Here is a 115343-nt window from a genome sequence, read left to right on the forward strand (position 1 = left end):
GTGATCCTCATTTACCTTTAGGGGCTCGACCTGTAATACAATTTAACCCAAACGCACGTATTTTAATCGCAGGCCAAGCACCGGGTATAAAAGTTCACGAAACAGGCGTGCCGTTTAACGATGCAAGCGGAAACCGCCTACGAGAATGGCTTGGGCTAACAAGGGACGAATTTTACGATGCTAATAATATAGCCATTTTACCTATGGGCTTTTGCTACCCGGGTAGGGGTAAGTCGGGTGATTTACCACCGAGAAAAGAATGTGCCCCAGCATGGCGCGAGCAATTATTGGCTGCACTACCAAATATTGAGCTGACAATAGTGCTTGGTAAATACGCGCAGGCGTATCATTTACCGGAGACTAAAAAAATGCCACTTACGGAGTTAGTAAAATCGTGGCGTGAGTATTGGCCAAATTATTTAGTGCTTCCACACCCCAGTCCGCGTAATAATATATGGCTTAAAAAGAATCCATGGTTTGAGCAAGATGTACTTCCGGAACTGGGTAAACGCATTGCTACTATTTTAAATAAGTAATGCTTCTAGCTATTGCAAAGAGGCGTTACAGTTAACTTAAAAATTAACACTCCAATTAAAAACAATAACAAACGAGGCCGTCTAATTTGAATGCATCTATATTAACTGAAGTAATACTTCCGCTCGCCCTTGCACTTATTATGTTTGGTATGGGTCTTGGGCTCACAACAAACGATTTTACTCGTCTATTTAAAAGCCCGCTTGCCATTGTTATGGGTTTAATAGGTCAACTTGTAGCAATGCCTTTATTAGCATTAGGGCTGTGTTATTTACTTAACCTACCAACGCCTATCGCTATTGGTTTAATGATATTAGCTGCCTGCCCCGGCGGTACTATGTCAAATGTAGTAAGCCAGCTTGCTAAAGCTAATTTAGCGCTTTCGGTAAGTTTAACCGCTGCCTCTACCGCAATTAGTATAATAACCACACCGTTCATTATTGGCTTTGCTATGAGTCAGTTTGCCCCAGCAGACGATGCTACTTTCTCTATTTTAACTACTTCATTAGGGCTATTTTTTATTACCTTAGTGCCAGTTGCTATAGGCATTTGGTTACGTCATTTTAAAAGTGATTTTGCCATTAAAGCAGAGCCGTTTTTTAGACGCTTCTCGTTGTTTTTTATGCTTATGATGATTGCCGCACTAGTAATAAAAGAGCGCGATTTATTAGTTAGCTCATTTAACGATGTATTTTGGGCGTGCATAGCGCTTAATATTGGTTCAATGGTTGTTGGTTGGTTAATTGCTAAGTGCTCAAAATTAAATTTAACTGATTCGTTGACGCTTTCAATTGAGGTTGGAATTCAAAATGCATCGTTAGCTATTTTAATTGCTATTAGCTTTTTGAATAAACCAGAATACGCGGTTACCGGTGGCGTGTATGGCCTTGCTATGTTTATAGGGCCACTGCTATTAATTGGCGGGTTAAAGCTTAAAAATAAACGTACCGCTAGGGCTGTTAACTAGGACTTTTAATTAGGGCATGTTGACCAAGTTACTTTAATTTATGGCTGCGGATAACGTAGCCGTAAACTCCAGTCTAAAAATACCACCTGTTAAATGTATGCTCTGCACCCATCGCGTCAACAAGTGTAGGCTCACAAAAGACTATCAAGCTTGAATATTGCACTAGGCGCTGAGCTTGTTTGCGCGAGGAGTGAAGCTTCTAATTACTAGGGCGCATTTTAGGATGGGATAAGAGTGTAAGTAATATGGGGTAAAAAAGCAGTTAATTATTTGGTTACTAAAACTGCGCCTCAAATATGAGGCGCTACTTTAAAACTTACTATTTGGTTTGCATGTTTTTAGCGCGTTCTTCTGCATCTATTAATGCTTGCGATTTTGGCGCGCGTTTTTTCTCTTCTATTGTGGGCTTTTCAGTTGAGTCAGGATCCCAGCTTGAGTCTAACGACAAGTTAGCAAATGGATTGTTACTGTCCGCTTTTTTAGGCTCAATTACTGGCTCATCAACTAGCTGTGTTGTTTGTGCTTGCTCAGGTATCGCGTCTTCTTTTTTAGGCATCGGCTTTTCACCAGGTAATGGTGCATCTGGGTTAAATGTACGCACCTCTGGTTCTTTAAAGTCTTGCTCGGTTGTATACGTAGTCGATTGAGCGTCAGATATTTGCTCTGGAGCGTGTAAATCTATAACCGGCTCACTCGCTGTTACTGGCTCAGGAGTAGTAATAACCGGCTCTACAGTGTTATGTTCAGCTTCTATTGGCGCAGGCTCCGTTACTTGCGCTGTATAGTGCTTACGTTGTTTTTTTACTGGCTTTGCATCTGGGTCAAAGTCGCGTACCTCTGGCTCATTAAAGCTGCTGGCATTTTTAATGCGCTCTAAGGTTGTTTTGGCGGCGGCTTCAAACTCGGCGGTATTAGGTTCAGGTTTTTGTTTTACTTCGTTAAACGTAGCGGTACTTGTTTGCTCTAAAGTATCTGCTGGCTCCATTTGTGCAGACTCAATTTCACTTGTTTGCGATGGAGTAACTACGTTGTTTTGCTCATCTGAGATCTGCGCTGTGTTAGTAGGTTCCACTGACTCTTCATTTGTCGCTACGCTGCTCTCAACTGCTTTATTATTTTGAGTTGCTTCGTTAATGACGACAGGCTCAATCTTTGGCTCTTTTGTTGTTTGTACTGGCTTTGTTGCTTTAATTTCAGGTTTAGCTGGCGTAGCAATTTTTTCTGATTTAACTTCAGGTGGAGCCGCTATAGTCGGTTTTGCCATCGCTTTACTTTGTTTTGCACGGCGCAGGCGCACGACTACCATAACGCCAATAAGTACCACTATAACAAGTATTAAAGTGGGTAAAAGTAACGAGCTTGGGCTTTGTGCTACAGGTTGCGGCGCAATTACTGGCGCTGGTTTAGTTAACACCGGTGCTGGTTTTACAGGTACAGACTTTTCAGGCGTAGGTTGAACGTTTTGCTCTGGCGTCGCCGGTTTTACTTGCTCTATTGCGGCTTCGCTTTTTTGCTCTGTAACTACTTGCTCGGGTGCTGCTTTTGTTGGCTCTGCATCAATTACTATTTCGTTACTGTTGGTATTTAGCTGATCGTTTATTTGTTGTTTTTGATCATTAGTTAAATTAAGGGTTTGCTCGTTGATGCTTTCTTTAACAGCTTTTTCAGTAGGTTTAATTACAGGGGCAGGTTCAACAATTTTAGGTTGTGGCTGAGTAATAATAGTCGGCTCAGGCTCTATTATTTGGGGCTTAGGTTGTGCTTGAATTTCTTTTGGCTTATTACAGTTATTTTTGTAATCACGCGCAGCTTTACGATATTTTTGACTCGCTTTATTATTACTATTTTGCTGCATTTCTTGTTTAATTAAAATGCACATAGCTTCGTTGTATGCAGCACTTTGCGCACTATAAAATAAGGCAAAGCAAAGGGTAAATCTAATTAGTTTTGATATCATGAAGTTATGCGCGCTTAAATATTAATAGTTTGATTTTAAGCGCAAAATTAAAAATTATCCAGAGTAATACAACTAATCAATAACCATAAGGCTGCGATATTCATCGTAAGCAAATTGGTCGGTCATACCGCTTATATAATCTTGGATTAATCTACAACGATAATAAAACTCGTATGCCGCAAAGTGATCGGGCTCTTCTTGCATCGCATCTATTGCGTGTTGGTAACTATTTAAGTGCTTTTTAGAGAGCTTTTTAACAAGTCGCGACTCTATTAATAAACGTGAATCGCCATTTAGTGCACGCTTAAAGTCATCCTTGTTTAGTAGCAGTAATGGTTTATAGCAATCGAGCAAACCATTAATTATGCGATACCCTTGTAGCTCTAATTTTTCGACTTCTTTGTTTGAAAATACATGCTCAAGCGCTACCTGCTTTAGTGTTTTAGTTACTGCATGTAGATGGCTTCTATCTTCTAAAAGCGCTTGGTTAAAATCGCCATGATAAATAGGTTCTATATTTTCGATAAAGCGTTTTGCGGCGTGATTTACTAGCGGATGTAGCAATGCAACCCGCAGGTATATAAAAAATTCACTATTAAAATTATAGGGTTGTGCTTGTGCACGCTCTAGTGCGTAGTCTACGGCTTTGTCTACAAAATTTTGATGTTGAGCGTCGTCGATTAATAGATTTATTAATACTTTTTTGTAACTACTTTTAAGTTTTTCGCACAGCAACTCAGTGCTTATTATGTCTTTTTCTACGGCGTCTTCTATGTCGGCTAGGCAATACGAAATGTCGTCGGCGGCTTCCATTATGTAACTTGCAGGATGGCGGCAGTAAGGCTCAATAGTGAGCTCTTTTTGTAGCGCTTCAACAAAGTTTTTTTCGCTGTAGTAGTAACCTACTTTTTTCATTAAATAGTTTTTATTTTGCGGAATGTCTTTTACATCAAGCCCAGCAGGGCGAGTGTATTTTAAAATACCAGCACTTTGGCTGTAGGTTAAATTAAGCGTTTGCAAAGAATGAATTATACGTATGCCTTGGGCGTTGCCCTCAAAGTTACAAATATCAAGCGCAAGGTGTTTAAAAACAACACCTATACCGGTGTTTGGTTCTTTACAGCGCTCGGGTGTTACGCTTGCTAGGTTGTTATTAAACCAGTGGTTAATAGCCGCTTCGCCAAAATGCCCAAACGGTGGGTTGCCTATGTCGTGCATTAGGCAGGCCATTTCTACTAGGCTTTCTAGCGGGCGCTCTAGCTCGGTTAAGCCGTAATCTTTTTGTTGCTCGTAGCTTAAATTAGCAAAAATACGTTGCACTATAAAACGACCAACCTGTTGTACCTCAAGCGAGTGGGTAAGGCGAGAGCGTACAGCTGCGTTGCGCTCAAGCGGAAACACTTGTGTTTTTTGCTGCAGCCTGCGAATAGCGGCACTGTTAATAATACGTCCACGGTCGCTTTCTAGCGCCATCTGTAAGTTTGCTGTGGTGCGGTACATACGCGCTGGCGTTATTTTTTTACTAAAATCTATGGTCATCTTTATACTTGTCCTTTTTTACAATTGATGACTGGCATAGTTTTTAGCACATAGTCATTTGTCTTTAATATACAGGGTTTAATCTATCAGTTTGTATCATAAAGTAACAACTTGCTTTAAAATAATTTTTTGAGTAATTGTTGTGCATTTATAGGTGTTTATAATGAAACAGTGGATTTTAAAGGCAGTATCAATTTGCCTAATGTTAGGAATGAACAGCGCATTTGCTGCAAAAGAGCAAACTGTGGTGCTTGTATCAATTGATGGCCTGCGTTGGGATTATATTGAAAAACACGGCGCGCCAAATTTAAAAGCAATGGCCGAGCGCGGTGTTCGCGCACAAAAACTAATACCTGTTTATCCAACTAAAACGTTTCCTAATCATATTTCTATTATTACGGGCTTACTGCCAGTAAACCATGGCATTGTTGATAATAGCTTTTGTGATAAAGCGCGTAAAAACGACTGTTACAGCATGGGCAAAGCATTGGGCGATAGCACATGGGTAAAGGGTATTCCGCTTTGGAATTTAGCAAAAATGCAGGGGCTTAAATCGGCTACTTATTTTTGGCCTGAGTCAGATGCATTATTTAACGGCATGACACCAGATTACTTTTATCACTATTCTAAATACAGCGATTACCAAAGCCGTGTTGATCAAATTATTCAGTGGTTAAGCTTACCAAAAGCACAGCGCCCACGTTTTATTGCGAGTTACTTTTCGCTAGTTGACAGCATGGGCCATGAATTTGGGCCAGACGCACCACAAACGCGTGATGCAGTTAAACAGCTTGATGAATTAATGGGGCAATTACAAACTCGCTTAAGTAAATTAGAGCAAGAGGTAAACTTAGTTATTGTGTCGGATCACGGTATGACGAGTATAGATCCAGATAAAAGCATTGATGTAACCACACTGCCTCAAGATGAAAACTTTTTAGTTAAAAATACAGGCCCACGTTTACTTATTTATACCCAACCGGATGCTAAAAACGCTGATATTGAAGGTTACAAAGCACGTTTACGAGATGCGTCAAACGGTCGTTATACAGTATTAACTGACGAGCAATTAGCAGCGTATCATTACAATAAAGGCACTCGCGTAGGCGATATTGTGGTGCAAACTACAGCGCCAGCGGTATTTACCAATGGTAAAAAACCAACCTATTTAGGGACTCACGGTTATGCATATACCGAGGATATGGCAGCATCATTTATTGCTGTAGGCCCTGCATTTAAACAAGGTATAAGCCTTAAAGAAGTAAATAACCTTGATATTTACCCAGTACTTGCAAAAGTGATGGGACTTAAATTGTTAAACAAAGTAGATGGCAATGGTAAAACATTAATGCCAGCAATTAAGCAAAAAATCGTTGTGCATTAGCTTAATCTAAAAGAGCGCGTAAGCGCTCTGCAGGGAAGAACATGTTAAAACTATAAAGTGGGCTATTTAGCCCACTTTTTTATTGGGCAGCTTATTTAAAGTTAGCAATACTTGTTTTTGTAGCAGTAACTGTGCGAATTGCATGCGCTTGGTTTGTAATACCAAATGCAATACCGTTTACGCTCCAGCCAGGGTTAGAGAAGTAATCGTACTGAGTAGCGCTACCGTAAACGTGCGGGTAAGCCATTATACTTGCAAACTCGTTTTGTACGCCGTGACCCATGCCATCTACATATACACCGCCAGACGTATCACCTTGTTTGCGTGAATGCGCTAAACCTTGGTTATGACCAAGTTCGTGTACAAATGTAGTTGCACCACAATCAATTGCAGTGATTGAGTACATACGGCTGCTCATTGAGCTGTATAGATTGCCATTAGTGCCTTGGCCAACCCATGCTAAACCACATGAAATAAGCCCATTGCCAGCACTTTGACCAGTACCTAATACGGCAATCATGTCGGCTTTCCAATCGCTGCGTAAACCATCTACGTAGCTGCTATTTGTAACCGAATCTAACCAATCCTCAGACGGCGTTACTGCATAGTCACCTAAGTTTTGTTTGCCAGCTAAGCGTAGTGTTATATCAACGCCATTTTGGCTATATACCTGATTACTAAAAGCAATTAGTTGATTTATTTTAGTGTCAATATTGCTAGTTGCAGCAGCTGATTGGTCGGTATATAAAATACCGATATCGATTGTTTCTGCTTGTGCAACACTTGCTGCACATAATGCCGCAGCCAGTGCGGTTGTTGTGATTACTTTTTTCATTATTGTATTTCCTTACTCTTGTTGTGGTTGGAACTTGTTTTTAACTTGGTTGAGCTCATAAAAAGCAGACACACTAAAGCTGCCTTATAGTGCGGCTTTAGTTGTTTTTTATATTTTGATTATTGGTTAGCCATCAATTTTTGGTGCAAATATATCGATGCTTTTATCTGATTTGGGTTTTGGTGCGGTTACATCATGCTCTATGTGGCTTTTATATAAATCGCGTTTTGCTGCAATCCATCCGTACTTACCTTTACTTTCGAATACATAATTGCCAGAAGGCGCAGTAAATTGACCATATACGGCATCTTTACCTACCGTTAAAACGGTATTATGCATGCGGCCATCAACACCCACTATTTTGCCAAATATGCTCTTATCGCCATTTTCAGACTCAACCACATTAGTCACTTCTGCGGTGAATGTTTCGGCTGTTTGCGGAATAGCTAAATCAAAATTTTCGCCAGTTTCTAAAGCCTGTAAAGAATTTAAATCAAACTCAATGTAGGCTTCGTTATGTAAGTCGGTAGGTAAAACTTTTGCGTTTATAAGCACTTGCTTTGCTTTGTCGGATAGGCGATTTACGGCATCAAATTCTTCAAACGGTAAGCTGTTGTCAGGGGCAACAATAGGTTTAACGGTAATTGGATCTTTACTCATATCAATAGGTGCAGGGGGATGTGTATTGCGCGTTTTTTGTAAATCAATAGGAACAAAATCAATAGCAACAGGCGCGATAGGTTCGCCCGTTTCATCTGCATTAAAAAATAGCCCATAAACTGCAAATGCCGATAATGGTATAGCAATTAGTAAGACGACAGATCTCTTCATTTGTTTCTCTTTTAGTGTTTTTGGTTAACTGTTTGTTACGTTTTATATTATTAAATGGATTAGATCAAGATAATAAATGTAACCGAAAAGAATTAATTCTAAATTTCATAATTCCTTATAAAATATAAGGATATTTATTTTTGGTATGTTTTTCACTCTTTTTAGTATTGGTTTTTTGTAGGGTTTATGCGGCCTTTGGCGCGTTTGTGGGTACTTGTTTGTTTAGTTAAATACAATGGTTAAAAGTGACTTTTTGACGTTAATTACAATGAAAAATAAAAAGTGAATTTTTTTCACTCTTTGTAAACTAATCGCTAATTGCAATGCATTTATCGGGCACGTATGTTGTGTGCTGCATAAATGGCATTACGAGGGATTTATGAAGGTGTCTGATCAGTTGCTTAACCGAATTACAGCAGGGCTTGTGGCTGTAATTATTGGTTTTTCGAGTTCTATTGCATTGATTTATCAGGTGGTGATAACCCTTGGAGGCACACCCGATTTAGTAGCTAGTTGGATTTTAATGCTTGGTTTAGTGATGGGCACAACGTCAATAGGTTTGTCGTACTATTACAAAGTGCCTGTTTTAATTGCGTGGTCTACCACGGGGGCTGCATTACTGATTTCAAGTGCACAAGGGTATAACTTAAACGAGGCTATTGGCGCGTTTATGCTCAGTGCATTGCTCGTTTTTTTGTCGGGGGTGACGGGCTGGTTTGAAAAAATAATGAACCGTATTCCAAGTGAGCTTGCGTGCGCCATGTTGGCCGGCGTACTTGTTACCTTTGGTATTGATGTTTTTAATTTTATGAACGACATGCCTTTAGTGATTGGCTTAATGGTTGTTATGTACTTTATTGGTAAACGCTTTTTTGCCCGCTTTGCTATGTTAAGTGTGCTTATTATAGGTGTACTACTCGCTTGGCAAATGGGCCATATTGATACCAGCGCACTGCACTGGAAAATGAGCGAATTTGCTTATATTGAACCCGTTTTTCACTTGCAAGCATGCATTAGCATAGGTTTACCACTTTATATAGTTACCATGACCTCGCAAAATTTACCGGGTATTGCTGTTTTAAAAGCGCATAAATATAAAGCGCCTATATCTGCGTCTCTTAATGTTACTGGTTTTGTAAATATGCTTAGTGCCCCGTTTGGAGCTTATTCTATTAATTTAGCCGCTATTACTGCTGCTATTTGTATGAGTGATGAAGCGGATGAAAATCATGATAAACGTTATTGGGCAAGTATTGCCGGTGGTGTGTTTTATATTTTAATGGCGCTGTGCGCAGCTACATTAGTTGGCTTGGTAGCAAGTTTACCGCAGGCACTTATTTTAGCTTTGGCGGGCATTGCGCTATTTGGCACCATTGCTAATAGTTTGCAGCAAGCCCTTAGTAGTACTAAATATACGGAGGCCGCAATTGTTACTTTTTTAGTAACAGCATCTAACTTAACATTACTCTCAGTGGGGTCTGCCTTTTGGGGGATTATAGCAGGTGTGCTTACGCTCCTTATCACCCAAAAAGACTAAAAGCTTTATTGTGTACAAAGAGCCGCTGGTGAGTATTCAAAACAAAATTATAGTTTATTTATATCATTAAAATAGCTTAACTAAGCTTATAAAAAAGGCTGCAATTGCAGCCTTTAGTTTTATAAAAAAAGATTTACCTAATCAAAAGTATGATGGCGAGTTACACTAAACCGATTAAGTATATGGTGCATAATATACACAACGCACAGACTTAATATTATAGCCACCGATACCGAGCTAAACCGGTACATTGCGCTATAAACAAGATCTTGGCCTGGTCCGAGTGAGTTCCCAAATAAAATACCAAACGTAGTCAACACACCAAAACCAATACCAGGTATGCCTCCGCCTAAAATATGAAAACGCGCAAAAAGAAACGAAAGTATCCATAAAATAGCCATCGGAAAAAGTAAAAAATCAGAGTGACTATACAAAAATAGTTGCGATAGTAACGCTGCATTACACCCTATAAGCGTTCCAATTGCTCGCTGCCAACCAGCCATACCAGCGGCTTTCCAGCACAATGAAAACAAAATAAGCACAGATGCTGCCTGCGCAGATATTGAGTCTTGTAAATCAAGAACCTGAAAAACCACAAAAGAGAGCGTAGCCACGGTTGAGCATAACAATACCTCATGGCGAATACTTTCTTTTGCTTTAGCTGGCATTACTCGCCCGGGCCTTGCGGTTACATCAGGAAATAGGCCATGCATTAGTGCTCCAATAACAACGGTTAAAAATATAGCCAAACCATTAGTTAAAATTAACGGATAAATACTACTTCCTTCACCAACATAGCTCGAAAAATGTAGCTGAATAGAAAGGCTTATCACGCCTAAAGCGCCAAATAAAAAGGCACTACCGCTACTCATTTGGTAAAATAAAAAGCAGAAAACACCAAACACTAACAATGTCATAACGACTGGCAAGTGAGAAAACAATCCCTGCATTATCAGCACTATAAGCGCGCTAAATGCAGCAGATGCTATAAATTGATTTATAAGCCCACGACTTAACGTAGGTACCATGCCCAATATCAACATAGGATAAACGGTAAAAAATATACCATTAGGCCAGTTCATTAATTTACTAATAGTAAAGCCAAGGGTGCATCCACCTGCAATGCGTAGTGCTTGGCGAAGGCCATTAGAGTCTAATTGTGGGCCTTGGCTAACAATTTGAGTCATAAAGCCTCCATTAATAAATGTAGTGTAACCAGCTAATAAATCTAATTTGTGCAGAGCCAAACCATTGCCCAATTGTCGATTCGGGTAATAATTGTACTGTTGCACGTGACCCGCTTGGCATGTTCGCTATTAAGTCTTGATGATTTACGAGCTTTAAATGAATACGTTGACGCTGTGCATCGCGTACCCAACGATTGCTGGTTTCTGTTGTACTTAGTAAACCATTTGCACTAAGTTGACCGTTGCTAACACCTGCTTCAAATGTTTCTAGTATTGCGTCGTAAACTTCACCTGGGCGGCTATCAAATACTACGCGCGCTTGAGTGCCTTGCTTCATATTTGAGAGTGACTTTTCTCTAAAGTCGGCAACTAAGTCGGCTTTTTTAGCGACAATAGCTAATAATGGGCTACCTGCAACAGCATACGCGCCGTCTAATAATTGTAAGTTAGCAACTACGCCGTCACTTAGTGCACGTACTTGCGTGTAGGATAAATTTAACTCAGCCTGCGCTAACTGGTTAGCAGCATGACGCATAGCTAAGTTTTTATTACCTGAGTCACCTCTAGCTAAAACTGCTTCAGCTAACTGCGCTTCTAGAGCCGCAACATTTGCTTTACTGGCTTCAAAATTAGCACGAATGCTTTCAAGCTCTTGCTCCGATATAGACTTTTGAGTATAGAGTTTTTCGCCTCTGCTTTTTAATAGCTTTTGCTCATGCTGCTTAGCATTTGCGGCACTAATTTGTGCTTCAAGGGCTTTAACATTGGTATCAAGACGCTTGTTTTGTAATTTGGCATCATCAAGCGCGAGTTGAGCTTGCTCTTTGGCTAAATTATATGGGCCTTCATCGATACTAAATAATATATCGCCCGCTTTAACTGATTGGTTATTATTAACTTGCACACTAGTGACTCGGCCACTAATTTGCGGTGATATTTGCACAACAGGGTGGTATACACGTGCCTGTGGTGTCACAGGCAAAACCATATCGGCCACTAAATAGTAAATAAATACTAAGATAAACCCTATGAGAGAAAACCTTACATAGCGTGCAAACTTTTGATCCGGTGTCATTTTTAGCCTTACTTATTAACTTGAATACATTTAAGGGCGTTTTGCTCTATTTTGATCAAACCAAATGCAATGGCATCTAGCTGCTCAACAGATAAACCGCTGTATAACTGATTTTTTATATCGGAAATGGTCTCTTGCAATGAATGTAAAATGGCATCACTTTGCTCAGTAAAATAGAGTCTTTTACTGCGCTTATCATGTTTGTCTACACGGCGAACGATTAACGATTGCTCCTCTAATTGCTTAAGCGTGCGAGTCAGTGAAGGCATTTCTATCCCTAAGCTATTAGCAAGTTCAAGTTGTGTTAGTCCCTCACCACGCATATTTATATGCATTAGTGCGGTCCAGCGCGACTGAGTAAGCCCCAAAGGCTCAACAGCAATGGTTACTGCTTCGCGGCATAAGCGATGAACTCGGCCCATATTACCGATAACTGTTAAATCGAGCGTCTCGTGAAAAGGTTTTTGTGTAGGCATAGCCATCCCAACATAGTTAGCAAGCTAACTATTTTATCATTACTTAGCTTGCTAAGTAAATATGTGTAAGTGCGGGAAGTGGCAAAATATTTGCTAAACCTCACCTGTAAAAAAATGGTGAGGTTTAGGGGATTTTAAAAGTTAAGTAAATTAGCTGGGGAGTATTGATCGGTAAGTACTTTTGTATCTGCAGGCCAATCTTGGCCGTCTTTAGTAAAGTGCATAAGTTGGCTAATCGCTTTTATATCTACACCGTATTTTACTAATTTAGGGGCGAGAGCATTAACACGCGTGTTAATTTGCGCTTCGCTCGGTATTGATTTAAGCCCCGCTAAAATAATACGGTTGCTGCGATTTTCGCGGCTTACATTTATAAAGTCGCCAAATACAGCGTGGTAAGTTGCCGACTCATGCTCATAAAGTTTACTACTTGAAAACGTATTTGCGGCAATAACGCCACCATCGGCTAATACGCTTTGTACTTCTTCAAAAAACTCTTTAGTGAGCAAATGCTCCGGAATATAGTCACCGTTAAACGCATCCAAAATAATCCAATCGTACTTTTGCTTTTTAATAGCGGCGCGCTTTATAAAAATACGGCCATCTTGCACGCTTGATGTCACTAAGTCGTTTTCTATAAAGTTAAAGTAATCGCGTGCAACTTTAGTTACTGCAGGATCTATTTCAACATTATGAATATTTGCAGTGGGGTATAGCTCATGAATAACGTTAGAAAGTGTACCGCCACCCAATCCTATAATAAGTACACTTTTAGGGTTGTCGGTTACTAAAAGGCTCGCAAACGTCAATTTTGTGTAATTAAAAACAAGTTTGTCGGGATTGCTTTTATACATGCAACTTTGGCTTGTTTGGCTACTTTTAGTATTAAATTTAAGGCAACGTAAGTCGCTCGTTTCTTCAACAATAATATTGCGATAAAGCGAGCGTTCTTCATGAATAACGTTACTAAACGCAGAACCTGAAAACACAATTAATGGCAGTAGCAAATATTTAAGCATGAGCAAGCCCCTTATTATTAGCCAAGGTATTAATAGCAATCGCGACTAAACCCAGTGACCCAAGCGTTAAAGCAAAGGCGCTAATAATTGTATTCACGTCAAACGCGAGCACAAAGTAAAACGAGGTAATTATAGTACCCAGGGCACTGCCAAGCGTACTTACAAAGTATAAACGCCCAGCCACTTGGCCGCTTTTATCGCTATCTGTTACCAGTAAGCGCACAGAGTAGGGCGAGATCATGCCTAAAATAACGGTAGGTATAAAAAATAAAGCAGTTGACGCTAAGAGTGAGCCATAGCGGCTATCTTCAATATGGGTAAATATAAATTCCATTATAGGCTGCGAAAATAATGTAATAGGCACAACCATAATGCTGGCAATTAAAAATATTAAACCATATTTGGTAAGGGATGCATTTTTAGTGCTGAGTTTACCACCAAGTAAATACCCAAAAGATAAACTAAGCATAAACACAGTAATTATACTGCCCCAAATATGCACGCTACTGCCAAAAAAGGGGGCAAGAATTCTCCCACCTAAAAGCTCAATGCCCATTATGCAAAAGCCGCTGCAAAAAGCTAAAAAGTAAATTAACGCGTTTGTTTTTATGCTCATGTAATTATCGTTATGTAACTTAAATAGATCACCATACTAACGTGATGCATACAAAGCTGCTAGAGCCTGTTGACCTAAGTTTAATTTAAAAAAGAAGTTTTGTTATAGCGATTTGTTAGTTAGTTGAATTCTGATCTATTTAGCTTGCCTAGGCCCTCGCGATTTAACACTTAAGACGCTTTTTCATTTAAATTAATTTTTTCTTAAGTTTTCTTTAAGTTTCACTCGTTAAGTTTAAACCCTGAAATATAAACAGGTTTAAATGAGCGAGCTTATGCAATTAGCCCACACTTCTACATCATTAGATTTAACACAAAATAACAGTCAGTTTATTAGTGCTCGTATTAATGATGTGCATCGAAAAAATCTCGAAAATACAGTGAAAGAAGGTTTTTTAGTTGCGTATAACGCTAAGCTTACTTCTTTTATGCCACTACTTTGCCAATACGTTACCGAGCAAGGAAAGTGCACGTTAGGGCTAAGGCAAGCAACTTCGCCATTGTTTATTGAGCAATATTTAGCATCACCCGTTGAAGATTTTTTAGATGAAAGTATTTCTCGCAATAAAATTTTTGAACTTGGTAATCTCTGCTCTACAAACCGAAGAGCAACACTTGCACATTTTATTATTGTTAACGAAGCTCTGCAAAGTGTGGGGGCAAAACATTTAGTGTTTTGTGCAACCAACAAGGTGCGTGCTTTATTGCGCTTACTTGGTGTTACGTGTACCGAAATTGCACTTGCGAGCAGTTTTGTAGTTGAGAACCCATTAAAGTGGGGCAGCTATTACGCCAACCAACCAACAGTATGCATTGTGAGCCTAGAGCAAGCTCACCAACAAGTACTAAATACCCCAATGCTTTATAGTTTGATGCAGCAAAACCACTCAAATATCAATTCTTTGGTAAATGCATTGGTGAACGTATGAATTACTATAATACACATTCAATATCGCCATTAATTATTGCCCATAATAAAGAGCAAACACTTGAAATTAACGGTGATGAGTTTAACCAGCAAATACAAAAAGTAGTAAAAATACTACAAGGCTTTAACGGCAAATGTGTCGCTTATAAGCTCGATAATACGCCAGCTTGGCTTGTTATTGATGCCGCTACAGCGGTTTCTAATAAAGTGGCTGTGCCAATAGCTCACTTTTTTAGTGAACAACAAACTCAATATGTACTAGCGCAATGCGGCGCACATTTATTTATTAGCGACACGCTAAACCCTTTACTTTGGGAGCCGACTGCATCGATTACTTTATTTGAGTTTTACACATTATATATTTACGAAATCGTTGTAGTTAAACCCGTCAGTTATTTTCCAGAAACTCAAAAAGTAACGTTTACATCAGGATCGACTGGGCAACCAAAAGGCGTGTGTTTATCTGCAAAGAGTCAAATGCAGGTAGCCCAATCTCTGTGCGATAAAATTAATATTAAAAAGCCTGTTCATTTATGTTTATTGCCGCTTGCTGTATTGCTTGAAAATATAGCCGGTGTGTATGCCCCTTTAAAAAGTGGCGGTACAGTGCATTTAATGCCGTTAAATGAATTAGGATTTGTTGGAACTGCATTAAAACAGCCCGCACAGCTTATAGCTGCTATTGATAAAGTTAAGCCAAATACGCTTATTTTAGTGCCTGAACTATTAGCATGCTTAGTTGCTTTTGCAGAAGATGGGTGGCAACCGCCTAGGTCGTTACAGTTTATTGCAGTAGGTGGTGCGCGTGTCAGCGAAATGCTATTAACCAAAGCGCGTAGCTTAAATTTACCGGTATACCAAGGTTATGGTCTTTCTGAGGCGGCATCTGTAGTTAGTTTAAATACGCCCACAAACGATAACCTTCACAGTGCAGGCTCTGTGTTACCTCATATTCAAACCAAAATTGAAAATGGCCAGCTTTTTATAAAAGGCGATTTGTTTTTAGGTTACTTAAATCATCAACCTCACGACAAAAACCAGTGGTATGCAACCGGCGATCTGGTCGATCAGCGTAAAAATACTTTATTTATTAAAGGCCGCCTAAAAAACCTAATTATTACCAGCATGGGGCGCAATATCAGTGCCGAGTGGCCTGAATCACTATTACTAAGTCAAAGCGGTATTTTACAAGCGGTTGTGTTTGGTGAAGGTCGACCTTTTTTAACCGCCATTATTTATGCCGATTCAAAGCTAAGTAACCCAGTGTTAGAACAATACATTAACGCAATTAATAAACAACTACCCGACTATGCACGAATTCAAAAATGGCATCGTTTAACTGCCCCATTAAGTATGCAACAAGGATTATTAACCACAAATAATCGTCCAAAACGAGATGCCATAAGTAAGCAGTACCATGCTGTGTTTGATCAATTTTACCGACTTGGAGAAGTAATTAATGAGTGATTTTTTTAACACCCTCAAAGAGCAAACTAAACAAGAGCAAAACTACTTGCTTGCAGCGCCTATTATTCAGCGTGTTTTTAAAGGCGAAGCATCACTTGAAGAATACGCCTCGTTTTTAGCGCAAGCGTACCACCATGTTAAGCACACCGTGCCATTAATGATGTCGGTTGGTGCGCGATTAACCGACGATCAAGAGTGGCTGCGCGAAGCCGTCGCAGAATACATTGAAGAAGAGATAGGCCATCAAGAGTGGGTACTCAATGATATTGCAGCCTGTGGTTTTGACAAAGAGACAGTGCGGTGTAGTCAGCCGCAATACGCTACCGAAATGATGGTGTCGTATGCGTACGACTCCATTACACGTAAAAATCCATTGAGCTTTTTTGGCATGGTGCATGTGCTTGAAGGCACTTCTATAGCGCTTGCTGATGGCGCAGCTTCAAATATTGCAAATGCTGTGGGCTTACCTAAAAAAGCATTTAGTTATTTAACCTCTCACGGCGCACTTGATATAGAGCATGTAAAGTTTTTTGAAAACCTAATGAACCAAATAACAGATGAGGCGGATCAACAAGCCATACTCCATGGTGCAAAGCGCTTTTATCGTTTATACGGCGATATATTTCGTGGGCTCGATGACGAACCGTTTTTTAAAGCAAGTGCACAAGGTAAATTGGCATGAGTAGCGCTTTATGTGTGCTCACTGGCGCAACAGGCGGAATAGGGCAAGCGATTGCTAAAGCCCTATATGCAAAAGGGTGGAAGTTACTGCTTGTAGGGCGAAATACCCAAGCCCTTGAAAAACTGAGCCGTGCATGCCCTGACAGTGAAATATTTATAGGCGACCTAACCGACGATACAACACGCATTAACCTAGCAATAAAAGCCAAGCAACTCGGCGGCGTTAAGTTACTTATTAACAATGCCGGTATAAATACAATGCAAAGCTTAGAGCACACAAGTAATGAGCAAATAGATAATATGCTCATTACTAATTTGTCGGTGCCTATTAAATTATGCCAGCTATTTTTAGGGCAGTTAGCGTATACCAAAGGCACCATTGTTAACGTGGGCTCATCGTTTGGCAGTATTGGCTACCCGTTTCAAACACTTTATTGCGCCAGTAAATTTGGTTTACGTGGTTTTACAGAAGCGCTCTCGCGTGAGTTGGATGGTTTAGGCGTTAAAGTGACCTATTTAGCGCCTAGAGCAACAGATACATCTATTAATAGCAGTAAAGCGCGTGCAATGAATAAAGAACTCGGTAATAAAATGGACTCGCCAGAATTAGTTGCTCAAGAGTTATTAGCACTTATAAATTCGAATCAAACAAGGCGTTTTATTGGTTTTCCTGAAAAATTATTTGCACGCATAAATGGCGCATTCCCAAGCGTTGTTGATAACGCTATTGCAAAACAACTTCCTAAAATTAAACGTTTTTTAAGTTAACAAACACACAAGGGCAAAATTATGTATAAATTTATACTCGCATTTTATTTAGTATTAACAACTGTATTTGCAACCGCAGTACACGCAGATGAAACACAAGACTTAACCTCTATTCAACAAAAGTGGGCAATTGCTAATTACGAACTTGAAGATGATGCGCAAATAGACGCGTTTACGCAACTAAGTGAGCAAAGTGCATTGTTTGTTAAAAACTACCCAAACTCGGCACAAACACATATTTGGAATGGTATTGTGTTAGCCAGTTTTGCAGGCGCAAAAGGCGGGTTGGGTGCACTTGGTTTAGCAAAAGAGGCAAAAACGTCACTCGAAAATGCACTCTCAATAGATGGCAGTGCATTAAATGGCTCAGCTTACGCAAGCCTTGCAACGCTTTATAGCAAAGTACCCGGTTGGCCAATTGGTTTTGGTGATGACGACAAAGCTGAAAAATTATTTAAACAAGCGCTCGCTTTTAATCTCGAAGGCATTGATACTAATTACTTATACGGTGAATATTTGTATGACGAAGGCGATTATAAACAAGCTAAAGCACGACTACTTGTAGCACAAGCTGCGGGCATTCGTGATACTCGGGCAAAAGCAGATGAATATCGCCAACAAGCAATAAGCCAGCTATTGGTAAAAGTAGATAAAAAACTAAAAAGATAAACACATAATGCATTTATTACTCGTTGAGGACGATCATTTAGTGGCGCAAGGGCTTATTCGCTCTTTGCGTCAAGAGGGCTACAGCGTAGAGCATAGTGGCACAGTTAAGCATGCCTTAGAGTGCCTTTCTAGTGGTGAGATTGAGCTTGTTATTCTCGATTTAGGATTACCTGATGGCGACGGCTCGCAAGTTTTAAAGCATATTAAAGCACAAAAAAAAGTTATTCCGGTGGTTATTTTAACTGCTCGCGGCAGTATTGATGACAAAGTCCAAGGGCTTGACATGGGCGCTGACGATTACCTTGCAAAGCCGTTTGACCCCGCTGAGCTATTTGCCCGTTTACGTGTAGCAAGTCGGCGCATTAACCAAACACAATCAAGCTTATTGCGCTGTGGTGATGTGGTAATGGATACATCAGCTCATACAGTTACACTAAGTGGGCAGTCACTTACACTGCCGCGAAAAGAATACATGCTTTTAAAGGCGCTGATGGAAAATCAGGGAAGGGTGCAATCAAAACAACAACTCGAAAACAAACTTTACCAATGGGGTGAAGAAGTTGGCTCTAATACCATAGAGGTGCATATTCATCATCTTCGTAAAAAATTCCCTAGCGATTTTATTAAAACCTTACGTGGCATTGGTTACGTGGTTGGTAAGCGTTAGGGTGTGTTTATCTTTCGAGGTTGAAAATGTCTATTCGTAAACGTCTGACCTTAATTTTACTTTCAATGATGGTGCTAACTTGCTTTTTAGCATTAGTAAAAGGCTATCAAAAAAGCATGCGCCACGGCGAAAAATTGCTTGATAATGAACTTAAAATAGTGGCTGGCGTTTTAATTGAACAACCATTAGCACTAAGCACAAATGCAGTACAAGTAAGCAATAATAGTGCTCAGTTGTTGTATCAAATCTGGCAAAATAATAGTTTACTTAGTGGCTCATCGAGTTTAACGAATAACCAAATTAGTTTTAGCGAGGGCTTTCAAACTGCCAATATAGCAGGGCAGCGTATGCGAGTGTTTGTGATGAGAAAAAATACCCGTAAAGTCATTGTTGCTGAACCTATGGCAAAGCGGTTTGAATTAGCTGAAGCCGTTATTTTATCTGCAATGTTACCTATGCTATGGGCAGTCCCTCTGCTTGCTATTTTTATTAGCTTTTTTGTTAAATACGCATTAGCCCCTCTTACTCGATTATCTAAGCAGCTGGCTACTCGCCAAGCAAACGACTTTACGCCAATTAACTGGCAGGTAACCGACGAGGAAATTAAACCTGTTATTAATCGTTTAAACGACTTATTTAAGCGCGTAGAAACTGCCTACTTACGAGAGCGCTTTTTTGCCTCAGATGCAGCTCACGAATTACGTACCCCGCTCAGTAGTTTAAAAATTAATGTACACAATTTAGCTAGTAAGCAAAGCAACTCGCAAAACCATCAAGAACTCCAAGCTATGTCGCAGGGCATTAATCGCTTAAGTAATATTGTTGAACAAATGCTAATTTTAGGGCGCACTCAGCCTGAACAATGGCAGAGGCAGTTTAGCGAACAATCATTGCTAACGATTACTCAACAAGTTGTATCGGAGCAATACGACAAAATAGATGAAAAAAACCAAACGATTAGCCTCGAAGGTGATGATTTTGTAATTAATGGTGATGAGTTTACATTAACCACACTCATCGCTAATTTACTTAGCAATGCCATAAAATACACCCCCAATAATGGTCAAATAATAATTAAATTAGCATCAAGTAATAACAGCTATAGTTGGCAAATTGATGATTCTGGTGCGGGCATGACTGAAGAGCAAAAAGAGCGAATATTTAATCGCTTTTATCGCGTAGGTGGCGATCAACATCCATCAGGCGAGCAAGGTGCGGGTTTAGGTATGGCGATTGTTCAACACATAATTGCTATTTATGGCGCAAGTATTCATTTAGCGAATAGCCCTTTAGGCGGACTAACCGTTAAGGTTACTTTTACAGGAGTAAAAAGTGACTAAACGTTTATTCAATCAATGTCTTTGTTGTTTGCTATTTTTGTCGTTTAACGCGGCGAGTAAAGAGTACCTTATTATTTTAAAAGATCATTTGTTTTATCCCTCACAAATAATTATTCCCACAAATAAAAAAGTAAAACTATTGATAGAAAACCAAGACAGCACACCAGAAGAGTTTGATAGCTTTGATCTAAACAGAGAGAAAGTACTCTACCCAAATCGTAAAAGCATTATTTATATAGGGCCGCTAAGTAAAGGGCATTACGAGTTTTTTGGTGAGTTTTCGCCAAATACAGCAAGGGGCGTTGTTATAGTTAACGATGAAGGGGCGCAGCATGCTAATAACTAGTTTAGTCATGAGCCTTAACCAATTACTACCAGTGGCTATTTTATTAGTATTACTACAAGTAGTTAAAAAACAAAGCTCTTTAAAAATAGGGTCTGCTTTATTAATAGGCGCGATAATGTCGTTTTTGTACATGCAAAGTGCGTCGTGGGTGAGCCAGTGGTTTGAACACCAAGGGTTAGAGTACTCACAAATAGGGCTATGTATTACTATATTTATTGCTGTATTGGTATTTGCACTAAAGCAAAAGTCAGCGGCATTTTATATCGCAGTTATAAGCATAATAACGCTGTATTTAAGCCATTATATTATTTACCTCACCAGTTTTTGGCAAAATAATGATGCAGGGCAAAGCTTATTTATTGGCACTTTATTAGGTGTGGGAATTTGTTTAAGTTTTAGCGTATTGCTGTACTTTTTAATGAATGCAATTAAGCACCGTTTTGGTATGTACCCGCTTTTTACTTTGCTTGCTTTTAACAGCGCGGCTAAGTTACTAGTTGCACTGGATTTGGCAAGCCAAATAGATTTAATTACAAACACCTCAACAGTGTGGGATTTACGTAATTTGTTAAGCGAAAACTCTGAGCTAGGCCGCGTACTGCGTGCTCTTGTTGGTTACGAGGCCACTCCTGATTTAATGAGTGTACTTATATATAGTACAAGCAGCGTGTTATTTTTATTACTTTGTTATGTTATTTCGGCTTCAATAACTAAGGAACGTGTATGAAAGCACTCAACCTATATTCAGCGCTTAGTTTTACCGCTCTTTGTTTGTTGGTATTCTCAATCCAAGCAAAGGCCGATGGTATTGTTGTTGATAAGGTATATCACCCCTATGTTTTGCCTTTTGAGCGTGAGTTTGAGTGGCGATTAGTGTCGCACCAAACAGATAGTGGCAACATACTAGCGCAGCGTTTGGGTGGCGGTGGTGCTATTAACGATACAATGGCACTCGAAGGCTATTTAGTTGGTGAGCGAGACGATAACGGCGACTTTGGATTAGAAGCTTATGAGCTTGAGCTACGTTGGCAATTAATTGAACAAGGTAAATTATGGGCTGATTGGGGCGCGTTATTTGAGCTTGAAAAAAAGCATAACGAAGATGTGTATGAGGCAACCTCGGGTTTTGTGATCGAAAAAGAATTTGGAAAAACAAGTCTTACGCTAAATGCTTTTTTGGTTTATGAGTGGGGGCAAGACATTAAAAACGAATGGGAAAGTGAGTTTAGAGCACAATATCGCTATCGATATCGCTCTGCTTTCCAGCCTTCTATAGAGGTTTACGTAGGTGAAGACTTTATTGGTATAGGGCCTGGCTTTATAGGTTTACAGCGCTTTGATGGGCAAAAGCAATTAAAATGGGAAGCGGGTTTCATCACTGAGATAAGCCAATCAGAAAAAAACCATAGTTTTAGGCTCGCATTAGAATTTGAATTTTAATAACCAATGATAGCTGTTTTGGTTGTTTATCATTCTGATTATAGATAGGTACTTGACATATTATTTAAACTCTATATAGTGGGCCGCAGCTAGAAAGAAAGCATGTAAGCTATAAATCTCCATTTCGATATAAGTAATACTTGTAGTACCGTCCTGAAGTTTTTAAAGTACCATCTCATTTTTTGCTACACCCGCTCTTATGAGCATATTTTTATTTTTATTTCAGGATATTACAATGTCTAACATCGTATCAGGTACAGTTAAGTGGTTTAACGAGTCTAAAGGTTTTGGTTTCATCGAGCAAGAAAATGGCCCAGACGTTTTCGCACATTTCTCAGCAATCAAAAGCGAAGGTTTCAAAACTTTAGCTGAAGGCCAACGTGTAGAGTTTACTCTTTCACAAGGTCAAAAAGGTCCACAAGCTGATAACATCACAGCTGTATAATTTTACTTTTTAAGTAAAATGAAAAAAAGCGCTTAAGGCGCTTTTTTTGTGTCTGAAATTTGACTCAAACCAAGCAACGCCCATTATCACTGTAAATTAACTAAATGATATTGCTATTATTTAGCCCCTCCTAATATTCGTTTTTCTATTCTTCTAAGCCATTGTGCTAATGCAAGTGAGTTTAAGCTTGTAATTTATACCGAACATTTCTCCCTTATAATTTCAAAACAACAAATTCAAAACGACAAAGACCAGCTTGTTAGTAGTACTCTCGATATTGTAAAAGATATTTGCACAGCTATTGATATAACCTGCGAGTTTAAATTGCTTCCTTGGAAGCGTGCTTATAACTTAGTTTAAAAGCCCCTTACTTTGGCATTGTCTCAATAATTAAAAACATCGAACGTGACCCACCATTTTATTGGGCTGGGCCACTGGCGCGAGTCAAACTTTCTTTTATAAGCTCAAAGCTGATAAGTAAGTTATACCAATTCCATTAAGTATGCGGTCTAAATTTTACGCCGAAAAAAAAATTCAGCTCTAGGCGTATATAAAATTGGTTTTAAAGCGGGCGAAAACTTACTAATGTTTGGAGGCGAAAACAATATATGGATTTGTTTTTAAAAAGAAAAATAGATCTAATTTAGGTTCAAAAGTTACAATAAAGTATAGCTAGAACTCTTTGGATATAAAGCAACTGACGCAGTGAAGTGCAAGAATTACTTCTTCCTAAGCTTGTGAGCAATTACATTGCATTTAATAAATCAGTACCAGAGCATGTCATAAAGCAATTTTATGAAGAATATAAAAAGTTAAAAATGAAAGATGATTTTGTCGCCCATAAGCATACTTACCTTCAATGATTTATCTTTCGTAAGGCAGCCCTTTATTTTGCTTTATTTTTAAAAATGCAGCTTGCAGCGCTTCAATTAAACGCATATCTGTTTTTTTATTCGCAGCTAAATAAGCATCAATTGTTAGCTCATCTATTTTATAGATAAACCTTAAGTGTGCTGGTTTGAGCTTTAGGTAGTCGCTCATCTGCCGCATATATAAAGGATCGTCTACAATTAAATCTACTTTTTTAGCTAATAGTAAAGAGTATGATTTTTGAATATCAGAGGTTAAAACAACTTCAAATCCAAGTTTCGTGAGGGTTTGTGTTGAAAAGTCATTGCGTTGCATTGCAATTTTATACACTTTTGCTTGTTCAGTATTATTTATAATAAGATCATTTCGCTCTGATAGGCCGATAAAGCCCAGCTCAAATCGTCCAACTGGTCCAATCCAATAAAATTTATTTTCTCGCTCTACAGTGCGTGCAAGGCTGTATATAAAGGTGTTTTTTAACTCATCTGCAATTTTATAAGCACGTGCCCAAGGATACATTTGAATGTTAGGTGTGAGATCAGCCTCAGCAAATATATCTCTAATAAACTGAGTACCTTCACCTGCTACCTCGCCATTAATCAATACTTGGTTTGGTGGTGCTAACTCTGTAACAACAAGCAGGGCTTCCTTTGCTTGAACATACACAGAGCAAATTAAAAAAAGAGAATAAAGAATATATTTCACAATAGCGAATCGTCATTCGGTTAGCTTAAGTAATAATAAGTGTGGCTGAAAATATGAAAAACACAAAAATTATTTATGTGAACTTGTTACTAAGATATTGGTTTATTTGAGTTATGTATAACTATAAAGGGGGCTAGATAGATAGGTGGTTCGAGGTTAGAAGTAGTTGAGGCTAAAAATTAAGGCCTAAAACGATAAAAGGGCCTTGCGGCCCTTGGTGAAGTATCGTTCAAGTCAGATAGAGCTTTAACCCCTTAAAGCACTATCCTCTTGTTTTGCAACACCGGTGTTCATCTCAATAAGTTTCTAAGCTAGCGAGAGGAAAAACCCAGCAATTGCTGCGCTCATAAGGTTAGCCATAGATCCTGCTAACACTGCTCTGAGCCCTAAGCGTGCGATATCCTTCCGCCGACTAGGCGCCATACCGCCTAACCCACCTAGTAAAATGGCTATCGATGATAAGTTAGCAAACCCACATAAAGCAAAAGTAACGATTGCTTGTGTGTGCGCGCTTAACGTATCGCGATAATTTATAAAGTCTAAGTAAGCAACAAACTCGTTTACTACTATCTTTTGACCAATAAAACTGCCGGCTATAATCGCTTCATCCCATGGCACACCTAGTAACCATGCAACTGGAGCAAATACATAACCTAATATTTCTTGAAGCGTTAATGTTGGGTAATCAAACCACCCGCCAATACCGCCTAATAAACCGTTTAATAATGCAATTAGCGCTACAAAAGCAAGTAACATTGCACCTACATTAAGTGCTAAATGCATACCGTTTGCAGCACCTGATGCAGCTGCATCAATTACATTTACAGGCTTATCTTCGTCATCTAAATCTAAATCAGCTAAGTTATCTCTAGGCGTTTCAGTTTCTGGCACAATCATCTTGGCCATTAAGAAACCACCTGGTGCAGCCATAAAGCTCGCAGCAATAAGATACTTAAGATCTACGCCAATAATTACGTAACCGGCCATTACAGAGCCTGCTACAGTGGCTAAGCCACCTACCATTACTGCAAACAATTCCGATTTTGTCATCGTTGCTATAAATGGCTTAACTATTAACGGTGCTTCAGTTTGGCCTACAAAAATATTTGCAGTTGCTGAAAGCGATTCTGTGCGCGAGGTCTTCAATAATTTTTGTAAACCGCCGCCTAAAATCCTAATTATCCAATCCATAATGCCAAGGTGATATAACACAGCAACAAGCGCTGAGAAAAACACGATAACTGGCAAAACTTGAATTGCAAAAATAAAACCTAATGTGTCTTGTGAGGCGAGTGGACCAAATAAAAACCCAATACCATCATTAGCATAACCAATAACCGACGAGACGGCTGATGACATGCTAGTTAACACATTTTTTCCTGCTTCGAAAAACAGAACAAAACCGCCTATAACAATTTGCATCGCAAATGCTATACCAACGGTTCTTAAATTAATTGCCTTGCGATTAGTTGACGCAGCAAAGGCAATGCTTAGTAGCACACACATGCCTACTAAGCTCATAAATGTTGTCATACAAATGTTTCCCGTTGTTATTCTTGTAGTAAATATTTAATTTTACTTTTTATTATATCAATCGCAACGCGGTTCATGCCGCCTCGAGTCACAACTAAATCAGCGTTATGCTTAGAAGGCTCAATGAATTGATAAAACATCGGTCTAACAGTTGCCTGATATTGCTCAACAACAGATTGTAATGTTCTGCCTCGTTGCTCCATATCACGTTGCATACGACGCATTAAACAAATATCTAAAGGTGTGTCTATAAACACCTTAATATCAAATTCTTTATTAAGCGCTTTATCACTCAATAGTAAAATACCTTCAACAATGAGTATTTTAGCAGCTGGCACTCGGCGTGTGGTTGCGCTACGCGTGTGCTGTGCATAATCATACGTTGGTACTTCTACTGAGTTACCACAACGAAGTTGCGTTAAATGCTCAAGCATTAATGCGTGTTCAAATGCATCTGGATGGTCGTAATTTGTTTGCGTACGATGAGCCATCGGCAAATGCGACTGATCCTTGTAATAAGCATCTTCTTCAATAATGGCGATAGCGCCTGGTTCAAGCTCATTAACCAATTCATTGTAAATTGTTTGGCTAAAAAGAGATTTGCCCGACGCTGATGCGCCTGCAATGGCTATAATAGTAGTTCGTGTCACTAAAGTTCTCATCCACACAGAAAGATATATTGTTGGTAGATCACAATAGCAAAAAAGACACGATTAATCTCTTTTGCTTCGCTCAAGGGTGCAAATTTATAATGTTTAGGTTTTATGAAACAGGACTTTTGTCCTGTACGGAAAATTCGATCAGCGGATAAAGTAACCACCTAGAATCAAAGTGAGGTCAAAATGGCAAGAGCAATTATTTTAATGGCAGATAGCCTAGGAATCGGTGCAGCACCAGATGCAGATAAATTCGGCGATCTTGGGGCTAATACATTCGCTCACTTACTAAAAGCATATTACGACGAAACAGGCAGTGCGCTGTCGCTTCCTAACCTATCAAAACTTGGGTTAGTGGATGCATGCGAAGCTGCCGGTGGCGAACCGTGTTTAATTTCAGACCGCCAAGCTCCTCAAGGTGCATGGGGTTACGCTAAAGAAATCTCTAGCGGAAAAGACACGCCATCAGGTCATTGGGAAATGGCAGGCGTACCTGTGTTATTTGATTGGGGATATTTCCCAAAAACACAGCCTAGTTTCCCACAAGAATTTATAGACGAGTTTATTGCTCGTACAGGTATTCCAGGCATTTTAGGCAATTGCCATGCATCAGGAACTACCATTTTAGAACAGCTAGGTGAAGAGCACGTAAAAACAGGTAAACCAATCTGTTACACCTCAGCTGATAGCGTGTTTCAAATAGCCGCGCATGAAGAGTCATTCGGCCTAGAGAAGCTTTATCAAGTTTGCGAAATCGCACGGGCGCTACTTGATGAAATGAATATAGGACGAGTGATTGCGCGGCCATTTTTGGGTTCAAATAGCCAAGACTTTGCTCGAACGGGTAATCGTCGTGACTATTCAGTACTTCCGCCTGCACCAACATTGCTAGATGTACTAGCAAAAGACGGCGGCGAAGTAATTAGTATTGGTAAAATTTCAGATATTTACGCGCATCAGGGCATAACCCAAAAGCACAAAGCACCTGGGCTTATGAACTTGCTAGAAAAAACTAGCGAAGTAATGGAAAGCGCGCCAGATCGTAGCTTAATCTTTACTAACCTAGTTGATTTTGATGAAAAATTTGGTCATCGTCGTAATCCAGTAGGATACGCAAAAGCATTAAAAGAATTTGATGACTATTTACCAACTATACTAAATCAGTTAAAAGCAGATGACGTATTAATGATCACTGCAGATCATGGCTGTGACCCAACCTTTCCAGGTTCTGAGCACACTCGTGAATACGTACCTGTTATTGCATACCAGCCAGGTATGAGTAACACACCATTAGGTGAACGCAACAGCTTTGCAGATATAGGTCAAACACTGGCACAGTGGTTTAGCTTATCTGCGCTTGATTACGGCGACAGCTTTTTAAATGAGCTAAAAACGCCAAATAAAAAGGAAAACAATTAATGAGTACTCCGCATATCAGTGCAAACGTTGGTGATTTCGCCGAAACAGTATTAATGCCAGGCGATCCGCTACGTGCGCAATATATTGCTGAAAACTTTTTAGATGATGCAGTACAAGTTACAGGCGTTCGTAACATGTACGGTTTCACTGGTACTTACAAAGGTAAGCCAGTAAGTATCATGGGTTCAGGCATGGGCATTCCATCAATGTCTATTTATGCACGTGAGCTAATTGTAAGCTTTGGCGTTAAAAATATTATACGTATTGGTACGTGTGGCGGTATTGGCACAGATATCAAAATTCGTGACGTAATTTTTGCACAAGGTGCAAGCACAGATTCAAACGTAAACCGTGCACGCGTACGTGGCTACGATTTTGCTGCTATTGCTAACTTTGACCTACTTTTAAACGGCGTAAACGCTGCTAAAGAGCTAGGAATTAAAGCAAAAGTAGGTAACGTATTTACGACAGATACATTCTATCAAGCAGATGATTCGTTCTATAAAGACTTAGACAAGTTAGGCATGCTAGCAGTAGATATGGAAACAGCAGGTTTATACGGCGTTGCAGCTGAATACGGCGCAAACGCAATGGCATTATTTACAGTAAGTGACCACGTAATCACTGGCGAAGCAACACCTGCTGATGAGCGTCAAAGCACGTTTAACGAAATGGTTAAAATTGCATTAGAGTCAATAGCTTAAATAATACATAACAGTTCCTTGGTAACGTATTCACTAAGTTTTGGAGACACGCCCAAAGTGAAGTGAGACTAAACCTCCAAAGCCGCATTTTATGCGGCTTTTTTTTATGCCTGAAGAAAATAAGCCACCATACAATATTGCATCGGATTTTGACGTGATTTGCTGTGTTGTAGGCGCAGAGCTTGCTCGCGCGAGAAGCACAGCTTCTAATTACTTAAGCTAACTACTCTAAAAGCGCAGCATCTCTAAACCTATTTGTGTATAACAGCCCTAAAAAAAATATGCACGCAGAGAAGAAAAAGAGGAGCAAATGAGAAGAGCAAAACCAATGCTGACTCGGCATTATAAAAGTACAAGCGTTGCTTTAAAAGCTTGTAACCTGCGCGAATAGAAGTGTTTATACCAAGTTTAGAGTATGACTTGTTGCTCATGTTAGAAGCACAGTCTCTGATTGTTTTTATTATTTTAACTTCTAAGCTCTTCTCTAAAAGCGCAGCGTCTCTAAACCTATTTGTGTATAACAGCCCTAAAAATAGTATGCACGCAGAGAAGAAAAAGAGGAGCAAATGAGAAGAGCAAAACCAATGCTGACTCGGCATTATAAAAGTACAAGCGTTGCTTTAAAAGCTTGTAACCTGCGCGAATAGAAGTGTTTATACCAAGTTTAGAGTATGACTTGTTGCTCATGTTAGAAGCACAACTTCTGATTATTTTAACTTCAAAGCTCTTCTCTAAAAGCGCAGCGTCTCTAAACCTCTTTGTGAATTAATCACTTTAGGTCTTAACTCTACGGTAGAGCAGAGTTTGTAGAGCGCAGTAAAGCTTCTAATTACACAACAAACATAACCTTTAAAAACAAAAAAAGGGCCAAGGCCCTTTTTTATGATATTGCGCCTAATCATACAGGCCAAATACTGAGTGCTTAAACAACTTCACCAGCTACTATCGTATTAAAGCTGTCGTTGTCATGTAAGCTTGCAAATGCGCTCTCATGTAATAGCTCATTACGTAAATTTGGAGAGTATTCAAGTGCCATTTTAATGTCGGCTAATGCATCAGCATGCTTATGTGTTAGCGCATAAGCACATGCTCGTTGCCAATAGGCATAACCATAGACACTATCTATATCAATGGCTTGATTACACAATTCAATGGCTTGTGCTGTTTCATTTATTTCTAATAACGCATCGGCCTTATAAGCAATGGCTTCAACATCTTCTGGTTTGCGTTTTAAAATCTCATCAAATATTTCAATTTTATTAGCAAAATCACTTTCTAAATTGGCACGCATCCATAACGAATGAACCTCGTTGGTAACCGATATGCGCTCTTGGTTACTGAGTATTTCTTCTGAGCGTACGCGTAGTTTTTCTTCAAGAATTTTTAATCGGTCTTCATACTCGTCAGTAATTACACTTACACGTGTATTTACAATATCTTCTACTTTGTTTTTAACATCGCGTAATGAGTTCCAGCCCACTAAAACCAAAATAGAAGCCGTAGCGGTAATTATAAAAAATACATTATTAATAGTATCGGTAGTGTACGTTAATGCGCGATCTGCAGTATCAAGCTGTGCATGAGTAACTTGCTTAGTTACATCCTCACGGAGTTTTTGTTGATCTTGCCTTACGGCTTTTAGCTCGTCGAGTATGTAGCGCTCCATTAGCGGTTTAAACATAGACTCTTTAAGTTGTTTGAGGGCTTGTTGCTCTTGTTGTGCTGTAGGGGCTGCTGGTTTTTGTTCAGCAGAATTTACTATGCCCGAAAAAAAAGTTAAACAAACAAAAAGTGTAGATAGGTAATAACGCATCGGTACGCCTAATTAAATTAATTACTGTAATAACTTTAACATGCAGGGCTGAATGGCACTAGGGCGCGTTGACTTTTCAGGATTAAAATTGACCTAATTTAGATAGGAGCAATAGTTGTAAGAATTTTTTAGCCTAGTGAGCTTAGCAATAACAGGTTAAAGCATGAGCATTTTGCTAATACTTAGGTGGTTTTAAGAAAAAATAGGCAAAAAAAACCAGCTCAATATGAGCTGGCAAAAACTGCTTAAAACAACAATATGTCGTAGGGATTAACAGGAGAACAACTTCATACTAACTGAATCTTTATGAACAAATACTTAATTCAATTCAATTAGTTAAAAATATAAGAATACTCAAAGTATTCGGTTTATAAAGTAAAGGTGCATTGGGCTTAAGTAATGCACCTTTATAATTATAACTATATAACTACAATTTCATGGTGAAGGGGGGTATTCCAATGTGCGCTTAAAATAAATTAAAACCACTTTCAAACCCTTCACATACCATTACGCCGAAATTTTTCAATTCGATCACAGGTCTAGTAAAAAGGTTAAGGTTAATTCACTAATTTGTTTTTTTATCTTACGTAATACCTTACACGAGCGTCATCAGATTTATTTTTACTATTATTTTGAACGTAATTACAAAGCTATTGTTAAATACATCATTAGCAAAAGGCCAATCAAAAATATAAATTGGAGCAATCGTTTTAAATAGTATGTTGAGGCTGGCGTAGCATAATTTATGCGCCTATATTAAGGATACGTAAGTGTTTAGGCAGGCACACTAAATAATAAGTAAGCCGATTAAATAAAAATAACCGTTACTTTTTAAAAAGTTATAAATACATAAACAACGATACTGATTGATTAAGTATTTTACTTTTCTATTATAAGGATTCCAGAATGAGCAACCCTAAAGCAGGCCAATGTCCGGTCATGCACGGCAGTAATACTAAAACGTCTAATCCCAATACTGATTGGTGGCCAAATGCCCTAAACTTAGACATTCTTCATCAGCACGACACCAAATCAAACCCATACAATAGCGACTTTAATTACGCTGAAGCATTTAAATCAATCGATCTTGACGCGCTAAAAACAGACGTAAAAAGCTTAATGACCGATAGCCAAGATTGGTGGCCAGCCGATTGGGGACATTACGGCGGTTTAATGATTCGTCTAGCATGGCACTCAGCGGGTTCATACCGTTTAGCCGATGGTAGAGGGGGCGGTGGTACAGGTAATCAACGTTTTGCGCCACTAAATTCATGGCCAGACAACGGTAACCTCGACAAAGCGCGCCGTTTACTTTGGCCAATAAAGAAAAAATACGGTAACAAGCTTTCATGGGCCGACTTAATTATTTTAGCGGGCAACATGGCATACGAATCAATGGGTTTAAAAACCTTTGGTTTTGCCGGCGGCCGAGAAGATATTTGGCACCCTGAAAAAGACGTTTACTGGGGAGCTGAAAAAGAATGGTTAGCGCCAAGTGACGGTCGTTACGAAAGTGTAGATAAACCAGATACCATGGAAAATCCATTAGCCGCAGTACAAATGGGCTTAATTTATGTCAACCCTGAAGGTGTAAATGGTATTCCTGATCCGCTTAAAACAGCGGCCCAAATTCGCGAAACTTTTGCACGTATGGCAATGGATGACGAAGAAACCGCCGCATTAACGGTAGGCGGACACACAGTAGGTAAAGCGCACGGTAATGGCAAAGCAGAAAACTTAGGACCAGAACCAGAAGCAGCTGACGTACACGAGCAAGGCCTTGGTTGGAATAACACTACAACCCGTGGGATTGGCCGCGATACAGTTACATCAGGTGTAGAGGGCGCATGGACTACGCACCCAACACAATGGGATAACGAATACTGTAAGCTTTTATTAACCTACGAATGGGAACTCACTAAAAGCCCTGCAGGCGCTCATCAGTGGGAGCCTATTAATATTAAAGAAGAAGACAAACCTGTCGATGTAGAAGATTCATCAATTCGTTTAAACCCAATGATGACAGATGCTGATATGGCCATGAAAGTGGACCCAACGTACCGTAAAATTATTGAGCGTTTTTATAACGACTTTGACTACTTTTCAGACGTGTTTGCACGTGCCTGGTTTAAACTAACTCACCGCGATTTAGGTCCTAAATCATGTTACTTAGGTGCTGACGTACCAAGCGAAGACTTAATTTGGCAAGATCCAATTCCAACCGTTGATTACACATTAACAGACGACGAAATTAGCAATTTAAAAACCACATTATTAAATTGTGGTGTTAGTGCCGCTGATTTAATAAATACAGCTTGGGATAGCGCACGTACTTATCGTGGTTCTGATAAACGTGGCGGCGCAAATGGTGCACGCATTCGTTTAGCACCGCAAAAAGATTGGCAAGGTAATGAGCCAGAACGTTTAGCATCAGTACTTAGTGCGCTTGAAAAAGTGCAGGCTGGCTTGAGTAAACCTGTTAGTATCGCCGACTTAATTGTTTTAGGTGGTACAGCAGCCGTAGAACAAGCTGCAAAACAAGCCGGTGTTGATGTAAACGTGCCGTTTGCTCCAGGACGTGGAGATGCAACAGACGAAATGACTGATGCAGAATCGTTTGATGTACTAGAACCCATTCACGATGGTTTTAGAAACTGGCTGAAAAAAGATTACGCAGTGTCAGCGGAAGAGTTATTACTAGAGCGCAGCCAACTAATGGGATTAAGTGCACCAGAAATGTCGGTACTTATTGGTGGGATGCGAGTACTAGGTACCAACTATGCTGGCAGCGAACATGGCGTATTTACAAATAGCGTAGGCTCATTAACCAACGACTTCTTTGTAAACTTAACTGACATGTCAAACCGTTGGGAGCCAACTCAAAAAGGTTTATACAATATAGTAGACCGTAAAAGTGGCACTACTAAATGGACTGCAACACGCGTTGATTTAGTATTTGGATCAAACTCTATATTGCGCGCACTTGCTGAGTTTTATGCACAAGACGACAACAAAGAGCGCTTTGTACATGACTTTGTAAATGCATGGGTAAAAGTAATGAACGCAGACAGATTCGATATTAAATAATCTGTACGCTAAATAAAAACGGGGGAGTAATAATTTACTCCCCCGTTTTTGCATATAGTCCCGGTCAGTATTACTTATAAAATATTGTAATTTATCTAAGTCATATAAAAATTAGGCATTAAAAAAGGCGGCAAAAGCCACCTTCTTATAAAACAATAAAACTTATAGAAGTGCAAAAAGCTTTTGTAGTTGTGGCATGTATTCGCTCACAAGTTCAAGGTTACTTTCGCTTACTAAAGACTCTGTAGACTCCTCAGCTGCGCTTGACGATTTACCAAACGAACCCATTAACGAACTAGCGCCTTTATCTTTAGCACTTTTCATACTTTGAAAACCGCCCATTACTTTATTCGCTGTTTCTTGATTATCAGCAGATAAACCCGATTTAAGGTTTTCGATATAAGCCATTGATACTTCAGAACCTACAGTTACTAGTTGCTCTGGTGTAAAGCCGTAGCGGCCTGTAACACCCGCGAAGCTTTTGTATAGGTCTTGCTCTTTAATCATGCTTAGTGCGCTATTAGCTAGAGAGCTTTGCTCGTCAACACTTTGATCTGCAGAACCACCTAACATACTTGCTAAGTCTAAGTCTTTTAAAGACTCTTGGCTGCTTGCCCAGCTCGTTACAGCTGGCAGTGCTTTCATATAGCTTTGAAGTTGACCTTCGTTAATATCTACTGCAAGGCTTGAGAAACTCATTGCTAATAAGCTAAGTGATACAAGTATTTTTTTCATTGAGCATTTCCTAGTATTAAAGTTGTGCCAATTAGAAACTAATAAGCAACACTTGCCAACACAAAATAATATATTGGCTGATTTTATAGTACAATTTATGAGAATTTATTTAAGTTCTAAGAATTTAGTTCATTCACCACAAGCTAATGTACTGATGATATAATACATTTTTGACAAATAGAGCTGAACACAATGTTAACAATTTCAAATACTGTCACTATCGATGAATGGGAACTAGAGCTTACGGCTATTCGTTCGCAAGGTGCCGGTGGTCAAAATGTTAACAAAGTAGCCAGTGCCATTCATTTACGCTTTGATATTAATCGCTCTAAATTACCTGATTTTTATAAAGAGCGTTTGCTAGCCTTAAATGATACAAGAATTACCAAAGAGGGCGTTTTAATAATTAAAGCGCAAAGCCACCGTACGCAAGAGCTAAACCGAGAAGATGCCCTTAAGCGCTTAAAAGATTTAATACTTAGTGCTACCGTTGTTAATAAAGCGCGTCGTGCCACCAAGCCCAGCCGTAATTCACAGCGAAAGCGCATGGACAAAAAAACCAAACACGGGCAAAACAAAGCGCTACGCGGCAACATAAAGTTTTAGTTTTAAACGGTATTAATAAAGTAGATAAAGGACTTGATGCCTACATGCAGGCACTATTTTTACATCGTATTGTACGTATAAAAATATAAGTGAGGGGTAGCCTCACTTATATTTAATAACTATTAATACCTACTTAGCCATTTCTAAATCAGATTCTGCATTTGCCAACATTGCAAACTCTTCATCAGCGCTTTTAGCAACTAAGTGTTTTGAGCTATAGCCAAAGTAATATGCGGCGCCCACAATAAACAGCACCATAGTGTATAAAAATGCACGAGGGTCAAACGCATACACACCCGTTAACGCTATAAGCGACAGTACTAAAGCAATACTTGACGTAACTACGCCACCTGGAGTTTTGTACGGGCGAGGTAAATCAGGTTGTTTAACGCGAAGTAAAATATGGCTCAGCGCCATTAATGCATACGAGAGCGTTGCACCTACTACTGCCATTGCAAGTATTAAGTCACCCTCACCACTGAGTGATACTAAAAAGCCAAATACTGCCGGTACAATCAACGCACGTGCTGGCACTTTGCGATTAGTCGTAATCGACAACGAACGTGGTAAATAACCGGCTCTAGATAAAGCAAACACTAAGCGACTATAACCATAAATAATAGAGAAAAACGAAGCAACTAAACCCGCAAGCCCTAATATATTTACAACGGTTGCTAAGCCCTCACTACCGGATGCATTTAATGCATCAACTAAAGGTACAGCACTTGCCCCCATTGCAGCAGCACCGCCAGCACCAGGTACTAAAACAACAACTAAAAAAGCAGTAAATAACAAAAAGATCATTGCACCAATAATGCCTTTTGGCACATCTTTAGCGGGATCTTTTGCTTCTTCTGCAGCAAGCGGTACACCTTCAACCGCTAAAAATAACCACATGGCAAACGGTAATGCAGCCCAAACCCCGTACCAACCTAAAGGTAAAAACTCACTGGCTCCCACTGCATTTGTTACGGGGACGTCAAATAAGCGCGATGCATCAAAATTTGTGATTAAAACAAAAGCCGTTGCAATAATAGCTAATACCGCTAAACCACTTATTACCATCATTACTTTAAGCGCTTCTCCTACGCCCGCTAAATGAATTCCCACAAATAGTAAGTAAAATAATGCATATACCCATGGGCCATTAAACCCGGTGAGGGCTTCAACTGCCGAACCAATAAAAATAACAATAGCAGCGGGTGCTAAGGCATATTCAATTAATACGGCAAGCCCGGTTAAATAGCCTCCCGCTGGCCCCATAGCTTGACGCGCAAAACTATAACCACCGCCTGCAGCAGGTATTGCAGCTGACATTTCAGCAAGCGATAGTACAAGCGCTAAATACATAACCGCCATTAATACTGCAGCAATGGCAAAACCACCCCAACCGGCTTCGGCGATACCAAAGTTCCAGCCTGCAAAGTCACCCGATATTACATACGACACACCCAAACCTGCGAGCAATAACCACCCCGCAGTACCACGTTTTAACTGTCTTTTAGCAAGGTACTCTGTATTATTAGTAGACATAACCTTTCTCCGTTGATGTTTAGTTTTTATTTTTTTATTTCATGTGTTTTTAATTAAAATTACTCAGCAATTAAAAAGTTAGTGGTTGAAACCTGATGCTCAATTACATCATCTTGTGTGCGGTCTTTTAAATTAACCCCAGTTAGTTTCAGTTTTTTAGCTTCACGTAATAAGTACAGTGCGCGTCTCGCCGCTTCTGTATAAGGTAGGCCTGCAGGGCGAATATTCGATATGCAATTACGACACGCATCGTTAAGTCCTGTTTTGGGCTCCCATGTTAAATACAAGCCAAGGCTATCTGGCGAACTAAGTCCTGGGCGCTCTCCTATTAACACCATAACCACCTGCGCATTTAGCAACTCACCTATATCGTCGCCAATCGCTACTCGCCCTTGCTCAACCAAAGTAATGGGAGCAATTTTAAATTGCTTGTCTGTTGTAAGGTGCGTTAATAGCTCTGTTATAAATGGGTATGCATTTTTTTGTACCGCCAACGACGAAAGTCCATCAACCACTACAATCGCTAAATCGTATTTAACCTGCGTAGTGTGTTTTTGTTTATTCATATAGCTGAGAAGTACTTGCCTACTACTTTCATTAAGTTTGCGGCCTAAATCGGGTCGCTGAAGGTAAGTAACCCTGTCAACGGCTTGGCTGTGTAAATGCAGGGGAGGGGCAACCTCTTTTAGAGCACTAATACTGCCTAGTTGCTCAGTCATTGCGTTAATATCAAGCGGAAAACTCACCGCATCACGCGCTTGTGCATGAGATAGCTGAAAAGCCAGCATTTCTGAGGTTGGTAAACTTATACCAGCGCGACCAAGCCCAATACGGGCGTCGGTAAAACGCCGTAAATCACTCCAAGGGTTGTGCACTACATTACCGTTATTTTTATGCTCATTTACTGAGTTATCTAATGGAGTGGTCGGTTTTGAACGTGATTTCATGAGCCACCTCCAGCAATTGCACCCAGAGGTTTTGCAAAAGCGGGAGGTAAGGTATCTGAAAGTGTGATATCGGTAGTGCTTTGCATAATTTTCATTTTGCTTAGCCATGCTTCAAACTCAGGGGCGGGTCTAGAGCCAAGAACTCGACGCACATATAATGCATCATGAAACGACGTAGTTTGGTAGTTAAGCATAATATCGTCAGAGCCAGGTATTCCCATTACAAACGAGCAACCTGCAACACCTAATAGCGTTAGCAAATTATCCATATCGTTTTGATCGGCCTCTGCATGATTGGTGTAACACACGTCGCACCCCATCGGTATGCCTAGTAACTTAGCGCAAAAGTGATCCTCAAGTCCTGCTCGGGTAATTTCTTTACCATCAAACAAATATTCAGGGCCAATAAACCCCACCACGGTATTAACCAGTAACGGGTTAAACTTACGAGCAACTGCATAAGCGCGAGCTTCACACGTTTGCTGATCAAGCCCATGATGCGCATTTGCTGAAAGCGAACTGCCTTGCCCAGTTTCAAAATACATCACATTATTGCCAACAGTGCCGCGCTTTAAACTCAAAGCGGCATCTTGCGCTTCAGCTAAGGTATTTAAATTAAAACCAAAACTTGAGTTAGTAGCCTCCGTGCCGCCAATCGACTGAAATACCAAATCAACCGGTGCGCCAGCTTCTATACATTCAATAGTGTTAGTAACATGGGTAAGCACACAGCTTTGCGTCGGTATGGCGTATTTTTGAATAACATCATCCATTAATGTCATTAATTTAATGGCCTGGGCAACGTTGTCGGTTGCTGGGTTTATACCTATTACGGCATCGCCATTACCGTATAGCAGCCCATCAAGCATGCATGCAGCAATACCGTTAATATCGTCAGTTGGATGATTGGGTTGTAAACGTGTAGATAAATGCCCAGGGAGGCCAATAGTGTTTCTAAAAGCACTTGTAACATGGCACTTTTTAGCAATTAATATGAGATCTTGATTGCGCATTATTTTGCTAACTGCAGCAGCCATTTCGGGCGTAATACCTTGCCTTATACTTGCAAGTATAGCGGGTGTTGCAAAGTCGCTTAAAAGCCAATTACGAAAATCGCCTACGGTTAAATGTGCAATAGCCATAAAGGCATTGGCATCGTGCTCGTCAATAATTAAGCGTGTAATTTCGTCATCTTCGTAGGGAATAAGTACCTCATTTAAAAATGTTTTAAGAGGTACATCGGCCAATGTCATTTGTGCCACAGCACGTTCTTGTGCTGATTGTGCAATTACGCCCGCTAAGCGATCACCCGAACGTTGCGGCGTTGCTTTAGCCATTAACTGGGCTAAGTTCTTGAATTTATAAGTGTGTGTACCTAAAGTGTAACTGTACGCTTGCCCCATGATTTACTCCACATAACTAATATGATAAACCTTGGTATAGGTTTTGCTGCATCTTTAGCTATAAATCAATTTTCAATAGTTACAAGACAGCTTATTTTGTACCAAGTAACTATCGAATTTCGGCAAAAGATTATTTATTAATCCAATTCAATTGGTTACATACGCAAAGCGGTGTTAACTTAACCATAATAAAAGTGTAACGAAAAAGAGCATCCCCTATATGGCGCAGCAAAGTAGCTACAACGCACCACTAAAGAGCAAGGTGCAAACACACGATATAGACGAGCAAGCGCATAGCCTTACTCAATGGCAGCAAAAATACGATCAAATGAGCGACGGCAGCTTTTATGGTTTTATTGAAGAAACAGATTACGCCAATATTCATGTGTTTAAAGAATACACCGAGCGAGCGCTTCGTCAGCAATGTAACATCGCCCCCAATTCTGTTTGGCTTGGCATTCCTTGTCAGTCGCAGCAAAGTAAGATTAATGGTCTAAGTGTGGCAAGTAATCAATTTATGTGCCGTACAAGTGATAATGACTTTGAGCTGATAACCCCTGAGCAATTTAATATTTATGGTTTGGTAATCGATTGGAATTCAATTGAATATATGGCGCAGCTACAAGGCGTAACATTGAAAAACCTGTCATCTGCCCAATCAGCTCGCTTATCGGTAAGCAACTCATCATTACAAACGGCAAGGCAAATAATTAATAGCATGGTTGTAGGCAAGGGCTTTGGACTTAAAACCGAATCACAACAAGATATGCTAAGCATGTTGGCACTACACTTATTACAAGCAGATAATCCACAACAAAATATTGCGCCAAGTTATAAACATAGAAAAGCCGTAGTAGATAAAGTAAAAGATTACGTGGCCACAAATCCACAAAACCCAATAACCATAACCGAGCTGTGCGAGCTCGCCTTTGTAAGTAGGCGCACACTTCAATATAGCTTTGAGAGTATTTTAGGAATTAACCCTTTGCGGTTTTTACGTTTAACACGCTTAAATAATGTAAGGCGGGAACTAAAAAAATTAAACCAAGATAAGCCAATTTCAGTAATAGCAGCCAATTGGGGATTTTGGCATGCGGGACAATTTGCTAAAGATTACACGCAACTATTTGGTGAAAACCCATCACAAACAGTTAAAAATTCAGCACAGCAGTTTAAACCACCGTGCTCTACAAACTTGTAGGTGCGAATTTACTTCGCGCTCGTGTAACGTGGCTTTAATGCTTTAAAAGTAAAAGCGAGGTATAAAACCTCGCTTACTATATTCAAAAGCCCTATTTGATCGGTGCTATTTAAGCCGCGATTAAATAGGACTCTTGTCCTGAATGTTTGTTGCTGCGTTTAAACGAGCCTTTGCCTTTTTTAGCTTTAACTACTTGTGGTTTAAATAATTTAGAGGTGACCATCGCCGCTAGTGCATTATGGTTTATAACGCCTCGCCCTGTGTCTACCGCGCTGGTGTTTGCGGTTTTTGCTTTAGATTTTTTAGTCATATATTTCCTATCAGCCAATGGTTATTTTAAGTTAAATAATAAAAAGGCTTTTATATTAGCCTATTTAAGAGATGGCGATTGTAGGCTTAATTTTCAACCGCGCAAGTATTTTTAATGCCCAACAGGTACTTTTTTAGTAATAAAAAAGTATAAAAAAAGCGCAGTTAATAACTGCGCTTAATATTACTTTAGTTTACTTTATAAATTAAAAACTAAAGCTTACTTTTGCATAGTACGTTCTGCCGTCAAAGCCGTATGGCAATGCGCGTACTGGGTATTTAAATGCGCCGTTGGTGATAAAATTAAGTACTTCGTCATCACCTAATTCATCTGGTGTTTCGTCAAATACGTTATCGGCACCTACCGAAAGCGCAAACATGTCGTTAATTTGGTAGCTAACATTTAAATCAACTAACACAGCAGATTCAACCGTACTTGTTGGTTTAAACGACCCCGTTGGCGAAAGCTCACCTGGTAATGAAATATGGTCATTACCAAAGTATTTTACGTCTGTTTCGCCAAAGTAGTTAAAGCGAATGGTTGATGTGTAGGCATCGCGCTCGTAGTCAAACGTAAGCGTTGCACGTTCACTAGGTTGTCCGTCGGTAAAAAAGCTACGTTGTAAATCATCAAAAGCAACCGCTTCAGGAATACCGTCTTCAGCGTTTACGCCGTCAATTTTAGTATCGTTTAGGTTACCCGCAAAGGTTACTCCTAAATTGCCGCCTTCAACTTCAGTGCGGTACGATGCAATAATATCAACACCTTGCGTAGTAGAATCAACCGAGTTTGAGAAGTAGTTAGCTTGCACAGCTCCTGTTGCTTGTAGGGCTGCAACTGCTTCTGAGCTAAACGATACGTCGTCAGCGGTAAGTAAGCTGCCAAGTGTAATACGGTCTTCAATTTCTACGCGGTAAAAATCAACCGTTAACGAAAGCTCGCTTGTTACATCGTAAACAAAACCAGCACTGTAGTTTGTTGAAGTTTCAAGCTCTAAGCTATCTACGCCTAACGCACTTGGGAAGGCTGTACCGGTGTTTGCAGTGAACGACTGCGTTAATGTACCGTCTGAACCTAAGTTAGTTGTAAAGGCTGTATAACCACTTTGTTGAAGTGATGGTGCTCTAAAACCAGTAGATACCGCACCACGTACTGCAAAGTCATCTGAAAATTCATAACGTGTTGCTAATTTACCAATTAAATCATCCCCAGCATCTGAGAAATCTTCATAACGTAGCGCACCACTTACGTTCCATGCGTCGGTGATCATTGTTTCTACGTCTACATAAACTGCGTAGCTGTTACGGTCGCTGTCGTTAGCCGCTTCAGGGCGTAGGCCGTTATAAGCCTGAAAACCACACTGTGCAAATTGGTCTGGATCGTTTACTGATGGGTACGAGGTATCCATATTTGCTAGTCCACAGGCGTATGATGCTTCATCGCCAGGTACTATTTCGTAGTTTTCTTTACGATATTCAGCGCCTACTGTTACATATAAAGGTTCACCACGGCCAATATCTACAATACCGTTTACATCAAGGTTAAGCGTTGTTTGATCAAATCTAAAACCACCTGAGTAACCGCCACTAGGGCCTGAGTTTGCTGCAATATCGGCATCGCTTGCACTTGGGTTGTTAAATAAATACTCAGCCGCGTAAGAAGCGTTTAATGTATTACGTGATGTAAAGTCGTATTGGTTTTCACCATAAACGGCCGATACATCGTAATTCCAATCTGTGTTTATATCGCCTTTAAAACCAAGCGCGACTGAAATATCTTGTGCTTCGTTATATATGCGCGGTAAAAAACCATCGCTATATACTTGAGTTACGTTTTTAGAGGCTTCGTTAAAGTTACGGTAAAAACCATTACCCAGCGCCGTGCGCTCTGAGTAGCCACCAAACGAGTAAAGCTCGCCGTCGCCCATTGGTAATGCCATGTTGTAAAATAACGACGTAAATTCACTTTCTGAGTTACCTTGGCCCCAGCGTACATCTTCACTTAACGTACCTGGTTCAACATTAAGCGAACCACCCGTATCACGCTCGGCGCGGTTAGTGCCATCGGCATCACGGTACTCAAGCGATAGGTTAATAAAGCCGCCTTCGTTACCTAATTCAAAACCACGGTTTAAACCTGCTGAAATAGTGTCGCCGTCACCTTCACTTGTGCCGCCGTATTGTACAAAACCCGTTGTAATACCGGTTGAGTTATTAAGAGATAAGTTAATTACGCCTGCAATAGCATCAGAGCCATATTGCGCCGCTGCGCCATCGCGTAATACTTCAACGCCTTTAAGGGCCGTTAGCGGAATGGCATTCATATCGGTACCCGCAGCGCCTGCGCCTACTGTACCGTTAAGGCCAAAAATTGATTGGTTATGACGACGTTTACCATTTACTAATACAAGAGTTTGATCTGGCTGTAAGCCACGAAGTGTGGCGGGTCTAAATAAATCAGAACCGTCTGATACTTGTGTACGCGAAAAGTTAAATGAAGGCGCTGTCGCTTGAAGGCTTTGGCCAAGCTCGGTAAAGCCACCTTTGGTTAAATCATCTGCGTCAATTAAATCAATAGGAGAAGAAGACTCAGTAGAAGTACGGTTAGATACACGCGATCCTAATACAGATATTTGCTCAATGTTTTTAGCAGCTTGCACTGGTGCTTCTTCTGCGTTAACAATGCTTGGTGCGCTAAACGCGAAAGCAACGGCTACAGCAAGTGTGTTTAAACGGTATGTTGGCATAGTGATGACCCTGTTTTTTTGTGTTCTTATAATATGTGTGTGGTTATGGTGCTCATAACCTGTTGCAAACATCCTAGCAACATATGCAAACAAAAAGAAATGAAAAAAACTAAATATTTGGTCTAAGTATGCAAATAAATTTCAAGATAAGAAAAAACCACCTTTAATCGATTAAAATACACGCTACAAGGGCATTAAACTTCAAAAAAAGATCTGTTAACTTTTTATTTACATTGTGATTTTGTTCGTTAGTTTACGCTTTTAAAGGTAATAGGCAGCGGATGGTCGTACCTGTCCCTAATGTGCTGTTAACTTCTATTTTTCCGCCATGATCGCTCACCATAGCGTATACAAGTGTCATACCCATACCGGTACCTTCTCCAACTTCTTTTGTTGTGTAAAAAGGGTCAAACATATGCGCTATTGTGTCTTCACTCATTCCACAGCCATTATCTTTTACCTCAATACAGATATTTGTGTTTAGTTCAAAAATATTGACCTCAATAATGCAGCCTTTTTCTAAATCAAGCTCGCATGCTTGCCAAGCATTCATTAATAGATTTACAAAAATTTGATTAATTGACGATAAATTGCACCAAATAAGTGGTAGTGGTTCAAACCGCGTTTTTATCTCGCATAGTTTGAGTTTGTTACTTAATAATCTTAAAGCATTATTAGCACCCGTTGTTACATCGGTTAGTTGCTTATCTTGCGAGGAGGAGGGGTGGGCAAAGTTTAATAAGTCATGCACAATTTGTTTTATTCGTTTGAGTCCTTCAACGCTGTCGTTAACTTGTCCCTGCAAATTGTTATAAAGCCACGCATACGGATACTGTAAATTGAGTATGTCTATTTCGTGTTTAAAACGGCTCTCTTTAATTTCGTTGTTTAAGTATTGCTCGTTAAGCTTTAGCAACGTGATAAGCAAAGGAGTAGAATTTTGTAAGCTTTCTATATTACTCATTGCATAGGCAAGCGGGGTATTTATTTCATGGGCTACGCCTGCACAAAGCGTTCCTAAGGTTGCCATTTTTTCGGTTTGCACAAACAGCATTTGCTGGTGTTCTAAATCGGCTACTTTTTTTTGTAATTCATTATTTATGGCAACTAAAACGGTGCTTTTATCTTTGAGTAATTGTTCTGCGGCCAAGCGCAGCTTTTGTTCGTTTAAAAAAGCACGTTCAAAATTACCATCTGATCCATTCATTCCTTTCATCCATATAGATAACTTTATACTTAACGTTTAGTCGTCTACATGCAAATTTGCAACTTTAGTGTGAGCATTTATCTACTTATAGATAATAACCACATTAGGTGACTCCTACTCTATATAAAAGGTAAGCATAAACAGGTCACGGATGTTTTTTTAAGCTATTATTTAGCCAGAAGTAATTTAAAGGCGGCGCAATGACTCAAGCAACACCAAACACACCAATGAATCAGGTTGATGTACTTTGTATTGATGATGACGAAATAGTACTACGTACGTTAACACGACTACTTGAAGTAAATGGCTTAACGGTTATTGTTTGCGATAATCCGCAAAACGCACTAACACTTTTTAAAAATCATGAATTTGGTTTAATTATTAGCGACATGCGGATGCCAGTAATGAACGGTGCCGAGTTTTTAGAAAAAGCGCGTGCGCTGGCACCCGACACTCAACGCATTTTATTAACCGGTTACGCCGATATACAAACAACCCTAGCGGCTGTTAACCAAGGGCAAATAAATGGTTACATTCAAAAACCATGGCAAAACGACTTATTACTTCGAAGCATTAAAGATAGCCTAGAAAAATTTGCGCTAAAAAAGCAAAACAAAAAATTAGAAACACAAGTTAAGGCACAAAACCAAGAACTACTTGAGCTAAACAACACGTTAGAGCAACGAGTAGAAAAACGCACCTTACAAATTAAACAAGTTTTAAAAAAGCTAGAAGACGCCAACGAGCGCGAAAAACAAGAGCACAAATCAACCGTTGAGCTGCTATATAATTTTGTTAACGCAAACCCTTACCTTGATGGCAACAAAGCACAAAATATTGCAAATACCTGCACACAAATAGCGCTTTACTTAAATCTGTCGCAAAAAAGCATCGATCTTGCCCCAATGGCGGGTTATTTAGCACAAATAGGTTTGCTTGCTATGGACCCTGAACTTTATAAAAAACCGCTAAATCGGCTAAATGAGCAACAACGTAAGACCTTTTATACTCATCCAAGTACTGCACAATTAATGCTAATGCCAGCAATACACTTACACGATTTGTCGGATGCTATTTATTATCAGTTTGAACGTTTTAACGGAAATGGAATGCCCAAAGGCCTTGCTGGAAACGACATACCGATAGGGGCTATGGTATTAGGGTTAGCGCGCGACTATTGGGATGCGTTTGAGCAGAGCAATGCAAGCGATGAAAAGCAGCGCCATGAGGACGCACTCGAAAGTGTAAAACTTTATAGTGGTTCGTTTTACCACCCTAAAATAGTTCGTGCGCTTGAAGCAAGCCATGCAAAACTACACGAACAAAAAAGTATCGCAGGATCAGTACTAATTTGTAATGCTCATGAACTCAAAGATCAAATGATACTCGGCCATGCTCTGCACAGCCATTCGGGTATAATGTTGCTGCCTAAAGGTCATGTATTTAGCCGTAAATCGATAGAAAAACTGCAGCAACTAGAATCTAAAAAACCAGCCCCATTTAGAATTATGGTTAAAACTGCTAAATGATTGATCTAAACGGCAGTTTTTTTCGTTACAATGTGCATAAAATACATTATTGAATTTGCTTGAAGGAGCACTCTGTGTCGCGATTTTCTGCGGTTACTGACAATCCCCATGATGGGCGTTTTAACCAAAAAACGGGAATACTGCTTACTAACCTAGGTAGCCCTGATGCACCAACAGCTGCTGCGCTTCGTATATACTTACGTGAGTTTTTATCAGATCCACGCATTGTAGAAATACCACGCCTAGTATGGATGATAATTTTACATGGCATTATTTTGCGTGTGCGCCCTAAGCGTTCGGCTAAATTATACGAAAGTATATGGACCGAAAATGGCTCACCGCTTACTCACATTACTCGCCAACAAAGCGTAAAGCTAAATATCTTATTAAAAGAACAAGGTTATACCAATACTGAAGTGGTAATGGCTATGCGCTATGGTAATCCCTCAATAGAGGCCGGCCTTGAGGAGCTTCGTGATAAAGGCTTAACGCGTATTATTATATTGCCAATGTATCCGCAATATTCTAGCCCAACCACGGGTTCAACGTTCGATGCTGTATCAAGCGTACTGCGTAAATGGCGCTGGGTGCCAGAGCTTCACTTTATTAATGGCTATCATAAAAACACCCGTTATATTGAGTCACTTGCTAATAGTATTAGTGAGGATTTAGAAGCGAATGGTATGCCACAAAAAATTGTTTTTTCGTATCACGGTATGCCTAAACTCTTCTTAGAGCGCGGCGATCCGTACCATTGCCTATGTTTACAAACCACGCGCTTAGTTGTCGAAAAACTGGGCCTTGATAAAGACAAAGTAATTAGTACTTTTCAAAGTCGATTTGGTAAAGCCGAGTGGTTAAAGCCTTACACCGATGCAACCCTTGAAGCCCTGCCTGATGAGGGTATTACCGATGTAGCCATTATCAGCCCGGCTTTTAGCGCCGACTGCCTAGAAACACTCGAAGAGCTAGAAGGCGAAAATCGTGAAATATTCGAAAACGCAGGTGGCAAAAAGTACCGTTACATAGCGGCACTAAACGACAGAGACGACCATATAGAAGCTGTGTTTGATGTTATAAAACCTATGTTGTAACCCAAGCTTACTAAAGCTAAATATATTACGCATTAAGCGGTGTTAAAATTAACACCGCTTTTTTGTTTTTAGGGCTTTTAAAATATTTAGCTAATTAATCCACAAAGAGGTTAAGAGGCGCTGTGCTTTTAGAGTAGTGATAAAACATAAAAATACTGTTTTTGGCTTTCTCATTTACTCCTCTTTTACTTCTCATTGTGCAAATAAAAGCTTTTAAAGAGCTAATTAATTCACAAAGAGGTTAAGAGGCGCTGCGCTTTTAGAGTAGTGATAAAACATAAATATACTGGTTTTTGTTTTTAGCTTTTCTCATTTACTCCTCTTTTACTTCTCATTGTGCAAATAAAAGCTTTTAAAGGGCGAATTAATTCACAAAGAGCTTAAGAGACGCTGCGCTTTTAGAGTAGGTGATACATATTGGCCGATCTGGTTTTTCTCAGTTATTACTGATTACCTTATCTTTGTGGAAGAAATTACTTATACTTTTAATAATAATTAAAATAAATAAAAACGCATTGTGGAGGGGAAGAATACCTAAGCAACAGCAATTAAACGCTATCGCTTAAAGTATAAATCAATCGCTTTAGTGAGGAGCTCGTCGAGTTGTTCTTCAAATTCTTCAATATTAATATCAAAGTGCTTTAAGTAAGCTCGAGCCTGCACAAGAGATAAATTACGGCTGTTAACGCTATATTGTCGCTCGTCTATGGTTTTATCGTAACGAGGTAAAAATACAAATTGGCCATAAAATGGTGACTTAATATGTTTATTTGCAAAACGACAAAAATCTTCAACATGCTCAGCACCCTTAGGGCCAAGGCAACCGGGCTCGATGCGATACATTAAGCGAATTTTTTTGTCGTCATTTATTTGCATATAAAGCCTTTATCTAAAAAACAGTACGCGTACTATTTTTCCATCTTTAATTTGGTAACTCGAAATAAGTTCTGAGCGTTTATCAACTACCTTTTCGTCAGTTGAGCAGGTTTCTGATAGTTCGTGATCAATCACTATATCACCGTGTACTATGCGCTTAATTGGTGATGAGTGAATACACTTTAACTTTTTAAACATTAGCCCATAACGTTCTATTAGTTTTTCTTTACCTTTAAATAATAGCTCATTAGGGAAAATATAAAACTCAACATCTTCGGCATACACACGAAGAAACTCTTCAATGTTACGCGCGTTATACGCTTTAACTAACTGCTCTACTACCGCAAGTGATTCGCGAGATTGCTTAGCTTTAGTTTGTTGCTTAACTGTCAGCGCTTCTTTTGCTTGCGTAACTGCTTTTTCAGCTTCCGCTACAGCCACTGCTTTTTCTATTTTATTTTTAGGTTTTTCAGTAGGTTTAATCTGCTCGTTACCCAATACCTTTGAATCGTCTGGTTTAGTCGCATCAATTGTTGGCTTTTTAAGCTCAGGTGCTTTGTATTCAAGCGTATTTACTTTGTCGTCAGCTTTGACTTGAGTTACTGATTGCTCATCTTCAACTTTTGGTTTTTCAGCGTTTGCTTGAGCTTCAACTTGCTGCTCTTTTTGCTCAGGCTCGCTTTGTTCTGCGGCGTAAGTAATAAGCGCAACGGTGGTAATTAACGAGGCAAAAATAATAGATAACGGTTTCATAACTTTCCTAAAATGAACACTAAACACGTGTAATACCAATTACATTAAATAAGTGATCTATTATAGCGTCAAGAAAATAGCACAATAATAAGGCGAAAATTGTGACATATAGTTGTTCTATATGAATAATTTTTAACGCAGTTAGTGAGTTATTTAATGCGATAGAATGATCATATTTTTGATAATATTGGTATAAGGGTGCAACATAGCAAATTTTAACGTTATCGGGTAGTTAATACCACCACTGTAGCCTACCAGTACTGCTCTACAGTAATGTTACCGGGTGCTTTGCGGCGGTTACGCGTAAAGTTTTTATCGAGAAGTAGCGCGGTGGTGTCTTTTACCATTTGTGGGTTTCCGCAAATCATAAATTGTGCATTACTAGGCTCAGGGTTTAATTTTACATGTTCAAACAAGCCGTTGCTCTCAATTGCGTTAGTAATCCGCCCACTTAAGCCTTGTAATGGCTCTTCTCTACTTACAACAGGAATATAGTTGAGTTGCTCGGGGTACACTCTTAATAACTCGTTAATAAGTGCTTGATAGCTTAAATCGTTATTAAAACGTACACCATGCACTAAGTTTATGCTTTTGTATTTTTTCCACACATCGGGCTGTTGCAATATTGATAAAAAAGGCCCTATGGCAGTGCCAGTACCTAACATCCAAAGCTGATCGCTTTGTGGTATTTCATCAAGGGTAAAAAAGCCGGTTGCGTGTTGTTCTATTAATACGGTTTCGCCAGGTTGTAATGTAGCTAAACGAGGAGAAAGCAAACCGTCAATAACGTTAATAAGGTAAAACTCAAGATCGGGGTTTTCAGGGGCGTTCACATATGAATAAGCCCGAGCAATACGCTTGTCGCCATCCATAATAGAAAGCTTTGTAAATTGCCCTGCTTTAAAAGGCTCTACATTAGCATTAACGGTTAAGCTAAAGAGCGTTTCGCTCCACCATGTTACGCTTTTTACTGTTGCTTCAACCCAATTAGACATAGTTACCTCTTGGTTTAGCCATTAAAGTTTTAAATAACTCACTCCATAAACATTAGCATTAAGTGACAAAGACTTACAGGAGAATATGACTAGATTTAAAGCAGTGATGTATGCAGAATTTACCAATAAAATAATGTGAATAATTAGCTCTGCGATAAGAGCCATTAATTGCATAAGGAAAAGCGAAGCAGCAGTAACTAAGAAAAATAAAGTCAAAAAAACAGTGCTTTTTTATTTTATCACTCACTTTAAAAGCGCTGCGTCTTATATCACCATTAGTGAATTATTTACTTGAAAAACTATTGCACTAGGAGAAGCCAAAGAGGAGTAAATGAGAAGAACCAAGCCAGAAACGAGTATTTTATCACTGACTCTAAAAGCGTAGCGTCTCTTAACCTCTTAGTGAATTATTTATTTAAGCCTTTGTTAATTAATTTTATAGTTAAACTCAAATTCCACACATAAAAAAACGGCGCTAAATTTAGCACCGTTTTTATAAGCAATTAGAAAAAGTTTACGCTTTTTTCTCTTCACAACTTGCTAGGTATTCGTCAAACGTACCTTGGAAGTCGATTACTTTTTTATCTTTAATATCAATGATACGCGTAGCTAATGACGATACAAACTCACGGTCATGGCTTACAAAAATAAGCGTACCTTCAAAGTCTTTAAGCGCATTGTTAAGCGCTTCAATGGCTTCCATATCCATGTGGTTAGTTGGTTCGTCCATAACAAGCACATTAACGTCTTGCATCATTAACTTACCAAATAACAGGCGGTTTTTTTCACCACCAGAACAGTTACGCGCTTTTTTGTTTGAATCGTCTGCTGTAAACAACAAACGGCCTAACATGCCACGAACCATTAAATCGTTGTGCTTAGCTGTACGCCATTGCGACATCCAATCAAACAACGTTAAATCGTTTTCAAAATCTTTAGTGCTGTCTTGCGGGCAATAACCAAAGGTCGCATTTTCAGACCATTTAATTTCGCCTTCATTACTTTTAAGCTCGTCTACTAAACAGCGTAAAAATGTAGTTTTACCCACACCATTTTCGCCAATTACAGCAAGCTTAGCGCCAGCTTCTAATAGTAAGTCGCCACCAGTAAATAACGTTTCGCCATCAAAACCATGGCCAAGCTTATTAACTTCAAGCGCTTGACGATACATTTTTTTACCTTCGTCAAACGAAAGTGATGGGCTCATACGGCTTGAAGATTTAACTTCATCAAGCTTAATTTTATCCATTTTTTTAGCGCGCGAACTCGCTTGTTTGGCTTTTGAAGCGTTAGCACCAAAACGGTTAACAAAGTCTTGTAGCTCGTCAATTTCAGCGCTCTTTTTAGCGTTTTCAGCTAAAAGTTGCTCGCGTTGTAGGCCCGCAGCATCTAAAAACTTCTCGTAGTTACCAGGGTAAATACGTAGCTCGCCGTAATCAATGTCGGCCATGTGTGTACATACCGAGTTTAAAAAGTGACGGTCATGCGAAATAATAATCATCGTACATTTACGTTTGTTAAGCTCGTTAGCAAGCCACGTAATTGTATGAATATCCAAGTTATTGGTAGGCTCATCCAGTAGCAAAATGTCAGGATTTGCAAATAACGCTTGTGCTAAAAGCACACGTAGTTTCCAACCTGGAGCAACGTTTGCCATTAACCCGTAATGAAATTCTTTATCAATACCCGCTTCAAGCAAAATTTCTTCAGCGCGGCTTTCTGCCGTGTAACCGTCCATTTCAGCAAATACGCTTTCAAGATCGGCTACTTTCATGCCGTCGTCTTCGCTCATTTCTGGTAACGAGTAAATACGTTCGCGCTCTTGCTTTACTTTCCAAAGCTCCACGTCGCCCATAATTACCGCGTCTACAACGCTGTATTGCTCAAAAGCAAACTGGTCTTGGCTTAGGTTACCTAATTTCAACCCTGGAGTAATAGATACATTACCCGCACTTGGAACAAGCGCACCGCTTAAAATTTTCATGAAAGTCGACTTGCCGCAGCCGTTAGCGCCAATTAAACCGTAACGGTTACCGTTACCAAATTTAGCTGAAATGTTTTCAAACAACGGCTCTGCGCCAAACTGCATCGTAATATTTGCGGTGGAGATCAAAAAGGGTAATCCTAGATTAGTACTGACAGGAGTACGCTGCAGCAAAACGCCACAAACAAGAACCAGACAATAGGGTAAATTAGCTGGCGAATTATACAGATCAGCCACAACGAATGAAAGATAAAAGGCAGCTAATTTATAACCAAGCGAAAATAACGGCAATTCTTGTTTTTAAGCCACTATTTTTAGCGTATGTAGTGTTGAATGTGCTTACACCCACAATGTAAATAATTACTAATGCCAGGCAATATTAAATAAGTGTTGCAGTCAAAGAGCTAAGTTATTACCCATGCTTTAATGCACAGGTTGATAAATTAACTTTATAGCGGCTGCATTTTTAGTAATTAATTGATTAACGGTCGCCACGTCATCAAGTGTTAGCGACTCCTTACTTAGCATAAAGTGCACATTGTTAACGTTAATCGGTGTAATAGACTTTACCTGCGTAATTGAGGGGTGTTTTTTTACAAAGTACTGCGCAACCACTGAGCCTTCAATAACATAGTCAATTCGTTTTTTATCTAGCATGCTAAATCGATTATTTGCTTGGGCAGTAAGCACGACCTGTGTTGAATACTTAGTTTTTAGTTGTTCAAGCTCGTTACCAAAAAAGCTTCCTCGGTTAATACCAGCTGTAAACTCCTTACTAAAAAGCTCAGGTAAGCTTGTTACATCAGGCGAATCTTTATGTTTATAAAGATGCATAACTTCTTCGCGATAAGGCAAACTAAAATGCGCATATTGAGCGCGTTGTTCTGTGTAACTTGCAGCGTAGGTTATATCTACTCGGCCATTTTTAAGCTCAGCCTGAACACGCGAAAAACTCGGAAAATAAGTCCATTTAATACAAAATTTTGAATCTTTAAAAATAGCGTTTACAGCATCCACTTCTGTGCCTAAAAATGTATCACCTTGCTTAACAAGGTAAGGCGGCCAATTAGTTTCGTTAGTGCCCATCACTAATGTTTTTGAACACGCAAGGGCATTAAAGTGAGTAAATAGCAGTGTAGTAAATGTTAAAAATAAAGTTTTCATTACACTCCTAGTATTTAAACAGCGCTTTAAGTGCTGTTTTGTTTTTGTTTATATGCTCATTAATTACTGCAAGCTCAGTAACCGACACCGTTTTTTTGCTAAACATTAAATAAATATCGTCTTTATTTACATACTCAATGTTGGTTACTAATTTTATATTTGAGCCCTTTTGGCCAAAATAAGCACCCACTAACTCGTCTTCAATAGCAAAATCAATACGTTGTTTATTAAGCATTTCAAAGCGTTTACTGGTTGCACTGGTGTATTCAATCTGCTTTTTATATTTAGTTTTATATTGCTCAAATTCCTCGCCGTAGTAGCTTCCAAAGTTAGCGCCAACACTAAAGCCTTGTTTAAAAATGTCTTCGAGGTTTTTAACGCTATGCTGATTATTTTTGTTTTCGTATAAACGCATAACTTCAGTTCGGTAGTTATCACTAAAGTGCACATATTTAGCGCGCTCATCTGTATAACTTGCAGCCCACCCTAAATCAATACGGCCGTATTTAAGCTCAATAAAAGCACGCTTAGAATTTGGCAGCAACTTAACTTCAAAACAAAAAGGAGAGTCAGCAAATATAATGTTGAGTGCATCAACCTCCGAGCCTTGCAGCTTACCGTTAATGCCCATTACATAAGGCGGCCAAAAAGCATCGTGCGATGCCACGCTAAAGGTTCTTTCACAAGCAAATACATTAAATGGAGCCGTAAACAGCAAACATAAAAATACGGTAATTAATTTATTCATTACGCCTCATAGTTATTATTTTTGCTCATTATTACAACAGTATAAACCAGCTTTTGTATTTTAGCGGCGCGGGTTTGTTTAAATTTGTAAATATTTCGTTAAAAATTCATTTTAGGATAAAACAACCAAACTAGCGTTGTTGGTAACCTTATCTATGGGTACACTAATAATAAATTTATACATAGCAGGGCACGTTATGTCGCCAACTAAAATTCGCAACAATGTTATAAAACTCAGTGAATTAAGCACTAAACAACCAAACTACTATTTTATACAAGGTTATTTAATGGGGTTAGGTGCATTACCTCAAATGCTCACCCCGAGTGAGTGGCAACCTGATTTATTTGGAGATATTAACTTTCAAAAAGAAAGCGAGCTAAAATACCTCGAAAGCTTAATGGCTCTGTATAACCAAAGCATGGATAAAGTAATTCAAAACGAATTAAAAATGCCAGCAAAATGCAGCCTATCCAAGCAAGACTATCGGGATTCGTTAAAGCCGAACATGCCCCTACCAAGTTACTGTAAAGGGGTTTTACAGGCGCTTAAAAATATAAATAAACGTATACTTGATGCAGGGCAAAAACAGGCACTTAATAACTTAAGCAGTGTTTTAAAAGCATTTTCTAATGAAAAAGCAGCAGCCAAAGAATTTGGTGAATTTGCCCAATACAACGCCCAAGAATATAAACGTAATTATGTGTATTTTATGGCCGACGCTATTTTTGAACTTCGATTTAGTAATGACCTAACTTTAAGTGATGAAGATGAGGCCGAATTTAACAACAGCTTTTTAGACGAAGAACCGGATGAATTGGATGAGCTTGATGAATTACTTGAACTGGTACTTGCCGACACCGAGCTAAAAGCACTTGAGCCAATACAAATGTTGCTAGACATAATGGAAAGTGGGCTCATAACAAAGCAATTTATTAAAGACAACACTGGGCACTTTTGGGGCTTGCACGAAACCCGCCCTTATATGATGCTTCGCGCGCATCGAGCAAAAATACATGCGCTGCATGGTTATACCCAAAAAGCGCAGTCAGAACTCGAAGCGTTATTAACGCTAAACCCAAACGATAATCAAGCAAACCGCTTTTTATTAATGAACTGCCTAATCATTGATAAACAATGGGACAAGTTGGATGCTCTATTGGCCGACTTTGATTTTCAAGAACTACACACAACAGCAAGCCGTGCGCTAAGTGCTTTTGTAAAGCATGGTGATTCAAAACCCGCTAACGATTACAAAAAAATGCTCCAGCAGCAAAATAAACACTTTACCAAAATACTCACAGGCCAAGAAAAACTAAAAGAACAACAGCCGTCATATTACAGCCCAGGCAGTAAAGAAGAAGTCGCTGTTTATCTTGATTCGTTAGGTAAGCAGGCGTGGGTTTCGGTGCCTGCGAGTCTTTTTTGGCTAAGAAAAAAGTAAATAAAAAACGTTTAGCGTGATTTATATCGCGCTAAACATAACGCAGATTCAATTTTGAAGTGCATAACCGCTTTTTGAGTTTTTTATTCAATAGTAGAAATCACGCTTGTTAAGCGTGCAGCATCAATGTCGCTTATGTTCGCAAAGCGCCATACTTGAAATAATAAATTTCAAACTCGTCAATAAACACATAACATTCAGAAGTCATCGTTAATAACCTGCACTTTATTGGTTTTACGTTGCCGAGCATTGTAGCCACCTACTCCGGCGGCTAATTCATTAACTTCATCCATGAGCGATCCTTGTAATTGCAACACGACTAAAGCTTCAAATAAAATATCGCTTTTAACTGTCTCGCCTTGCTCAAGTTTTTGCACAGTAGAGCGCGACACACCAATCATTTTTGCAAAGGTGCTTTGCGTGTAATGCAAAGTGCGGTGCTGGCGTATTAAATCCCCTAATCGCTGCGCCATTTTTAAAGCTTGTTCCAATCTCATTAATGAGTACCTACTCGGTCATTAAGGTATTAATGATTACTTTAGCGGTATTTGGCTTGTTTGCAAATAAAAGTGATGATTTAAAAGTTATTGGTAATTTGTTTGTTGGTGTTTTAGAGCCGAGGCTTTAGTGAGAGGCGGCTTAATATCTTGTTACCAAGGATTGCAAGCGCCCTTGGAATCTGACAACACACTAGAGGAACACAGATAAGGGCGTTTGTATTGCATTTTAAATTTTATACTGCGTATGTATCACTTAACATCAGTGCTTAATAACAATGGCGTATTAATTTAAAAATTTCTACTTATTAAGCCTATATTTAATGCGCCTGTTCCTGTAGATTAAACAAATAATGAATGCAGTATTAACAGTGTCTTAGCTGTTAAACGATTAGCCAAGGAGCGGTGAGTCTCGTGTCAAACACCACACTTACTTATTACAACCAAAATGCCAAAGCCTTTAGCGACTCAACGCTTAACGTTGATATGTCGGCGCTTTATGCTGAGTTTTTACCGCACGTTGCACAGCACGGGAGTATTTTAGATGCCGGTTGTGGCAGTGCGCGCGATGCCGCATTTTTTAAAGCGCAGGGTTTCACTGTAAGTGCGTTTGATGCAAGCCCAGATCTGGCAGAGTTGGCAAGCAGTTACTTACAACAACCTGTAGCGGTTAAAACATTCCAAGAGCTAAATTGTGTAAATCAATACGACGGGATTTGGTGCTGCGCTAGTTTATTACACGTTCCAAAAGCTGAGTTACCGCAGGTGTTTTTAAACCTACAAAATGCGCTTAAACCGAATGGCGTTTTGTATGTATCGTTTAAATATGGCGATACAGAGCGTGTGCATAATGGTCGTGAATTTACCGATTTGAACGAAAATGCTTTAACGCATTTACTTAGCAATACGCAGTTAAAAGCTATTAAACAATGGCAAAGTGTTGATCAGCGCCCAGAGCGCGAAAGTGAAGTGTGGCTAAATGCGCTTATTAAAGTAGTGCACGTTTTATGATTGGAGCAATGCAGCAGCAACTCGACTTTATTGCTTATATTCAGCGAATGTTAGTTGAAGGTGAATTCACAGCTACTTATAAATATGCATTGTTACATGCAATTGCTGATGTGTGTGTAGAGCATAAAAGTAGTAATCCCGCTGCTCCAATGGAAATTGAAATCGACACTTTGGTTGATAAGTTTATTCAACTGTATTGGAATCATTCAGTGCCCTATGCGTTGGGTACAACAGATATAATAACCAATGCCGAAGATATGTTACTTAAGCAAAATAGCTTAGGCCAAGCAAAGTTCATTACCGAGATATTTAAGCTGCAAAATGCAGGTATTAAAAGTTATAACGCTTTCAAAAATCATCAGCAATACAGCAAAGTAATAAGCTCATTACGGCGTACATTTATTGATGGACCTCTTTGGCGCTTGCAGTTACTTTCGGGAAAAGAAGAGTGCTTTTTATATCCTCATACACTTTTAGGTAAAGGCAGAGAGCCAAAGCGAATTGTTTTAAATGTAGGTATTGCTCAGTGCTTTAGGCGTTTTTACGATTTGGTTGTGCATCTTAGTGTTACTGAATGGGTAGAAAAAGTACAAACAATAAAAGCGAATCAAACGCTATTAGGATCGCAAAGCCAGCTACAAGAGTTTTTGTTTGGTACTAATAGAACTGCTTTAAAAGTAGTTGCGCCGCTGCTTATTGATATTCAAAAAGGGCTTTGCTTTTATTGCCAAAAGCCAATGAATCTAAAAAACGAAAAAGAAACTAAAAAAACACCAGAGATCGATCATTTTATTCCGTTTAAGCGTTATCCAAACGACTTAGCACATAACTTTGTTGCTGCGCATGCTGATTGTAATAACAATAAGCGAGACCACCTTGCAGCATTCGCTCACCGCGACCGCTGGCTAGAACAAAACCTCGATACACACAAAGCCGAAATCGCCAATAAACTCCAACCTTACTTTTATTGTGATTCAGATAAGTCGCTTTCGGTTAGTGATTGGGCGTATCAGGTTGCACAGGCTAACAGTGCAAAGTTATGGGTAAAGAAAGGTTATTTTGAAGAAGCGGCTAGTTTTAAATATCAGCAACCAAGTACAGGGCTGGATTTAGTAGCGGAAGAAAAGCCAAGGTATGACGTGTAATACAGAATTTGTAGTTCGTGCTGTAGGCGGGAGTTTATCTCGCGCTTTGGGTTGTAGGCGCAGAGCTTGCTCGCGCGAAAAGCGAAGCTTTTAAACTTCGATGTAATTAATGTGTAGGTGCGATTTTATATCGCGCTCATAAATTGGTGTTTTGATGTGGGTTTAAAGGTTTAAAAACCTCTATTCGAGGTTATATCGCGTTGGCGATGGCAACCAAAGGGCGGCTGCCGCCGACCGCCCTTTGGAATCCCACGGCGCACCCGAGGATCACACTGTATCTTCAACTTACGTTAATAATGTGAACGTAACCAGCGTAGATAGGCCATCCATGGCCAAGCTACGCTTTGTACAGCATCCATGCTGTAAATTACTCATCATTAACTAAGTTTCAGGTGTGATCACGGGGAATTGGCGTGTGCTGGTAGATTGATGTTTATGAATGTAGGCGGGAGTTTACATCGCGCTTGTTAAATTAAAAATGCAATTTTTATTGGTTGTAAGTACTGACCTTCCTCATGCAAAGTGGGGTTTTTAACTTCTAGGCATGCTTTCGAAAAGTTGAGACCAGTTGGTTGATTTTGGCTAATTAGGAAATGAAAATGAAGATATCAGAGATAGTAAAAACTACGTTAGATCTTTTACAAAAATATATTTGGCTGTTAACAGTTTTCTTTTATATTCAAGGAACTGTTTATTATTCTAAATATTTAGAGCTGCTAAATGTTGATACTGATTATTATCCTATCAACTTCGAACAAGTACTATTAAACACAATGGCAATGTACCTACAACAACCTTTCTTGGTTTTCATACTTTTATGTATATGTCTTGGTGTAATAGCTATCTTCATTAATGATAAATTTATCAATTGGTCTAAGTTAAAATTTAGTAGCTTTAACAGTACAAACAAGAACGTTAAATCTTACACAGAGAGAGACCTGATAAAACCTATAGAGATTAACAAACCTAATAAAATTCAACGTTGTGGGGTGAATATTCTTGTTATAGCTTATTCTTTATTTGTTTTTTTAATTGTTTCTATAATTCCAGCTGCTTTAGTTGCTAAAGTTGATGCTGAGGATTTACTTGCCCATGCAGACAAACAAATCGAGCTAATGAAAAATGATAAAAGCTCTGTAAAAAGTAATATAAAAATAAAGTGTGATTCTGTATCAAAATCTTTCTCAGGGCCTTTTTTCAACATCAAAAGCTCTACGCTTTATCATTCTATATATGACGGGGAAACAACTATTACAATCCCAAATAGTTGTATAGAGTTTCGAAGCACTAACCATAAGATTAATCCTAGCTGAACGATTATTGCCCTAGTAGTAATTTACTGTTACCTTATTTGAAACATAATTAGAAAGGACTCTATAAAATGAAACTCAACCAAGTTTTATCAGTTGTTAACCAAGTAGAAAAATCAAAATTCATTTCATGCCTCGATCGTCTTTGTTCTGATGCCGCTAAAAACAATAAAAAACTAGCTAAAACAATCGATAATATCGACGGTCAAATTAAAAATGCCTCAGGTAGTGAAATTACTCAACTATTCAATACTGTTCGTGACTTCTTCAAAATCTCTGTCCAAGAACAAATATTAATGAGTAGCGCTCAGCTTAACTTATTGGTGAATATTTTAAGTCGAGACGGGAATGGTGTAGCAAGAATTAGTTGGATAGAGTCACTTTATGAAAAAGAATGGGTTGAGTTATCTAAGCTATCAAAAGAGCTCAAAGAGTGTATCCAGCAAGGCGCAGCCGAAAGTGTTTTAGAGCGAAACCGAGCCTTAAAAATTTACCATGCTTGTATGAAAGAAGCATACTTTAATGATGAAAAAAATAATCGAGAAGCTAAAGTTACAGATGATGAGCGCAGTGTTCTCAACGTTCTGGCTAATGAACTTAATTTAACTACTGATGAATGCGCTGCTGTAGAGCATTTAGTTGATGTTATTCCTAAAAATGGAGTGCTAGATGCCTTAAATAGCCTCAGAGATATGGGGTTATTATTTATCAGCAAAAAGCGACAAGAAGTATTCATCCCTGATGAAATAGTTACGCTATTGAATGAGATCCAAGGAAAAGATTTAGCTGATAAATACGTGCTAAGAATACTTAGAACGCTAACAGATGCCGAACTTTCCAATGCCTTAAAAGCCCATGGTCGTAAAATTAGAGGCGTAAGCCGAACTGATAAAATTCAAACAATTATACATTCAGGAATTAGCGCAGCTAAATTATTATCAGACGATATTCATAACGTTGAAGATAACCAAAATCAACGCAAAGACAGATTAAAGCAGCTGATACAAGATTTAGAAATTGATACAGAAAAACTAGGCACTACTTTAGATGAGCGCATTGGTCTGATACTGTCATCGCTATCAGGCGCTACAGAAAAAGAGTTTGATTCGCTGAGCGCAAGCGGCTTCAAACAGCTTTTAAAAACGCTAGAAGAACACTTTCCAACTATGCAAGCAGTGTTAAAAGAAGCGTTTGAACTTGAAGCGAACGAAGTTATTGATACCGAAAAACTACGTGCGTTAAGCATTACTCCTCACGATATTTTATATTTACTATCAAATGATGAAGTAAGAGAAGTTCGCGACAGCATGGGGCTTTCTAAGCGTGGCAATGCACGTTTTGCTATTTTAGAAAGCTTTGCAAACGCGACAGATAAGCTAATAGAGAACTATGACGCATTAGCACGTCGTGATATTAACGCATTAAGAGAAGCTGGCGCAGATGTAACAGAAGCCGACATTGGCGTTAAATTCGAAGAAGTTACAAAAGCCATTTTTGAACTACTAGAGCTTAATATTGATGAAGACTTACGAAAAGACTTAAACACCGCTAAAGATAAAGCCGATATAGTAATTTCACTCAGTGATAACGACATAATTATTGGTGAAGCAAAAACCTGTAAAAATGGTGATTTTGCAAAATACTCAACAACGTCTCGCCAAGTAAAAGCCTATGTAACCCGCGCTGAAAACCAAGGTAAGCGCGTAGCGCAGGTATTAATAATTGCCCCTAGCTTTTCAGATGATTTTATAGAGTCTGCTGAGATGGATACCGAGGTTAATATTTCACTACTCGAAGCACATGGCCTTAAGTTAATTCTTGATGCATACAAGTCAAAGCGTAACCCAAGTTTCGCGCCTAAGCTACTGACTAAAGGTGGCTTGTTGAAGGCTGAGTTAATAGCTAAAAATATTTAATTCTTACTTCTAGCTAAAACTTTTGGAAGGTACTCATGCTAGCTAATAATAAAATAGTTATGAATATTGCTAAACGTGCTGAGCGCAAAGGCAGTGATTACTTAATAAAATCATTTGTCCAATTAGATAATGTTTTTCCAACTCTATGTTTAGAAGAGAATCAGTTAATTTATGGTCGCCGAGGAACAGGAAAAACACACTTATTAAAATATCTATCTAGTCAATTAATCAATGATGATGAACATGTTATTGATTTGGATATGAGGTTATTAGGATCCACCTGTGGTATTTATTCTGATTCTAACTTACCCATAATGGAACGAACTGCTAGGTTGTTTTGTGATCTTTTATGTAATATCCATGAAGCTTTAGTTGGTATTGTCCAGGATGTTAGTGGCAATGAAGATTTTAATTTTTCAGAGGCTGTTTTACTTCTTGACCAATTTCTAGAGTTAGTGACAAATGTCAGCATTGATGGAAATAAAGAAGTGGAATCATCTTATAATCAAGCTGTTTCTTCTTCCAATACAAAAACAGCAAAATTTCTTTCAACACCATCATGTGCTATTGAATTTAATAGAACGGATAATTTAAGTTCTACGGACGGTACTCGAGTTAAAAACTCTGGCGTGGAAAGAAGAAAAATTCATATTGGGTCTGTCACTCGCGCTCTTAGAAAAATAGTAGATCTATTACCACAGAAAAAACTTTGGATTTTACTAGACGAGTGGAGTGAGATTCCTATTGAACTGCAACCTTATTTAGCTGATAGCATTAAAAGAACGATTTTTAGTGTAATTAGTATAAATGTAAAAATTGCGGCCATTGAGCATCGTTGTCAACTCAGGCTTTATAATAGTGATAAATCAATTGGTATTGAAGTATCAGCAGAAGCTTCTTCTTCAATCAATTTAGATGAATTTATGGTATTTGATAATGATAGAAACAAAGCTATAAATTTCTTTGGCCAGCTCATTCATAAACATAGCATGGCTTTAGAGCCAACTTGTAATAGTGACTGTAAATCTTTTTTATTAGAACTTTTTGCCTCCAGCAGAGCATTTGAAGAGTTTGTAAGGGCTGCTGAAGGTATTCCAAGAGATGGACTACATATTATTTCAAATGCAGTATTACATAATCCTTCTGGTAGGATTAGTGTTACTGCAATAAGGGAATCAGCAAGTCGTTGGTTTAATACGAATAAAAGTAAGGATGTTAATTCGAATAGCGGCGCTATTCAGATGTTAGATTGGATCATCAATAAAGTTATAGGACAAAGGCACTCACGCGGCTTTTTATTAAAATTAGATACTAAGGATGAAATTATAGATTTCTTATATGATTCGAGAATCATTCACTTAGTTAAGCAAGGAGTTTCAGCCAAAAGCCACAGAGGTAAACGCTTTAGTTTATATGCATTAGACTATGGATGCTATGCAGATTTATTGGCTACTAAAGATGAACCTAAGGGACTGATAATTGATGATAGTCAATATGTGGAAATTCCAAAAATTGACTTTAGATCTGTTAAAGATGCAATTTTGGACCTTCAAGAATATAAAAGTAGCTCAACTCTCCCTTTATTTGAAACCACAGACGACATATATCTGCATGCCAAGCACACGGGAAAAGTCCAAGATGACTATAGTGATTCAAATTTTAAAATCATAAACTCTCTACCTCCTAATATCGGATCATTAAAGTTAAAAAATACAGTGTATATACCTATTGTTTTTATCGGATTAGTCATCCGCGATAATATGGGTTTTAAAAAAAGTACGGGGGCCGAAATAACTCAAGCTTATAATGAGAATGTTGCTAAAAACGAACAAAGAAAAAAAGCTAATAATATTTCTAGAGCATTACGTGACAACAAGACTGTTATGGATGAACAATGGTTAGTTATTGATAATAGAAACTCTAATCCTTTATTTTCGTTATCAGATAACTGGGAAGCCCATTGGGAAAATTATTTTTGTCCAAATAATACATTCAAATTTAATTAAAAATATTTTTAAGCAAAAATAATTTTATTCACCCAACAGCTAATTTCCCAGCCTCATGCCACATTTCACTTGGCATGGGGTTTGTTAATTCCCACGTTATATTCATCGGCTGACTGCCGTTGTGGTGTTGGTACATAACTTCGCCGTAGTTTACAAACCCCATGGTTCTGCCGTTTTCGTCTTTGCCTTGTTCGCGCACAAATAGCAGGATGGTTTTGCCTGTTTGCTGATGTTTAATATAACTAAGGCCACGGCCGTGTTCTGGGCGGGCGCTGTTTTGTGTTTGCCAATGAAACAAAGTAGGGCTGATTGCGTAGTCGTGATATAGCGTGGTGGGCGAGTAGGTTTTTTCGCATTTGTTAAGTGTTACAAATAACAGCTCTAAGTTTTGTTTTTTAAATTCTAAAACGCCTTCGCGGGCGGTCGATTTTTTATCAAACGTGTGAGCCCCAAAAGCTGCGAGTATTTGTTGGCGTGTGTAGCGGCTGTGTAATTTTATTGCGTGATTAGGTAAACACACTAAGTCACTTTCTTGTTGGTGAATACGGTTTATTAATAGTGTAATTACTTGAGCAAGTTCGTGCTGTAGGTCTTTGTGTTTAAGTGCTTGTAAGCTTTGTTCAAGCGTTTTAAACCCCAAGCTTTTACCTGTGCAATCCCAAAAGTTGTAATGCGCCATAAGCGCGTACTGTTGGTTTTGTGGTGTTGGGGTAAAGCTAAAGTCGTTTTTACATAAATCACGTAAAAAGCATAAATAACTGAGTGAGTCGCAGCCGAGTAGTTGAGTGTTGATGGCGCGGTAATACGCAGTGTAAATATCGACTTGCTCTGCTGAAATTTCATCGCCTTTAAGCCAGTGCCAACCGCCGAGCTTTTTATCTTTTGGTTTGTAAATATCTTCAAGAGTAACTTGTGGGTTTATGCGTAAAAAATTACTTAGCGTAAGCGCGTCATTAGTATGTTGCGAATAGCTATTTATAAGCTGCTGTAAACGGCGTTTAGAGTTTATAGCTTGCTGAATGTTTTTTAATATTGTTTGTTGAGTATACTTTTGTAGCTCTATACGACAACCTAGCGGTAAATGCGGGAAGTTGTTTTCAATCTCGGTTTTTATAGGCTGGTTACTTTTACCAATGAGTGCGCGAAATTTACTGGCAAAGTCGTATTCTGGGCGAGCATTACCTACAAAGTCGAGCACGGTACAGCATTGCTTTTGGCTGTTGTCGGGCAGGCGCAAACCACGGCCTAGTTGCTGCAAAAACAGCGTTAAGCTTTCAGTTGGGCGTAAAAACAGTAGAGTATCGACTTCTGGAATATCGACCCCTTCGTTAAAAATATCAACCACGCAAAGTATTTGTATTTCGCCTTGGCGTAGAGCTTGCTGTTTAGCCGCGCGCTCATTGGTGTTTTTGCTGGTGAGCACATCGGCGTTTATGCCTGCTAGGTTAAATTTAGAGGCCATAAACTCCGCGTGTTTTTGGCTTACACAAAACGCGAGTGCTTTAATGGTTTGAACATTGGTTACGATATCAGCAAGGCTGGATATAATTTTGTTAGCGCGGCTGTTTTCACCTGTATAAAGGTTACTTAGTTCGCTTATATCGTAACGGCCGCCTCGCCACGTTATTTGGCTTAGGTCGATGTCGTCATCCAATCCAAAGTATTGAAACGGGCATAAATGGCGTTGATTTATTGCCTCTGGTAAGCGAATTTCAGCGGCTATAACTCCGCAAAAATCATCGAGTATATTTGCGCCATCTTGTCGCTCTGGTGTAGCGGTGAGGCCAAGTAATATTGTGGGCGTAAAGTAACTTAAAATAGCGCGATAACTTGCAGCGCTTACGTGATGTACTTCGTCTATCACTATGTAGTCGTAGTAATTGCTGGTTAAATTGAGCGATTCAATTTGGCTGTTTAATGTTTGGATTGACGCAAATAATTGATTGTAGCGTTGTGGTTTGTAGTTACCGACCCACAGCTCACCAAAGTCGTTATTTTTAAGCACTCCACGGTAAGCGCTTTGTGCTTGTTTTAGTATTTCTTCACGGTGGGCTATAAACAAAAAGTGTGCGTTTGGGTTTTTATCGTAAACGGTTTTAAAGTCGAACGCCGATATGATGGTTTTACCCGTGCCGGTTGCAGCAACTACTAAGTTTTTAAAACGATTATGTACGCTGCGCTCAGCACTTAGCTTTTCTAAAATAGCGAGCTGATGCGTTTTTGGTGTTATATCAAAATAAAACTGGCTGCTTGATTGCCCAACACCGCGCTGTTCGTTAAGTGAATTGATGAGCTTTTCTTTACACTCAACAGCGCCTGTAAATAGCTCGAAGTCTTTTGATTCCCAGTAGGTTTCAAACGTACTTTTGGTTTTAGCTATTATGTGCGGAATTTCTTGCGCGGTAATTTTTAAGTTCCATTCAAGGCCGCTGGTAAGCGCCGAATGAGATAAGTTAGACGAGCCAATATAGCCTGTGTGAAAACCCGTATTGCGCATAAATAAGTAGGATTTAGCGTGTAGGCGTTCTTGCTGATTATTATAACTTAGCTTTACTTCGGTATTTGGTAGGTTTGCTAAAAACTCAACGGCTTTAGCATCCGTTGCGCCCATGTACGAAGTTGTAATAACTTTGAGTTTATTGCCGCTTTTGGTAAACGCTTCAAGCTCATTTTTAAAAATGCGTAGCCCTGTCCATTTTATAAATGAGACCAGCCAGTAAATAGTGTCGGACGATTTAATCTCGCGCTTTAGCTCGGTTTCGAGCGATATACCTGCATTAGCACCGCTAAATAATTCGCTTTGTGTAAGCCCTGTGAGTGGGAATATATCGGCAGAGTACTCTTTAAGGTTGGCTGCAATTGGGTTTTGAGTATTAAATAGCGCAGTGAGTATTCGGCCTTGGCTGTCGATCAGATTTTCGTTTATTAGCTCGTCATCGCGAATATGATCTTTAAGCCAAAGTACAAGGCTGTTAGCTAGGCTAATTTGTTCTTGTAGGCGCTCGTTCGAGTTGGGAATGGCATTTATGGCATGCTCAACAAGCTTACCTAAAAAGCGTGAAAGCCATGTTGCCGCTTCGGCCGTTTCAAGCTGGCGCTCGCCCACATAAAATTGATCACGATTTAAGTTTTGCTCAATTACTTGCGTAATTAACTGCTCGTAAATACCAATTTGCTGCATTAAAACCACTCCCTGTTTGCGAGTAGTTAGTTTACTAAAATACGGTACAGCTACAAGTAATAATCGACTAAGTTACTAGTAATTAAGTACAAACGTGTGAGTTAAGTATTAGCCGAGGGAGTAATCAAATGATGATGCTAAGAAATTATCCCCTTCAACTTCACCTGCAAACACATAATTAATGAGTAATTACCTCGCATGGATTCGAGGAAAGCGATGCTTGCACATGGATGTGCGTTCATCGCGTTTACGTTCAAATTAATTTAGTGTTTAAAGATAAGTGAAATTGAGGGGCGCCGAGAGATTCCAAAGAGAAGTCGGCGGTTACTTCTCTTTGGTTGCCATCGCCAACGCGATATAAGTAAATTATTTTAAAAGCTGCGCTTTTCGCGCGAGTAAGCTGAGCGCCTACAGGTGTTTAGGTGAGCTTTGTAGCGTTGATTGGAGTAATGAGCTAGTTACTAAAGAGAAAGCGCGATGTAAAATCGCACCTACGCTTTTGTTGAGTGTGGTGATTTAATTATTGTAGGTGAGGTTTTATACCTCGCGGGTGCTTTTTAAAAACCAAGACACAAGGTGAACTCCCACCTACAGCTTTAATTTTTACTTTTTGGATTAGTAATGTTGATGTGTTTTTTCACATTTATAGGTACACTATTTTAAAGTTTTAATTCAGGGAATGAATAATGATTAAATGGATTTTACTGGTATTTATTAGCGTATTTACAACTTTTCCTCAAGCTGGTGAGGCTTACACACAAGCCCAATGCGATAGCATTAAAAAGCAGCGCGAAACTATTCGCTCTCAATTTAGAAGTGGCTACAGTAATAAAGAAGGTGAGCGTTTAACTGCACGCGATAAAGCGCTATTTACCTTACTTGCTAATCACTGCAGTAAGCCTAAAAAGAGTGGTAGCGCTTATCAGGCTACTTCTTCTACCCCAACTCGTACGCCTAATAGAAATTGGTTACTCAATCAAAAAGTATCAAACATGTCTTTGCACAGCGATAGCTATAAAGATGCCGCTAAGCTTGATGCTTGGTCAAAATTTTATAAATTGCCCAAACGTTGCCGTAAGAAAGGGATGAAGTCGGCCGACTTTGTATGGTGTAGCGAGTATCGGGGTAAGCAAAAAGAGTTGTTTGAAGCACAGTGGCAAGGGCGCCCATAAATATGTTCAAAACAAAATTGCGCGTGGTGTTTGTATTTTTTGTGCTGCTAATTGCATCGGCGCTCATTGCTAATCATTTTACTGGGCGGGTATTTAATTATCACGATCCTATAGGCGAGGTTAAACGAATTTATAATAGTTTATCGTCGCAGGTAGCTACTGAACCGTTAGCAACTAAGCAGCTCGAAAATGTAAGCTCGGCAACTTTACAAAATGTATCAGTATCTGCCGATAATCACTTATCGCAAGCTAACAATACTCGCTGCGTGGATGTGTCGTTGGGTAAGGTTAAATATAAACGAAGTGGCGATATATTTACATGGACAGACAGTGACGGTGTACCGCATTTTAGTGATAAAAAACCGGATTTTGCAGTAGCAACTTACGATACTGGTTTTACTGAACCGTTAGATTACTTTGATCTCACTTTAAATACGCCTAATTTACCTTCATCATTTAACCAAGAGTTACGTATAAAACTTAATACTGTATTTAAAGTATACGGGCAGATTATTGGCGTGCATGCACTTAAAAAGGTAAAGCTTAATTTAACGGTATTGCCTACGCGCCGCACTTATGAGGCTGCAATAAAGCAGCGCGGTGGTAACCCTACAAACACTGCGGGTATGTATTTTCACGCGAGTAATTCTGCTTTTATTCATTATGATAATGCACACAGTGCAATGCGAACTGCGGTACATGAAGCAGTGCACGCCATTAATAAAGCAGTTTTAGGCTACACCCCGAGATGGTTTAATGAGGGATTTGCAGAATACTTTGAGCTTACTAAAAGTAATATGCAAACAGCTATTGTTGAGTCGAATAGTTCATGGACGAAAAATAACAATATTACTAAAAGTGTATTTTCGATTGATTCGTTAGTGGGTTTGGATGACTCGTGGAAAAAAGGTGATACCAGTAAGCTGTACGCAAGCAGTTGGGCTGCAATTTACTTTTTAATGGATACTCGAGCAGGGCGATCGTTACTTAAGAATATAATGCTTGCTGAGCAAGAATTTCTCTGTAATAAGCTATCTGAAAAGCAATTAAAAACGATGATGTATAAGCAATTTCCTAATCTTAATCGTGAATATTCTCAGAGGTTAAAAAAACCTTTGAAAGCGCATATATTTTAAATAAGGTAAAAGTTTAAAAGCTTCGCTTTTCGCGTGAGCAAGCTGGGCGCCTACAGGTGTTTAGCTTGGCTATTAAGCTCAAAATGTCATTAACTTTCCATAAGTAATTTATGTTTTACTTATGGGGTTGTGTTTTTATTTTACTTTCTATAAGTAAAGTAAAGTTTACTTATAGAAAGTAAATATACGTTCAAACTTGAAAGTAAGTTATATTTGACTTTTGGGTGGGCTACCCTAAAATAAATTGTATAAGTAAACTATAGTTGACCTTTAATGAGTGAATTACCAGCAAAAAAAACACTTGGAAGAGTTGTTAAACGCACTGAAATGCCTGATCTATCAAAGCCGTTTTCGTCGGTGCGGCTCGCTAAAGCGATTACTTCAAAGCGAACTGGCATGAAGCTTACGCTGGTTGATGTATCGCAAGCACTTAATATTTCAAAGCCTACGCTGATAAAAATAGAAAAAGGTGATGTGAATGTGCAGTTTTTTAATGTACTCAAAGTGATGGAATACTTGGGGTTGTCGTTTAGCCTTGTCAGTGATGACGAGTCGCACCACAATAACAAGGATGAGGTGAGCGATGAGCAGTGGTATTAAAAAAAATAGCTTAGATGTATTTATTGGGCATACGCAGAAGATAGGTGCGATAACTCTTGATATAGGCTCTGAAAATGAAATTGCATTTACCTATGAGCCTGAGTGGATTAATAAGGGTTTTGCTATTTCACCACACTTACCGCTCAATGGTGATTTTGACTCGCGTGCTGTGCGTAATTATTTACAAAACTTATTACCCGAAGGCAAAGGTCTTGATGAAATTATAAGTAGTACTACTATCTCTAAAAATAATACGTTTGGTTTGATTAAAGTAATTGGCGAGGAAACGTCAGGCGCTTTGTCGTTTAGAGCAAGTAACAGTACTTTAAAGCAAACATCTTTTCGTGAAGTAACTAATGATGAGCTAAGCCAAAAACTTAAACGCTTTGTACAAGTTGGAGAGCCAATTACTCATTGGGATGGCCGAACTCGGCTCTCTGTTGCTGGCGTTCAAGACAAACTAAACCTACTCGAAATCGATAGTAAATTAGGATTTGGTGAAGGGGAGCTATGTTCTAATAAAATTTTTAAATTTGAAACAGGTACAGCTCCTTTCATTGCAGTAAATGAACTTTTTACCATGCTTTTGGCAAAAGAGTCGGGGCTCAATGTTCCCCATGTTGAGTTGCGCACTTATGCAGATGTAAGAGTATTTGTAATAGATCGCTTTGATAGGCGCGTTACACAAGATCAAAACCGTGTATTACGTCGTCATATTATTGATGGTTGCCAAGCCACTAATTTACCTCCTTCTTATAAATATGAGCGTCAGCATGGTGATGATGGGGATGGTATTTATATTCGAGATGGCGTTTCTTTTGCAAAACTATTTAATGTTAAAACAACGAATGTACAAGCGTATGAGGCTCAGCTTATTCGTTGGATGACATTTAATATTTTAGTACGTAATTACGATGCTCATGGCAAAAACATTAGTTTTTTTGTTGGTAAAAATGGTTTAGAGCTTACGCCGTTTTACGACTTGGTAAATATAGAGGCTATTATTGAGCAGGGAAGCATTGACCGTGATATGGGCTATCTACAGACCAAAATATCAAGGTGTTATGCTATGTCAGTGGGTGAGCATAATTCGCAAAGTGCAGGCAATTTTACTAATGAGATTACAGCTTATATGTTAGCTGATTTTGCTGATGAATTTGCTATTTCACTACCACGGATGCAACTACTTATGAGTCAAACCGTTGACTCTGTATTAGCCGCAATTGATACGGCTAAAGTTTCTGCTGTTAAAAATAACTTGTCTACTGCTGAATTAGCACACATTGATTTGTGCATAAAAATAATTAATAAAGCTGCAAATAAGCTGAGTGAGCAAATAATACAACTACCAAATATGGATGCATTTATTTAAATTTCAGAAAATAAATACACGTATTTTGAGTAAGTAATTCATATTTTGGTTGTCAGCATCAACGCGATATTTACAAATTAAAAGCGCGAGATAAATTCCGGCTTATAATTTAAAAGCTACGCTTTTCGCGCGAGCAAGCTGGGCGCCTACAGGTGTTTAACTTGTCCTTATTTAAAAGCCAAAGCGCGATATAAAATTGCACCTACGCTTTTGTTGAGAGTGGTGTTTGCAATGATGTAGGTGAGGTTTTATACCTCGCTTATAAATGGATTGTTTTTACCATTGAAAAATGAATTATTGTTCTGTTTAACGCTTAAAAGTAATGAGGCAATTAACTCTTCTATTCGCCTCATTGCATGAGGCAAATAAATAACATAGACTGAAGCTAATTACCTTTAGGACTAAAGACTATGTGGATATGGCAACAGCAAAATTGGCCAAACTTTACGTGGGATGCTGCAGCGCTTGCTCCTTTACTAAGGGATCTTTCATATAATCAAGGTTTATTAGTAGGGCGTATGGGCATGCAAAGTGCTCAACAAAAGCAGCAAGCCCTTGATACTTTACTTGCAAATATTATTCACTCCAGTGCGATTGAGGGTGAAAAGCTTAATGCATTTTCGGTTCGCTCTTCACTTGCTAAAAAGCTCAATATTAATGAGCAACCTTACCCAACAACAGTACAAAGCGATAATCTTGCAGAGATTATGCTTGATGCAATAAATAACACAGACTCACCGCTTAATTTAGAGCGAGTGCTTAATTGGCATCGCTTATTGTTTGCAGGTGAGCAAAGCTTATTTACTAAAATTGAGGGAGGGCAATTGCGTGGTGACGAGCCAATGCAAGTGGTGTCGGGGCGTTTAGATAAACCGGTATTACATTTTACGGCGCCTCCTAAAGAGCGAGTAAATAAAGAGCTTTCGCTATTTTTTAACTGGTTTAACAAAACGCAAAACGATCCTCAAATAGACCCTTTTATTCGTGCTGCTATCGTACACTTATGGTTTGTAACAATACATCCACTTGAGGATGGCAATGGGCGTATTACACGCCTTATAACCGACCTGGCATTAGCGCAAGAACATGCTGAGTCAATTCGGTTTTACGCTATGTCGGTGGCTATTTTAGAAGACAGAAAAAGCTACTACGAGGTGCTTGAAGCCACTCAACGTGGAGATCTTTGTATTACCCAATGGATTAATTGGTTTTTACGTACGCTTAATAATGCGATACACCATACGCTTAATAATATTGAGCAAACAATTTTTAAAACCAATTACTGGGCAAGTAAAGATCAAACAAAGTTAGGTGAGCAGCAAGTAAAAGTGCTTAATAAGTTACTTGATGGCCAATTTGAACAGGGTATTAGTGCGAGTCAGTATCAAAAGGTGGCTAAGGTTAGCCGTGCAACCGCAACACGCCATTTATCGGACTTGCAAACGCTTGGATTTTTAACAAAAACCGCCGCAGGTGGGCGTAGTACACGTTACAAAATTGCCTAATGAGGCAATTACACATATTATTCGCCTCATTGTTTGAGGTGAATAGGTGTTTGAATTGTTGTAGGTGAGGTTTTATACCTCGCATGGTGTTTTTATAAGAGCAAAGCGCGATGTAAAATCGCACCTACAATTTAAAAGCTTCGCTTTTCGCGCGAGCAAGCTTTGCGCCTTGTATCTCTCATTGATAAATGATTAGCTATCATTTATCACATCGAAGTCAGTGAGCTTGCCTTTACGCCTAGTATTTAATACTGCGCCGTAGATAAAGCCCTGACTTTCTATTCTCACAAACTGAATGGTATCCAAGCACGCTTTTATTTAAGTAGATGCTGTATGTACAAGGGGAGTAAGTAGAGATGATGTTTATCGGCATTGATATTAGTAAAGAGAAGATTGATTTATCGTGGTTGAGAGACCAGCTTACAAATAAAATTAAAACAAAAGTCTTTAAAAACAAGCGCCAAGACTTTGTAACAATAGAAAAATGGCTTTTAAATACAACTAAAAGCGCTGCTAGTGAGCTCGTTATCACCCTCGAACCAACGGGTGTTTATCATGAAGCGCTGATGTATTTTTTACACGAGCAAGGCTTTAATATTATTTTAGCGAACCCAGGTAAAGCTAAAAAGTATGCAGACGCTTTAAACATAATTCACAAAACAGACAAATCTGATGCAACGATGCTTGCTCATTATGGCTGTGCTAAGCACGCAGTCGTTAATTATTGGCAACCTGAAGCGTTAGAAATTAGAGAGCTTAAAGCCCTTATTCGTCGTTTAGATGCGCTTGAGAGTAACCGACAACGAGAAGCTAACCGATTAGAAGCAAGTGAATTCAGCAACGTTTCCGCGCGTGTTTGCCAATCGATAAAAGTGACAATCGCGTTTTTAGATGATGAAATTAAACAGCTTAAATCTGACATTGATAACCACATAGATAATGAACCTGATTTAAAAAGAAACAGGAAACTACTTGAGTCTATCCCTGGCATAGGGCCCGTATTATCGAGAGAGCTGACGTATTTGTTTGCGGCTAAAAAATTTAATAAAGCCAAAGAAGCGGCAGCTTATTGTGGATTAATCCCACGGCATAATGAATCGGGTAAATTAAAAGGGCGAACATCAATCAGTAAACTTGGGCCAGCCAGAATTCGATGCAAACTTTATATGGCGGCCATTGTTGCAGGGCAATGGAATAAAACAATAAAGAGACACAAGTTAACGTTAATAAACAATGGTAAAACACCGATGCAAGCTGTGTGTGCAAATATGCGAAAGCTAATTCATATATGTTTTGGTGTAATAAAAAACCAGGAAGCGTTTAAGCTCCAAGAAAGTTAAATACGACCTTGAAGCTTAAAATGAGAGATGGTATCTACAGGTGTTTAGGCGGGCTTTGTAGTGTTGATCGTGGTGGTTTAATTATTGTAGGTGAGGTTTTATACCTCGCGGGTGTTTTTATAAGAGCAAAGCGCGATGTAAAATCGCACCTACGGGTTTGTTCAGTGCAGTGGTTTAATTGTGTAGGTGAGGTTTTATACCTCGCATGGTGTTTTTATAAAGCCAAAGCGCGAGATAAACTCACGCCTACAATTTTAAATACTGTGCAACCTCTTATTCCAGCCGCGTTACTTTCACTTTTATTTTACCAGCATTAGCGCCGTAAAAGCGGCTTAGGTCGTTTGCGAATGGGCAAAACTCGCCTGATTTATCTATTTTAATGTCGGCGCCGTTGGCTATTTCAAAAAGGTGGTCGTCGTTTTTATTAATAGCACCAATGAGTGAAAACCATTGTGCGCGAGGAAATCGTCTAAATGGTTCGAGTACGGCCATTGGGGTTTCTTTTACGCCAAGTTGTACGTTGTCGCGGTTCCAGCCTAATGGCGTGCACTTTATGCCATCGTCAAACCAGTATTGATTTGGATATGGGGTAAAGCGATACGTAGCGCCTTGCTCTAGCATGAGGCCTGTTGCGTTGTATTGCTCAGAGGCAAATACCATTACATCTTGGCTTTGGTTAATGCTCAGCACACTCATGTTTTGATTAGCCAGTTCTATATGTTGGCTTAAACCAATAAAGCTAAGTGTGGTGTTGTCGTTATAGCTAATTTTGTAATGTAGTTTTTTAAGCGATTCTGGGCGGTAACTAGTTAGCTTATTAATACGTTCGGCTACGCTGTAGTGTACTAAGGGCTCAAGGTTGCTGGCTTCGTCATCAATTAATACATAGCACTGCCTATCTACTAATTTAAAAAACGGGTTAAACCAAAAGTAATTTTGTTGATGACTTAATGCGAGCGGATCGGGCGTTACGGTTACGTCATCTTGTGCTACTAAGTTGCTATCGGGGAGTAGGGTTTCGTAATCTATGTCGTGGCTAGTGAGTAACGATATATTAAGCGGTTGTTCTATTAACCACTCAAGTGCATAGCGCAAGCTAATATCAGCTAGGCCATCGCGGTAGTAACCGCCGCCAATGTCTGAATGCGCACCTGCAAACCATAGCTCGGTAATATTGTTTTGATGGTTCATGAGTGTGGGTTCAAAGGCGCGGCGTTTTTCGTCAAGGGCTACGCAGTGCAGCGCGTGAGTAATATTGTTGGCAATGGTGTGGTTTTCAAAAATAACGTGTTCTGCGCCGCGTGTAGCTTTACTTACTTTAGATAAACCAATAGAGGCGACGGTATCAAACACACATACATACACGTTGTTGCTTATTAAGGGCTCTAAACATTTAGCAAAACGTCTGGCAAGCGCAGCGCCTCGGCTAAAGCCCGTTAGCAGTATGGTATCGCCTATTAGGTAGTGAGCTTTAAAGTCGCTTAACGCTTGATTTAAAATACTGGCTACGTCGTCACCACGAGGTGCAAGGGTTTGGTTTAAAATGCGTTTAAGGCGGCTGCCTTTAGTGCCAATACCTTGATAATAAAAACTGAGTTGGTTAGCAAAAGGAGTAATGGGGGAGTCTTCTAATTTACCGCCAAGCAGTAAATGCAGTTTTAGAATGTTGGTAATATTAGAGTCTTCTTTAAAATGATCTGAGCTAAATTGTTCTGCGTCACGGGGCTCGTTTCCTGTGCCGTCAAAGTTAAAAATTAGCGTTTTACCCGTCATAACCCAATTCCCTTAGTTGTTTTAAATACTCTACACAGACTGTGTTAAAAATTAAAGACAGTGATAACGCTCACTGCCTTTAATTTAAATCGCCTTTAATGTAACTTCATTTTTGGGCGCACTACACGCAGTACTTTTTCACTTATCCATAATGCAAAGGTTTTTGCGCTGCCATGTATGGCGCGTTGGTGCATACGGTATAAAGATATATACATAAAGCGGGCAATTTTACCTTCAATAAAAAAGGTATTGCTGGTTAGGTTACCCATTAAGTTACCTACAGTGCTGTAGCTTGATAAGTTAACCAACGAGCCATGGTCGCTGTATTTAAAGCCGCGTAATGGTTGCTGCTTTAGCGTTGCGATTAGGTTTTTTTCGACGCATAACGCCATTTGGTGCGCCGATTGTGCACGTGGTGGTACTTGCTTGCCGTCGGCTTGGGTAAATGCGCAGCAATCGCCTAATACAAAAATGCTTTCGTCAACGGTGCTTTGTAAAAACTCGTTTACTTGAATTTGATTGCTACGAGTAAGCTCAAAAACACCTAAATCTTTAATAAAGTCAGGTGCTTTTACGCCTGCTGCCCACACCATAATATCGGCATCAATGTGTTCTTCATCTTTGGTGATAAAGCCTTGTGCGGTGCCTTCTTTCACTTGCGTTTGTTCGCGCACGTTTACGCCAAGCTTTAATAGCTCACGCTTGGCACTTACGGCAATACGCTCTGGTAATGCAGGTAAAATACGCGGTCCGGCTTCTATTAAATGAATGTGTAAACGCTTAGACGACATATTTGTTAAGCCATAAAGCTTTAATAGTTCAGACACATGATAAAGTTCAGCTGAGAGTTCAACACCGGTAGCACCGCCGCCTACAATGGCAATATTAAGTGATTGCTGTTGGTTGTCGTCTTGGTGAAGGCGCGTAAAGCTATCTAGTAATGAATGCTGAAAGCGCTCTGCTTGTTGGCTTGAATCTAAAAAGTAGCAATGCTCTTTTATACCTGGGGTATTAAAGTCGTTACTTACGCTGCCAATGGCAATAACAAGGTGATCGTAACGAACTGTACGGCCAGGTAAAATAGTGTGGCCTAACTCGTCGTTAAGTGGGGAGAGGGTAATTGTTTTATTGCTTTGGTCTATATTGCAAAAAGTACCAAGTTGAAAACGATAATGATGTTTTGCGGCATGGGCTGAATACACAACGCCATCTAAATCAGGGTCAATAGAGCCTGTCGCTACTTCGTGCAGTAACGGCTTCCATATGTGGGTACGGTTTTTGTCTATTAACAGTATATCTGCTTGTTTTTTTTTCCCTAGCTTATGCCCCAGTTGGGTTGCAAGTTCTAATCCGCCAGCACCACCGCCAATAACGACGATTTTAGGTATTGTAATACTCATAACGTTGCCCTTAAAAATAATATACCCAAGTGATCTGTATTTTTTATTAGTTCTTTAAGGTGACTTGGGTATCAATAAATTATTTTGGCAACAAGTAGTTACTACTTATTTAATGGGTGCCTAGTTTGCGCCTAAATAAAGGATATGTCAGCAAAAAATGATGATCAAAGGTATATAAGTTATACTCACTTTCTTATCGCCTAGCTGTGCAGTTAAATCGCTGTTTAAAAACATCAAAAGGACATTTATGACCACGCCACTAATTCAATCACTTGAGCAGCACTTTGGTTTTAGCCAATTTAGAACAGGGCAACAACAAACTATAGAGCAGCTTTTAAATGGTCAATCGTCGTTGGCTATATTTCCGACCGGCTCGGGTAAATCGTTGTGCTATCAATTAACTGCGTTGCATTTACCAAATTTAACCTTGGTGGTTTCGCCTTTGCTTGCATTGATGAAAGATCAAATTAGCTTTTTAAATAGCAAAGGTATTTATGCTGCCAGCCTTGATTCGAGCCAAGATCAAATGCAAAGCAGCACCGTAATGAATGATGTGCGAAATGGTAAAATTAAAGTACTAATGGTGTCGGTTGAGCGCTTTAAAAACGAGCGTTTTAGAGAGTTTATAAGCCAAGTGGCGCTTTCGATGTTAGTGGTAGACGAAGCGCACTGTATATCTGAATGGGGCCATAACTTTAGACCCGACTACCTTAAACTACCGCGTTACCGCGAAGAGCTTAATATTCCTTTAGTGTTGTTACTTACTGCAACGGCCACTAAAAAAGTAAAACGCGATATGGCAGAGCGATTTGCTATTGCGCCTGAGTGCATTGTGCAAACGGGCTTTTACCGCGCTAATTTAGATTTAAGCGTGCTGAGCGTTAAAACCGCCGATAAAAACACCGAGCTTACCAACATAGTGCGTGCGCAAAGTGGCCCAGGTATTGTGTATGTAACGCTACAGCAAAGCGCTGAGCAAGTTGCTAATGTGCTAAGTGCGCAAGGTGTGCATGCGGTGGCGTATCATGCAGGGCTTGAAGATACGCTACGCTGGCAAATTCAAGATGACTTTATGGGCGGTAAAATTAACGTTGTTGTGGCAACTATAGCCTTTGGTATGGGCGTTGATAAGTCGGATATTCGTTTTGTTATACATTACGATTTACCAAAATCGATAGAAAACTACAGCCAAGAAATTGGCCGAGCAGGGCGCGATGGCAATCCATCAAACTGCTACACCCTTGCTAACCTAGACGGCCTAAATACGGTTGAAAACTTTGTATATGGCGACACCCCAGAGCTTAGCGGTATTGAATACGTAATTAACGATATTCGCCAAAGCCACCAGCAATGGGAAATGCAAGAATACAGTCTTTCAAGCGAAAGTAATATTAGGCAATTGGCACTAAAAACCTTACTCGTACAGCTTGAAATGCAAGGCGCTATAACGCCGCAATATGCTTACTACGCCGATTTTAAATATAAATTTTTGGTTGATAAAAACGAGCTACTTGGTCATTTTGATGAGCAACGCCAAGCGTTTTTAACGCAAATATTTAGCCATACTGACTTTAAAAAAATATGGGGCACACTAAATTTTGACTCCCTTACGCAAGCAGCGCAGGTTGATCGAAAACGTGTAGTGGCTGCTCTTGATTACCTAGCCGAAAAAAACCTAATAACGCTTGAAACCAAACGTATTACCCAAGTATACAAAGTGCATGGAGAGGTTATAAATAACCCAGAACTTGCCCAGCAACTTCACGACTATTTTACCGATAAAGAACAAGCCGAAATTAAACGTATTGCTGCACTGGTACGCTTTTTTGAGCTACAAAGTTGCTTAAGCTATAACTTAGCGCGCTATTTTGACGATCAAAATGCACCTGAGCAGTGTGGGCATTGTAGTGTGTGTAGAGGTCATGCGGTTAAGCTTGAATATTCTATAGAGCCTGCATATATTGACGAGCAACTTATTTATCAAAAGGTAAATGAGTTTTTAGCGCATATGGCAGGCAAAGGTAATCATAATGTGGGTATTGAAACCCAATGCCGCTTTTTAGCAGGGATGAGTGTGCCGTTATTTGCACGTAATAAAGTACGCCAGCTGAGTGGTTTTGCACTGTGTGAGCAAATGCGTTACAGCGATATAAAAGCAAAACTACTAGCGCGTTAAATTAGTTACTGTATCCTAGTGGCTTATTCAAAAAAGTAAGTCACTATGCCTCATATTGTTATTCCCGTTGAAAATATTTCTACTACCCCAGAGCCCGTTACGTGTGCTAACTGCCAAGCCTGTTGTTGCCAATTAGAAGTGCGCATAGTAACCGACACCGGCGTGCCTTTTAACTATATAGAATACGATAAATGGGGCAGCGAAGTAATGAAACGCGCTGACGACGGTTGGTGCCAAGCACTCGACCGTAACACGCTTATGTGCTCTATTTACGAAAACCGCCCATTAGTATGTCGCGAGTTTGAAATGGCGTCGGGTGAGTGTATTACCGAGCGCGATTTAGCAGGTATATAGTCCGCTATTATTAAAGTACATAAACGACAAAGGGGCTTAAAAGCCCCTTTGTTTATTGCTTACTATAAAAATTAAACTTTAAAGTAGCTAATATACTTTTTAAGTGTGTTTGAAAGGTCAGCTAATGCAACAGCTTCTTGTGCGTTACTGTTAAGCGACATGCTGGTTTCTTTGGACATACTGGCAATTTCTTCAACGCCGGTACTAATTTGCGCCACGGTGGCTACTTGGTTTGATGTTGATTCAACAATTTCAAGCACGTTACTTAATGAGTCGTTAGCTTGTTGCTGTATTTGATGCAGTAACTCGTTTGCTTCGTGAGTAAGCGTTAGGCCATTTTCTACTTGTGGTACTGTGGTTTCCATAGCTGTTACCGACGCTTGCGTGTTTTCTTGTACTTGCAAAATCATCTTTTCAATATCGCCTGTTGCGTCGCCAGTGCGCTGGGCAAGTTGTCTTACCTCGTCAGCAACAACAGCAAACCCTCGGCCTGTTTCGCCTGCTCTTGCAGCTTCTATTGCTGCATTTAGTGCAAGCAAGTTTGTTTGATCAGAAATACTGCGGATCACACTTAAAATATCGCCAATGTGTTTTACATGTTCTTGCAACACGTTTACTTGGGTAACTGTGGCTTTTACGGTCACTGAAATTTGTTCAATTTCGGCCGCTACTTTTTGCACTGCAATACTACCTTGCTGCGATAATTGCGCGGTTATTTTTGAGTTATCTTCTGTTTGCCTAACTGAGTCGGCTACAGCATGGATACTACGGCTCATTTCTTCTAGGCTGCTTACTGCCGAGTTTGTATAAGTTACTTGTGCGTCAGCGGCACTAAGTGCTTGCTGCGAGCCAGATGCTACGCTTGCAGAGTGCGTAGAAAGCTCTTCAGATGAGTTAATAATGCTATCTACAATGGTTTTTAATTTAGATTGCATAACCCCTACAGAAGCCATCATGCTATTTGGGCAACACGACTGTACATCGCCTCTTAAATCGCCTTGCGCAATAAGGGCAATTACTTCAGCAGCTTCTTGTGGTTCGCCACCTACTGAATTTCTGATCAGTTGGCTAATAACATACGCAACGCTTATGCCTATTAAAAAGGCAAGTGCGGTGAGCGAAATCATCCAAATTTTAAACGAGCTGGCAATATCGAGAGTATCGATAGTGGTGGTTTGATTTGCTTGTTCTTGTAGGTTTATAAATTGGTTTATAACATTTAGCCACTGGGTAAACGCAGGGCGCGCATCGGTTAATAAAATGCGCTCAGCTTCGTTTAGGTTTCCTGTATTTTTAGCGTTTATAACACCTTGAATGAAAGGTTGAGTGCGCTGCTCTATTTGATTTATTTTATTAATTAGAGCGCGCTCTTCATTATTCATATTACCCATTAGCTCGGCCATAGACCTGCTTGACGTTTGGTAAAATGCGTTTAGCTCTTTTATGTTCTTTAACACGGTGCTTAAACTGCTTTGATCGGTAATTAGCACTACATCGCGCACGGCTATCGCTCTGTCGTGTACGCTGCCTCTAAAGTTAATTGCGTAACGTTGCTTTACCGAATTTACGTCGGTCATGTGGGTAATGTTATTATTAATGAGGCTAACGCGCGAAATGCCAATAATGGTTAAAATAAGCATCATTGATAAAATTACGCCAAAGCCGGTCGTTAAACGCATGTTTATGGTCATGGTTGATCCCAAGTGTGAGTCAATACGCGCAAGAGCAGCTTGTATTATTAGTGATTATTCTAAAACAATAGCAGTATTATGCCTTATTAATTAAAGTTTTATTAGCAATAAGGGATTGTTTGTTAATTTAATTTACAAGCGTAACTTTAATGAGGTGTGTTTTTCAGGCATTAAAAAAGGGGCTAAATGCCCCTTAATGTTATATAAAAATATTATATAAAAGTAGTTAATCGTACTTTGCTTCTAGCTCATTAGCTGTATGAAACTTCTCATGACTTTGTAATTGCTCGTCGTATTTAACGAGGTTTTTAAAGTGCGCTAATTGACCTGAGTTTTTAACAATTTCAACAATAAACGACATCATAAAGTCAGCGCCCGTTAGGGTATCGCCCACTAAATAACGTTTACCTTCAAGACGGTCGTTAAAGTAGCTAATTACTTTAGCTGTTTCAGCGTCGGCATAGCCTTCTAAAAACTGCGTTTTAGCGCCGTCTTTTAGTACAAACATTTTAAGTAAAAGCGGTAAAATTGCTGAGCTTTCTGCAAAGTGCAGCCATTGCTGGTAGTCAACATATTCAGCGGTATCTACTTTTGGAGCAAATTTACCATTGCCGTATTTAATAATAAGGTAGTCTGTAATAGCGCCTGATTCAGCAATAATTAAACCGCCGTCTTCAATCACTGGTGACTTACCAAGTTGATGAATATGCTTTAATTCGTCAGGGGCTAGGAAGGTGTCTTTGTTGCGCTGATAAGCCACAATTTCGTAGTCAACATTTAGCTCTTCTAAAAGCCAAATTACGCGTTTAGAACGTGATTTATTTAAATGGTGTAGTTTGATCATGTCAGTCCTTTTGTGGCTTGTAAGGACTTGGCCTTACAAGCCGTTTAAAATTAAAGTGGGTTATTAATTTTAACCACAGTTTTACCAAAGTTTTTACCGCATATCATATCGTTGAACGCGCCTACTGTATTTTCGATGCCTTCTACCATGTGCTCACGGTATTGAATTTTTCCGTCTTGTAGCCATTTTTGCATATCTTGTGCAAACTCGTCATAACGGTCGCCGTAATCATCAAAAATGATAAAGCCTTGCATTTTAATACGCTTAGTAAGCAATTGACCCATTAGCATACCTAAACGGTCTGGGCCTTCTGGCAAGCTAGTTGCGTTATATTGCGATACTAAACCACACAATGGTACGCGCGCTGCGGTATTTAATAGTGGTAATACGGCGTCGAATACTTTACCGCCCACATTTTCGTAGTAAACATCAATGCCTTTATCACAGGCTTTTTCTAACTGCTCTGCAAAGTCATCAGCTTTATGATCAATACAGGCATCAAACCCTAGTTTTTCAACGGCGTGTGCACATTTTTCGCTACCACCAGCAACACCCACTACTTTACAGCCTTTAATTTTAGCTATTTGACCAACCGTTGCACCTACTGGGCCTGTTGCTGCTGCAACAACTACGGTTTCGCCTTCTTTAGGCTGGCCAATATCAAGTAAACCCATGTAAGCCGTAAAGCCAGGCATACCCATAATACCTAATGCGTATGAAGGATTTGCAGGCTCTTTACCTAATTGCATTAAGCCTTCGCCATCGGTAATGGCGTAGTCTTGCCAACCTGTGTAGGCAAGGACCCATTCGCCTTCGTTAAACTTATCGTTTTTAGACTCTTCTACTTGGCACACAGTTGCGCCAACCATTACATCGCCAATATTAACAGGGTCAGCGTACGACTTAGCATCGCTCATACGACCACGCATATACGGGTCTAGCGATAGGTAAATAGTGCGTAGTAAAACTTCGCCGTCTTTTAATGCAGGAAGCTCTACCGTTTTTAATTTAAAGTTTTCATCTGTTGGAGCGCCATTAGGGCGTGATTCAAGAGTAAGTTGGCGACTAGTCGTAGACATAAAAATCTCCTATTAATATAAATAAACTACTTACCGAATGTTTACGCTTTAAAAATCGTGATCAGCTAAACAATAATGCGCGGCTAAGCAGTATGAATATGTACAATGCGTACCTTAATAAAGGAGTTTTGGGCGGGTGGTTGATAATTCAAGCTTTGCAGAGTATTTATTCTAAATGGTTTATTTTAGCTTGCTAAAAATATGGCTATTGTAAAACACCCCGTTTTTATAAATGGCCTGTTTAAGCACAGCCTCTTGCTCAAAGCCACTTTTAATAAGTGCTTTCATAGAGCCGGTATTACCAGCAAACACAGCGCCAAAAATTCTGTTTATGTTGGATTGCGCAAACGCTTCATTGCATATAAGTTCAATAGCGCGAGTAATAATGCCTTGCCCCCAATAGGCTTTATTTAGCCAATAACCAATTTCGCCACTGTGGCTGTATTCAAATTCGCCGGGAGTTACACCAATACAGCCGGCAAATTGTCCATTTACCTCAATGGCCTTAGCCGTTGCATCAATTACGCCGTTTTTTGAGCCTTGGTTTATCCACCAAGCAGCATCGGCTTGCGTATAAGGAAACGGAATTTTTGACGATAAATAACGCGTTACCTGTTCATCATTTAAGGTGCTAATAATAAAAGGCGCGTCTTGGGCTTTAAACTCTCTGAGGGTGATCATATTTTTTCATAAATTTTTAGTATGCACACTAACTTAACAATCATTTTAACGTTAAACAATCAGAACCTAAATTAAACGGTTTACGGCTATTACTTTGTTTTAAAGTCCTCTAATATAAGCAAAATATTACACCTATTTTAGATGCCACTATGCACCCTCACATTAAAGCACTTTATAACAGCGCCCAAAAACCAAGCCGTTTAATTATTGGTTTAATGAGTGGCACCTCGTTGGACGGGCTTGATGTTGCACTGTGCAAAGTAACGGGCGCAGGCTTAAATACACACATTGAGGTTTTAAATTTTACTACTGTTGATTACAACGACGATTATAAAACTAAAATAAAGCAGGTATTTGCTAAGCGAGAATGCGATTTAGAGCTTGTTACTTTATTGCACCCGTGGGTAGGTAAACTCCATGGCGATATGGTTAACCAGTGCTTAGCTAAGTGGAATATAAACCCAGCAAGTATTGATGTAATAGCCAGCCACGGGCAAACCATTTATCATTGCCCGCAGTCGCAGCATAACCACAAAAGCTTTACTAATGGCACCTTACAAATTGGCGATAGTGACCAAATAGCCGTTACTACGGGTATTACAACCATTGGTGATTTTAGGCAAAAACACATAGCCGCAGGGGGCGAGGGCGCACCGCTTGCTGTGTATGGCGATTATTTGTATTTTTCGAGCGCTGTTGAGAGTCGGGTTTTGCTAAATATGGGCGGCATAGCTAACTTAACGTTTTTACCCAAAAATGGTGATGCAAACGGAGTGTTTAGCTCCGACATTGGCCCCGGTAATACCATTATGGATGCCTACGTACAGCAACATTTTAAAGATATGCATTATGACGATGGCGCAAAAATAGCAAAAGCAGGCAAGGTAAATACACCATTATTAAATGCATTATGTAATAACGCATTTTTTAAACTCCCAATGCCTAAAACTACAGGGCCAGAGGTATTTAACTTAGCGTATTTAAACGCCGCACAGCAGGTTACAAATACTCACCATTTAAGCCATGAAGATGTAATGGCCACCTTAAATACCTTTACTGCAACCGTTATAGCAAATGCATTAAACGAGTGTGCAGAGCGCGCACAAAATTGTGTGGTGTATGCAAGTGGTGGCGGTATTCATAACCCGTTACTAATGGCGCAACTTACAGTGCTTTGCCCACGTATTAAGGCTTTTAAAAACACCGACGATTTAGGTATAAATCCCGACGCAAAAGAGGCTGTGTTATTTGCTATTTTAGCAAACGAATGCCTAGCCGGTGAGCAGCAACACCTAAGTAATACCGCGCAAGGTATCGCTGGAGTTACTATGGGTAAAGTAAGTTTTGCAGATTAATAACTTATAGGTCGGCAAAGTACGGGCAGCACTAAAACAGCGATAAAAACGTAGACCCCATACTCGCAAAGTAGCTACGAACGCCCTGAGGCTTAGCATGTTCAGTTTTTATTAGCTCAGGGATGTAGCCTTGCTCAAATGCTTTAATGTACACATCGAGCTGTTGGCTTTCTTTTAAGGTCGTGTTTTTTCCGTGCAGCATCATTTGCACTACAAAACACTGGCTTTGTGTAATGTTACTTAAAGTTAGGTTTACAGTACCAGATTCAAGGTCTGCATTGCTCAGCGTTTTTTCAGTAAAATACTGCGCCCCACGCGCACTGGGCTGCGTTGCACTTAGTGAAATAACATCGCTCTCATTTGCGCCATCAGGCAACACACACTGCAGCGTAATGTTATGCGCAGCATTGGCTTTTAGCGATAGCTTTTCATATTCCATAGCGTGGCTCATCGCCGCAGACATAGAATCATCAAATGATTGCAGTGCAAATGTTAGTTGCACTAAGGGTGTACTCATCTTACTTAATCTTCTTGAGTCTATTCATTTATCGGATAGAGATTATCGCGGATCAAGGTTACAGATTTATGACTAATTGCATTAATTAGTACAATTATTGAGTGGTTTGATCAAAGAGGATCTTTTTTGAAGTTTTATAATGCTAGAAGGTGATTCCAGGTGATATTTCTAAAGATACGTTCTTAAATGCGTTAAGTAATTTAGATATTCATTTATACCAGAATTTCATTGATGGCTTGAATAAGTGTATTAAAAATTATAAATTCAATAACAATTAGCGAGCCTATTGCGCATTCATTATACTTTTAAGTTTTTATTACGACAAAAAAGCAGATACCTAATTAGCATCTGCTTTTAAATTGTAAAACCACAGTGCTAAGCGCTGTGGTTTTACAATTTTTAACGAAGAATATTTAATTAAGCTTGAGGTTTAATTAAGTACTTCTCGCCTGTTGCTTGTTTAGAATAAGCCGCGATTGATTGTAAATGTAATACCTCAGCTAATGACACTTCGTGCGTGTAGTTGCTCGCAAATGTAGTGGTAATTTCATCAGCAACGCGTTTGCGCATTTTCATTACTGTATCTGTGCCTAATTTACCTAAAGCATTAAATAACAAGAACCCGTTTACAGCCCAAGCAAAGCCAAAGTTACGGTTTAACGTAATAGGGCCGCGGTCTAGTGCACCATAAATATACACTTGTTTAAATGTATCAGAGCCATAAATTGTGTGCTCTTTCATATCGCGCGCAGCTGCAACTTCCATACAGTTGAGAATGTCACTTGTTAGCTGGCCGCCACCAATAGGGTCGAACGCTATAGTTGCACCGGTTTCGATTATTGCAGCTGTTAGGTCAGCAAGAAAAGTGTCGCTGCTTGAGTTAACAATATATTTTGCACCCATATCGCGCAGTAATTTTTCTTGTTCTGGTTTGCGAACAATATTAATTAAATCAACGCCATCGGCAATACAAATACGGTTTAGCATTTGGCCAAGGTTAGAAGCTGCAGCAGCATGAATAATAGCTTTATGGCCTTCAGCGCGCATGGTTTCTACCATTGCTAGTGCGGTAAGTGGATTAACAAAAGATGATGCACCTTCTTTAGCAGTAGTCCCTTCTTTTAGCGCTAGGCAACTTTGTACATTGGCACATATAAATTGACGATACGTACCGCCGCCAATTACTGCAACGGTTTTACCCATTAATGCTTGTGCGGCTGGTGATGCTCCTGCTGCTACTACGGTGCCTGCGCCTTCATTACCTACAGGTGTTGCTTTACCTACACGGGTTTTAAGTGATGGCATAAATTGAGCTGGAACATCGGCAGTAATTACCGGGTCTTCATCAGTACCCGATTGCTTTGCAGTAGACATATCAGCTGCGCTGAATAAAACGCCTAAGTCTGATGGGTTTAATGGTGCAGCTTCAATGCGAATAACCACTTCATCGGCATTCGGCTTTGGCATCTCGATGTTTTTTAAGGCAAGTGTTAGTTTATTGTCTTCGCTGATAGTTGAAGTAAGTTGGATATTTTTATCTGTCATAGGTGTCTCCTGCAAAGAATTAAATTTGTTAAGCCAATAACATTATTGTATTGGCGATACTGAGTTAGTAATTAAAATTTAGAATAGATACTTTTATAGTTACGCGTTATTTAGCGTTTGCTGCTTGAATTTGCGCTTTCACTTTTTGCATAAATTCAGCCATATTTGATTGGCGATCGGCCTCTATGCTTTGGGCAATGGCTAATTGGCTCATTGATTCGTTCCACTCTTTCATGCCGGGTACTTGTGCAAGTACATCCCAATCAAGCTGGCTTGAGCCAAAGGCGCTAACTATGGTGTTTACGTAATAAACGTAAATGTCTGCCATTGTAAATTGCTCGCCTGCAATCCAAGGTGAAAACTTACACACGCTACCCAAAGCGGTTACGCCACGCGTTAATACTTGGCGTACTTCGGCTTTAGTTGTTTCAGGTACTTCAGCGCCTGAAAATACATAAGGGATGAACCGTCTGCTTGGCAGTTCAAAATAAAGCTCTGCCATTTTCATAATTTGACGTACAACTGCGCGCTCACCTGCATCTTCAGGGGATAGCGGGGTTTGTGGGTACGACTCTTCTATAAAGTCGCAAATAACACTCGACTCTGAAATATTAAGGCCGTTAGCTGTTGTGATTGCAGGCACTTTGCCTGCAGGGCTTATTGCTAGTAACTCTTCACTACCGCCGTAAACAAGGTGTTCTTTAAATGGCAGTTGTTTGTGTAAAAGTACATGTTTAACTAGGTTGTAATAGTTGCTAGCAGCAAAACCGTGCAAAGTAATCATAAGTCAGCTTTCCATCATTAACGTGAAGATACTCATTGCCAAAAAATGCAATTTAAGTCCCTGTCTTTAGGTTGAGTACATTATTACTTGTTTTAATTTGCTTATATATAGGGGAAAATGCGAATCACTTTTGTCTTTAAGACAATAAAGCATTTTATTTAATGGAGAGGCGACTTGGATCAACTAAAAGCCATACGGTATTTTATTAAAGTGGTTGAAACGGGCAGTTTTACCAAAGCCGCCAAAGCATTTGATGTGCCGCCTTCGTCGTTGTCACGGCGAGTTGCTGATTTAGAAAAAAGCCTAGGGGCTACGCTTTTAAAGCGTTCGACCCGCATAGTTAAATTGACCGAAGTTGGGCAAATTTACTATAACGATGTTCAGCAAATATTAAATCAGCTAGAGCAAAGCCACGAAACTGTACGCAGTTATCAAACAACACCCATGGGGCGATTATGTATAAGCTCAATGGTGAGTTTTGGTGACAAAATATTACTGCCTTTGCTTGATGAATTTAGCGCGCTATACCCCGAAATTATATTAGATGTTAGCTTAAGTGATGAGCTGTCGACACTTGGGCGTGACGATGTTGATATTGCTATTCGCGGTGGCTATGCGCCAAATGAGCGCGTGCTAGCAATAAAACTAATGGATAACGGCTTTATTCCTGTCGCGTCACCCTGCTATTTACAAAAATACGGTGTACCTACTAATGTTATGGAATTAAAGGGCCACAGTGGCCTTTATTTTAAAACGCCAGCGGGGCCAACACCTTGGTTATGTAAAGTGGATGAGCAATGGCACGACGTTTCTGGCCCTGCGGTCGCTATTTCAAATAACGGATCGTGGCTGGCTAAAAAAGCATGTAATGGTGAGGGCATTTTAATGTCAACTCGGTGGGCGCTCGACTCATACCTTGAGTCTGGCCAATTACAAGAGCTTAAATTTGAGCATGAGTTAGCGATAAGCCAAAATGCGACCATGGCGGTTTATTTGTTGTATCAAAAGCAGCGCTATTTAGTACCAAAGGTAAAAGCGGCGGTCGACTTTTTAGTACAAAGAATAAAAGAAACAAATGAAAGTGGTAAGCGAACAGAATAGCCCTTAATAGTTAGGTGGGTAGTAGATAAATAGAGTGGTGAATTGGTGAATTGGTGAATTGGTGAATTGTCGGATGGCGCTGTACTTATCCGACCTACGCTTATCCGATTTGGATTTATCCGGTTTAGATTTACGTCATTTATGCTTATTTAATTTATTAATGGGTTGTTTGTATAAATAATAGGTAAAAAACGTCTCCTTAAGCTAAAGCTTTTAATGCTGTGACCGATAAATTACTTAACAGGGTTTAGCGATTAAGGATAATCATGGTTAATAATGCACTTGGCAGCCAGTCTAATTTAAGCACTTTACATGCCCAATCAGTTAATAACGCTGATCAAACCTCTGTGAGTCCTTCGCTACTAACCGGTAGCGACCTTCAAGCTATTAATGATTTACAAACTAACGCCCCCAAAATATCCGATGAGTTATTAAGCCAGCTAAATAACGAAACTATTGACGAAGCACTAGTCAGTAATCAAAAGGTAGAGGGCGTTTTAAAGCAGCAACTTACCTCGTTATTTACTATTTCAAGCACGCCGAGCACGCTTAACTATAAACTCTCCGATGAAGAACTTGCCCTGCGCACCGTAATAAGCTCTCAACATGAGGGGTTATTAAAAAACGAAAACAGTACCCAATTAATTGAGCGATTAAATACGTCAGTTAAAAATATTCAGGGTGCTTATGCTAATACCAGCGATATTTTATCGAGTTTAGGTCAGCTTGGGCATGAGCAAAAAACGTTTTTAGCCTCAAGTCAGCAACGTGTTGAGCGCTCACTGAATCCATACATGGAAAGCCTTAATCGCGCAAAATACGAGGATGACGATAACTACCTGTTTGAGCTCTCGGTAAAAACTAAAGAAGGCGATGTTATAAACATTACCTTTAACTCATCGCAAGGTTATGACGAAGAAACAGGTGAAGCGATAGATGGCTTTGGCATGAGTTACGAAGTTAATGGCAATTTATCTGAGGCTGAACATACGGCTTTAACGCAGGTTATGGCGGGTGTTGGTGAAATGGCCGATGAATTTTTTAAAGTGAGTGAAAATTCATTCAATCCTCTTATAGTCCCAAATCAAACAGACATGAGCTTAGATTTTTTAGCGGGCTTTAATAGTGAACAGTTAGCCGGTTTTAATGTGTCGTTTTCAACAACGCAAAATGATGCGCTTGATACTGCAGAGAATACGCTTGATTTAAGCTACTCCATTGATGAAGCATCAAACCAGCAAGCACTTGTGTTTAAAGCCACAGGTGGGCAAAACGACATTGATTTTGCACTCGATATGTCAACCATTGGTGCTAAAGACACGCAGCAAATGCAGCAGTATTTAGCGTCGCTCGATCAAAGCCTAGAAGATAGCCGAGTAAACAGTACTGAAGATGATAAAACATCGGCATTTGGTAAAAGTGGCGATGAGGCAATGCAGCAAGGTTTTGCATTGTTTAAAGGCGCTTTTGCGAGTATGTCGTTGGCTGCTGAGCGTTATAGCAATTTGGAGTCACTTGCAGATCAGCACTTTAATGACGGGCGCGCTATGGTTGCCGATTTGGTTGATAACATGATTACAAACGATGCCCGTTACCAAGGGCTTGGTAATAAAGCGCCAAATACATTAGGAGTGGGTATTTCTAAGCTCGCTGATTTTGATGCTACATTTTCTTATGCGCTTGATAACGGAGATTATCAGCCTAAAAGTACAATTGAGCTAAGCCAAGCGACTGAACAAGCCCAATTAGGGGAGCTTAGCGGTGTAACGCAAAGTAAAAATGTAAGCAGCCACTTTGATTATCAATACAGTCGCCCTGATTATTACGACAAAGAAGAGAGTTATAACGTAAACACCGCCGTTAAAAATAAAGAGCTTGTGGGGCTTGATCAGTCTCACGAGGTTGATGTTGATACAAAAATGTTTGAGTTTAATCCGCAAACCAATCAATACGAGCTACAAATGGCGATGCAAGAACAAACCGTTAGTAAAAGCAACATTCGCTTAATTGACGATATTTGGCTTGAAGAAAACGAAAACAGCTACAACATGAATAAAAAAGAGCGTGTTGAGAGTGACGAAAAGCAAGACGAGTTTAAAAAAACAAGCAGCCACTCCCATAATAAACTAGTTACCTTAATTGGTGATTTAGACAAGCTAGCTGAGAATAAAGACGTAAGGCGAGAATATTTAACTAACTTATCGCAAGTTAACTTTTTTATGGATAAAAAGTAACGGTTTTGAGTTGTTCACTCCACACTCAATATTGGGTATAGTCGTTTAATACCTAAATTAATACCTAAATTAATACCTAAATTAAGAGTAACCTTATGTTTAAACAATTAATTTTACTGTGCGCTTTAAGCATGCCGCTTGTAAGCTGCGCTGCTGATGCACCGTTTTCGGGCGGAATTACCACTGATGTACTGCTAAGCGACTACGACAAGTTTAACGAACAATACAAGGCGTTTACGCCAACAGCACAAGACATTGCCCTAATGCAAAAGCTAGAAGGCAAAGAGCTTATTGTATTATTTGGAACATGGTGCCACGACAGTGAGCGCGAAGTGCCAAAACTCATTAAGTTAATTGATGCATCGAAAGTACAACTTGCAAGCATTGAATACGTGGCCGTAGGTTACAACAAGCAAGACGATGCAGGCATTGCAGAAGCTAACGATTTACAATACACACCTACGTTTATAGTAAAAGACGATGGTAAAGAGTTAGTACGCGTAATTGAAAAGCCAACGGGTACATTGGCACAAGATTTAACACAGGGTTTGTAAATAGAGCTTGTTCGTATTTGGGGTTAACGATTTAGCAAATAGGTCTATAAGTTAGCTGTTGGGCTGCTATGAGTAGTCTCCTGATACTTTAATGTGTGAAGCCAAAAATTTACTCTTTTGGATTCCTTCTATATGTTGCGTGATATTTATCTGATGTATATCTGTTTTGAATAATCATATAAATAGTACCGTCACCAATTTATATACATGAGGGAACTGAGTTTTATTGTGTTATGTCTTATTAAGGAAAGTCTCTATGGCTGCTCTAGAGTGCGCATTATGTGGTCGTTTTACGGAAAAGTTAACAAAAGAGCACCTACCACAAAAAGGTCTATACTCTAAAGAGACAAGGAAAATCATTCCAAACTTACATACTTTAAAAGCTTGTGAGTCTTGTAATAATGGCTCTTCAGAACAAGATGAAATTTTTAAAGTGTTTATTGGTTTGGTAGCGCAGCAGGATGGAAATGAGCTCTTATATAGTGTCAGTAAAACATTTGATAATAATGGTAAGTTAAAAAGAAGTTTTATACATAACTTACAGATAGAGGAACGTAATGGACAGAAAGTTAGGCTATGGAATGCTAGAGAGCATACACAAATAGTTTTAGATTCAGCGGAAAAATGTGCGAAAGGGCTTTATTTTAGGGAGTTTGGCGAGGTACTAATCAAGAGTAAGTCAATTTCATTTGTTCCAACCCCTTTTGTTTATGAAAAAGATAAAGTAGAGGTAGAAAATAGGCTTAAGGATGCGAAATGGTTTAGTGTAAATGGTCAGACAGTTAATTATACTTTTTTAGATATGAAAAATACCGACACTTTAATTATAATTAATTTTTTTTCCAGTGCTGAATTTGTATTTTGCATTAGAGATAAAGAATATAGCAAAAAAGTTCATGCGGGCTTAATAAGTTTAAGTCAGTAGGTGCAGTTTTCCACCCTATCATCGCTCAATATCCACAGCAGGTCTTTAAATCTGTTTTACTAGAACCCGCTAATTTAGCGGGTTTTTATATGACTAAATTTTTCTTACACTACACTTAATCTTCTTTAGTTTGTCAGATAACACCCATAGCATGCTTACTAGGGGGTCTTTATTCATTGTTTGAAAGTGATCTTAGATACAAAAGTCGTCAATTGAGGCTTCAGCTAAAGGGATTAAATCTTGATTCCATGCATCTTAAGTCAATAGCGTTCGCAATTGGCACATACGTAGCATACATATAACGGTTAAATTTACGCATATAAACATTATTCACTAAACAGGCTTTTTTCGAATGCTTGTGCGGCATGTGAAGAGGGTCTGTCTTTATAGTGTAATTGGTATAATGGTCTTGATAACTCGATGTTATTTGGCTGTTTTAGCCGTGTTAATTTACCTAACTGTACTAAATCCTCAGTGACTACATTAGGCAATAAAGCAACGCCCATTCCTTGTGCTACCGCCCTTGCTATTGCTTCATTACTTCCGAGCTGCATACTATTTTTTGCTGTAATGCCATGTTGCTGTAGTAATTTAACCGAGACCTCTAAAGTGCCCGAGCCTGGTTCGCGCAGTAGCCAAAATTGTTTGTTTAACCATGCTTTTAAGTCTTTCGTGGGCTTAAAGTTACTGGGTATAACGACACTCATTAAATCGTTTTGCCAGTGCTTACTTATAATATGCGGCTGGGTTGGTGTGCCTTCAACCAGTGCTAAATCGATAGTGCATTCAAGTAGGGCGTGCTCAATTTGCGCGGTATTAGCAACTTGTACTTCTACTTTTATATGCGGGTATTGAGCGCAAAATTTGGCTAAATAGGGCGGTAGCCAATAGCTGGCAATGGTTGTACTAGTGCCAATAACGAGCGTGCCACGCTTAAGCCCTGTACGCGATTTAATATCGTCAATGGCTGCCTTTTCAATAGCAAAAATACTACGAGCATGTTCAAAAAGTGCTTGTCCGCCTTCACTTAAGGTGAGTTTCTTACCCTTAGATGCACGCTCAATAAGTTGTATATTTAGCTGATACTCAAGCTCTTTTAAAGCTTTAGACACAGCTGGTTGGCTTATAAAAAGCGCCTCAGCTGCTGCTGAAAAACTGCCTAATTTAGCAACCGTGTAAAACACCCGAAGTGCATGCAAGTTCATTGTGCCTCTCAAATCACATAACCTTAAGTTATCGAATCATGATTTTAATGTATTGGAGTTATATTTTGCGCTTTCTTAAAATGAAGTCAATTAATTACGATGACTTTATTAAGGGATGACTATGCTTAGTGCAATTAAAGATATGCCACAGCTTTTTAGTATTAATACTAAGCAGTATACCAACTCGCGTTGGTGGTTAGGAATGCTATTAGTTATTGTTTTAGCGGGTGTTGCTGTTGCGCTGAGTAAGTTGCCGGTAATGCAAAGTGCCCAGTTTAGCTCCTTAACTATTGGTATTGTGCTAGGCATTATTGTAGGTAACATTGTGTTTTCGCGCATTGCGACTCATACCGATGTGGGTGTTGATTACGCTAAAAGTATTTTACTCAAAGCGGGTATTATTTTATTTGGTTTTAGAATTACCTTTGCACAGGTAGCAGGCGTTGGCTGGAGTGGATTGCTAACCGACATTGTTATGCTCAGCGGTACGTTTATATTAGCAATGCAGCTTGGTAAACGTGTATTTAAACTTGATGAGCAAACAGTAATATTAATTGGTGCAGGTAGCTCTATTTGTGGCGCAGCAGCTGTAATGGCAACCGAGCCTGTAATAAAAGCGCAGGCGCATAAAGTATCGGTAGCGGTGGCAACGGTGGTGGTGTTTGGTACGTTGAGTATGTTTGCCTACCCAATCATGTTTGAGTATATGGGGCTGAGTGAGCACGCATATGGTATTTTTGTAGGCTCAACCATTCATGAAGTAGCGCAAGTGGTTGCAGCGGGCACAGCTGTAAGCGCCAATGCTGCTGATACCGCCGTTATAGAAAAAATGCTACGCGTGATGATGCTTGCGCCATTTTTAGTCGCTTTGTCGGTTTGGCAAAGTAAAAAAAGAGCAAAGGCAGGTAATACTATAAGTAATGAGGATAATAAATCAGGTATTAGCATCCCTTGGTTTGCAGTGTTATTTATTGTGGCAAGTGGTGTGCATTCACTCTCTATTATTTCTCAAGTGGCTACAAGCGCAGTTGTTTGGTTTGATAATATATTACTAACCATTGCGATGGTGGCTTTGGGTTTACGCACACATGTTGGGGCAATTCGCCAAGCGGGTATTAAACCGCTGTTACTGGCGCTGTGCTTGTTTTTGTTTTTAACGTTAGGCGGTTACGTTATTAATATAGGCATTGCTGAGCTGTTTTAAACGTTACTTGGTAAAAGTTGATTGGCGGCTTAAATTGGCCAATCAACTTCGTTTACGTTATCGAGCTGTGTGCTGGTATTTTTATTGCCTTGCCATTTATTAGTGTAAACAGCGTGCGGGTCAAACTGTAACGTTTGTTTTTCAATATTAAAGTGCCTACCACCACGCGGATCTACGCCTACACCTGCTATATATTGCCAATTACCCCAATTAGCGGCTACATCGTAATCAATAAGTTGTTGCTCAAAATAGGCTGCGCCATAACGCCAATCAAGACCAAGTTCGTTCACTAAGCAGCTCGCTGCAATTTGCCTTGCACGGTTTGATATGTAACCCGTAGCGTTTAGCTCGTTCATAATCGCATTTACTAATGGGTAGGGTGTTGAGCCATTACACCACGCAGCAAATCGGTTTGGCATAAATGTAGTAAGGGGTTTTGTTTGCTTTTGACCTTTAAAGCTAAACAGGTTTTTACCTGCTTTAAGTGCATGCCATTTAAAATACTCTCGCCATAGCAATTCAAACTTAATCCAGTAGGTAGACTCGTTTGTTATTTGATTATGTTCGTACGCCTCAACGGCTTTGTAAACTTGCCGCGCACTTACACAGCCAAAAGCAAGCCAGGTACTAAATTTTGTGGTGTTATTAAAGCCATCAAGCTCGTTTCGAGTTATTTTATAAGTACTTGGTAGCAAGTCTGAAAAGTATTGCTTTAAATGTGTTTGCGCACTTTTAAGCCCGCCATTCATTACTGCGTTGTTATAATTAGTATGCTCATTAAGCTCAATTGGGTTTGCAGCACATAATGTTATAGGCTGAGGGAGTAAACCTGTAGGCAGAGTTGAGGTTGTTATAGGTATGTTTATCGCCTCTACCATTTTTCTAAATGGGGTAAAGCTTTTAGGCAGCTCGTCTAAATCAAAAGGGAGGTCGCTTTGTTGAAATAAGGTGTCTTGTTGAGTTGTTTTAAATATGACATGTGGGCAATGTGCTTTTAGTCGCGCGAGTTGGCGCTGCTCATAGGTTCCAACTAGTTCACTGCACACCACTTCGTCAATGTGTTGATCAGCTATGCGCTGCTTTAAAACACTAACAGGTTCGCCCTCAAGTACGTGCAGTGTTTGCCCGCGCTTAATAAGCTCTTGTTGCAGCTCATACAAGCTTTGCATTAAAAACTGTTGTTTATGCACACCATATGGCTTTTGTTGGTAGTTATTATTTTTAAACCAGTGTGGGTTTATTACAAATACAATATCGAGCGCACATTGCTCAGTAGCAAGTTCGCTTAAAATAGGATTGTCGTCTATTCGTAAATCGTTTTGTAGCCAATATAAAATGCGTTTGCTCATAGGTTTGCTCTGGTTTTTGTAATCATTAAGTTTACGAAGCAAAAGCGGGTAGGGATTAGTTTTGATGTGTTTAATAGAGTTTTAAAAAGGGGGCGATAAACTTACCGCCCCTTAGTTTGTAAAAGTATTGTTTTAACTCGCTGATTTTTGTTTTGCTATCCAATCGTTTATTACGTCTTCTAGCACTTCCATAGGCAGCGAGCCTTGGCCGATTACGGTGTCGTGAAAGCTGCGAATATCAAACTTAGCACCGAGCTCTTTTTCGGCTTTTGCACGCAGTTCGCGTATTTTTATTTCGCCCATTTTGTACGAAAGCGCTTGGCCTGGCCATGAAATATAACGATCTATTTGATCCTCTACCGCGCTTTGTGGCAAAGCAGTGTGATCTGCCAAGTAGTCAATTGCCTTTTGGCGGCTCCAGCCAAATGCATGAATACCGGTATCAACAACGAGTCTCACGGCACGCCACATTTCGTAACCTAAACGACCAAAGTCGCTGTATGGGTCTTGATAAAAGCCGGCTTCTTTACCTAAGCGTTCGGTGTAAAGTGCCCAGCCTTCGCCAAATGCTGAGTGGCTAAGTGTGCGTCTAAACTGGGGTACGTCTAACTCCATTGCAATGGCGTTTTGTAAATGGTGCCCTGGTATTGCCTCGTGAAGGCTAAGAGCTTCTAAATTATACAAAGGTTGCAATTTAGGTGTTGAGGCTAAAAAGTAAGTGCCAGGGGAGCGGTTATCAGCAGGTGGCATATAAAACGCGCCGCGACTCGCTGAGCCTTTTATAGTAAAGGTGTTACGCGGTAAATGATTAAAGTAGGTTGGTAACTTGCCATACATTTTTTGCGTAATAAAGGCTGTTTTTTCAAGCAAGTCTTGCGCGTCTGTTGCGTAAAATTGCTCGTCGGTTGCTAAAAATTCTAAAAACTCAGCATACGTGCCATCAAAACCTACTTTATCAATGATGTTTTGCATTTGCGTTTTTATACGCGCCACTTCTTTTAAGCCAAGCTCATGAATTTGCTTTGGTGTGGCATTGGTTGTGGTGTAGTAATTAACTGCATATTTGTAATACTCAAGCCCGCCTTTAACGCTTGCAATACCCGGCTGGGCTCTACAGTTCGGCATGTAATCGTTTTCAAAAAAGTCGTAAAAGTGCTGATAAGCCGGGACTACTTTTGAGTTAATTAAGGCTTTTGCTTTGTTTTGGTATGTGGCCTTTTGCTCTGCTGTAAACGTATTTGGTATACGTGTAAAGGGCTCGTATAAGGCACTGTTTTCAGGTTGCTTAACAATATGAGCGTTAATGCTCTGGCTGTAATTTTCAAATGTTTTGCAGTAGTGCGTATACCCCAGTTCAATTCCTTCCTTCATCAAGTTAATGTTTTCTTGGTTAAAGCGAGGGTAGTCGGCAAGGCTTACTAAAAATGCGTTGTAATCATCAGGTGTTAAAAATGCCATATTAGCTGGTGCTTCGGCAAAGTAGGTATGCCAGCCACTTAAAAAGTTAACCTGAAAATACTTATCTTGAAAAAGGTAGCTTTGCTGCTCTGTTTCTCGCTCGTATTTAAATAAGCGGTAGTTCATTAGCTGCTCGTTGTTGAGCGTTTTTGGGTCAATGCTGGCTAAGCTTTTTAGTACGCTGTTGTTATAAGCTTGGCGCTCAGCAATGGCTTGCTCGCTCCAATTTGGCAATGTACCGTTTGGCTTCCAGCCATCTGGGTCGGTTCGAAAAAATATTTTTTCAGCTTTGGCGTTTTGCCAATGGTTATCAATAATGGTTTTTAAATCTGTATTGCTATCGGCTGCGCTCGGCAGTGATGCTACAGCTAAGCAAATAGCTAAAATTGTTTTTTTAAACATATTATTCTCATTTTTAGCGCGTTAATTTTTATTAGTTTACGCACATATGTTATTTTTGTTTCTAAGATAATAACAAGTTAACTTTATTAATGCGCTTAATTTTATACCTGTATCTATTGGTTTTACTTTTTGATTGAACAAATTTCACCGCTGAAGTGAGTGGGCCACTAGTTTATTGTTTTATCAGCGTTTAGAATGATTAAAACTAATTATAAAAAATGACCGTCATGTTTAATAAAGTAATAACGCTGATTGATGAAGCTAATAACCAAGATCCTAATACTGAGCAGCACAATGGAGAAAGTTTTCCAAAAGAGTATTTATACTCACAGCGTATGAGCGAAATGCTAACTCGCTTTAAACCTGATGCCGATGCACTCATGCAAATTGCAGTGCGTGCACAGCATATTCAGCGTTGGAAATCGCCACGTAGCGACTTTGAAATGAACAAGCAGGGTTATCATCAATGGCGTAGCGCACTTTATATTTTTCATGCGTCACTAGCCGTTGAATTAATGAAACAAGCTGGGTTTAACGATACGGACCAAAACCGTGTTTATAACGCGGTTGCTAAAAAAGATATTAAGCGCAATCCAGATAGCCAATTAGTAGAAGATGTAGCGAGTTTGGTGTTTATTGAACACTACATGCTTGGGTTTGCCAATGCAAAACCAGATTACAATGAAGAAAAATGGATTGGTATTATTCGCCGCACATGGCAAAAAATGTCAGATGAAGCCCATGAGATTGTACTTACAGGTAATATTACATTACCAACGCCGCTTGTTGGGCTTATTCATAAAGCGCTTGAGTAAAGTAGTGTAAGCTAGGTATTAAAATAAAAAGGATTTTTAGAATGTTATGCCCACGTACAAATGCCTCTCTTGAGCCGTTATTAATTGGCGGTATTACTGTTTACACTTCAGTGCAAGGTGGCGTATTTTTTGATAACAGCCAAATTTTTAAGTTTAGCTCGCCAGCGTTAAAACATGGTCAGGTATTACTTAAAAATTTAAGTGATCATATCGAGAGTGAATACGATGTATCGCTACGAATTAATTGTCCAAAGTGCATAAGCATTGTGATGATGCGCAGGTATTTTTCGCCAGTAAAGGCTGTCGAAATAGACGAATGCCCAGGCTGTGCAGGCATATGGCTTGATAGCGGCGAGCTGGCAAAAATACACGAAAACCATTTAACACCTAAAGAGCGTAAACTGTTAGCCCACGAAATGGCCACCAATCATGGGTTTATAACTATTAAATCACCTGCTTCTAGGTTTACGCCAACTAATAAAAATAAAAGTGCGCATGAAGCCACGGTGGAGAACTTAGTGCGCTTAGCTTTACTTGGTTTGTAACTCTTAATAACATATTAAAACAAAAACGGCGTACTAAAAAGTACGCCGTTTTTATTGTAATAAACTAACTCTTGAAAAGTTTATTTATTACGGTTTTCTTTAGCAAATGCACGTATTTTACGCTTTTGCGACAGTGTTACTTTATTAACACGACCAGCAAATGGGTTTTCACCTTCTCTAAATTCGATTTTGATAGGTGTGCCCATAATTTTAAGCGCTTTACGGTAGTAGTTCATCAGGTAGCGTTTATAACTATCTGGTAAATCTTTAACTTGGTTACCGTGAATAACAATACGTGGTGGGTTATAACCACCGGCATGCGCATATTTGAGCTTAACACGACGACCACGAACAAGTGGCGGCTGGTGATCGGCTTGAGCCATGTCCATAATACGACGTAACATTGCAGTACTTATACGTTTAGTCGCTGATTCATACGCTTCGTCAACAGACTCGAATAAATGACCAACACCTGTACCGTGTAGTGCAGATATAAAGTGTAGGCGTGCAAAGTCAATAAAGCCTAAACGGCGATCGAGCTCTGATTTAATACGATCTTTAACGTAATCGTCTAAGCCATCCCATTTGTTCACTGCAATTACCAATGAACGACCTGAGTTAAGAGCAAAGCCTAATAAGCTTAAATCTTGATCAGAAATACCATCGCGAGCATCAACAATCAATAACACAACGTTACAATCTTCGATTGCTTGAAGCGTTTTAATGACAGAGAACTTTTCAACTACGTCGCTTACTTTTTTACGCTTACGAACACCTGCGGTGTCAATTAACACATACTCTTTTTCATTTCGAGTCATCGGAATGTAGATAGAGTCACGTGTTGTACCTGGCATGTCGTATACAATTACGCGATCTTCACCCAGTATACGGTTTGTAAGCGTTGACTTACCAACGTTAGGACGACCAATAATCGCAAGCTTTACAGGTTTGTCTGCAAATGCCTGGTGATCGGTATCGCTGTCTTCATCTTCTTCGTAAAGATTAATAAGCTCTTCGTCATCGCCTGTTACGTCTTCGTCTTGTGCAGCTAATTCAGCAATAAGCGGCTGAAGTGTTTGCTCAAGTAATAACGTAATACCACGGCCATGCGATGCAGCAATGTGATGAATTTCACCTAATGATAATTGGTAAAATTCAGCACAGTTTGAATCTGCATCAATACCATCGGTTTTATTGGCAACAACAAAACACTTTTTATCTTGTTTACGCAAGTGATTAGCAATTGCTTGGTCAGCTACGGTCATACCTACACGAGCATCTACTAAAAACAGAACAATGTCAGCTTCTTCAATAGCTAGCAGAGATTGATCTGCCATTTCGATTTCGATGCCTTCTTCTGAGCCATCAATACCGCCCGTGTCTACCACGATAAATTCATAGCCATCGTAACTAGCTTGGCCATATTTTCTATCTCGTGTTAAACCTGGAAAATCGGCTACGAGTGCATCACGAGTACGTGTTAAACGGTTAAATAATGTGGATTTGCCCACATTGGGTCGCCCAACTAGAGCGATCACGGGAAGCATAAACTACCTCTTTAAAAAACAACAAAAGGCTTCGCAGTGCGAAGCCTTAAAAAAACCATATGACTATTAGTAACTTAGTTTGGTATTTTTACCATACTAACTTCACCATCACGGGTGTATAAAATTAGCTTATCGTCGGCAACAACTGGCTCAACAAAAAAGCCCGAGCTGTCAAAGTCTTCACGAGATACTAGCTCGCCAGTTTCTTTATTTAGCCAATGTAGGTTACCTTCTTGGTCGCCTAAAGCTAAGTGGCTACCTGCAACTGCAGGGCCTGTTAGGTACCAACCGCGTAGAGCGGGTTGGCTCCAACGTTCAATACCTGAATTTTTATCTAATGCGTAAATAACACCATCGCTATCTACTAAATAAATTGTTTGTGCATCCATCGCAATTTCGCGGTAGCTGCTGTATTCACGTTTCCATACAACATTGCCAGAGCGAATATCTACAGCGGCTAAGTTGCCGTTGTAAGCTATAGCGTAAGCGTATGGACCGCTAATAAGTGGTTGAGTGTCTACGTCAACTAGGCGTTCAAATTCTGATGCGCCTTTAGCAACCGCAATTTCTGCGCTCCATGCTGAGTAACCACTGTCTGAAATTAATACGCTTAGCTTGCCTGTTTCAAGGCCTACTAATACACCACCGTTAGCAACGGTTGGCGAGCTTTGTCCGCGTAATGTTAGTGGTGGAACTTCTTGTTCAAAGCTCCAACGCTCTTCGCCTGTATCTGGGTGAAGGGCTAACAATTTACCAGAGCCTAAATTTACAAATATTAAGCCATCGCCTGCTGTTGGTTTAGACAGAGATTCGCCTGGTACGTTTTTACGCCAAACTTCTTCACCAGTTTCGCGATCAAGAGCAATAATAAAGCCGTGTTCAGAACCAATATAAATTTTACCATAGGCTTGCAAAATACCACCTGATAATTTTGCATTACCGTTGTCAGCCCAAGGCCAAAACGATAAATCTTGGCGTACATCGGTTTCCCATTTTGTATCGCCATTATCAAGCGAAAGCGCTTCTACTTGGCCTTCGCGGCTAGCAACATACACAGTATCTTTGTAAACTGCGGGTGTTAAACGAGAAAAATAATGCTCTACGCCATCACCTACAGATTCTTGCCAAACAACGTCAGTTTCAAATTGGTTTACAATTTCAGGAAGTACTAGTTCATCTTCATCATCACTTGATGAACAACCCATCAATGTTGCCATACATAGGGCAAGGGCTGCTGTTGTAAATTTTTTCATGCCTAAAACCTTATGCCGCTGGGCTAGTTACTGCTAGGTCATCTAACTTAATTTGTAATAGTGGGTTACTTGTTAATCCACCCGCATCTATTGCTGCTTGGTATGCAGTACGTGCTTGATCTTTATTACCTTGCTCAGTGTAAATATCGCCTTTAAGCTCGGCAACGTTTGCATTGAACGCTTCAGGTAATGGTGCATTTAATGTTGTTAATGCATCGTCATATTTAGTTTGCGCAATTTGAACACGTGCTAAACGTGTAATCGCAATTGCTTTTAATTCTGTATTTGGCGTATTAGACACAACCCAGCTTAGCTTTTCGCTTGCTACGTCTAGTTTTTTCGCTTCTACTGCGTCTTTTGCAGCAACGAATGCAGCAAGTGTTGCGTAGTTTGTGTCTTTATTTTCGCTAATAAACGCATCAGCTGAAGATAATACATCGTCGCTTTCAACAAGCGCTGTATATGAATCTGATGCTTTTTCAGCGGTAGTAATTTGGTTTTGGTTATATGCTTTCCAGCCATATAAGCCACCTAGGCCAACAAGTATACCTAGCGCAAGTGAAATGCCGTTTTCACGGAAAAAGCGTTTAATGGCTTCTGCTTGTTGTTCTTCTGTTGAATAAATATCCATTCTTACCTCTAATGTTCGCTTAGCCGTTAATAAGCTCAGCTAATAGCGCTTTAGCTTGTTCTAATTCTAATGTGACTTGTTCTTTACGCTCGCGTAAATACTTGATGGTCACAACGCCTTTTTCTAATTCATCTTCACCAATAATCACTGCAACAAGTGCATCGCTTTTATCAGCACGTTTTAATTGTTTTTTAAAGTTGCCGCCGCCCGCATGTACCATAACGCGTAAACCCGGTACGTCTTTACGTAGTTGCGCTGCAATTGCAGGAGCTTGAATGCTTGCTTTGTCGCCCATTGCTGCTAAATATACATCAGCATTACGACGAATGTCACCTACACACTCAAGTGCTTGTAGTAGTAATACTAAGCGCTCTAGACCCATTGCAAAACCAACTGCTGGCGTTGCTTTGCCGCCAAGTTGTTCAACTAAGCCATCGTAACGTCCGCCAGCACATACAGTGCCTTGTGCACCTAAACTGTCGGTTACCCATTCAAATACAGTGCGGTTGTAGTAGTCTAAACCACGTACTAACTTTTCATTAACCGTATATGAGACGCCAGCAGCGTCTAAACGTTCACATAAATTTGCAAAATGTTCTTTTGATTCAGCATCTAAATTTTCAGACAATTTAGGCGCATCAGTTAAAATTGCTTGTACGTCTGGGTTTTTGCTATCAAGTACGCGTAATGGGTTTGAATACATACGACGTTTTGAGTCTTCATCAAGCACATCAATGTGTTGCTCAAGGTAGGCTACTAACGCATCACGGTAATCTGCACGCGCTTCGTTAGATCCTAGAGAATTTAGCTCTAAACGAACGTGGTCAGTAATACCAAAGGCTTCCCATAGTTGCGCTGTTAATAAAATAACTTCTGCGTCTATATCTGCTGTAGCAATACCAAATGTTTCTAAACCAAATTGGTGAAACTGACGGTAACGACCTTTTTGCGGACGCTCGTGACGAAACATTGGACCCATGTACCAAAGGCGTTGTTCTTGGTTGTATAGTAAGCCATTTTGGTTGCCAGCACGTACGCATACTGCGGTGCCTTCTGGGCGAAGTGTTAATAAGTCGCCATTGCGATCAGCAAAGGTGTACATTTCTTTTTCTACTATATCGGTAACTTCACCAATAGAGCGTTTAAATAAGTCGGTTGATTCTACAATAGGAAAACGAATTTCTTGATAACCGAACGATGCTACTGTCTCGCGTAAAATGTTTTCTACTTTCTGCCAAACTTGTGTATCGCCCGGCAGACAATCGTTCATACCGCGAACTGCCTGAATTTGTTTTGCCACTGATAAATCCTAAATGCTGTTTTTTTGTGTAATGAAAAATGCTTACACAACAAGAATGCTAAAAATTGACCCGTCATTATATACCCAAACGACCCCATGATGCGAGTTTCAGTTGGAATTAAAAGCGATTTAGGCAAGGCATTGATTGAAAGTAATAGTGGTTCTATTGTTAAAATCAATAACGCAGTATAAATCGCTTTTAAACCAACCCGTTGGGCGGTTCACAGACACTTACTCTCATCGTTGTTACTTTTTAAAAGGGATTGCCATTCTTGCAAAGTAACGCCTTGATATTAAGAGCCTGTGAAACGCTGAATTCTGTATCTTGGGGTCGTTTGGGTATCCACTAGCTATAAAGGTAAACGGCAAACCACGGGGTTTGCCACCTTAAACGGTATTTATTCGACTATTTTTATGTCAATCGGTGTTTGGTTCTGCTTTTTCTCTATAAAGTCGCGTACATAACCTTCAAGCTGGTCAACAATGTTGTTGTTATCAATGCGCGCTTTTTGGCGTTCGCCATTTATATACAAACCAGAACGACGATTTGCACCGGCAAGCCCTATATCACTCACAAGCGCTTCACCTGGTCCATTTACAACGCAACCAATTACCGAAACTGACATAGGTTCGATAATATCCTCTAAGCGCTCTTCAAGTTGGTTCATGGTGCTTACTACATCAAACTCTTGGCGTGAGCAGCTAGGGCAGGCAATAAAGTTAATTCCACGCGAACGAATGCGCAATGAATTTAAGATATCAAAGCCGACTTTAATTTCTTGTACCGGGTCGGCAGCAAGTGATACACGCAGGGTATCGCCAATACCTTCGGCAAGAAGCATACCTAAACCTACTGCAGATTTAACAGAGCCTGAGCGCATGCCGCCCGCTTCGGTAATACCTAAATGCAGTGGTTGGTCTATTTCTTTAGCGAGTAAGCGATATGCACCTACAGCTAAAAATACGTCAGACGCTTTTACTGATATTTTAAATTGGTCAAAATCAAGGCGGCGCAATATATCTACATGGCGCATTGCTGATTCTAATAAGGCTTCTGGTGTTGGTTCGCCGTATTTTTCTTGTAAGTCGCGCTCTAGTGAACCGCCATTTACACCAATACGAATAGGAATGTTGTGCTCGCGTGCTGAGTCTACTACGGCTCTAATACGCTCTTCACTACCTATATTACCCGGGTTTATACGCAGGCAATCTACACCGTATTTTGCTACTTTTAAGGCAATACGATAATCAAAATGAATATCGGCAACTAGCGGAATCGTTACTTGCTCTTTTATACTTTTAAACGCTTCGGCTGCATCCATTGTTGGTACTGATACACGGACTATGTCGGCACCTGCATCTTGTATTGCCTGTATTTGTGCAACAGTTGCATCAACATCCATGGTGTCGGTGTTGGTCATTGATTGCACTGCAATAGGGGCACCATCACCAATAGGGACGTTACCTACATTGATTCGGGTGGATTTTCTGCGTTTAATTGGAGATTCTGAAAACATAGCGACTACTCTGCTAGTGGTAATGTAAATTTGGCTAAACGGTTTTGAGGAAATGCAGAAACATCTACAGGTTCACCGTTTAAAGTAATGTCTACAGCGTCATGCTTACCAAGCACAACTGAAAAAGGAGGCGTTCCGCTTACGGTCATAATGTAGCCTGCTTTTTTAACGCCGAATGCTATTTTTTCGCCTTCGCCGTCGTAAATTTCAACCCAACTTTCGCCATTAAAGTTCATGACAATTGTACTGCTAGCATCTTCTTGACTTGCGCTGTTAGAAGCAATAGGAGCCGTTTCTTTAACTATTTCTGGGCTTGTTGATGTTTCACTAGACGTGCTTTGTGATTCTAATAATGATTCATCGTCAATTTCGGCTTGTTGCTGTTGCTCTGAGATACTGGGTTGAGCGGCTTGGCGCTCGCTCATTTTTGAGTTGGCAACGTTTATGTTACTTGTTTGCTCTTCAATAGGTGTCGCGTTTTGCCAAAACCATAAAGCAGATGAGCCAATAACAATCGCTAAAATTAAATAGCTAAAAAACATTAAACGACTGTCGTTTGCTTCTTTTTCTGTACGGCGTGAAAAACTCTGCATATTAGCGGGTTTAGCCGGCTCTGGTGGGGCTGGCATCATTGCTAAAATAGGTGCGCTATCTACTTTTAATTCACGGCAATAGTTTTTTATATAGCCTTTAACAAAAGTAATAGGGCCGAGTAATGTAAATTCATCATTTTCAAGGCGTTTAATTTGAAGTTCAGACAGCTTTAACGGTGCAGCAATAGTCGCTATGCTAACGTTCGCTTGTTCTCTGTGATTTTTTAATATCTGGCCTACAGTTGGCTGTTCGCTCTGTGTTTGCGTATTTTCTTCATTCATAATGTGTATGAGTCTGGATCCACTAGTAAAAGTTTGTGCCCTGGTTTTAGTGCTATATCAGGACTTAATTTATTCCATCGCATTAATTCATCAATTAATACATGCCGCTGGGTAGCTATATCGTAAAGGGAATCACCAGCTTTAATTTCGTAATAAATATTTGGATCGTTTAGGTATATTTTACTTCCATTCATTACCCGATCCGACTCTTTTAGACCATTCCATTGCAGGAGCTTTTGTAGTTTAACATTGTATCGCACCGAAATGCTAAATAGGTTTTCGCCAACAGCAATTACGTGAAATGGCACGCGTAAAGGCGATACTTTAGGGTTAAGCATTGGGAGCTCTGTTTTTTGTACTGCTTCGTAACTTTTAAATTCAATATCTGCATCATTTTGATAGCTGCTATTTTCAAATACAGTTGTATTTTTAGTCGCTTCGTAGAATACCACGTCACTACTATTTTTTTGAGTGGTAACTGCAGGAACTGAATTACTATAGTTACTAGTTTGTTGCGAATTAAACTGGCCTGTTTTAGGTGCGCCAAACGAAATTATTGTAACTTCGTCATCAGCTTTAGTTGGTTGCTTTGCTGCTATAGCTTCTTTTTGAGGTTCGTAAACGGGCTTAGCTTTTTTAGGTGCAGCTACTACGGAATCTGCAGAGTCGTGCTCAGTAGTAAGTGCAAGCATAACAGCCGATGTATCGGTAGGTTTGCTTGGCGCGACGACTTTAGGAACTTCTTCTTTTTGAGTTGTTATTTGTTTTGCTATTACGGTTGCTTCGTCGGCTTGCTTACTGACCGTGTTTTGTACCGCCTTAGCTTGCTTTTCTCTTACTATAACTGGATTTACATCTTGGTTATTTGCTGTTGCGAGCTTTTTATCTGTTTTTTGTTCGTTGTTTGTTACCAAGCTTGTTGAACCGTCTTGTGGTGAACGTTTCTTTCTGATTACTTTTATTTTTGGTTTTGAACTAACGTGCGCGCCGCTTTCGTCATTTTTTAGTTCTTTTAACTGCGCTTTGCGGTATTTTTCTCGCAGTATTTCAAACTCATTAAAACGTGTTCTTTTCTCTTTTAATGCATAGGCTTCGTTACTGCTAGAGTAAGTTTGTAAAATAGTACTGGAAATTTTTTCAGCCTCTTCTATTCTGCCCATTCTGTTTTTTACAAGGTAGCTAAGCATTAATGCGCGAGAAGATACTCGACCTGTGCTTTCGTAGCGTTTTAAAAGTTCACTGGCTTTGTATAAGTCACTTTTTGCGTAATACAGTGCTGCTAAACTAATTAACGTAGATGTACGCTGAGAGCTGTGATTAAGTGCCTGTTGAAAGTAACTTTCTGCATTTTCAAAATCATCAAATTCAATAGCACACAAGGCTAAATTTTCGTAACTTTCGGCAACGCGAATATAACTTGGTACTTCAATGGCTTTTAAAAATTGATCAGTTGCACGATCGTATTCATCAATACCACATAAAAACACGCCGTAGTTATTAAGGGTATTAGGATCGTCAGGCTTTATTTCGAGTGCTTTTTGGTAGGCTTTATCAGCTAGCGGGTTTTCGCCTACTTGTTGATAGTAATAAGCAAGAGAGTAATGTACTTCAGGTAGGTCAGGAGCAAATGCAGCTGCACGTTCTAAATTGTATTTGGCTTGAGAGTTATTACCCGTTTTTAAATACTGTAGGGCTAAAGCAATTCGTGTTCGTGCTGCGCCAGTATTATTAATTTTATTTTCGACGACGGGCTTATTACTGCCGTTATAACTACTTTCGCTAACACAGCCACTTAAGGCAAGTGTTGATAGTGTTATAGCAAGTATAGATCGCATTACCTTATCTCTTTATTTTTAGTCCATGGCGCCTATCTTACCTAAAACCTTTGTTGTTGCATCATTTATTTAAAAATAAACAACTTAACCACCCTACATGACTAATTAACATAGGGTGGTTACAGATTATGCTTGGTGGATATTAACGCTAATTGCGTTATCGTCACGCATTTTCTTTTTAGCTAAACGTTTAGTACGGTCAACTACATCACCTACTAACTGTCCGCAAGCAGCGTCAATATCGTCACCGCGAGTTCGGCGCACAATACAGGTAACGCCTGCTGCTTGTAATACTTTTGAAAAACGGTCAATACGGCTATTGCTTGAGCGCGTGTATTCATTACCCGGGAACGGGTTAAACGGAATAAGGTTTACCTTACAAGGTGTGCCTTTTAACGTTTGCACTAATGCATGCGCCTGATCGGTGCTGTCGTTAATACCGTTAAGCATCACGTATTCAACCGTTACATCTTTATTTGCTTTTGAGCCATCGATATAACGACGACATGAGGCTAAAAATTCTTCAATAGGGTACTTTTTATTAACTGGCACTAAAATGTCACGCAGTGCGTTATCGGGTGCGTGAAGTGAAATAGCCAGTGCTACGTCAATTTTCTCTTTTAGTAAATCAAGTGCAGGTACAACGCCTGAAGTACTTAATGTTACGCGGCGCTTAGATAAACCAAAGCCCCAATCGTCCATCATTAATTCCATTGCTGGCACTACGTTTTTAAGATTAAGTAAAGGCTCGCCCATACCCATCATTACAACGTTAGTTACTGGGCGCTTTTCACTATGACCATCAAGGCCAATATCTTTAGCTACACGCCAAACTTGGCCAATAATTTCAGATACTTTTAAGTTGCGGTTAAAGCCTTGTTGCGCAGTAGAACAAAAAGTACATTCAAGAGCACAACCCACTTGTGATGATACACATAAAGTAGCGCGCTCTTTTTCAGGGATCCAAACGGCTTCTACTTCTTGGCCGCCTTCCAGAATAAGTGCGTACTTAATAGTACCGTCGCTTGCTTGTTGGCGCACAGTGATTTCCGGCGCTACAATTTCGCACTCAGCTTTAAGTTTTTCTTTAAGCTTTTTGTTTACGTTGCTCATATCGTCGAAGTTATCTACGCCAAAATGATAAATCCATTTCATCACCTGGTCACTACGAAACGGCTTTTCACCGAACGATGCAAATAGCTCGCGCATTGCTTCTCGGTTTAAATCTAATAAGTTAATCTTTTTTTGCTCGGTCATGAAACAACCTCAATCGGTGACGGTGGAGATAAAATTTACGAGGACGAATTGTACACAATTCACTCACTTTAATCATTAAGTAAAACATCATGAGTTTCTGATTAATACTTTACGTAATGACTAAAAAAGGGCCCGAAAGCCCTTTTCAATATGTTAACGAATTCGAATTAACGAGTACGTGAACAAAGCTCTTCGTCAGCGAAGAAGTACGCTATTTCGCGAGCAGCAGATTCAACAGCGTCAGAACCGTGAACAGCATTTTCGTCGATGCTATCAGCGTAGTCTGCACGTAAAGTACCAGCTAGTGCTTCAGCAGGGTTAGTAGCACCCATGATTTCACGGTTTTTAAGAACAGCGTTTTCGCCTTCAAGAACTGTAACCATTACTGGACCAGATGTCATGAAAGATACTAAAGCACCGAAGAAAGGACGTTCGCTATGTTCAGCGTAGAAACCTTCAGCTTTCTCTTGTGAAAGGTGAACCATTTTAGCTGCAACGATTTTAAGGCCAGCAGATTCGAAACGGTTGTAGATAGCGCCAATGTGGTTTTTAGCAACTGCATCAGGTTTTACGATTGAAAAAGTACGTTCTAAAGCCATCTTTATGCTCCAATAATTTTAAGTAAAAGTGTGAATATTAACGGGCGCGAATTATACGCGTTTTAAGTGAAAAATCCTAATTTTATTAAAAACCAGTTTGGTTGCCGTTTTGTGATCTCGATCAAACGCAAATTATTGACCGCATTTATACTGCCGCGCTTCTGTTTACTTATTTGTTAATGACTAATCTGAATTCTGCTTGGGATAGATTTATTTTTCAGAGTTTAGGTTAACTACTTATGCAACTGGCTTGAACCCAGTTTGATGTATGGAGCGCACATGTCACCCGTTATTTCTTCAATGCCTTTTATTCCTGAATTACTATGCCCCGCAGGCAGTTTAAAAAACATGCGCTACGCGTTTGCTTATGGCGCAGATGCGGTTTATGCAGGGCAGCCTCGCTATAGTTTGCGTGTGCGCAATAATGAGTTTGACCTTGATACTCTGCAAGTAGGAATTAGTGAAGCCCATGCGCAAAATAAAAAGTTTTATGTGGTGTCTAATATTGCGCCGCATAATGCCAAAGTTAAATCGTATTTACGTGATATAGAACCAGTTATTGCGATGAAACCCGATGCGCTGATTATGTCTGATCCTGGTTTGATTATGCTTGTTCGTGAAAAGTGGCCTGCCATGCCAATTCACTTATCGGTACAAGCAAATGCGGTAAATTACGCGAGTGTACAATTTTGGGCAAAGCAGGGGATCGAACGCGTTATTTTATCACGGGAGCTGTCGCTCGAAGAAATAACTGAAATACGCACACTCTGCCCAGACACCGAACTTGAAGTTTTTGTACATGGTGCGCTTTGTATGGCGTATTCAGGGCGTTGTTTACTTTCGGGCTATATTAACAAGCGCGACCCAAACCAAGGCACGTGTACTAACGCATGTCGTTGGGATTACGATGTAAAACCTGGTGTTGAGAACGAAACCGGCGAAATGGTGCATAAAATTGACCCCAAACAGGTGATTCCTACTCTGGGTGAAGGCGCGTCAAGTAACGATGTATTTATGCTAGAGGAACAAGGTCGCCCTGGTGAGTATATGCCTGCGTTTGAGGATGAACACGGCACGTATATTATGAACTCAAAAGATTTACGCGCAGTACAATACGTAGAGCAGTTAACAAAAATGGGTGTACATAGTTTAAAAATAGAAGGGCGTACTAAGTCATTTTATTATGTGGCGCGCACTGCACAAGTTTATCGCAAAGCAATAGACGACGCAGCTGTGGGTAAACCATTTGATACTAGCTTATTTAAAACATTAGAGAACTTGGCGCATCGTGGTTATACCGAAGGGTTTTTAAAACGCCATGCCCACCAAGATTATCAAAACTATGAATACGGTCACTCTGTATCAACTAAGCAGCAATTTGTGGGTGAAGTACTTGGGCGCTGCGAAAATGGATTAGTTGAAATTGACGTTAAAAATAAATTTTGTACAGGCCACTCCTTAGAGCTTATGACACCACAAGGTAACTTTACTTTTAAGCTTGAATATATGGAAAACAAAAAGGGCGAAAGTATTAGCGATGCTAAAGGTTCCGGTCACATTGTAAAAATCTCGCTAGATGAAGACATTAACTTAGCGCATGCTATTTTAATGCGTAATCTTGAGGAACACCAAGATACTCGTAATCCATTTAAACAAGCTGTTTAGCTACAGCTGAATATAGTTTTTTCAAAAAAATCGGGGTTATAAAAACCCCGAGTTTGCGACTTTATTTAAAATAATATTAATTATTTTTCAAGTTGCTTTAGCTTATCTCTTCGCTCTTTACGTTTTTGTTTTAATGTTTTGCTTGCATGTTTTTTAGGTTTTTCTTTACTCATTACAAATAACTCCAATTAAATATATAAAATTAATAAATAAAAATTGAAATAATTTACTCTATATTTCCTCCTTAATATTAATGGCTATTATTTCCCAAAGGTGGGATTCCCCAGCTTCTTTATATTCAATAATGTGATTTATTTTATGCCCTAAAAGAGCTACCCCAAGAGGAGAGTGAAATGATACGTCACTAATAAAGTGCCTTCGTTGGCTTGGAGGCACTAAAGTTATGCGGCGCTTAAAACCGGTGGTTATATTTTTAATAACCACCGTGCTATTAATTTGTACATGCGGATTGAATTTTGACCAAGGCCGCTGTGAATACTCGACTTCTTGTAGTAAATACGAAAGCTTCAGCGGTTGTAATAGTACCGCTGCGTCTGTGAAGTCATTTTTAGACAGGAAAGATTTTTTACGCTCGAACAGAAAAGAAAGCACGGACTAATCCCCACAAAAACTAAATCGAATTTAAATATATAAAGGTACAGTGTAACTGCCGAGTGTAAGGGTTGCACTCGGCTTAAATTCCGAAGGTGGTATTTGTTTTTAGCAGGTATGTGATTAAATTAAACATATTATCCTCTTTGTTTAAATCAATCATATTGAGTTTAAAAATAAAGTCAATTGAGTTTTAGGTTAAAAATATATTGGCGATAAAATGACAGTTTAAAACTGTTTTTTTATGTTTTTATAAATTCGTTTTTTTTCACTAAATTGTTGTTATTTCTGTGTGTTAGTTGCTCACTATGTGATTGAAGCTAAGCGACTAAATAGTTAAGTGCTATTTATGGGATCTATAGTGCCACTTATGCCTGTTTATAATATTTATAGATTAAATATACTGGTGTTGTTGTTTATTAAAGTGTAATTGTGTGGCTAGTATTTTATTTTTTGAAGCTTAAGCTGCTTATTTTATAGAGTAGAAGCTAGGTATCGGGTAACGCTCTTGTAGTGGCTACGTGCTTTACTGCTGAACCTTTATGTAATAGTCATTGCATTCAACAATGTTAAATAACCACTTTTTATTCGGGTTTATCAAAGTAAATTATAAAGGGTCTCACTTATATGTGGATAATTTTTGCATTACTCGCCACTGTTTTTTTTGGTGCGCGAGGAATAATGTACCAATGGACGTCACAAAAAAAAATTAATCGTAATTTATTATTATTCGGTGTTTTTTTTGTGGGATTTATAATTAGTGCGCTAGGTACTGTGGTGTTTGAGCACACATGGTACGGCTGGGCTGATATTACGGTTGGGCTCGCTTTAGGTTTTGGATCTTTTGCGGCTAATGGGTTTTTGCACAAAGGGTTTTCGGTTGGGAAAGCGTCTTTAATTAGCATCCTGTCGGGGTTAACGCCTTTATTTGTACTTTTATTTGCCTTTTTATTATGGCAAGAAACCTTAACTGTTATTCAATTAATCGGCTTTTTTATTATTTTTGGCGGCCTTTATATTATTCGCTACTCCAGCGATATCTCATTAAGTAATTTACAAGGCGCGCAATGGGGATTACTCGCGGCACTGTCTTTTGCATTTAATGATTTAATGGGTAAGCAATCAACGCTTCTTGAGGCTGATACGTTTGCAACTTTAACGTCTATGTTTGGTTTTGGTAGCTTTCTTTTTGCCGTTAGTTGGTTAGTAAAGCGTAAAAAAATGCTAGCAGAGCAAGGCTCTTCTCAAGCGTATTGGTCTGCCGGTAAAACATTCTCATGCGGGTTACTTATTGGTTTAACAAATGTAGCTGGCATGGTTGCAATAATATCGGCTTTTGCTATTGGTAATACAGGGCTAGTTTCAGCGATTTCAGGTATGAATATTTTAATTATTTTGTTGTATTCACGCATCGTTCTAAAAGAGTCTTTTACACGCCAAGAAGTTATAGGATTAACAACGGCATTTTTAGGTGTAATCGTACTAAGGCTTAGTTTTTGAAAGATGAATTAGCTTAATTACTTTGCTGTGAAAAGCCTACACTGCTACATTTTAGTGAAGTGTTGCAGTGTATGCTCTATAAGTAATCGCACTCGATAAGGGATTTGTTTTCTGTCGCGATAAAGCATAGAAAATGGCTGCCCTTTGCTTTGCCAATCAGGAAGAATGCGTTTAAGCTTTCCGGCTTTAATAAGTGGTAATGCTATATAATCAGGGATGTAGCTAATACCCACACCAGACTCAACTGCTTGTTTCATCATTTGAATTTCATCAACTTCTAATCGAACATGTGTGTTTGGATTAAAACTGTACTCTTCACTCGTTTGCTGATTTTTTAATTGCCACGGTACCAACCCAACGCACGTAACTTTTGATTGCTCTTCTAATTGCTCAGGATGAGTGATGGATTGATAATCATAGTCAGGATGAGCACACAATACATTATGAGTAAGCTTTAGTTCTCTAATAACCCAATTATCAATAGCAGGGTTTCTTACTCTAAACGCTATATCAATCCCTTCTTTTTCAATATCAATAAGGTTATTTGAAAAGCGTAAATCTAGTTGAATATCGGGATACTGCAGTAAAAAATTACAAAAAATAGCACTTAAAAAATGTTTACCCATGTAAATGGGTGCGCAGATCCTAATTTTCCCTTTAGGTTGGTCTTTCTCATCACAAAGTGCTTGCTCTATACACTCTACTTCATCGAACAGTTTACGATAGCGATCGTAATATAACTCGCCAGTATGCGTAAGTGTAACTCGATGGGCATCTCGATTTAGTAACGTTAATTGCAGAGCTTGCTCTAATAAACGTATTCTACGGCTCAAAGTTGATAGTGACATATCAAGGCTTGTTGATGCTTTTTTAAAGCTACCTAGTTTTACTATGGTGCAAAAGTAACGTAAATCATCGAGAGAATAACTAGCTGCCATCAGAACTACTTTATTGTTTAGGATGTAGACAATATTAACAGCGACGCTTTAGAATTTCATTAGAGAAGCCAGAAGTTTTTATTGATAAAGATCAACAAAGAAAAAGTCAATAAAATGCATAATTTAACGCTGTTAATCATATAATTTAAAATAAAGCAGTAAATGTTCTATTTTTTCATTTTTTGTTTTATATGAACTTTAATTGGAAAGGCTAAAAAGTGGCTCTACTCATAAATAGTAAATGCATTAACTGCGATAGTTATAAGGCTTTTAATTAAATCTTTATAAAACAAGGTGTTGCTTTGTCGTGCTATGGTTTGTGCTACGATTTTTAGAAATTTATAAGCACCTGGCTAGTATCTTAAAAACAGCCTTAAAAGGCAAATTGTATTAACTGAATAGTTGAAATTTTAGACTTGTAGAGTCTTTGAATCTTATATTTGTGTTTTGTAGGTTATAGAATTAATTTGGAAAAGAGAATTGGTAGTTAATAAAAGTAAAACTTAGATTTTTCTTTTTTAGTCCTGACCATAAAGTGCCTTTTAGGGATTTTTAAGCTGCATTTTGGGCCTTAAAGTAACTTGTTGGTCACTTTAACTACCGTCGGCTATATCAAAAAAGTTAAGTTTTTTACTTAATCTACTTTCTTAGCTTGTTTAACAAGCTTAATTAGAATTATCGTCAACACAGCAGCTGGTAATAGCCATATAAAATCACTCATTTTAAATTCTCAATATTTGAAACAATATCTTAACCTTAATGTTTTTGAGGTGTTTTGCAAATTTACGTCGTTTGTATATTACCTTTCAATTTTTCTCCTCACTTATGCCTAGTTAGTTTTAGGACAAATAATTAGGAAAAATCAT

99 protein-coding genes (2 of these 99 only partly in view) are annotated in these 115343 nt (G+C 39.4%); 48 read left to right on the forward strand and 51 right to left on the reverse strand.

All coding sequences use genetic code 11. The features are described 5' to 3' along the window. Together QL995_RS02030 and QL995_RS02035 are read left to right on the forward strand one after the other, a co-directional pair. Positions 1–536, forward strand: the 3' portion of a protein-coding gene (locus tag QL995_RS02030) for a uracil-DNA glycosylase family protein (protein ID WP_024591552.1). 46 nt of this gene lie to the left of the window's left edge; the window shows 536 of its 582 coding nt (coding positions 47–582); the start codon falls outside the window, past its left edge; the stop codon is at positions 534–536. 86 nt (positions 537–622) lie between these two features. Further along, on the forward strand, positions 623–1501 hold the full coding sequence (locus QL995_RS02035; protein WP_024591551.1) for a bile acid:sodium symporter family protein: 879 nt from the start codon (positions 623–625) through the stop codon (positions 1499–1501). Between the two features lie 319 nt (positions 1502–1820). On the opposite strand, the gene QL995_RS02040 is transcribed toward QL995_RS02035, so the two are convergent. Together QL995_RS02040 and dgt are read right to left on the reverse strand one after the other, a co-directional pair. Then, a complete protein-coding gene (locus tag QL995_RS02040) occupies positions 1821–3458 on the reverse strand; it encodes a cell surface protein (RefSeq protein WP_290292188.1) in 1638 nt (545 codons plus the stop codon). A 72-nt stretch (positions 3459–3530) separates the two neighbouring features. Beyond that, positions 3531–4997, reverse strand: a complete 1467-nt coding sequence (dgt, locus tag QL995_RS02045) for a dGTPase (RefSeq protein WP_197192602.1) — start codon at positions 4995–4997, stop codon at positions 3531–3533. Between the two features lie 163 nt (positions 4998–5160). Between dgt and QL995_RS02050 the strand changes: the two genes are divergently transcribed. After that, on the forward strand, positions 5161–6381 hold the full coding sequence (locus tag QL995_RS02050; RefSeq protein ID WP_290292197.1) for an ectonucleotide pyrophosphatase/phosphodiesterase: 1221 nt from the start codon (positions 5161–5163) through the stop codon (positions 6379–6381). Positions 6382–6472: 91 nt separating this feature from the next. Here QL995_RS02050 and QL995_RS02055 read toward each other — a convergent pair whose 3' ends face one another. After that, positions 6473–7216 carry a zinc-dependent metalloprotease family protein gene (locus tag QL995_RS02055; protein WP_007583576.1) on the reverse strand — a complete coding sequence of 248 codons (744 nt, stop codon included), beginning with the start codon at positions 7214–7216 and terminating at the stop codon, positions 6473–6475. Between the two features lie 126 nt (positions 7217–7342). Continuing rightward, positions 7343–8047 (reverse strand): hypothetical protein, encoded by a 705-nt coding sequence (locus QL995_RS02060; RefSeq protein WP_010555212.1) that lies wholly within the window; start codon positions 8045–8047, stop codon positions 7343–7345. 379 nt (positions 8048–8426) lie between these two features. On the opposite strand from QL995_RS02060, the gene QL995_RS02065 reads away from it, so the two are divergent. Further along, positions 8427–9584 (forward strand): benzoate/H(+) symporter BenE family transporter, encoded by a 1158-nt coding sequence (locus tag QL995_RS02065; protein WP_290292203.1) that lies wholly within the window; start codon positions 8427–8429, stop codon positions 9582–9584. A gap of 137 nt (positions 9585–9721) precedes the next feature. On the opposite strand, the gene QL995_RS02070 is transcribed toward QL995_RS02065, so the two are convergent. The 5 genes from QL995_RS02070 to QL995_RS02090 all read right to left on the reverse strand — a co-directional run bounded on the left by QL995_RS02070 (position 9722) and on the right by QL995_RS02090 (position 13957). Next, the gene (locus QL995_RS02070; RefSeq protein WP_282114135.1) at positions 9722–10771 is read right to left on the reverse strand and encodes a DUF2955 domain-containing protein; all 1050 of its coding nucleotides are present in this window, start codon (positions 10769–10771) and stop codon (positions 9722–9724) included. Positions 10772–10781: 10 nt separating this feature from the next. Next, the gene (locus tag QL995_RS02075) at positions 10782–11846 is read right to left on the reverse strand and encodes an HlyD family secretion protein (protein WP_024591513.1); all 1065 of its coding nucleotides are present in this window, start codon (positions 11844–11846) and stop codon (positions 10782–10784) included. 8 nt (positions 11847–11854) lie between these two features. Further along, the gene (locus QL995_RS02080; RefSeq protein ID WP_007583567.1) at positions 11855–12322 is read right to left on the reverse strand and encodes a MarR family transcriptional regulator; all 468 of its coding nucleotides are present in this window, start codon (positions 12320–12322) and stop codon (positions 11855–11857) included. A 134-nt stretch (positions 12323–12456) separates the two neighbouring features. Continuing rightward, complete coding sequence (locus QL995_RS02085; protein ID WP_121953523.1) at positions 12457–13341, reverse strand: fused MFS/spermidine synthase; 885 nt, start codon at positions 13339–13341, stop codon at positions 12457–12459. After that, complete coding sequence (locus QL995_RS02090; RefSeq protein ID WP_010555216.1) at positions 13334–13957, reverse strand: fused MFS/spermidine synthase; 624 nt, start codon at positions 13955–13957, stop codon at positions 13334–13336. The genes QL995_RS02085 and QL995_RS02090 overlap by 8 nt, the downstream gene beginning before the upstream one ends. A gap of 274 nt (positions 13958–14231) precedes the next feature. Here QL995_RS02090 and QL995_RS02095 point away from each other — a divergent pair, with 274 nt between their 5' ends. The 11 genes from QL995_RS02095 (at position 14232) to QL995_RS02145 (ending at position 22707) form a co-directional block, all read left to right on the forward strand. Next, entirely contained in the window at positions 14232–14885 is a 654-nt protein-coding gene (locus QL995_RS02095) for a thermostable hemolysin (protein ID WP_290292466.1), read from the forward strand. Beyond that, complete coding sequence (locus tag QL995_RS02100; protein ID WP_290292215.1) at positions 14882–16351, forward strand: AMP-binding protein; 1470 nt, start codon at positions 14882–14884, stop codon at positions 16349–16351. Before QL995_RS02095 ends, QL995_RS02100 begins: the two co-directional genes overlap by 4 nt. Beyond that, on the forward strand, positions 16344–17033 hold the full coding sequence (locus QL995_RS02105) for an iron-containing redox enzyme family protein (protein ID WP_290292217.1): 690 nt from the start codon (positions 16344–16346) through the stop codon (positions 17031–17033). Before QL995_RS02100 ends, QL995_RS02105 begins: the two co-directional genes overlap by 8 nt. After that, on the forward strand, positions 17030–17800 hold the full coding sequence (locus QL995_RS02110) for an SDR family oxidoreductase (RefSeq protein WP_290292220.1): 771 nt from the start codon (positions 17030–17032) through the stop codon (positions 17798–17800). Before QL995_RS02105 ends, QL995_RS02110 begins: the two co-directional genes overlap by 4 nt. A gap of 21 nt (positions 17801–17821) precedes the next feature. After that, entirely contained in the window at positions 17822–18469 is a 648-nt protein-coding gene (locus QL995_RS02115) for a hypothetical protein (protein WP_165735955.1), read from the forward strand. Between the two features lie 7 nt (positions 18470–18476). Then, entirely contained in the window at positions 18477–19136 is a 660-nt protein-coding gene (locus tag QL995_RS02120; protein ID WP_007583549.1) for a response regulator transcription factor, read from the forward strand. Between the two features lie 26 nt (positions 19137–19162). Beyond that, a complete protein-coding gene (locus QL995_RS02125) occupies positions 19163–20476 on the forward strand; it encodes an ATP-binding protein (protein ID WP_290292225.1) in 1314 nt (437 codons plus the stop codon). Continuing rightward, positions 20469–20822: a cupredoxin domain-containing protein gene (locus tag QL995_RS02130; protein WP_290292228.1), complete on the forward strand. Its 354-nt coding sequence runs from the start codon at positions 20469–20471 to the stop codon at positions 20820–20822. Before QL995_RS02125 ends, QL995_RS02130 begins: the two co-directional genes overlap by 8 nt. Further along, positions 20809–21549, forward strand: a complete 741-nt coding sequence (locus QL995_RS02135; RefSeq protein ID WP_197149902.1) for an iron transporter — start codon at positions 20809–20811, stop codon at positions 21547–21549. The genes QL995_RS02130 and QL995_RS02135 overlap by 14 nt, the downstream gene beginning before the upstream one ends. Continuing rightward, positions 21546–22262 carry a hypothetical protein gene (locus tag QL995_RS02140; protein ID WP_010555226.1) on the forward strand — a complete coding sequence of 239 codons (717 nt, stop codon included), beginning with the start codon at positions 21546–21548 and terminating at the stop codon, positions 22260–22262. The genes QL995_RS02135 and QL995_RS02140 overlap by 4 nt, the downstream gene beginning before the upstream one ends. A gap of 235 nt (positions 22263–22497) precedes the next feature. Next, entirely contained in the window at positions 22498–22707 is a 210-nt protein-coding gene (locus QL995_RS02145; protein ID WP_002959120.1) for a cold-shock protein, read from the forward strand. 864 nt (positions 22708–23571) lie between these two features. Here the strand turns inward: QL995_RS02145 and QL995_RS02150 are convergent. The 3 genes from QL995_RS02150 to udk all read right to left on the reverse strand — a co-directional run bounded on the left by QL995_RS02150 (position 23572) and on the right by udk (position 26465). Beyond that, positions 23572–24282: a transporter substrate-binding domain-containing protein gene (locus tag QL995_RS02150; protein WP_290292235.1), complete on the reverse strand. Its 711-nt coding sequence runs from the start codon at positions 24280–24282 to the stop codon at positions 23572–23574. A 306-nt stretch (positions 24283–24588) separates the two neighbouring features. Continuing rightward, positions 24589–25815 (reverse strand): NupC/NupG family nucleoside CNT transporter, encoded by a 1227-nt coding sequence (locus QL995_RS02155; protein ID WP_007583535.1) that lies wholly within the window; start codon positions 25813–25815, stop codon positions 24589–24591. Between the two features lie 17 nt (positions 25816–25832). Then, a complete protein-coding gene (gene udk, locus QL995_RS02160; RefSeq protein WP_007583533.1) occupies positions 25833–26465 on the reverse strand; it encodes a uridine kinase in 633 nt (210 codons plus the stop codon). Positions 26466–26657: 192 nt separating this feature from the next. On the opposite strand from udk, the gene QL995_RS02165 reads away from it, so the two are divergent. The 3 genes from QL995_RS02165 to QL995_RS02175 all read left to right on the forward strand — a co-directional run bounded on the left by QL995_RS02165 (position 26658) and on the right by QL995_RS02175 (position 28817). Next, entirely contained in the window at positions 26658–27890 is a 1233-nt protein-coding gene (locus QL995_RS02165) for a phosphopentomutase (protein ID WP_010555228.1), read from the forward strand. Further along, a complete protein-coding gene (gene deoD / locus QL995_RS02170; protein ID WP_002959109.1) occupies positions 27890–28594 on the forward strand; it encodes a purine-nucleoside phosphorylase in 705 nt (234 codons plus the stop codon). The genes QL995_RS02165 and deoD overlap by 1 nt, the downstream gene beginning before the upstream one ends. Positions 28595–28685: 91 nt before the next feature. Then, the gene (locus QL995_RS02175; RefSeq protein WP_290292243.1) at positions 28686–28817 is read left to right on the forward strand and encodes a hypothetical protein; all 132 of its coding nucleotides are present in this window, start codon (positions 28686–28688) and stop codon (positions 28815–28817) included. A gap of 699 nt (positions 28818–29516) precedes the next feature. On the opposite strand, the gene QL995_RS02180 is transcribed toward QL995_RS02175, so the two are convergent. Further along, positions 29517–30407 (reverse strand): tetratricopeptide repeat protein, encoded by an 891-nt coding sequence (locus QL995_RS02180; RefSeq protein ID WP_007583526.1) that lies wholly within the window; start codon positions 30405–30407, stop codon positions 29517–29519. Between the two features lie 906 nt (positions 30408–31313). Here QL995_RS02180 and katG point away from each other — a divergent pair. Next, positions 31314–33494 carry a catalase/peroxidase HPI gene (katG, locus tag QL995_RS02185; RefSeq protein ID WP_101164385.1) on the forward strand — a complete coding sequence of 727 codons (2181 nt, stop codon included), beginning with the start codon at positions 31314–31316 and terminating at the stop codon, positions 33492–33494. Between the two features lie 162 nt (positions 33495–33656). On the opposite strand, the gene QL995_RS02190 is transcribed toward katG, so the two are convergent. Next, positions 33657–34229 carry a hypothetical protein gene (locus QL995_RS02190; RefSeq protein WP_010555231.1) on the reverse strand — a complete coding sequence of 191 codons (573 nt, stop codon included), beginning with the start codon at positions 34227–34229 and terminating at the stop codon, positions 33657–33659. A 192-nt stretch (positions 34230–34421) separates the two neighbouring features. On the opposite strand from QL995_RS02190, the gene arfB reads away from it, so the two are divergent. Continuing rightward, positions 34422–34835 (forward strand): alternative ribosome rescue aminoacyl-tRNA hydrolase ArfB, encoded by a 414-nt coding sequence (gene arfB / locus QL995_RS02195; protein WP_007583522.1) that lies wholly within the window; start codon positions 34422–34424, stop codon positions 34833–34835. Between the two features lie 129 nt (positions 34836–34964). Here the strand turns inward: arfB and eat are convergent, their stop codons facing one another. From eat to QL995_RS02210, 3 genes are read right to left on the reverse strand one after another with little or no spacing between them, the layout of a single operon-like run. Next, entirely contained in the window at positions 34965–36368 is a 1404-nt protein-coding gene (gene eat / locus QL995_RS02200; protein WP_290292256.1) for an ethanolamine permease, read from the reverse strand. 59 nt (positions 36369–36427) lie between these two features. Next, the gene (gene eutC, locus QL995_RS02205) at positions 36428–37315 is read right to left on the reverse strand and encodes an ethanolamine ammonia-lyase subunit EutC (RefSeq protein ID WP_290292259.1); all 888 of its coding nucleotides are present in this window, start codon (positions 37313–37315) and stop codon (positions 36428–36430) included. Beyond that, positions 37312–38718 (reverse strand): ethanolamine ammonia-lyase subunit EutB, encoded by a 1407-nt coding sequence (locus QL995_RS02210; protein ID WP_290292261.1) that lies wholly within the window; start codon positions 38716–38718, stop codon positions 37312–37314. The genes eutC and QL995_RS02210 overlap by 4 nt, the downstream gene beginning before the upstream one ends. Before the next feature lie 220 nt (positions 38719–38938). On the opposite strand from QL995_RS02210, the gene QL995_RS02215 reads away from it, so the two are divergent. Beyond that, entirely contained in the window at positions 38939–39919 is a 981-nt protein-coding gene (locus tag QL995_RS02215; RefSeq protein ID WP_290292264.1) for a helix-turn-helix domain-containing protein, read from the forward strand. Positions 39920–40028: 109 nt separating this feature from the next. Here QL995_RS02215 and QL995_RS02220 read toward each other — a convergent pair whose 3' ends face one another. The 3 genes from QL995_RS02220 to QL995_RS02230 all read right to left on the reverse strand — a co-directional run bounded on the left by QL995_RS02220 (position 40029) and on the right by QL995_RS02230 (position 44182). Next, positions 40029–40229 (reverse strand): ribosome alternative rescue factor ArfA, encoded by a 201-nt coding sequence (locus tag QL995_RS02220; RefSeq protein ID WP_007583517.1) that lies wholly within the window; start codon positions 40227–40229, stop codon positions 40029–40031. Positions 40230–40434: 205 nt separating this feature from the next. Then, on the reverse strand, positions 40435–42975 hold the full coding sequence (locus tag QL995_RS02225) for a TonB-dependent receptor (protein WP_165728793.1): 2541 nt from the start codon (positions 42973–42975) through the stop codon (positions 40435–40437). Positions 42976–43228: 253 nt separating this feature from the next. Next, the gene (locus QL995_RS02230) at positions 43229–44182 is read right to left on the reverse strand and encodes a HAMP domain-containing sensor histidine kinase (RefSeq protein ID WP_007583514.1); all 954 of its coding nucleotides are present in this window, start codon (positions 44180–44182) and stop codon (positions 43229–43231) included. 200 nt (positions 44183–44382) lie between these two features. On the opposite strand from QL995_RS02230, the gene QL995_RS02235 reads away from it, so the two are divergent. Both QL995_RS02235 and hemH read left to right on the forward strand, forming a co-directional pair. Further along, positions 44383–45711, forward strand: a complete 1329-nt coding sequence (locus QL995_RS02235; RefSeq protein ID WP_007583513.1) for an HD domain-containing phosphohydrolase — start codon at positions 44383–44385, stop codon at positions 45709–45711. 74 nt (positions 45712–45785) lie between these two features. Then, complete coding sequence (gene hemH / locus QL995_RS02240) at positions 45786–46805, forward strand: ferrochelatase (protein WP_290292274.1); 1020 nt, start codon at positions 45786–45788, stop codon at positions 46803–46805. Positions 46806–47360: 555 nt separating this feature from the next. On the opposite strand, the gene QL995_RS02245 is transcribed toward hemH, so the two are convergent. The 6 genes from QL995_RS02245 to QL995_RS02270 all read right to left on the reverse strand — a co-directional run bounded on the left by QL995_RS02245 (position 47361) and on the right by QL995_RS02270 (position 53325). Next, positions 47361–47681 carry a hypothetical protein gene (locus QL995_RS02245; RefSeq protein ID WP_007583509.1) on the reverse strand — a complete coding sequence of 107 codons (321 nt, stop codon included), beginning with the start codon at positions 47679–47681 and terminating at the stop codon, positions 47361–47363. Positions 47682–47690: 9 nt separating this feature from the next. Next, positions 47691–48434 (reverse strand): nuclear transport factor 2 family protein, encoded by a 744-nt coding sequence (locus tag QL995_RS02250; protein WP_007583507.1) that lies wholly within the window; start codon positions 48432–48434, stop codon positions 47691–47693. 251 nt (positions 48435–48685) lie between these two features. After that, positions 48686–49429: a ferredoxin--NADP reductase gene (locus tag QL995_RS02255; protein ID WP_101164395.1), complete on the reverse strand. Its 744-nt coding sequence runs from the start codon at positions 49427–49429 to the stop codon at positions 48686–48688. A gap of 514 nt (positions 49430–49943) precedes the next feature. Then, positions 49944–51542, reverse strand: a complete 1599-nt coding sequence (locus QL995_RS02260; RefSeq protein ID WP_010555514.1) for an ABC-F family ATPase — start codon at positions 51540–51542, stop codon at positions 49944–49946. 294 nt (positions 51543–51836) lie between these two features. After that, positions 51837–52577 carry a transporter substrate-binding domain-containing protein gene (locus QL995_RS02265; protein ID WP_290292285.1) on the reverse strand — a complete coding sequence of 247 codons (741 nt, stop codon included), beginning with the start codon at positions 52575–52577 and terminating at the stop codon, positions 51837–51839. 7 nt (positions 52578–52584) lie between these two features. Further along, positions 52585–53325, reverse strand: a complete 741-nt coding sequence (locus tag QL995_RS02270) for an ABC transporter substrate-binding protein (protein WP_290292287.1) — start codon at positions 53323–53325, stop codon at positions 52585–52587. Between the two features lie 196 nt (positions 53326–53521). On the opposite strand from QL995_RS02270, the gene QL995_RS02275 reads away from it, so the two are divergent. Next, on the forward strand, positions 53522–54766 hold the full coding sequence (locus tag QL995_RS02275) for a UPF0149 family protein (protein ID WP_290292290.1): 1245 nt from the start codon (positions 53522–53524) through the stop codon (positions 54764–54766). Positions 54767–54963: 197 nt separating this feature from the next. On the opposite strand, the gene QL995_RS02280 is transcribed toward QL995_RS02275, so the two are convergent. Continuing rightward, a complete protein-coding gene (locus tag QL995_RS02280; RefSeq protein ID WP_290292291.1) occupies positions 54964–55263 on the reverse strand; it encodes a helix-turn-helix transcriptional regulator in 300 nt (99 codons plus the stop codon). 414 nt (positions 55264–55677) lie between these two features. Between QL995_RS02280 and QL995_RS02285 the strand changes: the two genes are divergently transcribed. The 5 genes from QL995_RS02285 to QL995_RS02305 all read left to right on the forward strand — a co-directional run bounded on the left by QL995_RS02285 (position 55678) and on the right by QL995_RS02305 (position 62651). After that, a complete protein-coding gene (locus QL995_RS02285) occupies positions 55678–56274 on the forward strand; it encodes a class I SAM-dependent methyltransferase (protein ID WP_290292293.1) in 597 nt (198 codons plus the stop codon). Next, complete coding sequence (locus tag QL995_RS02290; RefSeq protein WP_290292295.1) at positions 56271–57419, forward strand: HNH endonuclease domain-containing protein; 1149 nt, start codon at positions 56271–56273, stop codon at positions 57417–57419. The genes QL995_RS02285 and QL995_RS02290 overlap by 4 nt, the downstream gene beginning before the upstream one ends. Positions 57420–58018: 599 nt before the next feature. Beyond that, positions 58019–58732: a hypothetical protein gene (locus QL995_RS02295; RefSeq protein WP_197149864.1), complete on the forward strand. Its 714-nt coding sequence runs from the start codon at positions 58019–58021 to the stop codon at positions 58730–58732. A 68-nt stretch (positions 58733–58800) separates the two neighbouring features. Further along, positions 58801–60645 carry a hypothetical protein gene (locus tag QL995_RS02300; RefSeq protein WP_290292299.1) on the forward strand — a complete coding sequence of 615 codons (1845 nt, stop codon included), beginning with the start codon at positions 58801–58803 and terminating at the stop codon, positions 60643–60645. Between the two features lie 35 nt (positions 60646–60680). Beyond that, positions 60681–62651, forward strand: coding sequence for a hypothetical protein (locus QL995_RS02305; RefSeq protein WP_197149859.1), 1971 nt, complete (start codon positions 60681–60683; stop codon positions 62649–62651). A 28-nt stretch (positions 62652–62679) separates the two neighbouring features. On the opposite strand, the gene QL995_RS02310 is transcribed toward QL995_RS02305, so the two are convergent. Then, positions 62680–65832: a DEAD/DEAH box helicase gene (locus tag QL995_RS02310; RefSeq protein WP_290292302.1), complete on the reverse strand. Its 3153-nt coding sequence runs from the start codon at positions 65830–65832 to the stop codon at positions 62680–62682. Between the two features lie 686 nt (positions 65833–66518). On the opposite strand from QL995_RS02310, the gene QL995_RS02315 reads away from it, so the two are divergent. From QL995_RS02315 to QL995_RS02340, 6 genes are all read left to right on the forward strand, one after another. Next, positions 66519–67004 carry a hypothetical protein gene (locus QL995_RS02315; RefSeq protein WP_290292306.1) on the forward strand — a complete coding sequence of 162 codons (486 nt, stop codon included), beginning with the start codon at positions 66519–66521 and terminating at the stop codon, positions 67002–67004. Positions 67005–67006: 2 nt separating this feature from the next. After that, positions 67007–68140: a DUF1570 domain-containing protein gene (locus tag QL995_RS02320; RefSeq protein ID WP_290292309.1), complete on the forward strand. Its 1134-nt coding sequence runs from the start codon at positions 67007–67009 to the stop codon at positions 68138–68140. A gap of 273 nt (positions 68141–68413) precedes the next feature. Continuing rightward, a complete protein-coding gene (locus QL995_RS02325; protein ID WP_029753647.1) occupies positions 68414–68740 on the forward strand; it encodes a helix-turn-helix transcriptional regulator in 327 nt (108 codons plus the stop codon). Beyond that, the gene (locus QL995_RS02330) at positions 68724–70112 is read left to right on the forward strand and encodes a HipA domain-containing protein (protein ID WP_290292311.1); all 1389 of its coding nucleotides are present in this window, start codon (positions 68724–68726) and stop codon (positions 70110–70112) included. Before QL995_RS02325 ends, QL995_RS02330 begins: the two co-directional genes overlap by 17 nt. A 410-nt stretch (positions 70113–70522) precedes the next feature. Then, positions 70523–71617 carry a Fic family protein gene (locus QL995_RS02335; RefSeq protein ID WP_290292314.1) on the forward strand — a complete coding sequence of 365 codons (1095 nt, stop codon included), beginning with the start codon at positions 70523–70525 and terminating at the stop codon, positions 71615–71617. 356 nt (positions 71618–71973) lie between these two features. Next, positions 71974–72957 (forward strand): IS110 family transposase, encoded by a 984-nt coding sequence (locus tag QL995_RS02340; protein ID WP_096058047.1) that lies wholly within the window; start codon positions 71974–71976, stop codon positions 72955–72957. A gap of 273 nt (positions 72958–73230) precedes the next feature. Here QL995_RS02340 and QL995_RS02345 read toward each other — a convergent pair whose 3' ends face one another. Beyond that, complete coding sequence (locus QL995_RS02345; protein WP_290292316.1) at positions 73231–74730, reverse strand: DUF2235 domain-containing protein; 1500 nt, start codon at positions 74728–74730, stop codon at positions 73231–73233. Between the two features lie 95 nt (positions 74731–74825). Beyond that, complete coding sequence (locus QL995_RS02350; RefSeq protein WP_007583476.1) at positions 74826–76130, reverse strand: NAD(P)/FAD-dependent oxidoreductase; 1305 nt, start codon at positions 76128–76130, stop codon at positions 74826–74828. 247 nt (positions 76131–76377) lie between these two features. Between QL995_RS02350 and QL995_RS02355 the strand changes: the two genes are divergently transcribed. Next, positions 76378–78306, forward strand: a complete 1929-nt coding sequence (locus tag QL995_RS02355) for a RecQ family ATP-dependent DNA helicase (protein ID WP_290292319.1) — start codon at positions 76378–76380, stop codon at positions 78304–78306. Positions 78307–78351: 45 nt separating this feature from the next. After that, the gene (locus QL995_RS02360) at positions 78352–78660 is read left to right on the forward strand and encodes a YkgJ family cysteine cluster protein (protein WP_010554993.1); all 309 of its coding nucleotides are present in this window, start codon (positions 78352–78354) and stop codon (positions 78658–78660) included. 71 nt (positions 78661–78731) lie between these two features. On the opposite strand, the gene QL995_RS02365 is transcribed toward QL995_RS02360, so the two are convergent. The 4 genes from QL995_RS02365 to QL995_RS02380 all read right to left on the reverse strand — a co-directional run bounded on the left by QL995_RS02365 (position 78732) and on the right by QL995_RS02380 (position 82955). Continuing rightward, positions 78732–80351 carry a methyl-accepting chemotaxis protein gene (locus QL995_RS02365; RefSeq protein WP_290292322.1) on the reverse strand — a complete coding sequence of 540 codons (1620 nt, stop codon included), beginning with the start codon at positions 80349–80351 and terminating at the stop codon, positions 78732–78734. Between the two features lie 226 nt (positions 80352–80577). Further along, entirely contained in the window at positions 80578–81195 is a 618-nt protein-coding gene (locus QL995_RS02370; RefSeq protein WP_290292324.1) for a glutathione S-transferase, read from the reverse strand. 50 nt (positions 81196–81245) lie between these two features. Further along, positions 81246–82274, reverse strand: coding sequence for an NADP-dependent oxidoreductase (locus QL995_RS02375; protein ID WP_169060441.1), 1029 nt, complete (start codon positions 82272–82274; stop codon positions 81246–81248). A gap of 180 nt (positions 82275–82454) precedes the next feature. Continuing rightward, positions 82455–82955, reverse strand: coding sequence for a GNAT family protein (locus QL995_RS02380; RefSeq protein WP_290292330.1), 501 nt, complete (start codon positions 82953–82955; stop codon positions 82455–82457). Positions 82956–83104: 149 nt separating this feature from the next. Here QL995_RS02380 and QL995_RS02385 point away from each other — a divergent pair, with 149 nt between their 5' ends. Beyond that, positions 83105–84310, forward strand: coding sequence for an anhydro-N-acetylmuramic acid kinase (locus tag QL995_RS02385; protein ID WP_290292333.1), 1206 nt, complete (start codon positions 83105–83107; stop codon positions 84308–84310). 31 nt (positions 84311–84341) lie between these two features. Here QL995_RS02385 and QL995_RS02390 read toward each other — a convergent pair whose 3' ends face one another. The 3 genes from QL995_RS02390 to QL995_RS02400 all read right to left on the reverse strand — a co-directional run bounded on the left by QL995_RS02390 (position 84342) and on the right by QL995_RS02400 (position 87156). Then, positions 84342–84827 carry a hypothetical protein gene (locus QL995_RS02390; protein ID WP_290292336.1) on the reverse strand — a complete coding sequence of 162 codons (486 nt, stop codon included), beginning with the start codon at positions 84825–84827 and terminating at the stop codon, positions 84342–84344. 417 nt (positions 84828–85244) lie between these two features. Then, positions 85245–86372 (reverse strand): zinc-binding dehydrogenase, encoded by a 1128-nt coding sequence (locus QL995_RS02395; RefSeq protein ID WP_290292337.1) that lies wholly within the window; start codon positions 86370–86372, stop codon positions 85245–85247. 106 nt (positions 86373–86478) lie between these two features. Beyond that, positions 86479–87156, reverse strand: coding sequence for a glutathione S-transferase family protein (locus QL995_RS02400; RefSeq protein ID WP_290292339.1), 678 nt, complete (start codon positions 87154–87156; stop codon positions 86479–86481). Between the two features lie 174 nt (positions 87157–87330). Here QL995_RS02400 and QL995_RS02405 point away from each other — a divergent pair, with 174 nt between their 5' ends. From QL995_RS02405 to QL995_RS02420, 4 genes are all read left to right on the forward strand, one after another. Continuing rightward, the gene (locus QL995_RS02405) at positions 87331–88257 is read left to right on the forward strand and encodes a LysR family transcriptional regulator (RefSeq protein WP_007583453.1); all 927 of its coding nucleotides are present in this window, start codon (positions 87331–87333) and stop codon (positions 88255–88257) included. A 266-nt stretch (positions 88258–88523) separates the two neighbouring features. Further along, on the forward strand, positions 88524–90491 hold the full coding sequence (locus tag QL995_RS02410) for a hypothetical protein (protein ID WP_290292342.1): 1968 nt from the start codon (positions 88524–88526) through the stop codon (positions 90489–90491). A gap of 95 nt (positions 90492–90586) precedes the next feature. Beyond that, a complete protein-coding gene (locus QL995_RS02415; protein ID WP_290292345.1) occupies positions 90587–91045 on the forward strand; it encodes a thioredoxin family protein in 459 nt (152 codons plus the stop codon). 256 nt (positions 91046–91301) lie between these two features. Next, positions 91302–91970 carry a hypothetical protein gene (locus QL995_RS02420; RefSeq protein WP_290292348.1) on the forward strand — a complete coding sequence of 223 codons (669 nt, stop codon included), beginning with the start codon at positions 91302–91304 and terminating at the stop codon, positions 91968–91970. A gap of 326 nt (positions 91971–92296) precedes the next feature. Here the strand turns inward: QL995_RS02420 and QL995_RS02425 are convergent, their stop codons facing one another. After that, positions 92297–93175, reverse strand: coding sequence for a LysR substrate-binding domain-containing protein (locus tag QL995_RS02425; protein WP_290292349.1), 879 nt, complete (start codon positions 93173–93175; stop codon positions 92297–92299). A gap of 121 nt (positions 93176–93296) precedes the next feature. Between QL995_RS02425 and QL995_RS02430 the strand changes: the two genes are divergently transcribed. After that, positions 93297–94379, forward strand: a complete 1083-nt coding sequence (locus QL995_RS02430) for a YeiH family protein (protein WP_290292351.1) — start codon at positions 93297–93299, stop codon at positions 94377–94379. A 29-nt stretch (positions 94380–94408) separates the two neighbouring features. Here QL995_RS02430 and QL995_RS02435 read toward each other — a convergent pair whose 3' ends face one another. Further along, a complete protein-coding gene (locus tag QL995_RS02435) occupies positions 94409–95728 on the reverse strand; it encodes a DASH family cryptochrome (protein ID WP_290292353.1) in 1320 nt (439 codons plus the stop codon). A 132-nt stretch (positions 95729–95860) separates the two neighbouring features. Then, positions 95861–97588 (reverse strand): DUF885 domain-containing protein, encoded by a 1728-nt coding sequence (locus QL995_RS02440; protein ID WP_290292355.1) that lies wholly within the window; start codon positions 97586–97588, stop codon positions 95861–95863. Between the two features lie 227 nt (positions 97589–97815). Between QL995_RS02440 and QL995_RS02445 the strand changes: the two genes are divergently transcribed. Then, complete coding sequence (locus QL995_RS02445; protein WP_290292358.1) at positions 97816–98403, forward strand: DUF4202 domain-containing protein; 588 nt, start codon at positions 97816–97818, stop codon at positions 98401–98403. Positions 98404–98444: 41 nt separating this feature from the next. Next, on the forward strand, positions 98445–98948 hold the full coding sequence (locus QL995_RS02450; RefSeq protein ID WP_290292361.1) for a zf-TFIIB domain-containing protein: 504 nt from the start codon (positions 98445–98447) through the stop codon (positions 98946–98948). Positions 98949–99028: 80 nt separating this feature from the next. On the opposite strand, the gene der is transcribed toward QL995_RS02450, so the two are convergent. The 9 genes from der to ndk all read right to left on the reverse strand — a co-directional run bounded on the left by der (position 99029) and on the right by ndk (position 109762). Beyond that, positions 99029–100495, reverse strand: a complete 1467-nt coding sequence (der, locus tag QL995_RS02455; protein ID WP_024592997.1) for a ribosome biogenesis GTPase Der — start codon at positions 100493–100495, stop codon at positions 99029–99031. Positions 100496–100569: 74 nt separating this feature from the next. Next, positions 100570–101748 (reverse strand): outer membrane protein assembly factor BamB, encoded by a 1179-nt coding sequence (gene bamB / locus QL995_RS02460; RefSeq protein ID WP_007583433.1) that lies wholly within the window; start codon positions 101746–101748, stop codon positions 100570–100572. 10 nt (positions 101749–101758) lie between these two features. Further along, positions 101759–102379, reverse strand: a complete 621-nt coding sequence (locus QL995_RS02465; RefSeq protein WP_007583431.1) for a tetratricopeptide repeat protein — start codon at positions 102377–102379, stop codon at positions 101759–101761. Positions 102380–102398: 19 nt separating this feature from the next. Continuing rightward, a complete protein-coding gene (gene hisS / locus QL995_RS02470) occupies positions 102399–103679 on the reverse strand; it encodes a histidine--tRNA ligase (protein ID WP_007583429.1) in 1281 nt (426 codons plus the stop codon). 398 nt (positions 103680–104077) lie between these two features. Next, entirely contained in the window at positions 104078–105196 is a 1119-nt protein-coding gene (ispG, locus tag QL995_RS02475; protein ID WP_010554970.1) for a flavodoxin-dependent (E)-4-hydroxy-3-methylbut-2-enyl-diphosphate synthase, read from the reverse strand. Between the two features lie 5 nt (positions 105197–105201). Next, positions 105202–106071 carry a RodZ domain-containing protein gene (locus QL995_RS02480; protein ID WP_101216262.1) on the reverse strand — a complete coding sequence of 290 codons (870 nt, stop codon included), beginning with the start codon at positions 106069–106071 and terminating at the stop codon, positions 105202–105204. Beyond that, complete coding sequence (gene pilW, locus QL995_RS02485) at positions 106068–107906, reverse strand: type IV pilus biogenesis/stability protein PilW (protein ID WP_290292371.1); 1839 nt, start codon at positions 107904–107906, stop codon at positions 106068–106070. The genes QL995_RS02480 and pilW overlap by 4 nt, the downstream gene beginning before the upstream one ends. A 126-nt stretch (positions 107907–108032) precedes the next feature. After that, the gene (locus tag QL995_RS02490; RefSeq protein ID WP_007583420.1) at positions 108033–109163 is read right to left on the reverse strand and encodes a bifunctional tRNA (adenosine(37)-C2)-methyltransferase TrmG/ribosomal RNA large subunit methyltransferase RlmN; all 1131 of its coding nucleotides are present in this window, start codon (positions 109161–109163) and stop codon (positions 108033–108035) included. Positions 109164–109330: 167 nt separating this feature from the next. Continuing rightward, complete coding sequence (ndk, locus tag QL995_RS02495; protein WP_007377442.1) at positions 109331–109762, reverse strand: nucleoside-diphosphate kinase; 432 nt, start codon at positions 109760–109762, stop codon at positions 109331–109333. Between the two features lie 279 nt (positions 109763–110041). Here ndk and yegQ point away from each other — a divergent pair, with 279 nt between their 5' ends. Further along, a complete protein-coding gene (gene yegQ / locus QL995_RS02500) occupies positions 110042–111427 on the forward strand; it encodes a tRNA 5-hydroxyuridine modification protein YegQ (protein ID WP_290292377.1) in 1386 nt (461 codons plus the stop codon). A 231-nt stretch (positions 111428–111658) separates the two neighbouring features. Here the strand turns inward: yegQ and QL995_RS02505 are convergent, their stop codons facing one another. Next, a complete protein-coding gene (locus tag QL995_RS02505) occupies positions 111659–112039 on the reverse strand; it encodes a GreA/GreB family elongation factor (RefSeq protein ID WP_290292380.1) in 381 nt (126 codons plus the stop codon). A gap of 627 nt (positions 112040–112666) precedes the next feature. Between QL995_RS02505 and QL995_RS02510 the strand changes: the two genes are divergently transcribed. Continuing rightward, entirely contained in the window at positions 112667–113539 is an 873-nt protein-coding gene (locus QL995_RS02510; RefSeq protein WP_290292383.1) for a DMT family transporter, read from the forward strand. 44 nt (positions 113540–113583) lie between these two features. Here QL995_RS02510 and QL995_RS02515 read toward each other — a convergent pair whose 3' ends face one another. Beyond that, positions 113584–114477 carry a LysR family transcriptional regulator gene (locus QL995_RS02515; protein ID WP_290292385.1) on the reverse strand — a complete coding sequence of 298 codons (894 nt, stop codon included), beginning with the start codon at positions 114475–114477 and terminating at the stop codon, positions 113584–113586. 864 nt (positions 114478–115341) lie between these two features. On the opposite strand from QL995_RS02515, the gene QL995_RS02520 reads away from it, so the two are divergent. Next, a protein-coding gene (locus QL995_RS02520) for a hypothetical protein (RefSeq protein ID WP_290292387.1) crosses the window boundary here: on the forward strand, positions 115342–115343 show a 2-nt sliver of it. It continues 391 nt past the right edge of the window; a 2-nt sliver of its 393-nt coding sequence is all that appears in the window; the start codon is cut by the window's right edge — 2 of its three bases fall inside, at positions 115342–115343; its stop codon lies off the right edge, out of view.

Origin of the sequence: Pseudoalteromonas sp. APC 3358, assembly GCF_030408075.1 — a bacterium.
In the GTDB taxonomy this organism is placed as follows: Bacteria; Pseudomonadota; Gammaproteobacteria; order Enterobacterales; family Alteromonadaceae; genus Pseudoalteromonas; species Pseudoalteromonas arctica.

Excerpts from the sequence above, each read along its gene's own strand:
- QL995_RS02040 (WP_290292188.1), bottom strand. The coding sequence starts at position 3,458 with ATGATATCAAAACTAATTAGATTTACCCTTTGCTTTGCCTTATTTTAT.
- dgt (WP_197192602.1), bottom strand. The coding sequence starts at position 4,997 with ATGACCATAGATTTTAGTAAAAAAATAACGCCAGCGCGTATGTACCGC.
- QL995_RS02050 (WP_290292197.1), top strand. The coding sequence starts at position 5,161 with ATGAAACAGTGGATTTTAAAGGCAGTATCAATTTGCCTAATGTTAGGA.
- QL995_RS02055 (WP_007583576.1), bottom strand. The coding sequence starts at position 7,216 with ATGAAAAAAGTAATCACAACAACCGCACTGGCTGCGGCATTATGTGCA.
- QL995_RS02060 (WP_010555212.1), bottom strand. The coding sequence starts at position 8,047 with ATGAAGAGATCTGTCGTCTTACTAATTGCTATACCATTATCGGCATTT.
- QL995_RS02065 (WP_290292203.1), top strand. The coding sequence starts at position 8,427 with ATGAAGGTGTCTGATCAGTTGCTTAACCGAATTACAGCAGGGCTTGTG.
- QL995_RS02070 (WP_282114135.1), bottom strand. The coding sequence starts at position 10,771 with ATGACTCAAATTGTTAGCCAAGGCCCACAATTAGACTCTAATGGCCTT.
- QL995_RS02075 (WP_024591513.1), bottom strand. The coding sequence starts at position 11,846 with ATGACACCGGATCAAAAGTTTGCACGCTATGTAAGGTTTTCTCTCATA.
- QL995_RS02080 (WP_007583567.1), bottom strand. The coding sequence starts at position 12,322 with ATGCCTACACAAAAACCTTTTCACGAGACGCTCGATTTAACAGTTATC.
- QL995_RS02085 (WP_121953523.1), bottom strand. The coding sequence starts at position 13,341 with ATGCTTAAATATTTGCTACTGCCATTAATTGTGTTTTCAGGTTCTGCG.
- QL995_RS02090 (WP_010555216.1), bottom strand. The coding sequence starts at position 13,957 with ATGAGCATAAAAACAAACGCGTTAATTTACTTTTTAGCTTTTTGCAGC.
- QL995_RS02095 (WP_290292466.1), top strand. The coding sequence starts at position 14,232 with ATGCAATTAGCCCACACTTCTACATCATTAGATTTAACACAAAATAAC.
- QL995_RS02100 (WP_290292215.1), top strand. The coding sequence starts at position 14,882 with ATGAATTACTATAATACACATTCAATATCGCCATTAATTATTGCCCAT.
- QL995_RS02105 (WP_290292217.1), top strand. The coding sequence starts at position 16,344 with ATGAGTGATTTTTTTAACACCCTCAAAGAGCAAACTAAACAAGAGCAA.
- QL995_RS02110 (WP_290292220.1), top strand. The coding sequence starts at position 17,030 with ATGAGTAGCGCTTTATGTGTGCTCACTGGCGCAACAGGCGGAATAGGG.
- QL995_RS02115 (WP_165735955.1), top strand. The coding sequence starts at position 17,822 with ATGTATAAATTTATACTCGCATTTTATTTAGTATTAACAACTGTATTT.
- QL995_RS02120 (WP_007583549.1), top strand. The coding sequence starts at position 18,477 with ATGCATTTATTACTCGTTGAGGACGATCATTTAGTGGCGCAAGGGCTT.
- QL995_RS02125 (WP_290292225.1), top strand. The coding sequence starts at position 19,163 with ATGTCTATTCGTAAACGTCTGACCTTAATTTTACTTTCAATGATGGTG.
- QL995_RS02135 (WP_197149902.1), top strand. The coding sequence starts at position 20,809 with ATGCTAATAACTAGTTTAGTCATGAGCCTTAACCAATTACTACCAGTG.
- QL995_RS02140 (WP_010555226.1), top strand. The coding sequence starts at position 21,546 with ATGAAAGCACTCAACCTATATTCAGCGCTTAGTTTTACCGCTCTTTGT.
- QL995_RS02145 (WP_002959120.1), top strand. The coding sequence starts at position 22,498 with ATGTCTAACATCGTATCAGGTACAGTTAAGTGGTTTAACGAGTCTAAA.
- QL995_RS02155 (WP_007583535.1), bottom strand. The coding sequence starts at position 25,815 with ATGACAACATTTATGAGCTTAGTAGGCATGTGTGTGCTACTAAGCATT.
- QL995_RS02165 (WP_010555228.1), top strand. The coding sequence starts at position 26,658 with ATGGCAAGAGCAATTATTTTAATGGCAGATAGCCTAGGAATCGGTGCA.
- deoD (WP_002959109.1), top strand. The coding sequence starts at position 27,890 with ATGAGTACTCCGCATATCAGTGCAAACGTTGGTGATTTCGCCGAAACA.
- QL995_RS02175 (WP_290292243.1), top strand. The coding sequence starts at position 28,686 with ATGCGGCTTTTTTTTATGCCTGAAGAAAATAAGCCACCATACAATATT.
- QL995_RS02180 (WP_007583526.1), bottom strand. The coding sequence starts at position 30,407 with ATGCGTTATTACCTATCTACACTTTTTGTTTGTTTAACTTTTTTTTCG.
- katG (WP_101164385.1), top strand. The coding sequence starts at position 31,314 with ATGAGCAACCCTAAAGCAGGCCAATGTCCGGTCATGCACGGCAGTAAT.
- QL995_RS02190 (WP_010555231.1), bottom strand. The coding sequence starts at position 34,229 with ATGAAAAAAATACTTGTATCACTTAGCTTATTAGCAATGAGTTTCTCA.
- arfB (WP_007583522.1), top strand. The coding sequence starts at position 34,422 with ATGTTAACAATTTCAAATACTGTCACTATCGATGAATGGGAACTAGAG.
- eat (WP_290292256.1), bottom strand. The coding sequence starts at position 36,368 with ATGTCTACTAATAATACAGAGTACCTTGCTAAAAGACAGTTAAAACGT.
- eutC (WP_290292259.1), bottom strand. The coding sequence starts at position 37,315 with ATGAAATCACGTTCAAAACCGACCACTCCATTAGATAACTCAGTAAAT.
- QL995_RS02210 (WP_290292261.1), bottom strand. The coding sequence starts at position 38,718 with ATGGGGCAAGCGTACAGTTACACTTTAGGTACACACACTTATAAATTC.
- QL995_RS02215 (WP_290292264.1), top strand. The coding sequence starts at position 38,939 with ATGGCGCAGCAAAGTAGCTACAACGCACCACTAAAGAGCAAGGTGCAA.
- QL995_RS02220 (WP_007583517.1), bottom strand. The coding sequence starts at position 40,229 with ATGACTAAAAAATCTAAAGCAAAAACCGCAAACACCAGCGCGGTAGAC.
- QL995_RS02225 (WP_165728793.1), bottom strand. The coding sequence starts at position 42,975 with ATGCCAACATACCGTTTAAACACACTTGCTGTAGCCGTTGCTTTCGCG.
- QL995_RS02230 (WP_007583514.1), bottom strand. The coding sequence starts at position 44,182 with ATGAATGGATCAGATGGTAATTTTGAACGTGCTTTTTTAAACGAACAA.
- QL995_RS02235 (WP_007583513.1), top strand. The coding sequence starts at position 44,383 with ATGACTCAAGCAACACCAAACACACCAATGAATCAGGTTGATGTACTT.
- QL995_RS02245 (WP_007583509.1), bottom strand. The coding sequence starts at position 47,681 with ATGCAAATAAATGACGACAAAAAAATTCGCTTAATGTATCGCATCGAG.
- QL995_RS02250 (WP_007583507.1), bottom strand. The coding sequence starts at position 48,434 with ATGAAACCGTTATCTATTATTTTTGCCTCGTTAATTACCACCGTTGCG.
- QL995_RS02255 (WP_101164395.1), bottom strand. The coding sequence starts at position 49,429 with ATGTCTAATTGGGTTGAAGCAACAGTAAAAAGCGTAACATGGTGGAGC.
- QL995_RS02265 (WP_290292285.1), bottom strand. The coding sequence starts at position 52,577 with ATGAAAACTTTATTTTTAACATTTACTACACTGCTATTTACTCACTTT.
- QL995_RS02270 (WP_290292287.1), bottom strand. The coding sequence starts at position 53,325 with ATGAATAAATTAATTACCGTATTTTTATGTTTGCTGTTTACGGCTCCA.
- QL995_RS02275 (WP_290292290.1), top strand. The coding sequence starts at position 53,522 with ATGTCGCCAACTAAAATTCGCAACAATGTTATAAAACTCAGTGAATTA.
- QL995_RS02280 (WP_290292291.1), bottom strand. The coding sequence starts at position 55,263 with ATGAGATTGGAACAAGCTTTAAAAATGGCGCAGCGATTAGGGGATTTA.
- QL995_RS02290 (WP_290292295.1), top strand. The coding sequence starts at position 56,271 with ATGATTGGAGCAATGCAGCAGCAACTCGACTTTATTGCTTATATTCAG.
- QL995_RS02295 (WP_197149864.1), top strand. The coding sequence starts at position 58,019 with ATGAAGATATCAGAGATAGTAAAAACTACGTTAGATCTTTTACAAAAA.
- QL995_RS02300 (WP_290292299.1), top strand. The coding sequence starts at position 58,801 with ATGAAACTCAACCAAGTTTTATCAGTTGTTAACCAAGTAGAAAAATCA.
- QL995_RS02305 (WP_197149859.1), top strand. The coding sequence starts at position 60,681 with ATGCTAGCTAATAATAAAATAGTTATGAATATTGCTAAACGTGCTGAG.
- QL995_RS02310 (WP_290292302.1), bottom strand. The coding sequence starts at position 65,832 with ATGCAGCAAATTGGTATTTACGAGCAGTTAATTACGCAAGTAATTGAG.
- QL995_RS02315 (WP_290292306.1), top strand. The coding sequence starts at position 66,519 with ATGATTAAATGGATTTTACTGGTATTTATTAGCGTATTTACAACTTTT.
- QL995_RS02320 (WP_290292309.1), top strand. The coding sequence starts at position 67,007 with ATGTTCAAAACAAAATTGCGCGTGGTGTTTGTATTTTTTGTGCTGCTA.
- QL995_RS02325 (WP_029753647.1), top strand. The coding sequence starts at position 68,414 with ATGAGTGAATTACCAGCAAAAAAAACACTTGGAAGAGTTGTTAAACGC.
- QL995_RS02330 (WP_290292311.1), top strand. The coding sequence starts at position 68,724 with ATGAGCAGTGGTATTAAAAAAAATAGCTTAGATGTATTTATTGGGCAT.
- QL995_RS02335 (WP_290292314.1), top strand. The coding sequence starts at position 70,523 with ATGTGGATATGGCAACAGCAAAATTGGCCAAACTTTACGTGGGATGCT.
- QL995_RS02340 (WP_096058047.1), top strand. The coding sequence starts at position 71,974 with ATGATGTTTATCGGCATTGATATTAGTAAAGAGAAGATTGATTTATCG.
- QL995_RS02345 (WP_290292316.1), bottom strand. The coding sequence starts at position 74,730 with ATGACGGGTAAAACGCTAATTTTTAACTTTGACGGCACAGGAAACGAG.
- QL995_RS02350 (WP_007583476.1), bottom strand. The coding sequence starts at position 76,130 with ATGAGTATTACAATACCTAAAATCGTCGTTATTGGCGGTGGTGCTGGC.
- QL995_RS02355 (WP_290292319.1), top strand. The coding sequence starts at position 76,378 with ATGACCACGCCACTAATTCAATCACTTGAGCAGCACTTTGGTTTTAGC.
- QL995_RS02360 (WP_010554993.1), top strand. The coding sequence starts at position 78,352 with ATGCCTCATATTGTTATTCCCGTTGAAAATATTTCTACTACCCCAGAG.
- QL995_RS02365 (WP_290292322.1), bottom strand. The coding sequence starts at position 80,351 with ATGACCATAAACATGCGTTTAACGACCGGCTTTGGCGTAATTTTATCA.
- QL995_RS02370 (WP_290292324.1), bottom strand. The coding sequence starts at position 81,195 with ATGATCAAACTACACCATTTAAATAAATCACGTTCTAAACGCGTAATT.
- QL995_RS02375 (WP_169060441.1), bottom strand. The coding sequence starts at position 82,274 with ATGTCTACGACTAGTCGCCAACTTACTCTTGAATCACGCCCTAATGGC.
- QL995_RS02380 (WP_290292330.1), bottom strand. The coding sequence starts at position 82,955 with ATGATCACCCTCAGAGAGTTTAAAGCCCAAGACGCGCCTTTTATTATT.
- QL995_RS02385 (WP_290292333.1), top strand. The coding sequence starts at position 83,105 with ATGCACCCTCACATTAAAGCACTTTATAACAGCGCCCAAAAACCAAGC.
- QL995_RS02390 (WP_290292336.1), bottom strand. The coding sequence starts at position 84,827 with ATGAGTACACCCTTAGTGCAACTAACATTTGCACTGCAATCATTTGAT.
- QL995_RS02395 (WP_290292337.1), bottom strand. The coding sequence starts at position 86,372 with ATGACAGATAAAAATATCCAACTTACTTCAACTATCAGCGAAGACAAT.
- QL995_RS02400 (WP_290292339.1), bottom strand. The coding sequence starts at position 87,156 with ATGATTACTTTGCACGGTTTTGCTGCTAGCAACTATTACAACCTAGTT.
- QL995_RS02410 (WP_290292342.1), top strand. The coding sequence starts at position 88,524 with ATGGTTAATAATGCACTTGGCAGCCAGTCTAATTTAAGCACTTTACAT.
- QL995_RS02415 (WP_290292345.1), top strand. The coding sequence starts at position 90,587 with ATGTTTAAACAATTAATTTTACTGTGCGCTTTAAGCATGCCGCTTGTA.
- QL995_RS02420 (WP_290292348.1), top strand. The coding sequence starts at position 91,302 with ATGGCTGCTCTAGAGTGCGCATTATGTGGTCGTTTTACGGAAAAGTTA.
- QL995_RS02425 (WP_290292349.1), bottom strand. The coding sequence starts at position 93,175 with ATGAACTTGCATGCACTTCGGGTGTTTTACACGGTTGCTAAATTAGGC.
- QL995_RS02430 (WP_290292351.1), top strand. The coding sequence starts at position 93,297 with ATGCTTAGTGCAATTAAAGATATGCCACAGCTTTTTAGTATTAATACT.
- QL995_RS02435 (WP_290292353.1), bottom strand. The coding sequence starts at position 95,728 with ATGAGCAAACGCATTTTATATTGGCTACAAAACGATTTACGAATAGAC.
- QL995_RS02440 (WP_290292355.1), bottom strand. The coding sequence starts at position 97,588 with ATGTTTAAAAAAACAATTTTAGCTATTTGCTTAGCTGTAGCATCACTG.
- QL995_RS02445 (WP_290292358.1), top strand. The coding sequence starts at position 97,816 with ATGTTTAATAAAGTAATAACGCTGATTGATGAAGCTAATAACCAAGAT.
- QL995_RS02450 (WP_290292361.1), top strand. The coding sequence starts at position 98,445 with ATGTTATGCCCACGTACAAATGCCTCTCTTGAGCCGTTATTAATTGGC.
- der (WP_024592997.1), bottom strand. The coding sequence starts at position 100,495 with ATGCTTCCCGTGATCGCTCTAGTTGGGCGACCCAATGTGGGCAAATCC.
- bamB (WP_007583433.1), bottom strand. The coding sequence starts at position 101,748 with ATGAAAAAATTTACAACAGCAGCCCTTGCCCTATGTATGGCAACATTG.
- QL995_RS02465 (WP_007583431.1), bottom strand. The coding sequence starts at position 102,379 with ATGGATATTTATTCAACAGAAGAACAACAAGCAGAAGCCATTAAACGC.
- ispG (WP_010554970.1), bottom strand. The coding sequence starts at position 105,196 with ATGTTTTCAGAATCTCCAATTAAACGCAGAAAATCCACCCGAATCAAT.
- QL995_RS02480 (WP_101216262.1), bottom strand. The coding sequence starts at position 106,071 with ATGAATGAAGAAAATACGCAAACACAGAGCGAACAGCCAACTGTAGGC.
- pilW (WP_290292371.1), bottom strand. The coding sequence starts at position 107,906 with ATGCGATCTATACTTGCTATAACACTATCAACACTTGCCTTAAGTGGC.
- QL995_RS02490 (WP_007583420.1), bottom strand. The coding sequence starts at position 109,163 with ATGACCGAGCAAAAAAAGATTAACTTATTAGATTTAAACCGAGAAGCA.
- ndk (WP_007377442.1), bottom strand. The coding sequence starts at position 109,762 with ATGGCTTTAGAACGTACTTTTTCAATCGTAAAACCTGATGCAGTTGCT.
- yegQ (WP_290292377.1), top strand. The coding sequence starts at position 110,042 with ATGTCACCCGTTATTTCTTCAATGCCTTTTATTCCTGAATTACTATGC.
- QL995_RS02510 (WP_290292383.1), top strand. The coding sequence starts at position 112,667 with ATGTGGATAATTTTTGCATTACTCGCCACTGTTTTTTTTGGTGCGCGA.
- QL995_RS02515 (WP_290292385.1), bottom strand. The coding sequence starts at position 114,477 with ATGGCAGCTAGTTATTCTCTCGATGATTTACGTTACTTTTGCACCATA.